This window comes from Rhizobium esperanzae (assembly GCF_014197615.1).
In the GTDB taxonomy this organism is placed as follows: domain Bacteria; phylum Pseudomonadota; class Alphaproteobacteria; order Rhizobiales; family Rhizobiaceae; genus Rhizobium; species Rhizobium esperanzae_A.
This window is the reverse complement of record NZ_JACIFY010000017.1, coordinates 1-115,343: the sequence shown is the minus strand read 5'-3', so window position 1 is coordinate 115,343 and position 115,343 is coordinate 1. Positions and strand designations below refer to the sequence as shown.

The 115,343-nt window shown below is 61.7% G+C and carries 101 protein-coding genes and 1 pseudogene; 54 read left to right on the top strand and 48 right to left on the bottom strand.

What is annotated here, in order from left to right; genetic code table 11:
- Positions 1-57: 57 nt before the first annotated feature.
- A complete protein-coding gene (locus GGD57_RS21695; protein WP_210303990.1) occupies positions 58-714 on the top strand; it encodes a DUF3313 domain-containing protein in 657 nt (218 codons plus the stop codon).
- A gap of 28 nt (positions 715-742) precedes the next feature.
- Here the strand turns inward: GGD57_RS21695 and GGD57_RS21690 are convergent, their stop codons facing one another.
- The 7 genes from GGD57_RS21690 to GGD57_RS21660 all read right to left on the bottom strand — a co-directional run bounded on the left by GGD57_RS21690 (position 743) and on the right by GGD57_RS21660 (position 7,778).
- The gene (locus GGD57_RS21690) at positions 743-916 is read right to left on the bottom strand and encodes a DUF1328 domain-containing protein (RefSeq protein WP_003582429.1); all 174 of its coding nucleotides are present in this window, start codon (positions 914-916) and stop codon (positions 743-745) included.
- A gap of 268 nt (positions 917-1,184) precedes the next feature.
- A complete protein-coding gene (locus GGD57_RS21685) occupies positions 1,185-2,612 on the bottom strand; it encodes a gamma-aminobutyraldehyde dehydrogenase (RefSeq protein ID WP_184472326.1) in 1,428 nt (475 codons plus the stop codon).
- A gap of 14 nt (positions 2,613-2,626) precedes the next feature.
- Positions 2,627-3,439: an ABC transporter permease gene (locus tag GGD57_RS21680; RefSeq protein ID WP_184472325.1), complete on the bottom strand. Its 813-nt coding sequence runs from the start codon at positions 3,437-3,439 to the stop codon at positions 2,627-2,629.
- On the bottom strand, positions 3,429-4,391 hold the full coding sequence (locus GGD57_RS21675; protein WP_184472324.1) for an ABC transporter permease: 963 nt from the start codon (positions 4,389-4,391) through the stop codon (positions 3,429-3,431). The genes GGD57_RS21680 and GGD57_RS21675 overlap by 11 nt, the downstream gene beginning before the upstream one ends.
- Complete coding sequence (locus GGD57_RS21670; protein WP_184472323.1) at positions 4,388-5,374, bottom strand: ABC transporter ATP-binding protein; 987 nt, start codon at positions 5,372-5,374, stop codon at positions 4,388-4,390. Before GGD57_RS21670 ends, GGD57_RS21675 begins: the two co-directional genes overlap by 4 nt.
- Before the next feature lie 214 nt (positions 5,375-5,588).
- The gene (locus GGD57_RS21665) at positions 5,589-6,749 is read right to left on the bottom strand and encodes an ABC transporter substrate-binding protein (protein ID WP_184472379.1); all 1,161 of its coding nucleotides are present in this window, start codon (positions 6,747-6,749) and stop codon (positions 5,589-5,591) included.
- Between the two features lie 120 nt (positions 6,750-6,869).
- Positions 6,870-7,778: a LysR family transcriptional regulator gene (locus GGD57_RS21660; RefSeq protein WP_085738439.1), complete on the bottom strand. Its 909-nt coding sequence runs from the start codon at positions 7,776-7,778 to the stop codon at positions 6,870-6,872.
- 179 nt (positions 7,779-7,957) lie between these two features.
- Here GGD57_RS21660 and GGD57_RS21655 point away from each other — a divergent pair, with 179 nt between their 5' ends.
- Positions 7,958-8,719, top strand: a complete 762-nt coding sequence (locus tag GGD57_RS21655) for a hypothetical protein (RefSeq protein ID WP_184472322.1) — start codon at positions 7,958-7,960, stop codon at positions 8,717-8,719.
- 66 nt (positions 8,720-8,785) lie between these two features.
- Here the strand turns inward: GGD57_RS21655 and lysS are convergent, their stop codons facing one another.
- The 5 genes from lysS to GGD57_RS21630 all read right to left on the bottom strand — a co-directional run bounded on the left by lysS (position 8,786) and on the right by GGD57_RS21630 (position 14,607).
- Positions 8,786-10,282 carry a lysine--tRNA ligase gene (gene lysS, locus GGD57_RS21650; protein WP_184472321.1) on the bottom strand — a complete coding sequence of 499 codons (1,497 nt, stop codon included), beginning with the start codon at positions 10,280-10,282 and terminating at the stop codon, positions 8,786-8,788.
- Positions 10,283-10,304: 22 nt separating this feature from the next.
- A complete protein-coding gene (gltX, locus tag GGD57_RS21645; RefSeq protein WP_184472320.1) occupies positions 10,305-11,771 on the bottom strand; it encodes a glutamate--tRNA ligase in 1,467 nt (488 codons plus the stop codon).
- A gap of 241 nt (positions 11,772-12,012) precedes the next feature.
- Positions 12,013-12,762, bottom strand: a complete 750-nt coding sequence (locus GGD57_RS21640; RefSeq protein WP_184472319.1) for a TerC family protein — start codon at positions 12,760-12,762, stop codon at positions 12,013-12,015.
- 219 nt (positions 12,763-12,981) lie between these two features.
- Positions 12,982-13,821 carry an AraC family transcriptional regulator gene (locus GGD57_RS21635; protein ID WP_184472318.1) on the bottom strand — a complete coding sequence of 280 codons (840 nt, stop codon included), beginning with the start codon at positions 13,819-13,821 and terminating at the stop codon, positions 12,982-12,984.
- 105 nt (positions 13,822-13,926) lie between these two features.
- Entirely contained in the window at positions 13,927-14,607 is a 681-nt protein-coding gene (locus tag GGD57_RS21630) for a TetR/AcrR family transcriptional regulator (RefSeq protein ID WP_184472317.1), read from the bottom strand.
- Positions 14,608-14,757: 150 nt separating this feature from the next.
- Between GGD57_RS21630 and GGD57_RS21625 the strand changes: the two genes are divergently transcribed.
- From GGD57_RS21625 to xylA, 5 genes are all read left to right on the top strand, one after another.
- The gene (locus GGD57_RS21625; protein ID WP_184472316.1) at positions 14,758-15,966 is read left to right on the top strand and encodes an HlyD family secretion protein; all 1,209 of its coding nucleotides are present in this window, start codon (positions 14,758-14,760) and stop codon (positions 15,964-15,966) included.
- A 27-nt stretch (positions 15,967-15,993) separates the two neighbouring features.
- Complete coding sequence (locus tag GGD57_RS21620) at positions 15,994-17,592, top strand: DHA2 family efflux MFS transporter permease subunit (RefSeq protein ID WP_184472315.1); 1,599 nt, start codon at positions 15,994-15,996, stop codon at positions 17,590-17,592.
- Between the two features lie 206 nt (positions 17,593-17,798).
- Positions 17,799-18,824: a LacI family DNA-binding transcriptional regulator gene (locus tag GGD57_RS21615; RefSeq protein ID WP_184472378.1), complete on the top strand. Its 1,026-nt coding sequence runs from the start codon at positions 17,799-17,801 to the stop codon at positions 18,822-18,824.
- A gap of 18 nt (positions 18,825-18,842) precedes the next feature.
- A complete protein-coding gene (xylB, locus tag GGD57_RS21610) occupies positions 18,843-20,297 on the top strand; it encodes a xylulokinase (RefSeq protein WP_184472314.1) in 1,455 nt (484 codons plus the stop codon).
- Between the two features lie 137 nt (positions 20,298-20,434).
- The gene (gene xylA / locus GGD57_RS21605; RefSeq protein WP_184472313.1) at positions 20,435-21,745 is read left to right on the top strand and encodes a xylose isomerase; all 1,311 of its coding nucleotides are present in this window, start codon (positions 20,435-20,437) and stop codon (positions 21,743-21,745) included.
- Positions 21,746-21,808: 63 nt separating this feature from the next.
- Here the strand turns inward: xylA and GGD57_RS21600 are convergent, their stop codons facing one another.
- Positions 21,809-22,840 (bottom strand): substrate-binding domain-containing protein, encoded by a 1,032-nt coding sequence (locus GGD57_RS21600; RefSeq protein WP_184472312.1) that lies wholly within the window; start codon positions 22,838-22,840, stop codon positions 21,809-21,811.
- A 259-nt stretch (positions 22,841-23,099) separates the two neighbouring features.
- On the opposite strand from GGD57_RS21600, the gene GGD57_RS21595 reads away from it, so the two are divergent.
- The 5 genes from GGD57_RS21595 to GGD57_RS21575 all read left to right on the top strand — a co-directional run bounded on the left by GGD57_RS21595 (position 23,100) and on the right by GGD57_RS21575 (position 29,429).
- The gene (locus GGD57_RS21595) at positions 23,100-24,626 is read left to right on the top strand and encodes a sugar ABC transporter ATP-binding protein (RefSeq protein WP_184472377.1); all 1,527 of its coding nucleotides are present in this window, start codon (positions 23,100-23,102) and stop codon (positions 24,624-24,626) included.
- A gap of 78 nt (positions 24,627-24,704) precedes the next feature.
- Positions 24,705-25,709: an ABC transporter permease gene (locus GGD57_RS21590; RefSeq protein WP_184472311.1), complete on the top strand. Its 1,005-nt coding sequence runs from the start codon at positions 24,705-24,707 to the stop codon at positions 25,707-25,709.
- A 98-nt stretch (positions 25,710-25,807) separates the two neighbouring features.
- Entirely contained in the window at positions 25,808-26,755 is a 948-nt protein-coding gene (locus tag GGD57_RS21585) for a substrate-binding domain-containing protein (protein WP_184472310.1), read from the top strand.
- Between the two features lie 248 nt (positions 26,756-27,003).
- Positions 27,004-28,056 carry a sugar phosphate isomerase/epimerase family protein gene (locus tag GGD57_RS21580; protein ID WP_184472309.1) on the top strand — a complete coding sequence of 351 codons (1,053 nt, stop codon included), beginning with the start codon at positions 27,004-27,006 and terminating at the stop codon, positions 28,054-28,056.
- A gap of 185 nt (positions 28,057-28,241) precedes the next feature.
- Positions 28,242-29,429: a Gfo/Idh/MocA family protein gene (locus GGD57_RS21575; RefSeq protein ID WP_184472308.1), complete on the top strand. Its 1,188-nt coding sequence runs from the start codon at positions 28,242-28,244 to the stop codon at positions 29,427-29,429.
- 73 nt (positions 29,430-29,502) lie between these two features.
- Here GGD57_RS21575 and GGD57_RS21570 read toward each other — a convergent pair whose 3' ends face one another.
- The gene (locus tag GGD57_RS21570; RefSeq protein WP_184472307.1) at positions 29,503-29,904 is read right to left on the bottom strand and encodes a DoxX family protein; all 402 of its coding nucleotides are present in this window, start codon (positions 29,902-29,904) and stop codon (positions 29,503-29,505) included.
- 263 nt (positions 29,905-30,167) lie between these two features.
- Between GGD57_RS21570 and GGD57_RS21565 the strand changes: the two genes are divergently transcribed.
- Positions 30,168-31,541: a GH1 family beta-glucosidase gene (locus GGD57_RS21565; RefSeq protein ID WP_184472306.1), complete on the top strand. Its 1,374-nt coding sequence runs from the start codon at positions 30,168-30,170 to the stop codon at positions 31,539-31,541.
- A gap of 93 nt (positions 31,542-31,634) precedes the next feature.
- Complete coding sequence (locus GGD57_RS21560) at positions 31,635-33,842, top strand: putative bifunctional diguanylate cyclase/phosphodiesterase (RefSeq protein ID WP_184472305.1); 2,208 nt, start codon at positions 31,635-31,637, stop codon at positions 33,840-33,842.
- Positions 33,843-33,889: 47 nt separating this feature from the next.
- On the opposite strand, the gene GGD57_RS21555 is transcribed toward GGD57_RS21560, so the two are convergent.
- From GGD57_RS21555 to GGD57_RS21540, 4 genes are all read right to left on the bottom strand, one after another.
- Complete coding sequence (locus tag GGD57_RS21555) at positions 33,890-34,819, bottom strand: rhodanese-related sulfurtransferase (RefSeq protein ID WP_184472304.1); 930 nt, start codon at positions 34,817-34,819, stop codon at positions 33,890-33,892.
- A gap of 55 nt (positions 34,820-34,874) precedes the next feature.
- Positions 34,875-35,363 (bottom strand): VOC family protein, encoded by a 489-nt coding sequence (locus GGD57_RS21550; RefSeq protein ID WP_184472303.1) that lies wholly within the window; start codon positions 35,361-35,363, stop codon positions 34,875-34,877.
- A 149-nt stretch (positions 35,364-35,512) separates the two neighbouring features.
- The gene (locus GGD57_RS21545) at positions 35,513-36,421 is read right to left on the bottom strand and encodes a CHAD domain-containing protein (RefSeq protein ID WP_184472302.1); all 909 of its coding nucleotides are present in this window, start codon (positions 36,419-36,421) and stop codon (positions 35,513-35,515) included.
- Positions 36,399-36,887: a CYTH domain-containing protein gene (locus GGD57_RS21540; RefSeq protein ID WP_184472301.1), complete on the bottom strand. Its 489-nt coding sequence runs from the start codon at positions 36,885-36,887 to the stop codon at positions 36,399-36,401. The genes GGD57_RS21545 and GGD57_RS21540 overlap by 23 nt, the downstream gene beginning before the upstream one ends.
- Positions 36,888-37,041: 154 nt before the next feature.
- Here GGD57_RS21540 and GGD57_RS21535 point away from each other — a divergent pair, with 154 nt between their 5' ends.
- From GGD57_RS21535 to GGD57_RS21520, 4 genes are all read left to right on the top strand, one after another.
- Entirely contained in the window at positions 37,042-37,680 is a 639-nt protein-coding gene (locus tag GGD57_RS21535) for a 2-dehydro-3-deoxy-phosphogluconate aldolase (RefSeq protein WP_010069625.1), read from the top strand.
- A 110-nt stretch (positions 37,681-37,790) separates the two neighbouring features.
- A complete protein-coding gene (locus GGD57_RS21530) occupies positions 37,791-38,510 on the top strand; it encodes a tellurite resistance TerB family protein (protein WP_184472300.1) in 720 nt (239 codons plus the stop codon).
- Positions 38,511-38,573: 63 nt separating this feature from the next.
- Complete coding sequence (locus GGD57_RS21525; protein WP_184472299.1) at positions 38,574-39,269, top strand: GNAT family N-acetyltransferase; 696 nt, start codon at positions 38,574-38,576, stop codon at positions 39,267-39,269.
- Positions 39,266-39,472 (top strand): hypothetical protein, encoded by a 207-nt coding sequence (locus tag GGD57_RS21520; RefSeq protein WP_184472298.1) that lies wholly within the window; start codon positions 39,266-39,268, stop codon positions 39,470-39,472. The genes GGD57_RS21525 and GGD57_RS21520 overlap by 4 nt, the downstream gene beginning before the upstream one ends.
- 1 nt (position 39,473) lies before the next feature.
- Here GGD57_RS21520 and GGD57_RS21515 read toward each other — a convergent pair whose 3' ends face one another.
- The 3 genes from GGD57_RS21515 to GGD57_RS21505 form a co-directional block, all read right to left on the bottom strand.
- Entirely contained in the window at positions 39,474-40,550 is a 1,077-nt protein-coding gene (locus tag GGD57_RS21515) for a nickel/cobalt transporter (protein WP_184472297.1), read from the bottom strand.
- Positions 40,544-41,185, bottom strand: coding sequence for a DUF1007 family protein (locus GGD57_RS21510; protein ID WP_184472296.1), 642 nt, complete (start codon positions 41,183-41,185; stop codon positions 40,544-40,546). Before GGD57_RS21510 ends, GGD57_RS21515 begins: the two co-directional genes overlap by 7 nt.
- Positions 41,186-41,304: 119 nt before the next feature.
- Positions 41,305-42,198, bottom strand: coding sequence for a LysR family transcriptional regulator (locus GGD57_RS21505; protein ID WP_184472295.1), 894 nt, complete (start codon positions 42,196-42,198; stop codon positions 41,305-41,307).
- 530 nt (positions 42,199-42,728) lie between these two features.
- Here GGD57_RS21505 and odc2 point away from each other — a divergent pair.
- Positions 42,729-43,862 (top strand): ornithine/lysine decarboxylase, encoded by a 1,134-nt coding sequence (gene odc2 / locus GGD57_RS21500; RefSeq protein ID WP_184472294.1) that lies wholly within the window; start codon positions 42,729-42,731, stop codon positions 43,860-43,862.
- Between the two features lie 94 nt (positions 43,863-43,956).
- A complete protein-coding gene (locus GGD57_RS21495; RefSeq protein WP_184472293.1) occupies positions 43,957-44,547 on the top strand; it encodes a GNAT family N-acetyltransferase in 591 nt (196 codons plus the stop codon).
- A 512-nt stretch (positions 44,548-45,059) separates the two neighbouring features.
- On the opposite strand, the gene GGD57_RS21490 is transcribed toward GGD57_RS21495, so the two are convergent.
- Positions 45,060-47,102, bottom strand: a complete 2,043-nt coding sequence (locus GGD57_RS21490) for an FAD-dependent oxidoreductase (RefSeq protein ID WP_184472292.1) — start codon at positions 47,100-47,102, stop codon at positions 45,060-45,062.
- Between the two features lie 133 nt (positions 47,103-47,235).
- Positions 47,236-48,231, bottom strand: coding sequence for a glycine betaine ABC transporter substrate-binding protein (locus GGD57_RS21485; protein WP_184472376.1), 996 nt, complete (start codon positions 48,229-48,231; stop codon positions 47,236-47,238).
- A 234-nt stretch (positions 48,232-48,465) separates the two neighbouring features.
- Here GGD57_RS21485 and GGD57_RS21480 point away from each other — a divergent pair, with 234 nt between their 5' ends.
- The 3 genes from GGD57_RS21480 to GGD57_RS21470 all read left to right on the top strand — a co-directional run bounded on the left by GGD57_RS21480 (position 48,466) and on the right by GGD57_RS21470 (position 50,673).
- A complete protein-coding gene (locus tag GGD57_RS21480) occupies positions 48,466-49,245 on the top strand; it encodes a GlxA family transcriptional regulator (protein WP_246713711.1) in 780 nt (259 codons plus the stop codon).
- A gap of 3 nt (positions 49,246-49,248) precedes the next feature.
- Positions 49,249-49,422, top strand: a complete 174-nt coding sequence (locus GGD57_RS21475; protein ID WP_184472290.1) for a hypothetical protein — start codon at positions 49,249-49,251, stop codon at positions 49,420-49,422.
- 93 nt (positions 49,423-49,515) lie between these two features.
- Positions 49,516-50,673, top strand: coding sequence for a GGDEF domain-containing protein (locus GGD57_RS21470; RefSeq protein ID WP_184472289.1), 1,158 nt, complete (start codon positions 49,516-49,518; stop codon positions 50,671-50,673).
- Between the two features lie 153 nt (positions 50,674-50,826).
- Here GGD57_RS21470 and GGD57_RS21465 read toward each other — a convergent pair whose 3' ends face one another.
- Positions 50,827-51,294, bottom strand: a complete 468-nt coding sequence (locus tag GGD57_RS21465; protein WP_184472288.1) for an Lrp/AsnC family transcriptional regulator — start codon at positions 51,292-51,294, stop codon at positions 50,827-50,829.
- A gap of 238 nt (positions 51,295-51,532) precedes the next feature.
- On the opposite strand from GGD57_RS21465, the gene GGD57_RS21460 reads away from it, so the two are divergent.
- The 10 genes from GGD57_RS21460 to GGD57_RS21415 all read left to right on the top strand — a co-directional run bounded on the left by GGD57_RS21460 (position 51,533) and on the right by GGD57_RS21415 (position 61,358).
- Positions 51,533-52,597 carry a homoserine dehydrogenase gene (locus tag GGD57_RS21460; protein ID WP_184472287.1) on the top strand — a complete coding sequence of 355 codons (1,065 nt, stop codon included), beginning with the start codon at positions 51,533-51,535 and terminating at the stop codon, positions 52,595-52,597.
- On the top strand, positions 52,594-54,003 hold the full coding sequence (locus GGD57_RS21455; RefSeq protein WP_184472286.1) for an aldehyde dehydrogenase family protein: 1,410 nt from the start codon (positions 52,594-52,596) through the stop codon (positions 54,001-54,003). The genes GGD57_RS21460 and GGD57_RS21455 overlap by 4 nt, the downstream gene beginning before the upstream one ends.
- A gap of 134 nt (positions 54,004-54,137) precedes the next feature.
- The gene (locus GGD57_RS21450) at positions 54,138-54,917 is read left to right on the top strand and encodes an ABC transporter ATP-binding protein (protein ID WP_184472285.1); all 780 of its coding nucleotides are present in this window, start codon (positions 54,138-54,140) and stop codon (positions 54,915-54,917) included.
- A 32-nt stretch (positions 54,918-54,949) separates the two neighbouring features.
- Positions 54,950-55,726 (top strand): transporter substrate-binding domain-containing protein, encoded by a 777-nt coding sequence (locus GGD57_RS21445; protein ID WP_184472284.1) that lies wholly within the window; start codon positions 54,950-54,952, stop codon positions 55,724-55,726.
- Between the two features lie 107 nt (positions 55,727-55,833).
- The gene (locus tag GGD57_RS21440) at positions 55,834-56,556 is read left to right on the top strand and encodes an ABC transporter permease (RefSeq protein ID WP_184472283.1); all 723 of its coding nucleotides are present in this window, start codon (positions 55,834-55,836) and stop codon (positions 56,554-56,556) included.
- 11 nt (positions 56,557-56,567) lie between these two features.
- A complete protein-coding gene (locus GGD57_RS21435) occupies positions 56,568-57,257 on the top strand; it encodes an ABC transporter permease (RefSeq protein WP_184472282.1) in 690 nt (229 codons plus the stop codon).
- A gap of 154 nt (positions 57,258-57,411) precedes the next feature.
- A complete protein-coding gene (locus GGD57_RS21430; RefSeq protein ID WP_184472281.1) occupies positions 57,412-58,683 on the top strand; it encodes a trans-sulfuration enzyme family protein in 1,272 nt (423 codons plus the stop codon).
- A gap of 21 nt (positions 58,684-58,704) precedes the next feature.
- Positions 58,705-60,108, top strand: coding sequence for an aspartate ammonia-lyase (locus GGD57_RS21425; protein WP_184472280.1), 1,404 nt, complete (start codon positions 58,705-58,707; stop codon positions 60,106-60,108).
- Positions 60,109-60,123: 15 nt separating this feature from the next.
- Entirely contained in the window at positions 60,124-60,918 is a 795-nt protein-coding gene (locus tag GGD57_RS21420; protein ID WP_184472279.1) for a phosphotransferase, read from the top strand.
- Positions 60,915-61,358: an Lrp/AsnC family transcriptional regulator gene (locus tag GGD57_RS21415; protein ID WP_184472278.1), complete on the top strand. Its 444-nt coding sequence runs from the start codon at positions 60,915-60,917 to the stop codon at positions 61,356-61,358. Before GGD57_RS21420 ends, GGD57_RS21415 begins: the two co-directional genes overlap by 4 nt.
- A gap of 3 nt (positions 61,359-61,361) precedes the next feature.
- Here GGD57_RS21415 and cysE read toward each other — a convergent pair whose 3' ends face one another.
- The 5 genes from cysE to GGD57_RS21390 all read right to left on the bottom strand — a co-directional run bounded on the left by cysE (position 61,362) and on the right by GGD57_RS21390 (position 65,838).
- Positions 61,362-62,180 (bottom strand): serine O-acetyltransferase, encoded by an 819-nt coding sequence (gene cysE / locus GGD57_RS21410; protein WP_184472277.1) that lies wholly within the window; start codon positions 62,178-62,180, stop codon positions 61,362-61,364.
- Between the two features lie 112 nt (positions 62,181-62,292).
- The gene (locus tag GGD57_RS21405; RefSeq protein WP_184472276.1) at positions 62,293-62,787 is read right to left on the bottom strand and encodes a GNAT family N-acetyltransferase; all 495 of its coding nucleotides are present in this window, start codon (positions 62,785-62,787) and stop codon (positions 62,293-62,295) included.
- Positions 62,788-62,802: 15 nt separating this feature from the next.
- Positions 62,803-63,792 carry a WD40 repeat domain-containing protein gene (locus GGD57_RS21400; protein WP_184472275.1) on the bottom strand — a complete coding sequence of 330 codons (990 nt, stop codon included), beginning with the start codon at positions 63,790-63,792 and terminating at the stop codon, positions 62,803-62,805.
- The gene (locus GGD57_RS21395) at positions 63,792-64,907 is read right to left on the bottom strand and encodes a CobW family GTP-binding protein (protein ID WP_184472274.1); all 1,116 of its coding nucleotides are present in this window, start codon (positions 64,905-64,907) and stop codon (positions 63,792-63,794) included. Before GGD57_RS21395 ends, GGD57_RS21400 begins: the two co-directional genes overlap by 1 nt.
- 142 nt (positions 64,908-65,049) lie before the next feature.
- Positions 65,050-65,838, bottom strand: coding sequence for a creatininase family protein (locus tag GGD57_RS21390; RefSeq protein WP_184472273.1), 789 nt, complete (start codon positions 65,836-65,838; stop codon positions 65,050-65,052).
- A gap of 85 nt (positions 65,839-65,923) precedes the next feature.
- Here GGD57_RS21390 and GGD57_RS21385 point away from each other — a divergent pair, with 85 nt between their 5' ends.
- The 7 genes from GGD57_RS21385 to GGD57_RS21355 all read left to right on the top strand — a co-directional run bounded on the left by GGD57_RS21385 (position 65,924) and on the right by GGD57_RS21355 (position 72,525).
- On the top strand, positions 65,924-66,436 hold the full coding sequence (locus tag GGD57_RS21385; protein ID WP_085739052.1) for a MarR family winged helix-turn-helix transcriptional regulator: 513 nt from the start codon (positions 65,924-65,926) through the stop codon (positions 66,434-66,436).
- 119 nt (positions 66,437-66,555) lie between these two features.
- Positions 66,556-67,578 (top strand): LacI family DNA-binding transcriptional regulator, encoded by a 1,023-nt coding sequence (locus tag GGD57_RS21380; protein ID WP_085738403.1) that lies wholly within the window; start codon positions 66,556-66,558, stop codon positions 67,576-67,578.
- 31 nt (positions 67,579-67,609) lie between these two features.
- A complete protein-coding gene (locus GGD57_RS21375) occupies positions 67,610-68,566 on the top strand; it encodes a 2-hydroxyacid dehydrogenase (protein ID WP_184472272.1) in 957 nt (318 codons plus the stop codon).
- A gap of 220 nt (positions 68,567-68,786) precedes the next feature.
- Positions 68,787-69,962 (top strand): Toxic anion resistance protein (TelA), encoded by a 1,176-nt coding sequence (locus tag GGD57_RS21370; RefSeq protein WP_184472271.1) that lies wholly within the window; start codon positions 68,787-68,789, stop codon positions 69,960-69,962.
- A 22-nt stretch (positions 69,963-69,984) separates the two neighbouring features.
- On the top strand, positions 69,985-70,692 hold the full coding sequence (locus GGD57_RS21365; protein ID WP_184472270.1) for a TerD family protein: 708 nt from the start codon (positions 69,985-69,987) through the stop codon (positions 70,690-70,692).
- 16 nt (positions 70,693-70,708) lie between these two features.
- Positions 70,709-71,746, top strand: coding sequence for a hypothetical protein (locus GGD57_RS21360; protein ID WP_184472269.1), 1,038 nt, complete (start codon positions 70,709-70,711; stop codon positions 71,744-71,746).
- On the top strand, positions 71,746-72,525 hold the full coding sequence (locus GGD57_RS21355; protein WP_184472268.1) for a VWA domain-containing protein: 780 nt from the start codon (positions 71,746-71,748) through the stop codon (positions 72,523-72,525). The genes GGD57_RS21360 and GGD57_RS21355 overlap by 1 nt, the downstream gene beginning before the upstream one ends.
- A gap of 52 nt (positions 72,526-72,577) precedes the next feature.
- Here the strand turns inward: GGD57_RS21355 and GGD57_RS21350 are convergent, their stop codons facing one another.
- On the bottom strand, positions 72,578-73,357 hold the full coding sequence (locus GGD57_RS21350; protein WP_184472267.1) for a gamma-glutamyl-gamma-aminobutyrate hydrolase family protein: 780 nt from the start codon (positions 73,355-73,357) through the stop codon (positions 72,578-72,580).
- A 292-nt stretch (positions 73,358-73,649) separates the two neighbouring features.
- Between GGD57_RS21350 and GGD57_RS21345 the strand changes: the two genes are divergently transcribed.
- The gene (locus GGD57_RS21345; protein ID WP_184472266.1) at positions 73,650-74,756 is read left to right on the top strand and encodes a TRAP transporter substrate-binding protein; all 1,107 of its coding nucleotides are present in this window, start codon (positions 73,650-73,652) and stop codon (positions 74,754-74,756) included.
- 73 nt (positions 74,757-74,829) lie between these two features.
- Here GGD57_RS21345 and GGD57_RS21340 read toward each other — a convergent pair whose 3' ends face one another.
- The gene (locus GGD57_RS21340) at positions 74,830-76,320 is read right to left on the bottom strand and encodes a TRAP transporter large permease (protein WP_184472265.1); all 1,491 of its coding nucleotides are present in this window, start codon (positions 76,318-76,320) and stop codon (positions 74,830-74,832) included.
- A gap of 20 nt (positions 76,321-76,340) precedes the next feature.
- Complete coding sequence (locus tag GGD57_RS21335) at positions 76,341-76,880, bottom strand: TRAP transporter small permease subunit (protein ID WP_184472264.1); 540 nt, start codon at positions 76,878-76,880, stop codon at positions 76,341-76,343.
- Positions 76,881-77,210: 330 nt separating this feature from the next.
- On the opposite strand from GGD57_RS21335, the gene GGD57_RS21330 reads away from it, so the two are divergent.
- The 6 genes from GGD57_RS21330 to GGD57_RS21305 all read left to right on the top strand — a co-directional run bounded on the left by GGD57_RS21330 (position 77,211) and on the right by GGD57_RS21305 (position 84,377).
- The gene (locus GGD57_RS21330) at positions 77,211-79,514 is read left to right on the top strand and encodes a putative bifunctional diguanylate cyclase/phosphodiesterase (RefSeq protein WP_184472263.1); all 2,304 of its coding nucleotides are present in this window, start codon (positions 77,211-77,213) and stop codon (positions 79,512-79,514) included.
- A 145-nt stretch (positions 79,515-79,659) separates the two neighbouring features.
- The gene (locus GGD57_RS21325) at positions 79,660-80,412 is read left to right on the top strand and encodes an N-acyl amino acid synthase FeeM domain-containing protein (RefSeq protein WP_184472262.1); all 753 of its coding nucleotides are present in this window, start codon (positions 79,660-79,662) and stop codon (positions 80,410-80,412) included.
- Positions 80,413-80,999: 587 nt separating this feature from the next.
- Positions 81,000-81,224 carry an aa3-type cytochrome c oxidase subunit IV gene (locus tag GGD57_RS21320; RefSeq protein WP_010069318.1) on the top strand — a complete coding sequence of 75 codons (225 nt, stop codon included), beginning with the start codon at positions 81,000-81,002 and terminating at the stop codon, positions 81,222-81,224.
- A gap of 204 nt (positions 81,225-81,428) precedes the next feature.
- Positions 81,429-82,577 (top strand): Re/Si-specific NAD(P)(+) transhydrogenase subunit alpha, encoded by a 1,149-nt coding sequence (locus tag GGD57_RS21315; RefSeq protein WP_184472261.1) that lies wholly within the window; start codon positions 81,429-81,431, stop codon positions 82,575-82,577.
- The gene (locus tag GGD57_RS21310; protein WP_184472260.1) at positions 82,577-82,975 is read left to right on the top strand and encodes a proton-translocating transhydrogenase family protein; all 399 of its coding nucleotides are present in this window, start codon (positions 82,577-82,579) and stop codon (positions 82,973-82,975) included. Before GGD57_RS21315 ends, GGD57_RS21310 begins: the two co-directional genes overlap by 1 nt.
- Before the next feature lie 7 nt (positions 82,976-82,982).
- A complete protein-coding gene (locus tag GGD57_RS21305) occupies positions 82,983-84,377 on the top strand; it encodes an NAD(P)(+) transhydrogenase (Re/Si-specific) subunit beta (protein ID WP_184472259.1) in 1,395 nt (464 codons plus the stop codon).
- Positions 84,378-84,440: 63 nt separating this feature from the next.
- Here GGD57_RS21305 and GGD57_RS21300 read toward each other — a convergent pair whose 3' ends face one another.
- From GGD57_RS21300 to GGD57_RS21280, 5 genes are all read right to left on the bottom strand, one after another.
- Positions 84,441-84,923, bottom strand: a complete 483-nt coding sequence (locus GGD57_RS21300) for a DUF992 domain-containing protein (protein WP_184472258.1) — start codon at positions 84,921-84,923, stop codon at positions 84,441-84,443.
- A gap of 59 nt (positions 84,924-84,982) precedes the next feature.
- A complete protein-coding gene (locus GGD57_RS21295) occupies positions 84,983-86,635 on the bottom strand; it encodes a sensor histidine kinase (RefSeq protein WP_184472257.1) in 1,653 nt (550 codons plus the stop codon).
- Positions 86,636-86,864: 229 nt separating this feature from the next.
- Positions 86,865-87,734 carry a tetratricopeptide repeat protein gene (locus GGD57_RS21290; RefSeq protein WP_184472256.1) on the bottom strand — a complete coding sequence of 290 codons (870 nt, stop codon included), beginning with the start codon at positions 87,732-87,734 and terminating at the stop codon, positions 86,865-86,867.
- A 133-nt stretch (positions 87,735-87,867) separates the two neighbouring features.
- Entirely contained in the window at positions 87,868-88,083 is a 216-nt protein-coding gene (gene rpsU, locus GGD57_RS21285; RefSeq protein WP_003542939.1) for a 30S ribosomal protein S21, read from the bottom strand.
- 175 nt (positions 88,084-88,258) lie between these two features.
- On the bottom strand, positions 88,259-89,788 hold the full coding sequence (locus GGD57_RS21280) for an adenylate/guanylate cyclase domain-containing protein (protein WP_246713714.1): 1,530 nt from the start codon (positions 89,786-89,788) through the stop codon (positions 88,259-88,261).
- 316 nt (positions 89,789-90,104) lie between these two features.
- Here GGD57_RS21280 and GGD57_RS21275 point away from each other — a divergent pair, with 316 nt between their 5' ends.
- Entirely contained in the window at positions 90,105-92,276 is a 2,172-nt protein-coding gene (locus tag GGD57_RS21275) for a CHASE2 domain-containing protein (RefSeq protein ID WP_184472254.1), read from the top strand.
- Between the two features lie 6 nt (positions 92,277-92,282).
- On the opposite strand, the gene GGD57_RS21270 is transcribed toward GGD57_RS21275, so the two are convergent.
- Positions 92,283-93,299, bottom strand: coding sequence for a FecR family protein (locus tag GGD57_RS21270; RefSeq protein ID WP_184472253.1), 1,017 nt, complete (start codon positions 93,297-93,299; stop codon positions 92,283-92,285).
- 228 nt (positions 93,300-93,527) lie between these two features.
- Between GGD57_RS21270 and GGD57_RS21265 the strand changes: the two genes are divergently transcribed.
- From GGD57_RS21265 to GGD57_RS21245, 5 genes are all read left to right on the top strand, one after another.
- Positions 93,528-94,781 (top strand): sarcosine oxidase subunit beta family protein, encoded by a 1,254-nt coding sequence (locus GGD57_RS21265; protein ID WP_085738386.1) that lies wholly within the window; start codon positions 93,528-93,530, stop codon positions 94,779-94,781.
- Between the two features lie 106 nt (positions 94,782-94,887).
- Positions 94,888-95,229, top strand: a complete 342-nt coding sequence (locus GGD57_RS21260) for a sarcosine oxidase subunit delta (RefSeq protein ID WP_085738385.1) — start codon at positions 94,888-94,890, stop codon at positions 95,227-95,229.
- Positions 95,226-98,219 carry a sarcosine oxidase subunit alpha gene (locus GGD57_RS21255; RefSeq protein ID WP_184472252.1) on the top strand — a complete coding sequence of 998 codons (2,994 nt, stop codon included), beginning with the start codon at positions 95,226-95,228 and terminating at the stop codon, positions 98,217-98,219. The genes GGD57_RS21260 and GGD57_RS21255 overlap by 4 nt, the downstream gene beginning before the upstream one ends.
- Positions 98,212-98,760 carry a sarcosine oxidase subunit gamma gene (locus GGD57_RS21250; RefSeq protein ID WP_184472251.1) on the top strand — a complete coding sequence of 183 codons (549 nt, stop codon included), beginning with the start codon at positions 98,212-98,214 and terminating at the stop codon, positions 98,758-98,760. The genes GGD57_RS21255 and GGD57_RS21250 overlap by 8 nt, the downstream gene beginning before the upstream one ends.
- A 34-nt stretch (positions 98,761-98,794) precedes the next feature.
- Positions 98,795-99,193, top strand: coding sequence for a VOC family protein (locus GGD57_RS21245; protein WP_184472250.1), 399 nt, complete (start codon positions 98,795-98,797; stop codon positions 99,191-99,193).
- 18 nt (positions 99,194-99,211) lie between these two features.
- On the opposite strand, the gene GGD57_RS21240 is transcribed toward GGD57_RS21245, so the two are convergent.
- From GGD57_RS21240 to GGD57_RS21195, 10 genes are all read right to left on the bottom strand, one after another.
- Positions 99,212-99,700: a MaoC family dehydratase gene (locus tag GGD57_RS21240; RefSeq protein ID WP_184472249.1), complete on the bottom strand. Its 489-nt coding sequence runs from the start codon at positions 99,698-99,700 to the stop codon at positions 99,212-99,214.
- Positions 99,701-99,789: 89 nt separating this feature from the next.
- A complete protein-coding gene (gene glgX, locus GGD57_RS21235; protein ID WP_184472248.1) occupies positions 99,790-101,769 on the bottom strand; it encodes a glycogen debranching protein GlgX in 1,980 nt (659 codons plus the stop codon).
- 12 nt (positions 101,770-101,781) lie between these two features.
- The gene (locus GGD57_RS21230; protein WP_184472247.1) at positions 101,782-103,413 is read right to left on the bottom strand and encodes an alpha-D-glucose phosphate-specific phosphoglucomutase; all 1,632 of its coding nucleotides are present in this window, start codon (positions 103,411-103,413) and stop codon (positions 101,782-101,784) included.
- A gap of 6 nt (positions 103,414-103,419) precedes the next feature.
- Complete coding sequence (gene glgA, locus GGD57_RS21225) at positions 103,420-104,862, bottom strand: glycogen synthase GlgA (protein WP_184472246.1); 1,443 nt, start codon at positions 104,860-104,862, stop codon at positions 103,420-103,422.
- A 3-nt stretch (positions 104,863-104,865) separates the two neighbouring features.
- Entirely contained in the window at positions 104,866-106,128 is a 1,263-nt protein-coding gene (glgC, locus tag GGD57_RS21220; protein WP_085738378.1) for a glucose-1-phosphate adenylyltransferase, read from the bottom strand.
- 19 nt (positions 106,129-106,147) lie between these two features.
- The gene (gene glgB, locus GGD57_RS21215; RefSeq protein WP_184472245.1) at positions 106,148-108,355 is read right to left on the bottom strand and encodes a 1,4-alpha-glucan branching protein GlgB; all 2,208 of its coding nucleotides are present in this window, start codon (positions 108,353-108,355) and stop codon (positions 106,148-106,150) included.
- The gene (locus GGD57_RS21210) at positions 108,352-110,814 is read right to left on the bottom strand and encodes a glycogen/starch/alpha-glucan phosphorylase (RefSeq protein WP_184472244.1); all 2,463 of its coding nucleotides are present in this window, start codon (positions 110,812-110,814) and stop codon (positions 108,352-108,354) included. The genes glgB and GGD57_RS21210 overlap by 4 nt, the downstream gene beginning before the upstream one ends.
- 656 nt (positions 110,815-111,470) lie before the next feature.
- Complete coding sequence (locus tag GGD57_RS21205) at positions 111,471-112,724, bottom strand: arsenic transporter (protein WP_184472243.1); 1,254 nt, start codon at positions 112,722-112,724, stop codon at positions 111,471-111,473.
- Position 112,725: 1 nt separating this feature from the next.
- Positions 112,726-114,027: an MFS transporter gene (locus GGD57_RS21200; RefSeq protein ID WP_184472242.1), complete on the bottom strand. Its 1,302-nt coding sequence runs from the start codon at positions 114,025-114,027 to the stop codon at positions 112,726-112,728.
- Positions 114,028-114,115: 88 nt separating this feature from the next.
- Positions 114,116-114,634: a hypothetical protein gene (locus GGD57_RS21195; protein ID WP_246713710.1), complete on the bottom strand. Its 519-nt coding sequence runs from the start codon at positions 114,632-114,634 to the stop codon at positions 114,116-114,118.
- A gap of 135 nt (positions 114,635-114,769) precedes the next feature.
- Here GGD57_RS21195 and GGD57_RS21190 point away from each other — a divergent pair.
- Positions 114,770-115,252: pseudogene (locus tag GGD57_RS21190) on the top strand (response regulator); the annotation flags it as partial.
- Positions 115,253-115,343 lie beyond the last annotated feature (91 nt).

Genomic DNA, 115,343 nt, shown 5'->3' with positions numbered 1-115,343 from the left:
AAACCGGTCCCAGCAGATCCCATGCCGTTCGGCATTACCAAAGCTGGAGCCCAATCCTTGATCAAGAATTTGAACGTCGGTGCAGCGCTTCTCGCCTGCTTGAGTGTTGCCGCCTGCACGACCCCTGACCCCACGGCTTATGCCGGACTTGCTTCGGCATCGCAGCTTCAGCCGAATACGGCTGATAAAACCGGCCGTGTGCCCTATCGCTATCAGACGAATGTCGACTGGAGCCGATACTCCAGGATCATCGTCGATCCCGTTACCGTTTATAACGGCCCCGACAGTCAGTTCGGCAAACTCCCCGAAAAGGACAAGGTCCTGCTGGCCAACTACATGCAGGACCAGTTCACGGAAAAATTGAAGACGCGCTTTGCCATCGTCGGCACGGCGGCTCCGGCCACCCTCAGATTGCATCTGACGCTGACCGGCGCAAAGGCGACGACGGCGGTCCTCGGGACGGCCACACGCGTCGATGTCGCAGGCGGATTGTACAACACCGTCCAGGCCGTACGCGGCCGCGAAGGCTCGATGACCGGTTCGGTAAATTATGCCGTGGAGATCTACGATGCCGCGAGCAACCGTCTCCTGTCGTCATACGTCGCCAAGCAATATCCCAATGCGATGAATATCGGCGCAAGCTTCACGGCGATGGGCGCCTCCATGGTGGGCGTCCGCAAAGGCGCCGACGCCCTGCTGGCCGAGTTGAAATAGGCGAAGATCAAAGAGCCTGCGTTTCCGCTCACAAGATCGCCTGCCCGGCCAACAATGCAAGGACGAGGAAGATCAGGAAGATCACCAGCGCGATGCCGAAGAGAACGCGGGCGATGGTCGCGGTGGCCGCGGAGACCCCGGAAAAACCGAAGAAGCCGGCGATGATCGAAATGACGAAAAATATCAGAGCCCATTTCAGCATGGCAACATCCTTTGCGTTTGCTGGAATACGCGGCAGCCGGGAAATTGTTCCAGATGGCTTGCGATGGAGATTGCGTTGCCGGTGCCGCCAAAGCGAACATCAACTTGCCAATCTTCGGCTTGATCCCCTCGGTACTGGTGTGGTGCGTCGAATTTTGTCGCCTGGCCGCTTCTCGCCTCAAGCGGGTCGGTGCATGATTCCGGAGTGGTGGCGGGCAAATGCCGGCCGCCACACAGCCTGAGCCTTCCAGATGAGGGCTGTTCGCCGCTCAACCGTGATTGATCATCACGTGGCGCACGGCGGTGTAATCCTCCAGCGCGTAGGCCGACATGTCCTTGCCGTAGCCCGACTGTTTGAGGCCGCCATGCGGCATCTCGTTGGCCAGCATGAAATGCGTGTTGATCCAGGTGCAGCCATATTGCAGCTGGGCGGCGGTCTTCATGCCGCGGCCGATATCCTTGGTCCAGACCGAGGAGGCCAGGCCGTAATCGCTGTCGTTTGCCCAGGCAATGGCGTCATCGGTATCGGAAAAGCGAGTGACCGAGACGACCGGGCCGAAGACCTCGCGGCGGACGATCTCGTCGTCCTGCAGCGCGCCTGCTATGACGGTCGGCGTGAAGAAGAAGCCCTTGTCGCCGGAGACCTTGCCGCCGGTGGTGATCTCCATGTGCTTGTGTTCGGAAGCGCGGGCGACGAAGCTTTCGACGCGGTCGCGCTGGCGTCTGGAGATCAGCGGGCCGATCTCGTTTGCGGTGTCGTCGGCCTGGTTGAAGCGGATGCTTGCGACGGCTGAAGAGAGATCGGCGACGAAATTGTCGTAGACCTTGGCATCGGCATAGATGCGGCAGGCGGCGGTGCAGTCCTGGCCGGCATTGTAATAGCCGAAGGTGCGGATGCCTGACACGACGGCGTCGATATCGGCATCGTCGAAGACGATGACCGGGGCCTTGCCGCCGAGTTCCAGATGGGTGCGTTTGACCGTCTTGGCAGCGGCCTGCAGCACCTTTTTGCCGGTCGCAACATCGCCTGTGATCGAGACCATACCGATCTTGGCATGATTGATCAGCGCGTTGCCGACGCTTTCGCCGCGGCCGAGGATGACGTTGACGACCCCTTCGGGAAGGATGTCGGAGAGCAGTTTCGCCATTTTCAGCGCTGTCAGCGGCGTCTGCTCGGAAGGCTTGAAGACGACGGTATTGCCGCCGGCGATCGCCGGCGCCAACTTCCAGGCCATCATCATCAGCGGATAATTCCACGGCGCGATCGAGCCGACAATGCCGATCGGATCGCGGCGGATCATTGAGGTGTGGCCGGGCAGATATTCGCCGGCGGCCGGTGCGTGCAGGTTGCGCACGGCGCCCGCGAAGAAGCGATAACAATCGACGATCGCCGGGATTTCGTCGTTCAGCACCGCATTGATCGGCTTGCCGCAGTTCAGCGCTTCCAGCGCGGCGAAACCGGCGGCATCCTTTTCGATCGCGTCGGCGATCTTCAGCAGATAGCCGGAACGTTCGCCCGGCGTCGTCTGCGACCAGCTCTTGAAGGCTTTTTCGGCGGCATCGACGGCGGCGTCGACCTGAGAAAGCGAGGCCTCTGGAAGGTCGATCACCGTCGCGCCGGTCTTCGGGTTCAGGATATGCTCTTCCGTCTCCGTGCCTTTTTCGAAACGAGACCCGATCAGCATCTGGATATCCATGAATGTTCTCCCTGTTATTTGCCGGCGCCGGCGATCTGGTCGCCGTCGCGGGTGAGGTAATAGGCTGCCAGGATCGGCAGGAAGGTGACGAGCACGACGACCATGGCGACCACATTGGTGACCGGGCGCTGGCGCGGGCGGATGAGTTCTTCGAGCATCCAGATCGGCAAGGTCGATTGCTGGCCGCCGGTGAAGGTGGTGACGATGACCTCGTCGAAGGACAGCGCGAAGGCGAGCATGCCGCCGGCGAGAAGGGCGGTGCCGATATTCGGCAGGATGATATGACGGAAGGTCTGGAAGCCGTCGGCGCCGAGGTCCATCGAGGCCTCGATCAGCGAGCCGGAGGTGCGGCGGAAGCGGGCGACCGCATTGTTGTAGACGACGACCACGCAGAAGGTGGCGTGGCCGAGAACGATGGTCCAGACCGAAAAGGGGATGTCGAAGAGACTGAAGGCCGAGCGTAGCGCAATGCCGGTGATGATGCCGGGAAGCGCGATCGGCAGGATGACCAGCAATGAAATCGCTTCGCGGCCGAAGAATTTCGTCTGGCTGACGGCGGCCGCGCAGAGCGTGCCGAGGATAAGCGCGATCGCGGTGGCGATGACGGCGACCTGCACGGAGAGGCCGAGTGCCGACCAGACATCCGGCCGGTTCCAGGCAATGGCGAACCATTGCAGCGTCAGGCCGGGCGGCGGCCATTGATAGCTCTTTTCCTCGGTGGTGAAGGCATAGACGAAGATCAGCAGGATCGGCAGGTGCAGGAAGAGCAGGCCGCCGCCCGCGGCGATCTTCAGCGGCAGCGGCGATGTCTTGAGGTCAGAGCGCATCGAAGGCCCCCAGTCTTTTGGCTAGCGACAGATAGAGCGCCATGATGACGATCGGCACGACCGAGAATGCGGCGGCAAGCGGCACGTTGCCGGCCGTTCCCTGCTGGGCATAGACGGCCTGGCCGATGAACAGCCTGGACGAGCCGATGATCTGCGGGATGATGTAATCGCCCAAGGTCAGCGAGAAGGTGAAGATCGAGCCGGCGACGATGCCGGGAAGCGCCAAGGGCAGCAGCACGGTGCGGAAGGTCTGGCGCGGCGTCGCGCCGAGATCGGCCGAAGCCTCGATCAGGTTGCCGGGCACGCGCTCGAGGGCCGCCTGCGTCGGCAGGATCATATAGGGAAGCCAGACATAGACGAAAACGATGAAGGTGCCGAGGTAGCTCACCGACAGCGAATTGCCGCCGACGACAGGCAGGTTCAGGATGCCGTCGAGCAACCAGGAGAGATGGAGTTTCTCGAAGATCCAGGTCAGGATCCCCTCCTTGGCGAGGATCAGCTTCCAGGCGTAGATCTTCACGAGATAACTTGACCAGAGCGGCAGCATGACGCCGAGATAGAAGAGTACCTTCCATTTGCCTTGGGCATAACGGGCCGCATAATAGGCGATCGGGAAGGCGATCAGCGCCGAAGCGACAGTGACCAGCGCCGCCATGACGACGGTGCGGATGATGATGTCGAAATTCGTCGGGCTCAAAAGCTGGGCGTAGGTCGACAGCGTAAATTCGTAATTCACCAGCCCGGAAAAATCGTCGATCGAGAAGAAGCTCTGTAGAAGTAGGGCGATCAGCGAGCCGATATAGATGATTCCGAGCCAGAGCAGCGGCGGCGTCAGCATCAGGAGGAGCAGGAGTTTCGGGTGGCGCCAGAAGGCATCCGACATCCGGCCGAATAACCCGCTACGCCCCGGAAGGATCGATGTCTTGCCGTCTGCCATGGTAAGCGTCGTCATGCCGCATCGTCCATGTAGTGGATATCGGCCGGCTGCCAGGCAAGCCGGATGCCGGCGCCGACATCAGGCACAGGTGCGCCCGCCGGCAGCGTGACATGCAGCCGGCTGCCCCTGAGATCGACGCTGAGGCGGGTGGCCGCGCCGAGGAAGCTTGCATTTTCGACCGTCGCCTCGATACCGTCGCTGGCCAGCCGGATCGCTTCGGGGCGCAGGCTTGCCCAGCGTTTGTCGCCGCCGAGCGTGGCCATCAGATCGGGAGCGATGACGTTGGAGGAGCCGACGAAGTCGGCGACGAAACGGGTCTTCGGGCGGCGGTAGATATCCTGCGGCGTGCCTTGCTGGACGATGTTGCCATTGTTGAAGACGGCGACGCGATCGGCCATGGACAGCGCCTCGCCCTGGTCGTGCGTCACGAAGACGAAGGTGATGCCGAGCGCGCGCTGCAGGCTCTTCAATTCTTCCTGCATCTGCTCGCGCAGCTTCAGGTCGAGCGCGCCGAGCGGCTCATCGAGCAGCAGCACCTTCGGCTTGTTGACGAGGGCGCGGGCAAGCGCCACGCGCTGGCGCTGGCCGCCCGACAGTTGGCCGGGGCGGCGGGCGCCGTAACCCGGCAGCTTGACGAGTTCGAGGGCGTCGCCCGCAGCCTTCATCCGTTCCGCCTTGCCGACGCCCTTGACCATCAGCCCGTAGGCGACATTGTCGAGGATGTTGAGATGCGGGAAGAGCGCGTAGTCCTGGAACACGGTGTTGACGTTGCGACGATAGGGCGGAACGCCGTCGGCCGTCTCGCCGAAGATCTGGATATGGCCTGATGTCGGCTGCTCGAAGCCGGCGATCAATCGCAGGCACGTCGTCTTGCCGGAACCGGACGGACCGAGCATCGCAAAGAATTCGCCCGGCGCGATTTCGAGATCGACGCCGTCGACGGCGCGAACCTGGCCGAAATGGCGTGATACCTGCTGGAAACGGACGGCTGACGTCATGGGGGGCTCCGGGTCTTGCATGTTTAGAGAGGGCTTGGTCCTGGCCAATAAAGACCCCGCCCCAAACCCCTCCCCACAAGGGGGAGGGGCTTAACCTGCCGTACCCTTTCGCAAATACCTTGGTGTTTCGGCAGGCTTCGGCGGTGCCACTCTTAGCCCCTCCCCTTGTGGGGAGGGGTTGGGGAGGGGATTTTACGCATAGGAGCGGATCGGCTCACCTTCCGCCGATCACGCCGATATAATCCGACACCCAGCGGTGATAGGGCACGCATTCGCTTTGCGTGGCGCATTTGGCGACCGGGGTCTTCCAGAACTTGATCTTGTCGAAGTGATCGAAGCCGTTGGTGGCGCAGCCTGTTTCGCCCATCAGTTCGTTGCCCTTGCAGGCGGCAGGAACGGAGGGCACGGCGCCGAACCAGGCGGCTGCGTCGCCCTGGACTTTGGCCTTCAGCGAATGTTCCATCCACATATAGGCGCAGTTCGGATGTTCGCTGTCGGCATGCAGCATGGTGGTGTCGGCCCAGCCGGTGACGCCTTCATCCGGGAAGGTGGAGGCGATCTTCTGCTTGTCGGCCTGCAGCAGGTTGACCTGGAAGGGCCAGGAGCCGGAGGCGACGACGCCTTCGTTCTTGAAGTCGTCGATCTGGATCATCGCGTCGTGCCAGTAGCGCGAGACCAGCTTGCGCTGGCCGCGCAGCAGGTCGAGGGCGGCCTTGTACTGATCCTCGTTCAGTTCGTAGGGGTCCTTGATGCCGAGATCCGGCTTGTGGGCCATCAGATACATGGCCGCGTCGGCGATATAGATCGCGCCGTCATAGGCCTGGACGCGGCCCTTGTTCGACTTGCCGTCAGGCAGGGTCTGCTCCTCGAAGACGACGTTCCAGCTTGTCGGCGCCTTGTCCTTGAAGGCGTCGGTATTGTACATCAGCACATTCGGCCCCCAGAGGTAGGGCACGCCGTAATGCACGCCGCCGACCGTATACCACGGGCCGTTCTGCAGGCGCTCGTCGACGGTCTTGAAGCTCGGGATCAGATCGGTGTTGATCGGCTGGACGCGCTTGCCGGCGATGAGGCGGAGCGATGCGTCGCCCGATGCTGTGACGAGATCGAAGCCGCCCTCGTTCATTAGCGACACCATTTCATCCGAGGTGGCGGCGGTCTTGACGGAAACCTTGCAGCCGGTCTCCTTTTCGAAATCGGTGACCCAGTCGTAGTTCTTGTCGGTTTCGCCGCGTTCGATATAGCCCGCCCAGGCAACGATGCTGACGGCGCCTTCGCCTTTGCCCAATGTCTTCAACGGTTCGGCGGCGATCACCTGCGTCGCGAAGCTCAGGCAGGCGAGCGCTGCCGTGCAGGATTTCAAGCGATTGATCATCATCCGTCTCCCGGTCTGGTGCCACTTTCCGTGGCGGTTTGTTCCCGCTCAACAAGGTGACGCGAAAATGCCGCTTTCGCAAATTCATTTATCAGAAGGGCGATATCGGAAATTCCGATATCAGCGGATGCGGCCGGACCGCAGACTTTCGGCGATGCCGACAAAATCGCGGGCCGCCTGCGGCAGGCTGGAGCCCTTGCGCCAGACCATGCCGACCTGGACGACCGGCAGCGATCCGGAGACGTCGCGGCTCTCGATGCGGTCGCCTTCGAGCGACCAGGGGCGATAGACGAGATCGGGCAGCAGCGCCACGCCGGCGCCGGTTGCCACCAGGCTGCGCACCGCTTCCACCGAGCGGGTGCGGAAGGCAACATGCGGGCGGGCGCCGAGTGCGGAGAGCAGCTTGCCGGTATTCTCCTCGATTTCGTCGACCGTCAGCATGATCAGCGGTTCACGGGCGATATCGGCGACCGAGATGATGTCGGCCGATACCAGCGGATGGCCCATCGGCAGCCAAAGCCGGTAGGGCGAGGTTTCGAGGATTTCGGCCTGCAGAGCCATGCGGTCGCGCAGGTTCGATATCACCATGACGGCGACATCGAGTTCGCCGCCGACCAGGAGATGTTCGAGATAACCGCCATTGTCCTCGATGGCGCTGACTTCGATGCCCGGACAGGCGCGGCGATATCGCGCCAGGAGATCGGAGAGTACGTAGCCGGCGACGAGCGAGGTGACGCCGATGTTCAGGGTGCCTGAAAGGGCGCTCTGCTGGCCGGAGAAGCTGGTGCGCGCGTCGGAGACGGAGGCGAGGATCTTCGTCGCGTGACGCAGGAACTGGTGGCCGTTATGAGTGATCGTCAGGCCGCGCGGATGGCGCTCGAACAGCGCGACGCCGAGGTCGGTTTCGAGCTCTTTCAGCGCCTCCGTCACCGAGGATTGCGAGATCGAGAGGTTCTGTGCGGCGCGCGTCACCGACCCTTGTTCGGCGACAGCGACGAAGTACTGGATCTGGCGAAGCGTGAAGGCCATCCGCGTTTAGAGCATGCCGGAACAGGCCCTGGCAAGCGGCTGAAAAAAGCGGACCTTTTTTGGTGTTTTCTCAAAAGGGCGCAGGCATCGCACGCTTACTTAAACATTCGGAAACGTGATTTCCTTAACGTTCTCAGCACTTGTCCTGCGTTGGAGTTTCAGATGGCGGAGCAGTTGGCGTGAAGGCCTTACTGCGTATGTTCCGGCCTTCCCGGAAATTGGCAATGATCATCGGTGGAGTCGCTCTTCTGGCGGGCGTTTCCGGCGGTGCGGCCGTCTTTGTCGGCAAGGACAGACTGATGAGCGCTGCCGGTGGCGGCTACGGGCTCGAATGCAGCGACGTCAACCTGGTGACGATCCGGAAGCAGGATCACGTCTGGGTGCGCAAATACATCAAAACCGAACCGACCGACGGGATGACACGCGTCAAGACTGCGCTTCGTGTCGCCCAGGCCGTTTATGCCGCGCAGAAGCCGGATCTGGTGCAGGTGGTGGTGCTCGACGAGAACGGCCCGACCCTGCGCTCCGACATTCGCGGCCGGGCGATCGGCGCCGACGTCGTCTATATCCCGCATCCCGACAAGGCCGTTCCTGGCCTCGACGACAAGACCTATACGGCGCGCTACTATGACGGCAAGGCCAGCGAGAACGGGCTGTTCTTCGGCGAGCGGATAGAGTTGCCTCTCGATGAGATCGCCATGATCAGCAACGCCTTCAAGGATCCTGAGGATTGCGTCGACCCGGTCGCTGTGGGTTCGACGAAGAACGGCGAAAAGGGCAAGGAAACGAAGGCCGCCGGCGCACATGGCGCAGCGCCGGCGGCCGAAGGCGAGGCCGCGCCTGCTAAAGAAGCTGCGCCAGCCAAAGAAGGCGCGGGTGCCGATGTGGTGGCGGAGGCTCCGGCCGAAGAGCCGCCGGCGGAAGGCGGCAAAACCCACTGAAGCACCGGCATGAAAAAAGCGGAGCGCCGGCCGGCACTCCGCTTCGTTTTTCTCATGTTTCTTCCGTCAGTCGGCCTTGTTGCGGCGGGCCGGGAAGAGAATGACGTCGCGGATCGACGGCGCATTGGTCAGAAGCATGATCAGGCGATCGACCCCGATGCCGAGGCCGCCCGCCGGCGGCATGCCCTGGTCGATCGCATCGAGGAATTCCTCGTCCAGCTGCTTTTCCTTTTCGCCGCGGGCATGCGCCTGTTCGAGCTGCTCGACCATGCGGCGGCGCTGCTCTTCCGGATCGTTGAGCTCGGAGAAGGCGTTGCCGAGTTCCCAGGCGTTGCAATAGGTCTCGAAGCGCTCGACCAGGCGCGGCTCGCCCGGCACTTCCTTGGCGAAGGGGGAAATATCCTTCGGGAAATGCGTGACGTGCGACGGCTGGATCAGGGTGGATTCGACCTTTTCCTCGAAGATGAAGGCAAGACACTCGCCCCAGGTCCAATCTTTCTCGACCGCGAAGCCGGCAGCCTTGGCGGCGGCGCGGGCCTCCTCATCGGTCTTGATCGCGAGGAAATCGATGCCGGTCGCCTCCTTGACGGCGGCGGGCATCGGCACGCGCTTGAACGGTCCCTTGAAGGACAACTGCTTGTCGCCGAAATCGAATTCCGTCGTGCCGTGAATGGACAGCGCCAGGCCCTCGAACAGCCGCTCGACGAGGTCCATCATGTCCTCGTAATCGGCATAGGCCCAGTAACATTCCATCATGGTGAATTCGGGATTGTGCCGGGTGGAGACGCCTTCGTTGCGGAAGTTCCGGTTGATCTCGAAGACCTTGTCGGTCAGGCCCGAGACCAGCGTGCGCTTCAGGAACAGTTCCGGCGCGATGCGCAGATACATGTCGAGCTTCAGCGTGTTGTGATGCGTCTTGAACGGCTCGGCGGTGGCGCCGCCATAGATCGATTGCAGCATCGGCGTTTCGACTTCCATGAAGCCGTCATTCTCCATGAAGCGGCGGATGCCGGAGACGATCTTCGAGCGCTGCTGGAAACGAAGCTTCGAATCCTCGTTGGTCATGATGTCGAGATGGCGCTTGCGATAGCGCAGCTCGATGTCGGAGAGGCCGTGCCACTTCTCAGGCATCGGCAGCAGCGACTTGGTCAGCATTTCGATCTTCTGGGCGTTGATCGTCAGTTCGCCGCGCTTGGTGCGGCGCACGATGCCGGTGACGCCGATAATATCGCCGATATCGATCATCGGCAGCAGGCCGCGGGCCTCTTCCGGCGTCGTGTCCTTGTGGCTGAAGATCTGGATCTTGCCGGAAGCGTCGCGGATGTCCATGAACATGCCGGAGTTGCGCGAGGAATAGACGCGGCCGGCGACGGTGACGACATCCTGCGTCTCGACGTCGGGTTCCAGAGATTCATACTTGGCGCCAAGCTCGGCATTGGTCAGCGTCCGGTGGAAATGCGCCGGATAGACCTCGCCGATCTGTTCGCGCAGCAGCTTCAGCTTCTGGGCGCGCACCTCGGTCGCGTCGGAGGAGAGGGTGTTTTCGGTCTTGTTGTCAGCCACTGTCGAAATCCTCTGACTATTCTTACTTCGAGCCGACGAGGGCGGCGACCGCCTGGGCGGCGAGTTTCAGGCGCTGGCGTACGACGGAGCGTCCGAGGATCGCCATGGAATCGAAGAGCGGCAGGGACCGTGACGAGCCGGAGACGGCGACGAAGAGCGGCGAGACCACGACCTTCAGCTTCTTGCCCATGCGATCGGAGATCGCGCGCAGTTCCGCTTCGATCGTCTCGACATTCCATTCCAGGATCTTTTCGAGATCCGGCTGGACGGTGTTGAGGATCTCGAGGATCTCTTCCGGCGGCGACTTGATCTTGGCGAAGTCGGAAGGCTGCAGGCCGAGATCGGATTTCAGCAGGAAGCCTGCGAGATCGGGCAGCTCGCCGAGCTTGGAAATGCGCGTCTGCGACAGGCGAAGGCCAGCCTTCAGGCGGTCGTTTTCCATCGCCCAGGTCAGCACGCGCGCCTGGAATTCCTCTTCGGAGAGCTTCTCGCGGATCCAGCGGCCGTTCAGCCAGTCGAGTTTCTGGATGTCGAAGATCGCGCCGGCCTTGGAAAGGTTCTCCGGGTCGAACTTCTCGGAGAGCTCATCCATCGTCAACAGCTCTTCACCTTCGGCGATCTGCATGAAGAACAGGCCGAGGAAGTTCATCAGCGCTTCGGGGATATAGCCGAGCGCGGAGTAATAGGAGATCGAGGTCGGGTTCTTGCGCTTCGACAGCTTCGACTTGTCGGCATTGCGCATCAGCGACAGATGCATGAAGACCGGCTGGTCCCAGCCGAAATAGCGATAGAGCAGGATGTGCTTCGGCACCGAAGCCAGCCATTCCTCGCCGCGCGCCACATGGGTGATCTTCATCAGATGGTCGTCGATGACGTTGGCCATGTGATAGGTCGGCATGCCGTCGGCCTTGATCAGCACCTGCATGTCGACGGAATCCCACGGGATGGAAACATCGCCGTAGACGCCGTCGGTGAAGTCGCAGGAGCCTTCGGCCGGGATCTTCATGCGGACGACCGAGGCTTCGCCGGCGGCCGTGCGCGAGGTGACTTCCTCGGCCGTGACGCTCAGGCAGAGACCATCATATTTCGGCGGCTTGCCGGCAGCGCGCTGCGCCTCGCGCATCTGCTCGAGGCGCTGGGGCGTGCAGAAACAGCGGAAGGCATGGCCCTTGTCCAGCAATTCCTGAGCGTAGGGCTGGTACATCGGCTTGCGGTCGGACTGGCGATAGGGGCCGTAGGGGCCGCCGATATCGGGGCCTTCCTTCCATTCCAGCCCGCACCATTTCAGCGCGTCCAGCACCTTCGTCTCGAACTCCGGGGTCGAGCGCGTCGCATCGGTATCTTCGATGCGCAGGATGAACTCGCCGCCGTGCTTCTTGGCGAAGAGGTAGTTGAAGAGAGCGATGTAAGCGGTGCCGACATGCGGCTCGCCGGTCGGCGAGGGAGCGATGCGGACGCGGACGCCGGTAGCTGTCCCGGAAACTGTCATTGTATGTGCCCGTCAATGAATGCCGGACGGTATTCGCGGGAAAGCGACGTTCGGCCGGAAGGATGCAGATATCTTCACCGGCAAACCGGCCGAAAAAGGGCATTCGCCCGCACACTCCGCCGATCGTCCGTTCGGCTGGCCTTAGGCCATATTCAACAGGGCGCGTCAAGAAAAACCGCGTCCGCAACGGCTTGCCGGCGCCGGGAGGGCGCGCCGGTTGCAGCGCGCCCTCCCATCAGCCTCAATGCGCGCCTTCGCGTTTCCGCTTGCGGGCGTTGCGCGCGAACATGTTCAGCACCTCGACCAGCGCCGAGAAGGCCATGGCGGCGTAGACGTAGCCCTTCGGCACGTGGAAGCCCATGCCTTCGGCGATCAGCGTCGTGCCGATCATCAGCAGGAAGGCGAGCGCCAGCATGACGATCGTCGGGTTCCTCTCGATGAAGTTGGCGAGCGGGTTGGCGGCGACCAGCATGACGGTGACGGCGGCGATGACGGCAATCACCATGATCGGCAGATGCGGCGTCATGCCGACGGCGGTGATGATGCTATCGACCGAGAAGACGAGGTCGAGCAGCAGGATCTGGCCGATCGCCGATGCGAAACCCGTCGTAACGGATTTCGCGATGAAATCCTCCTGATGGTCGATGGGATCGACGGTGTGGTGAATTTCCTTGGTGGCTTTCCAGACGAGGAACAGACCGCCGGCAATCAGGATCAGATCCTTCCAGGAGAAGCCGTGGCCGAAGGCGGTAAACAGCGGTTCGGTCAGCTGCACGATCCAGGCGACGGTGCCGAGCAGCGCCAGGCGCATGACGAGGGCGAGACCGATGCCGATCTTGCGGGCCTTTTCCCGATGCTCGGGCGGCAGTTTGTTGGTGAGAATGGAAATGAAGATCAGGTTGTCGATCCCGAGAACGACTTCCATCACCACCAGCGTGATGAGCGCCACCCAGGCGGCCGGATCCTGAATGAGCGTCATGATGTCCTGCATCAGCGTATATCCCTCTTGCGTCACATGATTGGATGACGCGCGCAATGTAATGTCGGCGGCTCGCCACGCAAGCGCCGCAAGGGGGTATACGAAATCGATGTGACTTTTATTCCCTAGAACAGGATGATTTAAGACCGGGTCGGTCTTAAATTTGAATGCTGTTCTAAATTGAAGAGTTAGAGCATGATGTCGTCCGAAAACCGCTCACACTTTTCGGCATCATGCTCTGATAGGCAGCCAGATTTCAGTGACGCCCATGCCGGTATGGGGATCGAAGCGCTCATCGTAGCGTTCGAACATGTCAGGCGTTTCGCCATGCTCCAGGCCGGAGGTCGGCCACCATGTGCCGAAAATCCGGTTCATCGTCGCCGAAATGCCGGAGACATGGCCGCGATGGGTGAAGACGACGTAGCGCTGGCCCGGAAGCTTGAGCGTCGCAAAATCCGCCGGCAGATCGCCGGGATCGGAGATTTCGGCCGCGGCCATATAACGGAATTTCTCCGCCTCGCCGTCGATATGCGTGCAGATGCCGTAGGCGACGTTGCCTTTCTGGCCTGATATATGGCCGAAATGGGCGTTGAACTTCTGCCAGAGGGAGGGGATAGCGGCATTGCCGCCATAGGAATAGATCTCCTGCAGGCCGGCAAAGAGCATCGGCTGAAGGGTTTCGAAGCGGGGCGGTTCGAGGTCGTTGAGGTGGGCGGGGTCCATTCTGATCGGCTCCAGCAAGACAAGGTTACGGGCGTGCCCCTGTTTGCGCACCGCATCCGGCGTCATGCCGAACTGGTCGCGGAAGGCACGGGTGAAAGCCTCGTGCGAGCCGTAGCCCGCGCAAAGCGCAACCTCGAGAATGGTGGATGAATCGCCGACAAGCGCGGGCACGGCGCGGCTGAGGCGCCGCCCCCTTATATATCCACTGATCGAGTGGCCGGTGACGAGCCCGAAGACGCGCGACAGATGGTAGCGCGACAATCCGGCTGCTTCCGATATCTCTTCCAGCGATAGATCGCTTTCGAAATGGCTCTCGATGAACCAGATCGCCCGTGCGATGGCGCTCATTCTCACTCCCCAAGTTGCGGCTTCTTTCTTAGAGAAAAGCCGGCAGCCGGGTTTGATCGTCGTTGCGGAGTTTTGGCCGACGGGGAACGGCAGTCAAGAAAGCGGTCAGACGGTCTCGTGCCGGCGCACGCTGTAGGCGGCCATGAAGACCCGGATCGCGCCGCGGATGACGCGCTCGATTTCGTCGCGATGCGGCGGCTCTTCCATGGTTCCGAACAGGCGCAGCTTGAAGAAGCTGCCGCTGGCGAGATCGAGGAACTGGCCGGCGGCCAGATCGATATCGTCGATCTCAAGCGTGCCTTCGGCAACGTGCCGTTCCAGGAAGTCGCGCATGATGGTGCGCAGGTTTTCCGGGCCTTTGAAGAAGCGCTGACAGAGCACCGGCATTCGCTCGCGAACGCCGAGAACAGTGCGCATGGCATTGATGACCTTCTCATCGGTCATATGGGTGACGAAGCTTATCCCGAATTCGTAGAGGCCGGCTTCCGGATCGTCATGTTCGGCAAGCGCGGTGCGCACGGCAGCCACGAAGGCGGCGCGCTCGGCCTCGATCATCGCCGAAAACAGTTCTTCCTTGTTGGTGAAGTAGACGTAGAGCGTTCCCTTGGAGACCCCGGCCTCGCGCGTCACGTCGTTCATGCTGGCGGCGTCGAAACCCATCTTCATGAAGACGCGCTTGGCGCCGGCAAGAATCTGCTGGCGTTTGGCCGGATCTTCGCCCGCGGCAAATCGGCCTCCGCCAACGGGGGGGCTGAAGACGGCGGCATGGTCGGGTTTCAGCGTCATGTCTCCTTAACCGTATTCACGGTTTCGCATTTTCGTTAAAGAAATCGAACCGATTGGTTCTATACATCTTGATATGACGATAAAACAGGTTTATGTCAACTGAACCGAACCGTTCAGTTCGATGAATTACTCCAAGATCGGTAAGTGGCCATGTCGAGCAACCAGAAAAGCAACGTCGCACGGATCGTCAGCGAAAATGCCGAAGCCGAAGAGGCAAAGGCCGAGATCGTTGCAGAAGCTCCGACGGCGGAAGCCCTGGAAAAACCGTCTGCCCCGGCACAGTCGGCGCCGGCTTCGGTTGCCGCACCCGCGGCTGCGAAGAAGCGCCGCAGCCCGGTGCTGCCGATCGTCGTGCTTGCTCTTCTCGCCGGCGGCGGCTGGTATGGCTACGAATGGTGGACGAACGGCCGCTTCATGGTGTCGACCGATGACGCCTATATCGAGGGCGATATTGCAACGATTTCGCCGAAGGTCACGGGCTACGTCGCGAAGGTGAATGTGGTCGCCAACCAGGAAGTCAAAGCGGGTGACGTGCTTGCCACGCTTGATAACGGCGACTATCAGAACGCCCTCGACCTGGCCCAGGCCCAGATCGCCACCGAACAGCTTTCGCTGCAGCGTATCGACGCGCAGATCGAAGGCGCCAATGCCAGCCTCGTGCAGGCGAAGGCGCAGAAGGTGGCACTCGAAGCGGCCGTTCGCGGCGCCGAGATCACTCAGAAGCGCCAGAGCGAGCTTCAGGCGAAGTCGGTCGGCACGGCTGCCGACCTCGACAACGCCAATATCGCCCTTGACCAGGCGAAGGCCAATCTTGCCGGCGGCGACGCCAACATCGCGGTTGCGCAGGCCAACGTCACCATTCTTCAATCTCAGCGCAGGGAAGCCGAAGGCTCGGTCCGTTCGCTTGAGATCTCGCGCGACAAAGCTGCCCGCGACCTCTCCTTCACCGTGCTGAAGGCGCCTTATGACGGCATTGTCGGCAACCGCTCGGTCCAGGAAGGCGATCTGGTCTCGCCCGGTCAGCGCCTGATGGCGCTGGTTCCGGTGCGCCAGCTCTATATCGACGCCAACTTCAAGGAAACGCAGATACAGCATCTGGTTCCCGGCTCGAAGGTCAACGTCCATGTCGACGCCTATAGCGACCATCCTGTCGTCGGCACCGTCGAATCGATCTCGCCGGCTTCCGGCTCGGTCTTCTCGCTGCTGCCGCCGGAAAATGCGACGGGTAATTTCACCAAGGTGATCCAGCGCGTGCCGGTGCGCATCGCGCTGCCGCAGGATGCGCTCGACAGCGGCCGTCTGCGCGCCGGCCTCAGCGTCGTCGTCGACGTCGATACCCGTACGGCGCCGAACAAGTAAGCCTTTCAACAAGGCGGAGGTGGTCCGATGGCCGGAAGCGCGACAGCAACAGCGGGAACAATTCCGGCAGCGCCTGCGCACGCCGACGATCGCATGGATCCGAAGAAGCTCATTGCCTTCTTCGCGATGGTGCTCGGCATGTTCATGTCGATCCTCGACATTCAGATCGTTTCAGCCTCGCTTGCCGAAATCCAGGCCGGCCTTTCGGCCGGCAGCGACGAAGTCGGCTGGGTGCAGACGGCCTATCTGATCGCAGAGGTGATCATGATCCCGCTGTCGGGCACGCTGGCGCGCATCATCTCGACGCGTTATCTCTTCGCGATCTCGGCCGCCGGCTTCACCATGGCGAGCGCCCTTGCGGCGACGGCGACGAATATCGACCAGATGATCGTCTACCGCGCCATCCAGGGCTTCATCGGCGGCGGCATGATCCCGTCGGTCTTCGCGGCCGCCTTCACCATCTTCCCACCGTCGAAGCGCAGCATCGTCTCGCCGATCATCGGCCTGATCGCGACGCTGGCGCCGACCATCGGCCCGACCGTCGGCGGCTATCTCAGCCATGCCTTTTCCTGGCACTGGCTGTTCCTCGTCAATATCGTTCCCGGCATCATCGTCACGCTGGTGACCTGGAACTTCATCGATTTCGACAAGCCGGAATTGTCGCTCTTCAAGAAGTTCGACTGGTGGGGGCTGATCTCGATGGGCATCTTCCTCGGCGCGATGGAATATGTGCTCGAAGAGGGCAATTCGAACGACTGGTTCAACGACAGTTCCATCGCCATTGCGGCCGTCGCTTCCGGCGCTGCGGCCATCGTGTTCTTCTACCGCGCCTTCACGGTGGATTTTCCCGTTGTCGATCTCAAGGCCTTTTCGAACCGGAATTTTTCCTTCGGCTCGATCTTCTCCTTCGTCATGGGGATCGGCCTCTATGGCCTCACCTATATCTATCCGGTCTATCTCGGCCGTATCCGCGGCTATGATTCGCTGATGATCGGCCAGACGATGTTCGTCTCCGGGCTGGCGATGTTCTTCACTGCGCCGATCGCCGGCCGGCTGTCGACCAAGATGGACCTGCGCCTGATGATGGTGATCGGCTTCACCAGCTTCGCTGCCGGCACATACATCATGATCCACCTGACGGCGGATTGGGATTTCTACGAGCTGTTCATCCCGCAGATCCTGCGCGGCTTCGGGCTGATGATGTGCATGGTGCCGATCAACAACATCGCGCTCGGCACGATGCCGCCCTCGCGCATTCGCGGTGCGTCCGGCCTGTTCAACCTGACCCGAAACCTCGGCGGCGCCGTCGGCCTGGCCGTCATCAACACCGTGCTCACCAACCGGCAGGACGTGCATTACGAGCGGCTGCGGGAAAATATGGACTGGGGCAACCCGGCGGCGGTGGACCAGATGAACAACATGGCCGCCAATTTCAGCACCTACGGCATGGACGGCACCTCGGTCGCGGTCAAGCAGATGGTCGGCCTTGCCACCAAGCAGGCGGTCATCCTCTCCTTCAGCGATATCTTCCTGATCCTGACTGCGCTTTTTGTCGCGATGATCTTCGGTGTCGCCATGATCAAGAAACCCGCGCCGCAAGGCGGGGGAGGCGGTGGCGGCCACTGACCTCCGGCCTGCCGCCCCTTGAAAGGCCCTCTCCGGAGGGCCTTTTTGTTGCGGTTTTCCAGCTTCCGTGCCATCAGACAGATGATCGCCGGCCGATCACCCGAATCGGGCGATCGATGCCGGAAAATCGACAAGGAAACCGGCCTGTTCGATTTTTTGATTTACGTACATCAAATTTGGCGCTAAGGGTCTCGTCAGGAGGAATGATGAGACCAACAGTTCACGATATCGCCGCTGCCGCCGGTGTCAGTCTCGCGACTGTCGACCGGGTTCTCAACCAGCGTCCCGGTGTGCGTCACGTCACGCGGGAGAAGGTCGAGAACGCGATCCGTCAGCTTGGTTATATCAGAGATGTCGCCGCCGCCAATCTCGCCAAGGGACGCACCTATCCTCTGGTCTTCATCCTGCCGGCCAGCGACAATTCCTTCATGCACGGACTCAATGCCGAGATCCGGCAGGCGATCCTCCGTTCGTCGGCCGAGCGCACCGATATCCGTACCATCGAAGTATCCGCCTTCGACCCTCCGGCGCTCGTCTCGGTGCTTGAAGGGCTTTCCCAGGAGAAACGTTGCGGCATAGCGATGGTCGCGACCGATGCGCCTGAGGTGCGCGATGTCGTCGACAGGCTGGTGCGGGCGGGATTTCCGATCGTCACCCTGGTTTCCGATCTGACGGGGTCGCTGCGCCATCACTATGCCGGCATCGACAACATTGCGGCCGGTCGTACGGCCGCCCGGCTGCTCGGCCGGTTTCTCGGCGCCCGAAAAGGTGAAATCGCCGTTCTTGCCGGCTCCATGCTGGTGCGCGACCATCGCGAGCGGCTGGAGGGTTTCACCTCCGTCATGGCCGAGGAATTTCCCGATCTGACGATCCTGCCGGTTCTCGAAGGTCGCGACGACCCCGAGGTCGCCCATAGGCTCGTCACTGATGCGCTTTCCCACAATGCCGGCATCGTCGGTGTCTACAGTCTCGGCGCCGGCAATCGCGGCCTGATCCGGGCATTGAAAGAGAAGTCCGTCGACCGGACGCTGACCGTGGTCGCCCACGAACTGACTGTCCATACGCGTGCGGCGCTCCTCGACGGCACGATCGATGCGATCCTCAACCAGGATGCCGGTCATGAGGTGCGCAGCGCCATCCGCGTGCTGAAAGCCAAGGCGGACGGGCTTGCCGTCATCGAAGCGCAGGAGCGCATCCGCCTCGACATATTCCTGAAAGACAATCTGCCGTAACGGCAAAGGAGCATACCCATGTATCTCGGTCTCGATCTCGGAACCTCCGGCGTCAAGGCGATGCTGATCGACGGCGATCAGACGATCGTCGGCTCGGCCAACGGTTCGCTCGACGTTTCGCGTCCGCATTCCGGTTGGTCGGAGCAGGAGCCGGCCCACTGGGTGCGTGCCGCCGAGGAGGCCGTTGCAGGCCTCAAGGCAAAACATCCGAAAGAGCTTGCCGCAGTCAAGGGCATCGGCCTTTCCGGCCAGATGCACGGCGCAACGCTGATCGATGCCAGCGACAAGGTGCTGCGTCCCTGCATCCTCTGGAACGACACGCGCAGCCATGTCGAGGCGGCCGCCCTCGATGCCGATCCGCGTTTCCGTGCCCTTACCGGCAACATCGTCTTCCCCGGCTTCACGGCGCCGAAACTCGCCTGGGTCAAGAAGCATGAGCCAGATATCTTCGCCAAGATCGCCAAGGTGCTGCTGCCGAAGGACTATCTGCGTCTCTGGCTGACCGGCGAATATATCTCCGAAATGTCGGATTCGGCCGGGACCTCGTGGCTCGATACCGGCAAACGCGCCTGGTCGTCCGAACTGCTTGCCGCCACCGATCTTTCCGAGGAGCAGATGCCGGCGCTTGTCGAAGGCACGGAGCAGGCCGGTAAGCTGCGGCCCGAACTGGCGGCGCAATGGGGCATATCCGGCAATGTCGTCGTTGCCGGCGGCGCCGGCGACAATGCGGCGTCGGCCTGCGGCATGGGTACGGTCAGCGACGGTGCCGCCTTCGTCTCGCTCGGCACGTCAGGTGTTCTCTTTGCCGCCAACGGCTCCTATCTGCCGAAGCCGGAAAGCGCCGTGCACGCCTTCTGTCACGCATTGCCGAATACCTGGCACCAGATGGGCGTCATCCTGTCGGCCACCGATGCGCTCAACTGGCATTCCGGCGTGACCGGCAAGTCGGCTGCCGATCTCACCGGCGAACTCGGCGAGACGCTGAAGACGCCTACAGGCGTCACCTTCCTGCCCTATCTCTCCGGTGAGCGCACGCCGCACAACGATGCGGTCATCCGCGGCGCCTTTATCGGCCTCGAACATGAAAGCAGCCGTGCCGTGCTCACCCAGGCGGTGCTCGAAGGCGTGGCCTTTGCCATCCGCGACAATCTCGAAGCGCTGCGCTCGGCCGGCACCGGCATCTCCCGCGTCACGGCGATCGGCGGCGGTTCGCGCTCGCATTACTGGCTGGCGTCGATTGCCACTGCGCTCGGCGTTCCGGTCGATCTGCCTGCCGATGGCGATTTCGGCGCGGCCTTCGGTGCGGCCCGTCTCGGCCTGATCGCGGCAACGGGTGCGGATCCGATCGCTGTCTGCACGCCGCCGGTGACATCAGGCACGATCGAGCCGGTATCGGCGCAGAGCGGCGCTTACGAGGATGCCTACAAGCGCTACCGCGCACTTTATCCGGCGATCAAGTCGCTGGCGCATTGAGACCTGGAGCTGGCGGCCCCCCTCATCCGCCTGCCGGCACCTTCCCCCGCTGGGGAGAAGGTGGCCCGAAGGGTCGGATGAGGGGGCTGGATGGCGCGGACGATAAGACTGAATTGCGAACCCAAGGAGACCCCAACATGAGCACCGGATTTTTCGGCGATATTCAGAAGATCAAATATGAAGGCCCCGACAGCACCAATCCGCTGGCCTTCCGCTATTACCAGCCGGACGAGATCGTTCTCGGCAAGCGTATGGAAGACCATCTGCGCTTTGCGGTGGCCTATTGGCACACCTTCACCTGGCCGGGCGGCGACCCCTTCGGCGGCCAGACCTTCCTGCGTCCCTGGTTCGAAGACACGATGAAGGCTGCCAAGCTGAAGGCCGACGTCGCTTTCGAATTCTTCTCGCTGCTGGGTGCGCCCTATTACTGCTTCCATGACGCCGACGTACGTCCGGAAGGCAAGAATTTTGCCGAGAACACCAGGAACCTGAACGAGATCGTCGATTATTTCGCCGAAAAGCAGGCCGCTACCGGCACCAAGCTGCTCTGGGGCACGGCGAACCTGTTTTCGCACCGCCGCTATATGTCGGGTGCAGCCACCAATCCGGATCCGGATGTCTTTGCTTTCGCTGCTGCGACGGTCAAGACCTGCATCGACGCCACGCAGAAGCTCGGTGGCGAGAACTACGTGCTTTGGGGCGGCCGCGAAGGCTATGAAACCCTGCTCAACACCGATATCGGCCGCGAGCTCGACCAGCTCGGGCGCTTCCTCAACCTCGTCGTCGAATACAAGCACAAGATCGGCTACAAGGGGACCATCCTGATCGAGCCGAAGCCGCAGGAGCCGACCAAGCATCAGTATGATTACGACGTTGCGACCGTTTACGGTTTCCTCAAGAAGCACGGTCTCGAAAACGAGGTGAAGGTCAATATCGAGCAGGGCCATGCGATCCTTGCCGGCCATTCCTTCGAGCACGAGCTGGCGCTTGCCAATGCGCTCGGCATCTTCGGCTCTATCGACATGAACCGCAACGACTACCAGTCCGGTTGGGATACGGACCAGTTCCCGAACAATGTTCCGGAAATGGCGCTCGCCTATTACCACGTTCTGGCGGGCGGCGGCTTCAAGACCGGCGGCACCAACTTCGACGCCAAGCTGCGCCGCCAGTCGCTCGATCCGGCGGATCTGCTGATCGGCCATATCGGCGGCATGGATTGCTGCGCCCGCGGGCTGAAGGCCGCTGCCAGGATGATCGAGGACAAGGCTCTGTCGCAGCCGCTCGCCGATCGTTACGCCGGCTGGGAATCGGCCGAGGCCCAGAAGCTCTTCCGCGGCGAATACTCGCTGGATGAGATCACCAGCTGGGTCGAGACCAAAGACGTCAATCCGCAGCCGAGATCCGGCAAGCAGGAACTGCTCGAAAACGTCGTCAACCGTTACGTCTGATAAGGCGCGCCGGCGGCCAATGGTCGCCGGCGCCATTTTTGTAGCCGGCTATTCCATTTCCGTTCAGCGCTTCAACCAACTGCGCGACGGCGCGGAGACGGAATTTCGAACGACCAGATCCGGCCGCAGCAGGATTTCCGTCTCGGACGGGCGGCCGTCGGACAGGAGTTCCAGCAAGAGCGCCATCGCCTGCTTGCCGATCGCCGTTCGCGGCTGGCGGATCGTCGTCAGCGCCGGCGATATGAAGACGGCCTGCGGCACGTCGTCGAAACCCGTCACCGAGAAATCGCGCGGAATGTCGTAGCCGCGCGCGCCCAGCCCGATCATGACGCCGATCGCCGTCTGGTCGTTTACGCACATGAAGGCCGTGGGAAGCGTATCGCGCATGAAAAGCTGTTCGACCGCATGCCGGCCGCTTTCAATCGTGCCGTCGCCTTCGAGCACGATCCGCAAATCGGGCGGAATGCCGGCCGCATCGAGCCCGGCATCATATCCCATGCGGCGCCGGATAAAGGCAAGCCGGGTGCGTGAATCGCCGATGAAGGCGATCTTGCGATGTCCTTCGGCCAGCAGCAGGTCCACCGCCTTTCGCGCCCCCTCGGTATCGTCGACGCCGACATAGGGAATGCCGCCGTTGAAAACGGGCTCGAAAACGCCGACGCTCGGCGGCAGCCGCGCGGTCATGGTCTGATGGCCGAAGGGCAGGATGCCGGTGAAGAGGATCAATCCGGCAGCCTGGTTGGAGTTGAAGAATTTCAGATATTCCAGCCCGCGCTGGGCATCGTTCTGCGTGTGGCCGATCAGGACGCCGTAGCCGTGGGCGCGCGCCTCATTCTCCAGGCCGACAAGGATGTTGGAGAAATTCGGGTCGCCGATATCGGGCGCCACCACAAGGATCATGTTGGAGCGGCCGAGCCTCAGGCTGCGGGCCATGGCATTGGTCGTATAACCGGTGACGGCGATCGCCTGGTTGACCTTGAGCCGCGTCGAGTTGGCGACCTTCTCGGGCGTGTGGATCGCCCGCGAAACCGTCGCGATGGAGACCTCGGCGATCCGGGCGACGTCTTCGATGGTTGCGGGCGTGGAATTCGACACTGGGCTCTGCCTTAAGGCTGTCTTCGCCGCGACACTACACAGACTTGCCGAGAGGTCAAAGGCAAGCTTCAACTCATCTGTGTTAATCCACGATGTAAACCTTTACATGCATGATGTAAAGGTTTACATAAGGCTCGAAGCGGACGGGAGCCGCATATGCACGCCGCTTGAAGACCTAAGGCGGTTTTCAGAAGGAAAATGTGCGCTAGTTCAGGTGATGGAGGTTGCCGGTGGCGCGGCGCTCCAGGGGGAGGGCATGATGACCATGGAGATCGCCGACACCGCACCTGTGGTGCTGTCCGCCAGGCGCATATGCAAATCCTTCAGCGGCGTGCAGGTGCTTTTCAGTGTCAATTTCGATCTCCGTGCCGGCGAAATCCACGCCCTCATGGGTGAGAACGGCGCCGGCAAGTCCACGCTCGTCAAGGTATTATCAGGCTTCGAACAGCCGACATCCGGCGAGATTGTGCTCGATGGCAAGCCTGTCGTGCTGCCGCCCAATGGCGCCGCCGAAGCGCTCGGCATTGTCATCATCCATCAGGAATTCAATCTTGCCGACCATCTGACGGTGACGGAGAGCCTGTTTCTCGGGCGCGAAGTCACGCGTTTCGGCGTGCTCGACCGTAAATATATGCGCTCGGAGACGCGCAAGGTTCTCGATGTGCTCGGTTCGCATGTCGATGAGAATGCGCTGATCAGCACGCTTTCCATCGCCGACAAGCAGATGGTCGAAATCGCCAAGGCGATCAGCCGTGATGCGCGGGTCGTGTTCATGGATGAGCCGACCGCAGTGCTGTCGCGGGAAGAGACCAATATGCTCTTCAAGCAGGTCCGCAAGCTTCGCGACCAGGGCACGAGCTTCGTCTTCGTCTCCCATAAACTCGACGAGGTCATGGAATTGACCGATCGGGTGACGGTTTTGCGCGACGGCCAGTGGATCAAGACGTCGCCGACCTCCATTCTGGATGGGGAATCGATCGCGCAGCTGATGGTCGGCCGCGAACTTTCCAGCCTCTATCCCGCCAAGGTCGAACCTGACGTGGATGAGGAGGTCGTTCTCCGCGTTGCCTCGGTGTCGACGGGCTATGTGAAGGATGCGAGCTTCGAGGTGCGCAAGGGCGAGATCATCGGCTTCTCCGGCATGATCGGTTCCGGCCGTACCGAGCTGATGGAAGCGATCGCCGGCTTGCGAAGCCGTCTTCACGGCGAGGTGGTGATCAAGGGCGAAACGGTTCCTTCAGGCGACGTGCATGCCGCCAATCGCAGCGGTCTCGCCTACATGACCAAGGACCGCAAGTCGAAGGGGCTGCTGCTGCGCTCCGGCATGGTGGCCAATCTGACGCTGCAATCCCTCGAAAGGCACGGCCGCCACGGCTATCTCAGCCCAGCCAGCGAGGCGGCTGCACTGGCGAAGGCCAAACGCCGTTTCGACATCAGGGTTCGCGACGGCAATATCATTGCCGGCCGCATGTCCGGCGGAAACCAGCAGAAGCTGCTGCTGGCCAAGGTCATGGAGACCGAGCCCGACATCATCATCATCGACGAACCGACGCGCGGCATCGATGTCGGCACCAAGCAGCAGATCTATCATTTCATCTCGGCGCTCGCCCGGGACGGCCGGTCGATCATCGTCGTCTCGTCGGAGATGCCTGAAGTCATCGGCCTCTGCACCCGAGTGGTGGTGATGCGCGAAGGACATATCGTCGGCGTGCTCGAAGGAGACGAGATTTCCGAGCAGGAAATCATGCGTTACGCCGCCGGGCTCAAGAAAAAGGCGGCTGCCTGAGGGTTGAAGCAGGGCTTCGCCGATCAGGACGACAGACAAGATGCCCAGAAAATATGCGACGGGAGGTTGGTTTTGGATATGAGTGTCAACGAGGAGACCAGGGAAATCCGGCGCCGATCCTGGCGGGATGTCGATCTGCGTGCGGTCGCGCCTTTCGTCGCCCTGGCGCTGCTTCTGATCGTCGGAGCTCTGGTCAATCCCAATTTCATCGGCATCACCAACCTTGCCAACGTTGCCACCCGCAGCGCCTTCATAGCCATCATCGCGGTCGGCGCGACCTTCGTGATATCGGCAGGTGACCTCGACCTGTCGGTGGGCTCGATGGTGGCTTTCGTTGCCAGCCTGATGATCCTGTTGATGAATTCGGGCGCCATCGAAAACCCGGCTTTGATGCTGACGGTCGCGGTCGTCTTCACGATCGTTGCCGGTGCACTTTGCGGTCTGGCGAACGGCCTGATCACCACGGTGGGCAAGATCGAACCCTTCATCGCCACGCTTGGCACGATGGGCATCTACCGCGGCCTGACGACATGGCTGTCGCAGGGCGGCGCGATCACCCTGCGCTCCGCCGATATCCAGACGCTCTATCGCCCCGCCTATTTCGGCAATATCGCCGGCGTGCCGGTGCCGATCGTGGTGATCCTGGCGGTGACGGCGGTGGCGGCCTTCATCCTTTATCGCACCCGCTATGGGCGCCACGTCGTTGCTGTCGGATCGAACAGCGATGTCGCCCGCTATTCGGGCATCGCGGTCAACCGCGTGCGGACGATCGCCTTCGTCATCCAGGGGTTCTGCGTCGCCATTGCCGTGCTGCTCTATGTTCCGCGTCTCGGCTCGACCTCGGCAACCACAGGCATCCTGTGGGAGCTGCAGGCGATCACCGCCGTCGTCGTCGGCGGGACGGCGCTGAAGGGCGGCGCCGGCAGGGTCTGGGGCACGATCTGCGGCGCCTTCATCCTCGAGCTCGTCGGCAACATCATGCTGCTTTCGAACTTCATCAGCGAATATCTGATCGGGGCCATTCAGGGGGCGATCATCATCATCGCCATGTTCGTCCAGCGCTCGCTGGTGCGCAAATCATGATCTGACCGGCTTCATTCGACCAGTTTACAATTCGGCCGGGTTTACAGGGCGTCCGGTCCCGATGGAACAAGTCCCTGAAATCAGTGGGAGGAAATAGCATGCGGAAATTGATGTTGGGTCTCGCGGTTGCGGCGGTGACGTTCGCCGGCGCCGCTCACGCGCAGGACAAGAAATTCACCATCGGCGTCTCCATCCCGGCCGCCGACCACGGCTGGACCTCGGGCGTCGTCTTCCATGCCGAACGCGTCGCCAAGCTGCTGATGGCCGAACATCCCGGTCTCAGCGTCATCGTCAAGACCTCGCCGGATGCCGCCAGCCAGGCAAACGCCGTGCAGGATCTCGATACGCAGGGCATCGACGCCCTCGTCATCCTGCCGTCGGATCCCGATCCGCTCGTCAACGCCATCAAGGAAGTCAAGGGCAAGGGCAAGTTCGTCGCTCTCGTCGACCGCGCGCCGAGCAACAACGACAATTCCGTGCGCGACCTTTACGTCGCAGGCAACAATCCGGCTCTCGGCGAAGTCGCCGGCAAGTACATTGCCGAAAAGACTCCGGACGCCGAAGTCGTCATTATCCGTGGTCTGCCGATCCCGATCGACCAGCAGCGCCAGGACGGTTTCGACAAGGGCATCGCCGGATCGAAGGTCAAGGTTCTCGACCGCCAGTACGGCAACTGGAATCGTGACGATGCCTTCAAGGTGATGCAGGACTACCTGACGAAGTACCAGAAGATCGACGTCGTCTGGTGCCAGGACGACGACATGGCCGTCGGCGTTCTGCAGGCGATCGAGCAGGCCAAGCGCACCGACATCAAATATGTCGTCGCCGGCGCCGGCTCCAAGGACATGGTCAAGAAGGTCATGGATGGCGACAAGCTGATCCCGGTCGACGTTCTCTACCCGCCGGCAATGGTCGGCACGGCAATGGAACTGACTGCGGCAGCACTTTACGATCAGGTTCCGGTCCACGGCAATTACATCCTCGATGCGACGCTCGTCACCAAGGACAATGCCAAGGACTTCTACTTCCCGGATTCTCCGTTCTGATCCATCGACTGCAGGGCGCGCCCATTCGAAAGGATGGGCGCGTTTTTATGCTTGCCTTCGGCGCGCAGCCGAAAATGCTGCACGTACCTCTTGCCCGCCAAAGCCCATCATGATTAGCTCGCAGGACTGTCTCATCCGGCCTCGTGCCAATCCGCGAAGCAAAGGCGGGAAGGTGCCTTGCGCCTGCCAAATTGCGTGCTACAACACTTCAGAAACGTTTACGGTCGATATTCAGGGAGGAATCTGACATGAAGACGATCAAGGGCCCCGGCCTTTTTCTTGGCCAGTTCGCGGGCGATACCGCGCCTTTCAATTCCTGGGACGCAATCACCAAATGGGCGGCCGACATCGGCTATAAGGGGGTCCAGGTGCCGAGCTGGGCAAGCCAGCTGATCGACCTGAAGAAGGCTGCCACATCCAAGGATTATTGCGACGAATTCGCCGGCAAGGCCCGCGAAAACGGCATCGAGATTACCGAACTTTCCACCCACCTGCAGGGCCAGCTCGTCGCCGTTCATCCGGCCTACGACGAAGCCTTCGATGGCTTCGCGGCCCCCGAGGTGCGCGGCAATCCGAAAGCGCGCCAGGAATGGGCGGTCGAGCAGGTCAAGCTGGCGCTGACGGCATCGAAAAACCTCGGCCTCAAGGCGCATGCGACCTTTTCCGGCGCGCTTGCCTGGCCCTTTGTCTATCCCTGGCCGCAGCGTCCTGCCGGTCTGGTCGAGACCGCCTTCGACGAACTTGCCCGTCGCTGGACCCCGATCCTCAACCATGCGGATGAGAACGGCATCGACGTCTGCTACGAAATCCATCCGGGTGAAGACCTGCATGACGGCATCACCTTCGAGATGTTCCTGGAGCGGGTGAAGAATCACCCCCGCGCCAACATGCTCTACGATCCCTCGCATTATGTCCTGCAGTGCCTCGATTATCTCGACAATATCGACATCTACAAGGACCGCATCAAGATGTTCCACGTCAAGGATGCGGAGTTCAATCCGAGCGGGCGCCAGGGCGTCTACGGTGGCTATCAGGGTTGGGTGGAACGCGCCGGCCGCTTCCGCTCGCTCGGCGACGGCCAGGTCGATTTCGGCGCAGTCTTCTCGAAGATGACCGCCAATAATTTCGACGGCTGGGCCGTGGTCGAATGGGAATGCGCGCTGAAGCATCCGGAGGACGGCGCCCGCGAAGGGGCCGAATTCGTGGCTGCGCATATCATCCGCGTCACCGAAAAGGCCTTCGACGATTTTGCCGGGAGCGGCACCGATCAGGCGGCCAATCGGCGGATGCTCGGGCTTTAAGTTTCATTTTCCCTTCTCCCCAGCGGGGAGAAGATGCCCGTTAGGGCAGATGAGGGGGATGAGGAGCGATAGCGACGAATGCCTTGAGCGACAAGCGAAAGGCAACTGCCGCGAAGCCCCCTCATCCGACCCTTCGGGCCACCTTCTCCCGAGGGGAGAAGGGAAGAAAATTTCAGGAGGAATCTATGGCAATCGAAGCATCATCCGAACAGACCCGCGAGCCGCGCATCCGGCTCGGCATGGTGGGCGGCGGCGCGGGCGCGTTCATCGGTGCGGTGCACCGCATTGCAGCGCGCATCGACGATCAGTACGATCTCATCGCCGGCGCGCTGTCGTCGACGCCTGAGAAGGCTGTCCAGTCCGGCCGCGACCTCGGCCTCGATCCGTCGCGGACCTATTCCAGCTACCGGGAGATGGCGATCCGCGAGGCGAAGCTGAAGAACGGCATCGAGGCGGTGGCGATCGTCACCCCGAACCATGTGCACTACGATGCGGCCAAGGAATTTCTGAAGCGCGGCATTCACGTCATCTGCGACAAACCGCTGACATCGAACCTTGCGGACGCGAAGAAGCTGAAGAAAATTGCCGACGAGAGCGGCGCGCTCTTCGTGCTGACGCATAATTACACCGGTTATCCGATGGTGCGTCAGGCGCGTGAGATGATCGCGAACGGCGAACTCGGCGATATAAGAGTGGTCCAGGCCGAATATCCGCAGGACTGGCTGACGGAAGCAGTCGAGCAGACCGGCCAGAAGCAGGCCGCCTGGCGCACCGATCCGGCGCAGTCCGGCGTCGGCGGGTCCACAGGCGATATCGGCACGCATGCCTATAATCTTGCTTCCTTCATCACCGGGCTGGAGCTCGATAGCCTGGCTGCCGATCTCGACAGCTTCGTTCCCGGCCGCCGGCTGGATGACAATGCCCATGTCATGCTGCGTTTCAAGGCGAAGGGCTCGGAGAAGCCGGCTAAGGGCATGCTCTGGTGCAGCCAGGTGGCGCCCGGCCATGAAAACGGCCTGATGGTTCGCGTCTACGGAACCAAAGGCGGGCTGGAATGGACCCAGAAGGACCCGAACTACCTCTGGTATACGCCGTTCGGCGAGCCGAAGCGGCTGATCACCCGGGGCGGCGCCGGCTCAGGCGCGGCTGCCGGCCGCGTTTCGCGCGTGCCGTCGGGGCATCCGGAAGGGTATCTCGAGGCCTTTGCGACGATCTATACGGAAGCCGCGCATGCGATCAACGCCCGCAGGAAGGGTAAGGCCGTCGACAAGGCTGTGGTCTATCCCACAGTCGATGACGGCGTGAAGGGCGTGGCCTTCGTCGAGGCCTGCGTAGCCTCCTCGAAGAAAAACGGCGCATGGGTCAAGGTCTGAGTTTACCGATTCGCGTCGCCCAATGAAAACGCCGAGGCGGACCCGGGTCGCCTCGGCGTTTTGCGTATGGTGATCAGGCAGCAGCGCGGCCTCGCTTCAGCAGGTTATCGAGGCTGAGCGGGCCGGCGCCTGCCGCCACCAGATAAAGAAACACGAAGCAGAACAGGATCGCGGCAACGCCGCCGTTCTGCGCGGGATAAAAGCTCTTTCCCGCATGGCCGATGAAATAGGCGAAAGCCATCAGGCCCGAGAGCACGAAGGCTGCGATGCGGGTCTGGAATCCCACCAGCACGAGGAAGCCGAGGATGAGTTCGATCAGTCCGGCGATCCAGGAGAGCGATCCCATCGGCGGTACGCTTGCCGCTGCCGGAAGGTGCAGGATCTTCTGCGTTCCATAACTGAAAAGCACGAGCGACGAGACGATGCGCAGCAGGCTCAGTAGATGCGGCTGCAGCAGATGGATCGAAGACAGCATGGGATTCCTTTCATGTTTGCGATGCCTTCGCTGTGTAGTGATCACGGGCTCGGCAGCAAGTCACGACTGCTGACATTCGCGTTATGAGAGCGGTGGGGTGGAAAGCGTGGCAACCGCCGGCAATGAATGGATGCCTTCCCGGCTGCTTTGCCGTTCTTACTGCAACGTTGCAGTTTTTCTTCCCGAGGACCTGTACTTTGCCTACCGGCTTGGCTAAATCCCGGCCAACGGTCAGTCCACATGCTGAGAGACGGGGATTACAGATGATCGATGCGAAGACGCTTGCAGGCCGCTTTCCCGGTGATTTCACCTTCGGCGTTGCCACCGCCGCCTTCCAGATCGAGGGCGCCGGCAAGGCCGATGGCCGCAAGCCGTCCATCTGGGATGCTTTCTGCAATATGCCCGGCCGTGTCTATAATCGCGACAACGGCGACGTTGCCTGCGACCACTATAATCGCCTGGAGCAGGACCTCGATCTCATCAAGGAGATGGGGGTCGAAGCCTATCGTTTCTCGATTGCCTGGCCGCGCATTATCCCCGACGGCACGGGTCCGGTGAACGAGGCGGGCCTCGATTTCTACGACCGGCTGGTCGACGGCTGCAAGGCGCGTGGGATCAAGACCTTCGCCACGCTCTACCACTGGGATCTGCCCTTGCTGCTTGCCGGCGACGGCGGCTGGACGGCGCGTTCGACCGCCTATGCCTATCAGCGCTACGCCAAGACGGTGATGAGCCGCCTCGGCGACCGTCTCGATGCCGTCGCGACCTTCAACGAGCCCTGGTGCATCGTCTGGCTCAGCCACCTCTACGGCATTCATGCTCCCGGCGAGCGCAACATGCAGGCTGCCCTTCACGCCATGCATTACATGAATCTCGCCCACGGCCTCGGCGTCGAGGCGATCCGCTCGGAAGCCCCGGATGTACCGGTCGGGCTCGTGCTCAACGCCGCCGCGGTCATCCCCGGCTCCGACAGCCCGGCCGATCTTGCTGCCGGCGAACGCGCGCATCAGTTCCACAACGGCGCCTTCTTCGATCCCGTCTTCAAGGGCGAATATCCGAAGGAATTCGTCGAGGCGCTCGGCGACCGCATGCCTGTTATCGAGGATGGCGACCTGAAGCTGATCAGCCAGAAGCTCGACTGGTGGGGTCTGAATTATTACACGCCCGAGCGTGTCACCGACGATGCCGATCGCAAGGGCGATTTCCCCTGGACTGTGAAAGCGCCGCCGGCAAGCGACGTCAAGACCGATATCGGCTGGGAAATCTATGCGCCGGCGTTGAAGCTTCTGGTCGAGGATCTTTATCGCCGCTACGATCTGCCGGAATGCTACATCACCGAGAACGGCGCCTGCGACAACACCGGCGTCGCCAACGGCGAGGTCGACGATACGATGCGTCTCGATTATCTCGGCGACCATCTCGATGTCGTGGCCGGCCTCATCAAAGACGGTCATCCCATGCGTGGCTATTTCGCCTGGAGCCTGATGGACAATTTCGAATGGGCAGAAGGCTATCGCATGCGCTTCGGCCTCGTCCATGTCGATTATGAAACGCAGGTCCGTACGGTGAAGAAAAGCGGCAGGTGGTATCGCGAACTCGCAGCACAATTCCCGAAAGGCAATCATAAGGCGGGTTGATCGTTACCCCACGTGCGGGCCCAAAGATCTGCAGCGTTTGCTTAAACGTTTTTGAACCCTTGACTGGCAATGTCGGACGGTCAGGGAGCCGTGATGCAGACAGTCGGGAAGTCGCAGAGCAAGGGATTGGGAGTAGGCCGTCACCTTACCGTTACGGGCGTGCTTTTCTCCTTTGCCGTCATCGTCGCGGTTGCGACCATCATGGTGCTGACGGCGCTCGAGCGCGTGGCCGAAAATGCCAATCTTCTCGATGACGAACGTTCGCGTGAAACGACGATCGGGGCGTTGAAGACTTTCGAGGATCAACTGGGCGCGACACTCGACGATTACGCTGCCTGGGACGACGCCGCCGTCAACGTCTACGCGCCCGACGGCATGGCCTGGACGGTGAGCAATTACGGCGAGATGTCGGTCAACAGCGCGCTCTTCGACATGGCGATCGTCATCGATGACGAGAAGAAGCCGATCATGGCCTATCGCGACGGCAAGCCGATGGAGGAGCCGCTTGCGGATTTCTTCGCGCCGTCGCTCTGGACCCTGTTCGAGACGGTCAAGGCGGCCGGCCCGACAGGTACGCCACAGGCAGTTGGTTTCGTCACGACCAAGCGGGGAATAGCCGCTGTCGGCGTGGCGCTGGTGCGGAAAAAATCCGGGGCGCTTGACGCGCCCGCCGGCAAGCACCGTTATCTGGTTTTCGCCCGCCATCTCGACAACGACAGGGTGACAGCACTTGGTCAGACCTATGTCATCGGCGGGCTGAGGCTGGCGCCGGCGAACTTCGAGGCAGACTATTTCGTGCCGATCGCCGATCCGGCGGGGGCGACGCTCAGGAAGCTCGTCTGGACCTCGCGTTCGCCGGGTGATGTCGGCTATGCACAGGTGCGGCCGATGGTCATCCAGGCACTCGGCCTCGTCGGGCTGTTCTTCGTGGTTCTGCTGGTCATCGGCTGGTTTGCCGGCCGCAGGCTGAAAACCGAGGAAAACAACGCCCGCGAAGAGGCGCTCCGCGACCGGCTGAGCGGCCTTTCCAATCGCGACGGTCTCGGGCTTGCCGTCGATCGTTTCGTCGTCGAGGCGCGCCAGGCCAAGCGCAACGTGCTGCTCCTCTATCTCGATCTCGATGGCTTCAAGGAGGTCAATGACAGTTATGGCCATGGTACCGGCGACCAGTTGATCCGCGCCGTTGCGGCCGGGCTCGACGTGCTCATTCCGCAAGGCGCGGTGCTTGCCCGCATCGGCGGCGATGAATTTGCGATCGCCTTTCTCTCCGACAGCGAGAATGCCGCCGCCCTGCAGCTTGCCGAGCAGATCCTCGATTTTCTCGTCGATCCGCTGGAGATCGGTCGCCGTGTTGTTGTCGTCGGGGCCAGCATCGGCATCGCCATGTCGCCGTCCGGCACGATCGAGCGTGAAGAACTGGTGCGTCGCTCCGACCTTGCCATGTACAAGGCGAAGGAAGCCGGTCGGGCGCGCATGATGCTTTACGATCCGTCGATGGATGCGGACCGGGAGCAGCGCAATGCGCTGGAGCTCGATCTCAGGATCGCCATCGAAAGCGGCGACCTGACGCTCGCCTACCAGCCGCTGATCGATGCGGTGACGCATGCGCCGACCGGTGTCGAGGCACTGGTGCGCTGGAACCGTCCGGGTCACGGCCCTGTTTCACCCGAGATATTCATCCCGATCGCCGAGACCAGCGGCCTCATCGAATCGCTCGGGCTGTTCGTGCTGCGCAAGGCCTGCGAGACGGCCAAACAATGGCCGGAGCTCAACGTTTCGGTCAATGTCTCGCCCGGCCAGTTCCGCAATCCCGCCTTTGCCGACTATGTGCGCTATGTGCTGAAGCAGACGGATATCGAGGCTGGGCGCATCACGCTCGAGATCACCGAAGGCTACATGATCCAGAATCCGCAGCGCACGCGCCAGTCGATCGAACGGCTGAAGGCGCTGGGGGTCAAGGTGGCGCTCGACGATTTCGGCTCCGGCTTCTCCTCGATCGGCTATCTCAGGCAGTTCGGCTTCGACCGCATCAAGATCGACCGCTCGCTGGTGATGGGTGTCAATGAGGACAAGCGCCAGCGCGAGATGCTGCAGGCGACGGTGGCGCTCGCCCGCTCGCTTGATATTCCGGTGACGGCCGAAGGCATCGAGACCGAGGAGCAGGCAATAGCCATGCGCCTCTTCGGCTGCGATTGCCTGCAGGGTTATTTGTTCGGAAAGCCCGTCACAGCAGATCTCATCACCACGATGCTGAACGAGCGACGTGCGGCGGAGCCGGCGCGCCGCATCAGCGCTGCCTGACCGCGGCGTGATCCTCAGACAGCAAGGCTGATCCGCGAAATCCCGGCTCAGCTGCCGATATGCCGCTGGCCGCGCTTTTTCGCGAGAGCGATCTGGTGTTGCCGCTGACGGTAACGCAGCCGGTCTTCCTCCGTGCGCTTGGGGTAGCAGTGGCTGCAGGAAACGCCTTCTTCATAGAGCGGCGAGGTGACTTCCTCTGATGTGATCGGGCTGCGGCAGGCATGGCACAGCTTGTGTTCGCCTTCCTTCAGACCGTGCTCGACCGATACCCGCTCGTCGAAGACGAAGCAGGCGCCGTCCCAGAGGCTTTCCTCCTGCGGCACGTCCTCCAGGTATTTCAGGATGCCGCCCTTCAGATGATAAACCTCGTCGAAACCCTCAGCCTTCATGAAGGCGGTGGCCTTCTCGCAACGTATGCCGCCGGTGCAGTACATGGCGATCTTCGGCTTGTTGTGCAGGCCGGTATTCTGGCGCACCCAATCGGGAAATTCGCGGAACGTCTTCGTCTTCGGGTCGAGTGCGCCGCGGAAGGTGCCGATCGCCGTCTCGTAATCGTTGCGGGTGTCGATGACGATCGTATCGGGATCGGAAATCAGCGTGTTCCAGTCCTTGGCCGCCACATAGGTGCCGACCACCTTGTTGGGGTCGATATCCTCGACACCCATCGTGACGATTTCCTTTTTCAGCTTCACCTTCATGCGCAGGAAGGGCATTTTCGAGGCGCGGCTTTCCTTATGCTCCAGGCTGGAAAATTCCGGCTGGGCGCGCAGGAAGGAGAGCACGGCGCCAATGCCGGCATCGGGTCCGGCGATCGTGCCGTTGATGCCCTCATGGGCCAGAAGCAGCGTTCCCTTGACGCCGTTCTCCTCGCAAAGCGTCTGCAGCGGGCTCTGCAGGCTGGCAAAGCGCGGCACGGAAACGAAATGGTAGAGTGCGGCCACGAGGAACGGGCTGGTGTGTGTCAGGCTGTCGGTCATGGGGCGGAAATACAGAAAATCGGCGGATCGCGCAATGTCCTCGCCGGCGTGGCCTTCAGGTGGCCGACGATCCGCGCGCCTGCCATTCGGAAAACGCCCGCACGCCGAAGCTCCGGTCGGGGATATCGTCGAGAATGCTGATGAACTCGATCGAATGCCCATCCGGGTCCTTGAAATAAATCGACAGCGCCGGCACCCAGCCGAGAACCACCGGCTCCGCCGCCGGCTCACCGGTAAAGCCGAGAGGTTCCACGCCCTTTGCTCTGAGAATGGCTGGTGCCTGCAACAGACTATCGGCGGTCATCCGGAAGGCGATGTGCAGCCGCATCTTCAGCGGCCCGGTTCCGGTTTCCCAAAGGCCGAGCATGCCGGTCTTCCTGTCGTCCACCCAGAGGAAAGCGACCTTGCGCTCCTCGAATGAAGCCGCCGGTTCAAGCCCGACGACATCGCGATAAAAATCCGTGGAGGTCTTGAGATCGGCAACGGTCAGATGCGTCTCGTAAAGCCCGAGCAGCTTTGGCATGGCGGCATTTTCGACGGTCATTTTTTCCTCGCAGGTCGGGTCTCTTTTGTTTGACCGCCGGAGGGTAGGACCTCAACATTACTTGAGGTCAATGGGGTTTTTATGAAATTTCACTGGCGCCGGCGCAATGGCAAAGCCGACAGCGCACCAGCGGCCCGATTTTACTTCCCTCAACGTCCGGCGGTCAGCCAGAGAAGCTCGATGCGCTCGGCTTCCTCGTCGGGATCATCGGTGAAGACGGTTTCGGCTTTGACAAGTGCTTGCCGCCGGTCTTCCTGCTGGCGGAAGATGATGGCGTCGAGCAGGTGGGCGAGATCGTCATTGCGGGTGAAAAGTTGCGGCTCCGCCTCGACCAGTTCGGAGAGCACGGCAAGATCGTGGATGTGGCCGAGATCCTCGACGAGTTCCTTGGCCGCATCGCTCTTGGCCTTCATTGCGCCCGGCCAGGCATCGCGCAAAAGATCATGGTAGAGCCGATAGTCGTAGGCGCGCTTGCGCAGATCGTGAAAATCGCCGGCGGATGCCTCCCCCCGGCAAGCCGCAAGCGCTGCCTTTGCCTTCCGCGCCGTGCGGCGCCAGCTCTTGCCCAGCATGCGGGCACTCTTACGGTGGCCGCCGTCAAAGGAAACCGTGTCCAGGGCGGCGATTGCTTGCTGCAGAACGCCGGAGGTTGCCGTCAACCGCTGTTCCAGGTCGCTTTCGGCGTCCGCCATCCAGTCACGGCGTCCTTCGAGGATGGTGACGATGCGCCCGAGCGCCTCGCTCTCCTCCGGCCCACGGGCGGACTGCTGCAGATATTGCGCGGTGCCGATGAGGGCGGCGGCATCGCGGATCGCCGACAGCGACTGGGCGGCATCGCGCAGTCTGGCGTTTTCGCGGCTCTGGAAATCCGGTACCTCGCGCGCCACGAGGCGGTAGAGCGACCGCAATCGTTTCAGGTTTTTGCGGAAGGAATGGATCGCCTCATGCGCACCATCCGGCCGCTCCTCAAGAACCTTGATGGCGTGGTTCAACTGTCCGCCGGCGGCGTCGCGGAACTCTTTGGTGAAGCCGGCATCAGGCCGAATGCGATAGGCCATGCCTGTCGTGCCCGTATTCTGTGGCGAGGGCCTGGTTGGAATAGCGGGCATCGCCGGTCACTTCGCGGCCGAGCCAGGCGGGCAGGGGCGGGTTGTCCGTTTCCGCCGTCATCTCCACCTCGGCAATCACCAGTCCGCGATGTTCGCCGGCAAAGACGTCGACCTCCCAGACGAAACCCTCATGCGGAACGCGGTAGCGCGTCTTCTCGATGACGATGCCGATCGCGTTCTGCAACAGCTCTTTGGCATCGGCGATCGGGATGTCATATTCGAATTCATCGCGGGTGATCGCGCTGCGGCCGATCTTGATCGTCAGCCTCGCTTTCCTGTCGTCGAGGATGCGCACGCGGGCGGAACGATCGTCCATCGAGGCGATGTAACCCTGCCGCAAGACAGACTTCGTCTCGACGGCGGAGCGCCATCCATCGCTGCGTACAAGAAACTTCCGCTCGATCTCTTTCGCCATATCGGTGAACCTTTTGTGACGATCCTGTCACGGTAGCCCAATTGCCACGCATTGCCTACCCATCTTGTCATGCAACCCGGTTTTATCTCGACAAGGTCCCGCCGGGGCGCTATTCGGGATGCGAATTCAATCGTTTCAAGGAAGTCGTGAGACCATGGGCGAGAAAACAGAGAAGCTCCTTTCCATCCTGAAACTCCAGCCTGTCGTTCCGGTCTTGATCGTCGATGATGCGAAGTCGGCTGTATCGCTGGCGCGCGCGCTCGTTGCGGGCGGCCTGAAGGCGATCGAGATCACCATGCGCACGCCGGCGGCACTCGATGCCGTGCGTGCGGTGGCCGCTGAGGTCGAGGGCGCTGAAGTCGGCGCCGGCACGATCCTGAACGCCGCCCATTGGGAAGCCGCCGTCGAGGCCGGCTCGAAGTTTATCGTCAGCCCGGGCACGACACAGGAACTGCTCGATGCCGCCGCCGACTCCGACGTGCCGCTGCTTCCCGGCGCTGCGACCGCCAGCGAAGTCATGGCGTTGCGCGAAGAAGGCTATCAGGTGCTGAAATTCTTCCCGGCCGAACAGGCCGGCGGCGCGGCCTTGCTGAAGGCGCTCTCTTCGCCGCTCGCCGGTACGCTGTTTTGCCCGACCGGCGGCATTTCGCTGAAGAACGCCAATGATTATCTCTCGCTGCCGAACGTCATCTGCGTCGGCGGCTCCTGGGTGGCGCCAAAGGAACTGGTCGCAGCCGGCGACTGGGCGGGCATTACCAGGCTTGCGGCAGAGGCTGCCGCGCTGAAGGCCTGAGTTCGTATTTCTTAAGGTAGGGGACTCGCCTCCCGGCGAGCCCCCTATTTGTATTTCACCTGTCGCAAACCTATGTACTTCTCCAGCTTCAAACAGGGAGATGACGAGGAATGTTCGACGCAAAGAAGCTTCTCGACCAGTTCTTGGGTTCGCAGGTGCCGGGTCTCGGCGGGTCGGTCCGCGACAGGGCAGGCGAAGCCGTTCAGACGGCGAAAAACAACCCGCTGGCGACCGGCGCGATTGCCGCCGTGCTTCTCGGCACCAAAACAGGCCGGGATATTGCCGGCAATGCACTGGCGATCGGCGGTCTTGCCGCCATTGCCGGCCTCGGCTACCAGGCCTACAAGAATTACCAGGCGGGGCAGGCGCCTGCAGCGCCTTCGGATGCGCCCTCGGCCAACAATCCGGTCCTTCTGCCGCCGCCTGCCGAATCCGGTTTCGGGCCGGCGTCGCCGGCCGGCAGCAATGAATTCGTGCTGGTGCTGATCCGCGCAATGATCGCCGCCGCCAAGGCCGATGGCCATATCGACGATGCCGAACGCGTCCTCATCATGGACAAGATCAAGGCGGCCGATGTCAGCGGCGAGGCTGCGGCCTTCATCGAGCGCGAGCTCGCTTCGCCGACCGACATCGACGCCCTCGTCGCTGCCGCCACGACCGAAGAACAGCGCGTCGAGCTCTACACTGCCTCGCGGCTGACCATCGAGCCGGATTCGCGCGCCGAGCGCGGTTATCTCGATCTGCTGGCGGGCAGGCTCGGCCTTGCCGACCAGCTGGTCGACCATATCGAGGCGACGGTATCCTCGGCCAAGGTTACCTTGTCACAGTGACGTCCAGGCCGGTTGCCTTTGTCGGGCGGCTGGCCTATCCACTCCTGGACAAGGGGAGTGAACATGCGCGATCTTGCAAATTTCAAAGGCTGCCCGGCGCCGAAGCCGGTCACGCTGAAGGGCCGTTTCGTCACCGTCGAACCCTATCGGCGCGGCGAGCATCTCGAGGCGCTGTGGAACGGGCTTGGCGGCATGGGCATCAACCCGCTGCTTCTCTATTTCGCGCAGGACGATTTTTCCGGGATCGAGGATTTCGCCAACTGGCTGGAAACCGTTCACACCAAGTCCGGCTGGCTCACCCATCTCTTCCGCGACAATGCTACCGGCAAGATTGTCGGCATGGCGAATTATATGCGTGCCGACCCGGCAAACGGCGTGGTCGAGATCGGCGGGGTGGCGCACGGGCCCGAGATGAAGCGTTCGCCGCTTTCCACCGAGGCACATTACCTGATGGCCAAGCACGTTTTCGAGGATCTCGGCTACCGCCGTTACGAATGGAAATGCGACAATAAGAACGAGGCGAGCAAGACGACGGCCACCCGTTATGGCTTCAGCTTCGAAGGCGTTTTCCGCCAGCACATGATTTCCAAGCACCGCAACCGCGATACCGCCTGGTTCTCGATGATCGATGCCGAATGGCCGCTGATCAACGAGGCCTTCGAAGCCTGGCTTTTGCCTGAGAATTTCGACGCCGCCGGCAACCAGATCCGCCGCCTGCAGGATATCCGCGCCGATCTCGAAAAGGAAAGGCTCGTATGAGCCCCGAAAGCCGCTCGCAGGCCACTGCCGCCGCCATCATCCTGCTCGGCGCCGGCCTCGTCCTTTATTTTCTGCCGACCATCGTTCTGTGGATCGGCAATTTCTCGCCGACGCTGGCGATCGTCGTCGGCGTCTGCCTGATCATGGCATTTTTCGCAGTTTTCTGGCTGCGGGCGCGCTACCAGCGCAGCAAAGGAAAATAAGCTATCCCTGCAGCGAGGCCCCGAGCAGCAGGGCGCCCATCAGGATGACGAGCAAAGCGCCGAGGATTTCGATGGTGTTGCCGATCCAGACCGAGGCGGTCGAGCCGCGCCCGGAAAGGCGGACGGCGGCACTCTTGGCGGTGACGGCAAGGGTGGCCAGCAGCGAAACGGTAATCGCCGTACCGAGCGACATGGCGGCGACCGAAAGCACGCCGCCGAGATAGAGCCCGTTTAGCAGTGAGAAGGTCATAACCAGCAAAGCGCCGGAGCAGGGGCGAAGGCCGACGGCAACGATCGCCGACCAGGCCTCGCGGGCGCTGAACTTGTCGCCGGCGAGCAGGGCGGGATCCGGCACATGGGCATTGCCGCAGGTTTCGCAGGCCATGCCGGGAACGAAGGTATGGCCGGCTTCGACGGCCTGTGCCTTGCCGTTGAAAACATAGGTCTGGCGTTCGGCGGCATTATCCTTCCAGTCGAGCATCATGCTGACCGGACCGGCAGATGTGGCCATCAGCCGGCGGCGCGGCATGCTGCCCACCATCGAGCGCAGTTTGCGAAACAGCAGCCAGCCGCCGAAGAGGATGACCATGACGAAGCTTGCGATCTCCATTGCATGGGTCGCCGCCGTCAGCGTGATGCCGGTGCCGCGCAGCACCAGCCAGGCGCCGCCGACCAGCGCCACCGCCACCACGCCCTGGACGAAGGCCGAAATGAAGGAAATCACCACGCCGCGCTTCAGTTCGATCTCGTTGGCGATCATATAGGAGGAGATGACCGCCTTGCCGTGGCCGGGGCCTGCGGCATGGAAGACGCCGTAGGCGAAGGAGAGGCCGATCAGCGATGCCAGCTGCCATGGGTCCTGGCGCATCGCCTTCAACGCGCCCGTCAGCGCCCGGTAGAATGCCTGCTGCTCATAATTCACATAGAGCAAGAGCGGTGCGAGCGGCCCGCCGGTCGGCTGGAAGCTCGGCTCCGCCGTGCCGATACCGAGCGGCGATTGCGCATGGGCAAGGCTTGCCGCCGCCAGGAGCGCAAGGACCGCAGCGGAAAAGCTAAGGGGCAGGCGTTTTGTCAGCATGTTACCTCCAGCCGGGTGGCGAAGAGTTTAGACATGTTGGTGCCGGTGGGATCATTGAAGAAGGCGTCCGTCAGCGACTGCTTGTTCTGCGAGATCACTTCGTCCGCATCCGGCCGCACCACTTGGTGTTTGCAGGCCTTGAAGCCGTCGCCGACCGTCGCCAACTCGTTGTCTGTCGGGAAATCGATCGAAGTATAGAGCGACGGGTCGTAGACGCCGAAGGTGAGCCGGCCTTTCAGCGGCATCTTCTCTGCCGGTTTGACCGCGAAGAACATCAGCAGCTGGCCGTCCTTGTAGTCGACATGGATGATGTCGGGCTTCTGGACGGTGACGTTCTTCCCGTTGATCGTCAGGTTCATGTAGTAATCGTATTCGGCAAGCGACTGCTTCACGGTTTTTCCGACTTCCGCGAGCTCGTTCGGTTCCAGCTTGAGGTCGGTGTTCTTGTCGAAATCCATGACGACCGAGGAGGAGAAGACCTCGTCGAAGCGCCAGACGTTGCGCAATTCCTCGACGTTGCCGTCCTTGTCGGCCACGACCTCGAGACGCGCCTCCACGAAGATGTGCGGATGGGCAAAGGCGGCGGCCGGCGCCAGCGAAAGGAGCGCGGCCATCAGTATCGTCGAATATCTCATTTATTCCGCTGCCCTATTCGGTGACCACGACTTCTTGCCAGAAATTGGGACGGAATTGGGACCGGGTTTAGTGGTGACAGGCGTGGGACGGGATGTCGCATCTCGGCGCAAGGCTATGATCAGGGATGTTTTTTGAACCAGTTGTGCAGGTAGTCGACGAAGATCCTTACCTTGGCCGGCAGATAGCGCCGGTGCGGATAGACGGCATAAATGCCGCGGTCGGTCGGCAGGTAATCATTGAACAGTGTCACCAGCTCGCCGCTCTCGATCGGCTTGCGGGCGATGAAATCCGGGATGAGGGCGATGCCGATGCCGGCGAGCGCTGCGCGCAATGTCGCATGCGGACTATTCACCTCCATCGGTCCGCTGACGGCGACAGCGAATGAGGTGTTGTCGGGATTGTGAAAGCGGATGCTCGCCTGGGTGCGCGCATTGGTATCGACGACGAAGGGGACATTGGAAATGTCGCTGGGGTGCTCAAGATCGGGATGGCGTTCGAGAAATTCCGGAGTGGCGCAGAGATGGACGCGGAAATCCGAGATCTTGCGGGCGATCATGCCGGAATCCTCGAGCTTGGTGACGCGGATCGCCACGTCGAAGCCTTCCTCGATCAGATCGACGAAGCGGTCGTCGGCGGCGATTTCCAGGGAAAGATCCGGGTTCTCCCGGGCGAAATCGATCAGCGACTGGCCGACATCCGCATCGACGAAGGTGCGGGGCACGGAAATACGCAGCCGTCCCTTCAACTGTGCATTGTTCTCGCGCACGAGATCGGCAAGGTTGTCGATTTCCTTGAGAATATCGGAGGCGCTGCGGTAATAGGTATGGCCGGCCTCGGTCATCGAGAACTGCCGGGTGGTGCGGTTGAGCAGTAGGGCGCCGAGCTCATCCTCCAGCTCGCGCACATATTTGGAGAGCAACGCTTTCGAGCGGCCGGTGCGCCGCGCCGCGGCGGAAAAGCCCTCGGCCTCGACAACATCGATGAAGGCGCGTATGCGTGTCAAAGTGTCCATGACTTTTCCCGAAGCTGTTTGTGAATGTTGAACAAATCGGCCTGTTTTGTTCAATTATTTTTTTAACCCCAAGATCAAAAAAACGCTTGATTATGAAGGCGAATATTCTTATTTCCCACTCAGCCCAAAGTCGCACGTGCCCATGGGTGTCCGCCGAACCCTCGAATTGGTGAGGAAATCGGTAAGGTACCTGGAATTAACCCCTCCAGTCGCTATTCCGGCCAACCGGAAAATGCGAGGACGCCTGAAGCAACGACGGTGCGGGCCTTTTTGTTCTCTCCCTGCTTTCCATCAGCGGGGGTTACTGAAGAGGCACACCATCATTGCCGGAAGTGCGGTTGGGATTCTCCCTCCAATCCATGGCAGACAAAGCCGAACTTACACCGCGTCCGCGGCGTTGGTTCACTATCCGCGCATCGAGCGCTTGCTATGGTTCCGGGGTCTCCACCGGCTGGTTCCAAGGCGAGTTCTCGTATGCCCTTTGTCCTCCGGTTCATGCCGGAGCTCTGGAACTGGAAGAGGGAACTGATATGACCACCCAGCGCATCCGCGATTTTCTCGCAACCCGACGTCCCGACGGTCCCTGCCTCGTGGTTGACCTCGACGTCGTCAGAGACAATTTCCATGCCTTCCGTCACGCCATGCCGGACAGCGCCATCTACTACGCCGTCAAGGCCAACCCGGCTCCGGAAGTGCTGAAGCTGCTCGCAGGCCTCGGCTCCAATTTCGATTGCGCATCCGTTGCCGAAATCGAAATGGCGCTTGAAGCCGGTGCGACCGCCGCCCGCATCTCCTTCGGCAACACGATCAAGAAGGAGCGCGACGTCGCCCGCGCGCATGCGCTCGGCGTCAGCCTCTTTGCGGTCGACAGCCACGAGGAAGTCGAGAAGATCTCGCGCGCCGCTCCCGGCGCCCGTGTCTTCTGCCGGGTGCTGACCGATGGCGAAGGCGCCGAATGGCCGCTGTCGCGCAAGTTCGGCTGCGTCCCGCAGATGGCCGTCGACGTTCTCGTCTACGCTCACCAGCTCGGCCTGCAGTCCTACGGCGTATCGTTCCACGTCGGTTCGCAGATGACCAAGGTCGATGCCTGGGATTCGGCGCTCGCCGATGCCAAGCGCGTGTTCGTATCGCTTGCCAAGCAGGGCATCCATCTGCAGATGGTCAACATGGGCGGCGGCTTCCCGACCAAGTACCTGCGCGACGTTCCGTCGGCAGAAGCTTACGGAAAGTCGATCTACCAGGCGCTGCGCACGCATTTCGGCAACCAGATCCCGCAGACGATCATCGAGCCGGGCCGCGGCATGGTCGGCAATGCCGGCGTCATCAAGGCCGAGGTCGTGCTGATCTCGAAGAAGTCGGACAATGACGATGCGCGCTGGGTCTTCCTCGACATCGGCAAGTTCGGTGGTCTCGCCGAAACCATGGACGAGGCCATCCGTTACCCGATCCGCACCGAGCGTGACGGCGACGAGATGGAACCTTGCGTGATCGCCGGCCCGACCTGCGACTCGGCTGACGTGCTCTATGAAAAGAACCTCTATCCGCTGCCGCTGTCTCTGACGATCGGCGACGAGGTTCTGATCGAAGGCACTGGTGCCTATACGACGACCTATTCGGCGGTCGCCTTCAACGGCTTCGAGCCGCTGAAGGCCTACGTCATCTAAGGTCTTGTTTCTGCTAGCCCCGTAACCGCCGGGGCGGCAATTTCACAATTTCCTTCATCGCCGCTGATAACGGTATTGGGTACGGGAGGCCAAGATGGCCGCTGTTCTTGATTCTGTCCGCGCATTCTTTGCGCCCACCACCTTCACCATCGACGCCGAAAATCCTTCGGATGTCGTTGCCCGCGAAAACCTGCTCGACCGCGTCATGGGTTCGGGCCGCCGCAAGAAGTCGTCGGAGAAGATCCGCCGCAACCGTGTTCCGGCCGAGGGCCTTGCGCTGGTCGCACGCGATCGCGACGGCCATCTCATCGGCTCGGTGCGGCTCTGGAACATCGAGGCCGGCGTCAACGACGAAGGCACGCCGATCAATGCGTTGCTGCTCGGGCCGCTCGCCGTTGCGCCGCATTGCGGTGGCAAGGGCGTCGGTTCGGCGCTGATGCGCGCGGCGATCCTCGAAGCGAAGAAGCGCGGGCACGGCGCCGTCCTGCTGGTCGGCGATGCCGCCTATTACGAGCGTTTCGGCTTTTTTGCCGAGAAGGCTCGCCATCTCGTCATGCCAGGCCCGTTCGAACGCTCGCGCTTTCTTGCGCTCGAACTCACGGAAGGCTGGCTTGACGGCGCGGCCGGCATGATCGTGCCTTCGGGACGCATGCTGGCCAGCGCACCGGTTCGCCGTGCCGCCTGAAGCCAAGGTGTGTCGCCCGGAAGCGCGCAGCGGTTCCGCGACAACGACATCCACGAACCAAAGAGCTGAAGCGCCTCGCACGAATCAGACCTGATGCGGCGCGCTTCAGCCGGCTGCTGAAATGGTTTTGCGTTGCCGTGCATCCAGCCGTAGGTTTGATTTAACTGGAATATCCGCGTCGCAGCCCTTGTCGGCCTGCGGCACCGCGCGCTTTCGCCGCGCCTTCAAATTTCCTCCCCATCTCTGCCAGTTTGAATCTTTCGCGTGGACATTGCGTCCACGTCCGCTCGATCCGCACTGGCGAAAAGTCTACGATGATCGGGATTTTGCCTTGCCGACGTCGATATCGCAACGCGTGACAATTCCGGGTTTTGACGGGAGCGTCGCGGAGACCCCAGCCGATCGATTGCCCGGTTCGCGAGCTCGCGTATCGCCGCTCTAAAGTTGCAGCGGTTGGATCGGGATCAGGACTCCAGTGTTCACGCAAGCCAGCCTAGGTTGGCTAGTGATCTTCACGGGCTATGCCACCCTAACTTTCGCTGCGTCGGCGCTTCGTGCGCCTTTTGCGCCCTGATCGCCATTCCCGCACGCCGCCCCTCATAGAACGCGTAGGGAGCCTGCCTTGGCGCCACACCGTCACCGATTTCGACAAACGGGATGCCGAGTTCGGCCAGTTCCAAAGCGAGCCAGTTCGCTGCAACGTTGGTCGTGGAGAAGACAAGGGTATCCGCCTCGATCGTCTCGCGTTTTCCCGTCAAATGGGAGATGAGGATGGCGGCGTTTCCTTGCCAGCTCTCTATGCTGGTCTCGGTTCGGAATTGAACGCCGAGCATGCTGAGCGTCCGGCGCAGGGGAACGTCGGCGGAGGTGCGCTGCAGTTCCTTTCCGACGAGCGCGTCGGGTGTCACGAGTACGACCTCGTGCCCTTGCTCGGCGAGCTTCCAAGCCGTGCCGCAACCCTTCCATCCGCCGGTTTCGTCTGCCACGACGACACGTTTGCCGAGCCTCGCCTGACGGGCCATGACGCTTTCGGCGGAGAAAATGTTGCCTCGCTCGATCCCGTCGAGCGAAGGACGATTGGGCATGGCCTTCTGAAAGCCGGTTTCCCGCGGCAGCGATCCGGTCGCCAGGATCACCACGTCGGCGCTGATGTCAGCGACGTCGCTCCCCTCGATATCGCTGTTGAAGCGAACCTCGACGCCGAGTTTTTCGAAGCGAATTTCGTACCAGCGAATGAGGTCCAGTATCTGCGCCCGCCGCGGCTGCTCGCCTGCAAGGCGGAAAGCGCCCCCCAGCCGATCCGATGCTTCCGCAAGCACAACCCGATGACCCCTTTCGGCGGCGACACGCGCTGCTTCCAATCCGGCCGGTCCGCCGCCGACGACCAATACGAACTGAGGGTTATCGACAGGTTCGAACTGATCGCCTCCCCATTCCGCCTCGCGCCCGACCGACGGGTTGATCAGGCAGCTGATCCAATAGTCGCGGGAGCGACGGCCCCAGCACATCTGGTTGCAGGACAGACAGCCCCTGATGTCTTCGGGCGTGCCCAAGCGCGCCTTGTTGGCAAGGTGCGGGTCGGCGATCTGGCCGCGGACGATGGAAATCAGATCCGCTGCCCCCTCGCCGAGCGTGATCTCGGCGTTTTCGGGTGTTCGAATATGGCTTTCCGCCGTGACCAGGGCATGGCTCACGACCTGCTTCAGGCGCGCCGACAGCTCGACACCCAATCTCTCCGGATAAAGAAAGGTCGGCATGAGGCTGCCATAGTCGAAGTAGCCGCCAGAGCCACAGGTCACGTAATCGATCAGCCGCTCTTCGTCCAAGCCGGCAACGATCTCGGTCAATTGGTCGCGATTCAAGGCCGTCGGACAGCCCGGCTCGTCGCTGACGGTCAGCCCGACGATGAAGCCCGGACCACAGGCGTGTCGGATACGGCTGAGGATTTCCCGCGAGAACCGTGTTCTGTTTTCGATACTGCCACCCCAACGATCTTCGCGGTGGTTATAGAATGGCGTCCAGAACTGGTCGAGAAGACCTCCGTAAGCGGCCCAAACCTCGACGCCGTCAAAACCAGCCGCCTGACAACGCAGCGCTGCCTTGACGAAGGCGTCGATGGTTTCCTCGATTTCGCCCTCGGTCATTGCGTGCGAGCCGTCGCTGTCGTGGTAGCTCGGTCCTCCCGAAGGCGACCAATGCGGGTGAAAGGAAAGGTCGGAGTCGCCATGGCTTCCGACATGATAGAGTTGCTGGACGATGACCGCCCCATGCTGCTTCACGCTATCGGTTAACGTCCGGAACGCCGGGATGACGGAGTCGTCCGAGGTCCGGAAGTTGCCGCGCGTCAGCACGGTGGCCGGGTGGACAGGCATCGGCTCGACAACGATCATCGCCGCCCCCCCGATCGCCCGCTCGACGTAATAGGCAATCGTCTGATCGCTCGGCAGTCCGTTCACGGACATGTTTGCCGTGTGAGCGCCGAATACGATCCTGTTGCGCAGCGTATGGCCCGCAAGGGTGATTTCGGAGAAGGTCTTCGGAAAGGAGATTGTCATCTTGAATCCTGTGTCGGTTCCACGGCTTGCGGGTACGAATGTGCGGCCCAACCGAACCGCGCGCGCTTTGGCTCTTTGTTGTATGCTTGTCGCCCGGAACCGCTGCACGCTTCCAGGCGACCTGCATGAGAACTCAGAGAGCGGCCGTGATTTTCTCCGCCACGTCGGCGCTGAGCCACGACTTCCAGATTTCTGGATGCTCCTTGAAAAAGTGCACCGCGCCGTCTTCGCCGCCCGCTTGCGTGTCGGTCATCCACGACATGACCGAACTCACGGTCTGATTGTCCCATGACCTCTTGCGAAGGTAGTCGACAACGCCGGCATTTCCGCTTTCCGCCAGTTTCTGTGAAACGAGGGTCACGACATGGTCTTTCGGCCACTCGTTCTTTTTGGGATCGAGACAGTCGGAAGCGGTATTGCAGCGCTTCCATTCCGTGGCATCGTGCGGGACACCGGCTTGCAAGCGGACCATGGAATATTTTCCGAGAAGGGCGGTCGGTGACCAGTAATAGCCCATCCAGCCCTCCTTGTGCTCGTAAGCCCGCGCCATGGCGCCGTCTAGACCGGCCTGGGTTCCGGGATCGACGAGCTCGAAGCCCTTGGCTTCGCCGCCATAGGCTTTGAAAAGCTGAGCGCTGACGACCGAGCCGCCCGATCCTGTCGGCCCATTGAACACAGCTCCCTTCGATGTGTTCTCAGGCGCCGGGAAAAGCTCCGGATGGGCGAACGCATCATCGACCGTCTTGATCTCGGGATGAGCGTCGACGATGAATTTCGGTATATACCAGCCTTGAATGCCGCCGTCGGATAAAGCTGGTCCGATATTTACAATTCTGTGTTCATCGACGCCGCGCTTGACGATTTCCGGGACAAGATCGACCCAGGCCTCGCCGGCGATGTCGGGCTGCCCCTTTTCCACCATCGAGGTGATTGTCGGTACCGTGTCGCCGGGCACGAACTCCACCTGACAGCCGAAGCCATGCTCGAGGATGAACTTATCGACATGGGCGAGAAGTTCGCCGCTTTGCCAGTTCATGTTGGCGACGCTGACGGTGCCGCAAGCGGCGCTGGCGTTGGATGCGATGCCAGCGATCAGCGCGACCGTCGAGACTGCGAGAAGATTCTTCATCATGTTCCCCTTTTTGCTTTTCATGGGCCTGCCTGGTGGACGGGAGCACCGGTTTTCGAGCCTCTGCGCCCCATCCTTCCACGCAAATCGATGGTATTTGTCTTGGTCGTCGCAGTATTGTACGTTTAGGACAATTTCCATGGCCCGGAGGACCTTCGTTTGCAGCGCGACTACTCCCAACTGGGGCCAAGCAAACCGCCGCCCGACATAACCGCTCCACTGCGGGTAGGGATCTTGGCGACGCCGAACTTCACGCTGATGCCGCTTGCCTGCTTCACCGACTTTCTTCGGCTCGCTGGTGGGATCCCGCCGGAACTCTACGATTTCATAGCGGCGGCCGTTCGCAAAGGTGTGCCGGTCGCCGGCAACTGTTCAGGAAGTTTCGTGCTGGCCGAGGCGGGCCTGCTTGCGGGAAAGAGATGCGCAGTCCATTTCACGCTGGCGGGGCTGTTGCGCCAGACTTTCCCGGATATCACGCCGGTCACCGACCGGCCGGTCGTGGTTGACGGAAATGTCATAACCTGTCCGGGCGGTTTGGCGTCGATAAAGCTCGCAATGTATCTGGTGTCTAATGCGTGCGGGGAGTCCCGGGCGCATAAGGCGTTTCACTACCTTCTCGGTGATCATGGTTTCGACAGACAAGACGCGATCGAAGAGTCCGATCTCGGCATGAAATGCGGGGACCGCCGTGTGGCGAATGCGATAGGACTGATGCGGCAGAAAATGTACGAGCTGTGTTCTCTCGCCGACATCGCCGCCAGCGTCGGCACATCGGAACGAGAGCTTTCCCGGCTTTTCCAGAGGCATCTGCAGGTCGCTCCCGGCGAATATTGGCGGCAGATTCGCCTGAAGGCCGCGAAGTGGATGGTGCTTAACAGCGATCGGTCTATCGCCCAGATCGCCTATGAATGCGGCTTCACGGATTGCGCCCATCTGGTGAACTGGTTCAGGCGCACCTATCACGTTACGCCTGCAAAACTCCGCAGGTCGCATCGCGAACTGGGAGTGCGCTGATGCATGCACGAAGACATCCGTTTCGCCGATAACAAGGGCATCGACCCGGATGACGACGCCTGTCGATCCAAGGGAATAGGTACGTTGTCGAATGCCGTGGCGGCGGAACCAGCGTCCGTCGGCGGGGAGGCCAGTTCGATGAAGCTGGGCATCATCGGCATGGTGCGGGCCGCTTGAAAAATCCTGTGATCGTGAAACTTTTAACAAAGCCTCCAATCAAACTGCAAAATGCTTGCTGTAGGTTCCCAGCCAGAACCTCGGGAAAGCGTCATGCTGCTGGATCTCAGGACAATCTATTTCATTGTTGCCGTGAGTTGTTTCGTGCTGGGCGTGCTCCAGCTTGCAGCCTATGCGACCGGCCGCTTCGAAAGGTGGCCGCTATGGTGGGGCGTGAGCAATCTGCTTGTCGGCGTCGGGTCGTTCCTCGTCGCGCTGCGCAATCTCGTTCCCTACTCCGTCTCGATCGATGGCGGCAATGTGTTGACCATTGCGGGTTACATGCTGATGTTCTTTGCCGTGCGCGTCTTTTCGGGACGGGCGCTCGACCAGCGCATTTTCTGGCTTGCCATCTTTCTCGTCAGCGTGCCAGTCGTGCTTATCGTCAGCAACCCCGCGGCAGTATCGGCCCGGCTCCTCTACGTCTCCGTCATCTGCTGCCTGTCCGATCTTGCGGTCGCACGGGAAGCAGTCAGCATTGTCCGGCGCGAGAAGCTGTATTCGGCAGCCCTGCTTGTCGGTCTCTATGTCTGCACCGCCATGATCTTTGCGGTTCGCAGCATTCTTGCGGCGACCGGCGAGATTGGCGGGCCGGATCCTTTCGGCGGCAGTGTGGTCCATAGCTGGATGGCGGTATCGGCGGTTGCCTTCATCATGCTCCGCAGCATGGCCATGGTGCTGATGGCCGCCGAGCGCAGCCGAAATCAGCTGACCGAACTCGCTCATCACGATCCGCTGACCGGCGCGCTCAACCGAGGCGGCCTTGCCGAGCATCTGCCTGCTCTTGGCTCCCAGCCGATATCGCTGCTGATCATCGATATCGACCATTTCAAGCAGCTGAACGACCGGCACGGCCACGCCGCCGGCGACGATATGCTGCGGCTTTTCGCCAGTGTTGCGAGAGGTACCATGCGCTCCGGCGATCTGCTCGCCCGTCAAGGCGGAGACGAGTTTCTGGCGGTGCTGAAAAATATCTCTCGCGACGATGCAGTGCTGATTGCCGAGCGCATCCGCCTCACCTTTGCCGCCGCCGTCACGCAGCGGCCGGATCTGGCTGTCTTTCCGACGCTCAGCATCGGCGTTGCCGCGCGCGAGGAAAACGACGGGGATTTTGAACGGCTGATGCAGAAGGCGGATGAGGCGCTCTATCGTTCGAAGCGCGAAGGCCGCGACCGGGTCGAAGCCTTCGGCGAAAACCAGCAGGCTGCCTAGAGACGGGGTGAGCTCCCCATCTCGGAACGATCATGCGGCGCAATTGACCGCTTGACGGACGGAAGCGTCCGCCTCCGGTTCGAGTCCTTTCAACCGCCCAGATGCAGCTATCTGATGCAGTAAGAAAACAGCCAGGCAAGAGGGTTTCTCAGTTCACTCCGAAATTGGCATGAACATGCCGAGTTTGATGTCTTTCAGAACGACATTGGTATGAATGCGTTTGATCTGCGGATTTTCCAACATCAGGTTGGCGGTGATCTCGTCATACTGCTCTACGTCACGCGCTGTGATGATCGCGACCAGGTCGACCGAGCCGGTAACGTAATAGACTTGCTGGATATGCTCCTGCTTGGCCAGCCAGAGCCGGAACTTGGAGAGGGCGTCGTAGTTCTCGCGTTCGATCTCCATGCCTGCGATGAAGGTCATGGGGTTGCCGGCCGCCTTGCGGTCGACGAGCGCAATCTCGGCTGTGATGATGCCGCAATCGCGCATTCGCTTCAGACGCCGCTGGACGGCCGAAGCCGAGAGACCGACGAGGTCGCCGATGGCCTCCGCTTTCATCTGGCAGTCAACCTGGACGAGGCCGAGAATACTACGGTCGAAGTGGTCAATTGGTTCCATTATCCGATTCCTGCCCGTCACTTCTGTGTCCAATATGCAGAATATGCACAGTCTGCGCGGTATGGCCGCAGAATCTAGGTGATCTGCGCCTAGCTGCCTCCCAATCCCATGGTTTTGCGGGGATTCTGCGCATTTGTCGCGAACGCGTAGCAGAACGTCCAATCCTTTGGCCATTTCGCAAGCTTCCGACTGACTCTTTGCGCCCTCATGTTGTTCTTATCGCTCATGAGGAACCGACATGGTACAATACAATATCGCGCTTATCGGATTCGGCGGAGTCAACCGCGCCCTTGCCCAGCTCGTTGCCGAGCGGAACGAGCAATGGCAGGCGGAGGTTGGCTTTCGGCTCAATATCGTCGCCGTCACCGACCTCAATCTCGGCTCCGTCGTTTCGGCGAATGGTATCGATGCGCGCATGCTCGTCGAGACGAAGTTCGAAAGGGGCGGTTTTGCCAGGCTGTCCGGCGGATCGGCAGAGGCGGACAATGAGAAGGTCATCAGGCATGCGCCCGCCGATATCGTTGCAGAAGCCACGTTTACCAATCCCCACAATGGCGAACCAGCCGTTTCCCATTGTCGTTGGGCGCTGGAAAGCGGCAAGCATGTCGTGACCACGAACAAAGGCCCGGTTGCCCTTGCTGCGGGCGAGCTGAAAATGCTTGCGCGCCGCCATTCTGTCGCCTTCGAATACGAAGGAGCGGTGATGAGCGGGACACCGGTCATCCGCATGGCGAAGACCACACTTGCCGGCGCGGGTCTCACTGGCTTCGAGGGCATCCTCAACGGCACTTCGAATTTCGTTCTGGGTCGTATGGAGACGGGGCTCGGCTTTTCCGAAGCCGTGAGCGAGGCACAGGCGCTGGGCTATGCCGAGGCTGATCCGACTGCGGATGTCGAAGGTCACGATGTGCGGCTCAAGGTGGTCATCCTGGCGAAAGAACTGCTGGGCGGCACGCTCAAGCCGACCGATGTGTCCTGCAAGGGAATCTCGTCGCTTACCGTGTCCGATATCGAGGCCGCTGCCGAGAGCGGCTGCCGCTGGAAACTGATCGGCTCGGCCGTCCGCAATGCGAACGGCCAAATCGAAGCCTCCGTGGCGCCTCGCCGCCTCACCCTCGACCATCCGCTTGCGGGAGTAAGCGGCGTCATCAATGCTATTTCCTTCACGACCGACATGCTCGGCGCCGTGACGGTCACCGGCCCGGGTGCCGGGCGGGTCGAGACGGCCTATGCGCTTCTCTCTGACATCGTCGCCATCCACCGTGCCGCTCCGGCCCGCACGACGAAGGAAGCCGCAGAATGACCGCAGCAAAGCCCCTGATCGTTCAGCATGTAGAAGAGATCGACGTGCTCAACCCCTATGACGGTTCGCTGGCCGGACGCGTTGCGGTGAGCAATCCCAACGATGTCGATGCGCTTCTTATCCGCGCCAGACAGGGAGCTTTGCGATCGCGCGCGCTGCCCCGCCACCACAGAGCGGCCATTCTGGAAAACACTGCAAGGCTCGTCGATGAACGAAGCGAGGACTTTGCCCGCACCATCGTCCGCGAGGCGGGCAAGACGATCGTGCAGGCACGCAAGGAGACGTTGCGCTGCGTCAACACGCTGAAGCTCTCCGCGGAGGAGGCCAGGCGCAATGCCGGGGAGATTGTTCCGTTCGACGCCTATGCTGGCTCGGAGGCGCGCCAGGGTTGGTTTACGCGCGAACCGCTTGGTATCATTGCCGCGATCACCCCTTACAATGATCCGCTGAACCTCGTCGCGCACAAGCTTGGCCCCGCTATTGCCGGTGGCAATGCGGTCCTGCTGAAGCCTTCCGAGCTTGCACCGTCTTCGGCCCTCAAGCTGGTCGAGACGTTAATCGAGGCAGGTCTGCCGGAAGCGATCGTCACCGTTGCAATCGGTGGTGCGGAGCTTGGGCGTGCGATCGTTTCGGCCAGAGACGTCCGGATGGTGTCGTTCACCGGCGGGTTTGCGGCCGGGGAGGCGATTTCCCGATCCGCCGGCCTGAAGAAGCTTGCCATGGATCTCGGCGGCAACGCCCCGGTCATCGTGATGGCAGACTGCGATATCGGCAAGGCGGTGGAGGCCTGTGTCTCCGGCGCCTACTGGGCGGCCGGCCAGAACTGCATTGGCACACAGCGCATCCTCGTCCAGGCCGCCTGTTATGAGCGCTTTCGTGATGCTTTCGTGGCTAGGACCGGCAGGCTTATCGCCGGCGATCCGCGCTTCGAGGAGACGGATGTGGGGCCGATGATCTCGCAGGCTGCGGCGGAGCGGGCGGAAGCCGCGGTCGATGAGGCGATCGGTGCCGGTGCGCGGCTTCTCTGCGGACACCGGCGCAAACGCGCAATCTACAGTCCGACGGTGCTCGAGAGGGTTCCGCATGACGGCCGGCTCTGGCGGGAGGAAGTCTTTGCGCCGGTAGTCATGCTCGAACGCTTCGAGACACTGGCCGATGCGATCCGCCTGGCGAACGAACCCGACTACAGCCTGCATGCCGGAATTTTCACCAACAATCTCGCCGACGCGTTGGCGGCGGCAGCCGGCATCGAGGCTGGAGGGATCATGATCAACGACTCCTCCGACTATCGCTTCGACGCTATGCCCTTCGGGGGCTTCAAGCACGGCAGCATGGGGCGTGAGGGCGTGCGTTTTGCCTACGAGGATATGACGCAGCCGAAAGTGATCTGCATCAATCGCGCCTGACATGCAGAGAATCCGCAAAATGCCTCCACTTGTGCAGGCGAAAATTTCAAATGCGGCAAACTGCGCGGCCGAGCCGCGCAGCTGGGCGATAAGCTCAAGGAAAACAAGCCGCCAGGACGTGGGGAACGAGGTGAATGACGAGCGATATTTCCTGCGCGCTGCGCGTGGATGACGTGCATAAGAGCTATGGTGCCCATGAAGTGCTGAAGGGAATTTCCCTGACGGCGAGAAAGGGGGACGTGATCTCGCTGATCGGCTCCTCCGGCTCCGGAAAGAGCACGTTCCTGCGCTGCATCAATTTTCTGGAGATCCCCGACCGCGGCCGCTTCTTCATCAATGGCGAGGAAGTGCTCATGAAAGCCGAGCGGGACGGGCGTGCCCATCCCGCCAACTGGCGACAGGTGGAGCGCATTCGTACCGGCCTGGGCATGGTCTTCCAGAGCTTCAATCTCTGGGCCCACATGACCGTGCTGGAGAATGTCATCGAGGCGCCTGTTCACGTCCTCGGCATAAGCCGCAAGGAGGCGATCGAGAAGGCGGAGGCCCTGCTGCAAAAAGTTGGCCTCTACGAAAAGCGCGACGTCTATCCGGCCTTCCTGTCGGGCGGCCAGCAGCAGCGTGCCTCCATCGCCCGCGCCTTGTGCGTCGATCCTTCAGTGATGCTGTTCGACGAGCCGACATCGGCGCTCGATCCGGAGCTTGTCGGGGAAGTGCTCAAGGTCATCCGCGATCTGGCCGAAGAGGGCCGCACGATGCTGCTCGTCACGCATGAGATGAAATTTGCCCGGGATGTTTCCAGCCACGTGATGTTCCTCCACCGGGGCCGGGTGGAGGAGGAGGGCAGGCCAGAGCAGATTTTCGGCAATCCGTCCAGCGACCGTTGCCGCGAGTTTACCGGCGCGTCGCGTCACTGACGCCGCGCACTTCAAAATAGAAAAGAAGGGGAATGAATATGAAAACCGCGATCTACCTTGCTGCCGGAGCTGCGCTCCTTGTTTCCGCCACAGCTGCAGGCGCCGAGGTGCGCTTCGGCGTGATGAATGAAGCCTACCCACCATTCTTTGCCAAGGATGCGAGCGGAAAATGGGTCGGTTGGGAAATCGAACTGATGGATGCCGTCTGCGCCGAGATGAAGGAGAAATGCTCCGTCGTCGACATGTCCTGGGACGGGCTCATTCCCGGACTTGAGTCCAAGAAGTTCGATGTCATCTGGTCCTCGATGTCGATCACCGACGAGCGCAAGAAGATGATCGCCTTCACCGACAAATACTACAACACGCCGAGCAAGCTGATCGGCGCTCAGGGCGGCGTGGCCGGAACCACGGTCGAAGATGTCTCCGGCAAGACCATCGGCATCCAGGTTTCCACGATCCAGTCCGACTACTACAAGAAATACTATGCGAGCGCTGCATCCGAAAAGACCTATGCCACGCTCGACGAGGCGTTCCAGGATCTCGCTGTCGGCCGTATCGATTATGTTTTCGGCGATTCCATTCCCCTGATGACGTTCATCCATTCCGATTTCGGCAAAACCTGCTGTGCGGATATGGGTAACGTCAAGGATGATCCGGCGATTCTTGGGCAGGGTATCGGCGGCGGCCTGCGCAAGGAGGATACCGAACTCCTGGCCAGGCTGAACGCTGCCATCGCCACCGTCAAGGCCAGCGGAAAATATGCCGAAATCTCCAAGAAATACTTCGATTTCGACCCATACGGCGAGTGATTCCAATGGGCGGGGTGCCGTTCGCGGCCTCCCGCCTCGTTCAATACCCACAAGAGAACAATGCCCGAGCCGGAGCGGTTTCGACAGATCGCCCAGGAGCAGTCTCCATGCCGACAAATCCATCCATTCTGGAATTGCTTTCCCCCTATCCGCCAGGATGGGGCGGGGCGCTGCTTTCGGGCGCGGTATCGACCGTGCTGATTTCGCTTGGGGCCTATCTTCTCGGCATCGTGATCGGGCTGGCAGGTGCGGCGGGAAAGCTCAGGGGCGGTCGTGCCGTCCTTGTCCTTCTGGACTTCTATACGACGGCCATGCGCGCCGTGCCGGAGCTGATTCTGATCATCGGCCTCTATTACGCGGGCACCGACGGAATCAACAGGCTGCTTTCGACGCTGGGTTTTCCGCCGGTCGAGATCAACGGATTCCTTGCCGCCGTCGCGGTGCTTGGAATCGTGCAGGGCGCCTATATGACGGAAGTGCTGCGTGGCGCGATCCTTGCCATTCCCGTCGGCCAGATCGAGGCTGCGAGCGCCTTCGGCATGCGGCCCTGGCTGCGGTTTCGACGCATCGTGCTGCCGGCCCTGATGCCGAATGCACTGCCGGGCATGGCCAATCTCTGGATGTCGGTGACAAAGGACAGTGCACTGATTGCAGTCGTCGGCTACCAGGAGCTGGCGCTTGCCACGCGGCTCGCTGCTGGCAACACCAAGCACTATTTCCTGTTCTTTCTCGCCGCCGCCGTCATCTACCTGATGATCACCCTGTTTTCCAACGTCGTGTTCGGCAGTCTCGAGGCCTACTTCCGGCGCGGACAGCCGAGAACAGCCTGAGGAGGCAAGCGATGGATTTTTCGTGGATTTCCAACTACTGGCCACTGATCATCGCTGGCGCGATACAGACCCTGTTGTTGCTGGTCATTTCGGTGGTCTTCGGCTTCATCCTGGCAATCGGCCTTGCGCTTGCGCAACTGAATGGCCCCAGGTGGTTGCAAAGCTGCGCAAAGGCTTATTGCACCTGTCTGCGCGGCACGCCGCTGCTGATCCAGCTCTGGCTGCTCTACTACGGCGTCGGATCGTTGCTGCCGATGATACCTGGTCTGCGCACCAGCTTTCTCTGGCCCATTGTGCGCGAGGGTTTTTTCTTTGCAGCGGTCAGCTTCACGCTCAATTACGCGGCTTATGAGGCCGAGGTATTGCGCGGCGCGCTGCTCGCTGTGCCGAAGGGCGAACTCGAGGCCGGACGCGCCTTCGGCATGACCCGCTGGACGCTTCTGCGCCGCATCTGGCTGCCGCGAGCGATCCGCATCGCGTTGCCGACGATCGGCGGTGAAGTGGTGTTGCAGCTGAAAGCGACGCCGCTCGCCTTCACTGTCACGGTGATGGATCTCTATGCGGTCGCCTACAAGGTCAGGCAGGATACGCTGCTCGTCTACGAGCCTTTGATCGTCGTCACCGTTTTCTATGTCTGTCTCACCCTCGTCATCACGCGCGCATTCCGCCTCGTCGAAATGCAGGTGCCTATAAGGCGCTAAGGCCGAAAGGCACTTTCTCTCAGCGATGCCGGCGCTCAATTGCTGCGCATATCGCCTCTCCGGTGCGGCGCTTCGGCGGCAGGTTGCCCGCTTGTGCGGCTCAAACCGGGGCAAACCCGCTAGAATACCCATCGATAAACTCCAGGAGTACCCTATGTCCGCAGCTAACCTCTCGCACCTTCCGGTCAGCGACCCCGACCTGGGCAGGAGAGCACCCGCGGCCGGCCCGAGTCTCAGCCGCGACACCCTTGCGCTGAGCGGCGGGCTCCTCATCGACCCGGCAACGAAGGCTATTGCGCCGAACATCTCCATGTCCGTGAACAATGTATTGATCCCAGGCGAGGGGGCCTTTTCGGCCGATGGCGTGGATGACCTGACCGCGCTTCCCTTCCTCTACGCACGCTGGACCAATCCGACAGTACGCCAACTCGAGCAGCGGCTCGCCGCGCTCGAGGGCGCCGACGATGCGGTTGCAACGTCGACCGGCGTGGCGGCGATTGGCGCCACCTTTTTCACTTTCCTTAAGAACGGCGATCATCTGATCATCAGCGACGTCTGCTATGCCGGCGCCAACGAACTCGCGCGGCGTATATTGCCGGACTACGGCATCGAGGTGACGCCGGTGAACATGTCCAGACCGCAGGAGGTGGCGGCCGCCTTCAGGCCCAACACCAAGCTCGTCCACTGCGAAAGTCCGTGCAATCCGATTTTGCGCCTGACGGATCTGGCCGCCATTGCCAAGCTTGCACGACAGCACGGTGCGTTGATGTCGGTCGATTCGACCCTGGCCACGCCTGTCGCCACGCAACCGCTCTCGCTTGGCGCGGACCTCGCCATCCATTCGCTGACCAAGTTCATCAATGGCCACGGCGATGCGCTGGGCGGTGTTGTCTGCGGGCGCAAGGATCTGGTCGAGAAAATCCGCTCGCGCGCCGGCGTCTATCTCGGCGCGTCGATGCCGGCCATGAACGCCTGGCTTATCCTGCGCGGCATCGATACGCTCTTTCCCCGCCTGCGGACGATCTCCGACACGGCGATGCAGGTGGCGACCTTCCTGCAGCAGCATCCCACCGTTACGGCAGTGACCTATCCCGGCCTCGCCTCTCACCCCCAGCACGACCTGGCGAAGCGACAGATGGAGGTATTCGGCGGCATCGTGGCCTTCCAGGTGAAGGAACCCGGCAGGATGGCCCGGCAACTTGCCGATCGTCTCAGGGTTGCGCACTACGCCTTTTCGCTTGGCCACCAGCGTTCGATCGTCGTGCTGCTCGATACCGAGGAGATGATGCGCACGACCTACCAACTCGCCGGCGATCAGCTTGAAGACTATCGCCGTTTTGCTGGCGACGGCGTGTTCCGGCTTTCCGTAGGATTGGAGGCGCCGGGCGATCTGATCGGCGATCTCGACCAGGCGCTCTCGGACTGAACGGCGGGCGAGGAGGAGGCCATGGCAGGAATGCGCGTCGAGACGGATCTTCTGGGACAGCGAGAATTGCCGGCGGAGGCTCTGATCGGCATTCATACGCTTCGGGCGACGGAGAATTTCGATGTCTCGGGCATCAGGCTCCAGGATTTTCCGGGGTTTATCGAATCACTGGCAATGGTGAAGAAAGCCGCGGTTGCGACCAATCTGGAGCTTGGGCTGATCGACCGTGAGATTGCACAGGCGATCGACCGGGCCTGCGACAGGCTGATCGCCGGCGAGATCCTCGCGCCGCATTTTCCCGTCGACATGATGCAGGGCGGCGCGGGCACTTCGACCAACATGAATGTCAACGAAGTGATTGCCAATCTGGCGCTCGATGAGCTCGGTCGGCCGGCTGGCAGTTACGACGCGATCAATCCCAACGATCATGTGAACCTCTCGCAGTCGACCAACGACGTCTATCCGACAGCAATTCGGCTGACCGTCTTGCGAGAGAGCGAAACGTTGCTTGCCGCGTTGCGTGCGCTGGTCGCGGCCTTGCGGCGCAAGAGCGATGCCTTCGCTGACATAGTCAAAGTCGGCAGAACGCAGCTTCAGGACGCCGTTTCGATGACCCTCGGCGAGGAGTTCGGAGCCTTCGCCGAAACGCTGGAGGAGGATGTCTCGCAATTCCTCGGTGCTGCCGAACTGATGCGCGAGGTCAATCTGGGCGGTACGGCTATCGGCACCGGAATAAATGCGCCGGCCGGCTTTTCGTCGGCCGCCTGTGCGCACCTGTCCGGCATTTCGGGCATCGCGGTCCGTCCGGCGCGCAACCTTGTGGAGGCAACATCGGATACGGGCGCCTTCGTCTCGGTCTCGGGCGTGCTCAAGCGCATGTCCGTAAAACTCTCCAAGATCTGCAACGACCTTCGCCTCCTGTCGAGCGGCCCGCGTGCCGGCTTCGGCGAGATCCGTCTTCCGGCCATGCAGGCCGGCTCGTCCATCATGCCGGGTAAGGTCAATCCGGTGATCCCGGAGATGATGAACCAGATCGGCTTTCAGGTAATCGGCAACGATCTGACGGTCACGCTTGCCGCAAGCGCAGGCCAGCTCCAGTTGAATGCGATGGAGCCGGTGATCGTACTCAACGTGCTGCAATCGATGCGGTTGCTGGCAAGGGGCATGGATGCGTTCCGCCGCCGATGTATCGATGGGATCGAGGCCGATGCGGAGCGGTGCAAGGCGCTTCATGACGGCTCTCTCGTTCTTGCTACCGCGCTCAACCCTTTCGTCGGTTACGCCAGGGCGGCGACGCTCGCGCGCAATGCCCTCGCAGAGGGAATCGGCTTGCGCGAGGCGGTGGAGCGCGATGGCGTTCTCAGCCGGGAGAGGATCGAGGCGATCTTCGGCGCGAACGCCGATGGGGGATTGGCGGCACAGTGATGACGGGACGGGGCGATGGCAGTATTCACAGATCTTTCTGAGACTGAGTGTGAGCGGATCGCGACCGCCTACCGCCTTGGTCGGTTGACCTCAGTGATCGGCATTGCCGATGGCGACGCCGAAACCACTTTTCTTTTCCGTGCTGACCGCGGCGAGTTCATCGTTACGGTGTTCGAAGGTGCCGCTGATCCCTTCGATCTAGAACGTGCCTTCCGCACGATGGAAACACTCGCCACCGCCGGCGTTCCCTGTCCGGCGACCTTTCGTACCGATAGCGGCGCTGCGACGATTACGGTATCGGGCAAACTCGTGGCCGTCGTCGGCTTTGTGCCCGGCTCCCGGCCAGGTGAGGTCACGTCCAGAAAATGCCGGGCGCTCGGAAACTGCACGGCACGCATTCACCGGACACTGGCGGCTTCGGCAGTCGGCGACAGGGGCGGTCTGCCGAAGGGGGCGGTGCATGGTGCGCTCAATCGCGACAATATCTTCTTTCTCGGAGAGGAGGTCAGTGGCGTGATCAATTTTCGCCTGCGTCATGATGACTTCCTGATTGCGGAGCTTGGTCAGCTTCTTCTGCACTGGACCGCAAGGGCGGACGGAACGCTCGATGGTGAGCTCGCGGGCGCATTGCTCGCTGGATATGAAGAAGTTCGCGCTCTCGGCGAGAACGAACGGCGGGCACTGCCGGCATTCGTCATGGCAGCGGCTGCTACCTCGTCTGCGCGGGATGACAGGATTGCCGATCTCGAAGCTTCGGCACATCGGGCGTTCACCTCGGCTGTGGCTTTCGCCAGGGAGATACACCGATGAAGCGCATTCTCGACCGGTCTGACGAGCGCATTCTCGCCGAGCTGACCCGCAATGCCCGCATTCCGCATGCGGAACTGGCCGAGAAAATCAGCCTGTCGCGCAACGCCGTGCGCCAGCGCATAGAGCGGCTGGAACGCGATGGCCTGATCCAGGGCTATACGATCATCGTGGGCGAGGGAAAGCCACGCGCCTCGGCCATTGCCGCGATGATGTTCGTCTATCGCCACGACCGCATGCGGGGCGGCGACGTCATCCAGGCGCTCAAGCGCGTGCCGGAAGTCGTCTCCTGCGACATCATGAGCGGGGAATTCGATCTCGTCGTCCGGGTGGAGGCGAGCGCAGCGGACCGCATCCGCGAAATATGGCAGGAAGTGTCGGTGCTGCCCGGAGTGCGCGACACGCTGACGGCATTTGCGCTGTCTTCAATGGTCAAACGCTGACTGCTAGATATTCTGATCCATCGTCTCTGCCGGGATTTCGTCGGTGCGGTGGACGCGCACGAGCGTTGCCGGCACACCGGCGACCGTGCAGTGCTCGGGAACCGGCTTCAGCACGACGCTGCCGGCGGCGATTTTGCTGAAGGCGCCGATTTCGATATTGCCGAGGATCTTGGCGCCAGCGCCGATCATCACGCCATGGCGGATCTTCGGGTGGCGGTCGCCGGTTTCCTTGCCGGTGCCGCCGAGCGTGACGTTCTGCAAGATCGAGACTTCATCCTCGATGACAGCGGTTTCGCCGATGACGATGCCCGAGCCGTGGTCGAGCATGATGGAAGCGCCGATCCGGGCGGCGGGGTGGATATCCGGGCCGAAGACCAGCGAGGCGAGATTGGCGAGCCAACTGGCGATCTCCGGACGGCCGGCGTTCCAGAGCGCATGGGCGATGCGGTGCGTCTGCAGCGCATGAAAGCCCTTGAGGTTCAGAAGCGCGTGCAGAAATGTCGTGCAGGCCGGATCGCGCTCGCGCACGGCGGCGAGATCGGCTTCGACTTTGCGCATGATATCGTCATCGAGCGTGGAGAGAATGAGATCGAACAGATTGCCCGTTTCGACCTGGGTCACGGAAAGCCGCGCGGCCAGAACACGGGCGATGATCTCTTTATTGCCGGTGGCGTCCGTTACCTCTGCGGCAAGCAGCCGCTGCAATATCGGCTCGCGCACGGCAAGTTCGGCCGCTTCGGCGCGGATCGCCACCCAGACGGATGTGTCGCTCAAAGGCGGCGGCTGCTGCTCGGCCAAACCGAGGCCGGTCGATTTCGGCATTGACGTTTCCTCTGTCAGTCGCGGCCCAGGCAGTCGCTGCGCGAATTTTCATGTTTCGCCCGGCCAAGGCATTTGGCAAGCCCGATATTCCAGGGTCTTGCGGCCTGATCGTCTAGCCAGGCGGTTGCAGGCCAAGCGTCGGTTCCGGAAGACGGCGCCAATGATAGAGCACGTCAGGCTCTTTTTCCTCGTTGTCGGCGCCGCCGGTTTCTTCCTCGGCGGTAAAGCCATGCCGCTCGTAGAAAGCACGTGCGCCGACATTGCGCTGGAATGTCCAGAGCCTGATCTCGTCCATCTCCTCCATCGCGCAGCCGAGAAGCAGGGAGCCGATGCCCATGCCTTGAAGGTCGGGGAGAACGTAAAGCTGCTCTATCCAGTCGTCGCCATAGGCGATGACGCCGACAAGCTGGTTGTCCATGGCGGCACCAAGAATGGTGCAGTTGGGCAGCAGATGCATGCCCCAATATTGCTCTTCTTCCTTAGGCGTATGCAGATCCGGCAGCCAGGGCAGCCGCTGACGGAGCGCAACGCGCCTGATTCTGGCCGCCGCCTGCATATGGGCGGCGCCAAGCGTCACGATCTCAGCTTCCGTCGGAGCGTCGTCCATTGCCGACAAAACAGCTCAAGCCGAAATATCGATGACGCCGCAATCGCCGGCTTCCGAAGCGAAGGCGAGCAGCTTGCCGTCCTTGCTCCAGCTCATCGCCGTGACGGCGCCCTTGCCAGGGCGGCGCAGCAGCGCCTCCTTGCTGTCGGCGATGCGCACGGCCAGAATCATGCCGTCGATGAAGCCGATGGCGAGGATGTCCTCGAGCGGATGGAATTTCACCGCCGTCGCCATGATATTGGCGCGGGTGCCGAGTTCCAGCGGCGCCTTGCCCATCGGCCCGTCCTTGCCCTGGAACGGCCAGACGATGGCCGCCGGCGCGCCCGAAGAGGCGAGCCACTTGCCCTTGACCGACCAGGAGAGCGATTTCACCTTGGCGGGATAGCCGGTCATGCGCATATGACGGGCTTCGGCGCCGGGCTTGCTGTCGAGTTTCCAGCCGTGCAGCGCATTTTCCTGCATCGAGGTGACGAGGAAATTGCCATCGGGCGAGAAGGTGACGCCGGTATGGGCACCCTTCCATTCGAGATCGACCGGCTTGGCGCTCATGCCGACCCAGTGCAGCGACACGCCGTTATAACGGGCGGCGGCGATGCGCAGGCCTTTCGGCGCAAAAGCAAGGCCTTCGACGGTGCGCTCCTCGGGGAATTCCTTGGTGGTGCCGTCGGCAAGGCGCACGAGCGAACTCTTGCCGTAGGAATAGGCGATAGCGCCCTGTGGGCCGGCCGCGACCTGCGATATCCATTTGCGCGGCGCGGTGGCGATCTCGCTGACGCTGCCGTCGGCCGCGATGCGCAGCACCTTGCCGTCCTCGCCGCCCGAGATCAGGCTCTCGCTGTAGGGATCGCGGATGGCGGTGAGCATGCCCTGATGGGCTTCGCAAACCCTCTCGCCGCCATCCAGCCGATGAAACGTGCCGTTTGCGCTTGCGAAGAAGGGGACATCACCTAAAAATTCGACGGCCAGAACGTGGCCGTCGAGATCAAGCGGTGCAACTGTCGGCATCAGGCGGCAGCCTCACAGGCCTTGAAGGAGGCTTCGAGCTTCTCGCGGTCGAGATCGCGGCCGATGAAGACGAGACGGCTTTCGTGCTTTTCGCCTTCCTTCCACGGCCGCTGGTGATCACCCTCGATGATCATGTGCACGCCCTGAACGACGTAACGCTCGGGATCGTCCTTGAAGGCGATGATGCCCTTGAGACGCAGAATATTCGGCCCCTGTGTCTGGGTGACCTTCTGGATCCAGGGGAAGAAGCGCTCCGGGTTCATCTGACCGCCGCGCAGCGACACCGACTGCACCGTGACATCGTGGATCGCCGACATCGCACCTTGTTGATGGGCACCATGGTGATGATGGTCGTGCCCGTGGTGATCATGGTGATGATCGTGATCATGATGGTGATCATGATGGTGATGGTCGTGATCGCAGTCCGGGCCGCAGACGTGATCGTCATGGCCGTGCTCGAGGAAATGCGGATCGTTTTCCAGTGCGCGCTCAAGGTTGAAGGCGCCCTGATCGAGCACGCGGGCGAGGTCGACGCCGGAGCGGCTGGTCTTGTAGACGCGCGCAGCCGGATTGATGGCGCGGACGATGTCGTCGATGACATCGAGTTCTTCCGGGGTGACGAGGTCGCTCTTGTTGATGACGACGACGTCGGCGAAGGCGATCTGGTCCTCGGCCTCGCGGCTGTCCTTCAGGCGCAGCGGCAGGTGCTTGGCGTCGACGAGCGCGATGACGGCGTCGAGCTCGGTCTTGGCGCGCACGTCGTCGTCCATGAAGAAGGTCTGGGCGACCGGCACCGGATCGGCAAGGCCGGTGGTTTCGACGATGATGCCGTCGAAGCGGCCGGGACGGCGCATCAGGCCTTCGACGACGCGGATCAGGTCGCCGCGCACCGTGCAACAGACGCAGCCATTGTTCATTTCATAGATTTCTTCGTCCGACTCGACGATCAGGTCGTTGTCGATGCCGATTTCGCCGAACTCATTGACGATGACCGCATATTTCTTGCCGTGATTTTCGGAAAGGATGCGGTTGAGCAAGGTCGTCTTACCGGCGCCGAGATAACCGGTGAGCACGGTGACGGGAATGGGCTTCTGGGGGGAGATCGAGTCGGTCATGAGAACCTCTAGGATTAGGCGTGCAGCCGAGGCTTCAGTCGGCTGCTTGAACGGTTGGTCTCATATAATGGCATGGGCGCGGCAGTTCAAAGGGTTTTATAATGTTATAAGATCACGTCGCTGCCCGATGTGGATCTCATCGTTAGCGCAGCTGCGTGACGTCGAATGCATCGACATCCTCCAGCAATTCGACCAGCCCCTTCACCGCATGCGCAATCAGCGCCTCACCCTTTTCAGCCGTCGCAGCCGCGGCGTTGCCCGCCACGCCTTGCGGATTGAGATCGGCCATCTTCCAGCCGAAGGCGTGCGGCCCGTAGGCACGCAGGTGCTTGAAGCGGGTGGTGAATTCCGTTTGCCGCGACGGGAAATCCGCCGCCTTGGCCATATCGACTTTATCCGGATGAAGCGCCAGCATGACCGAGGTCTCGATATCGCCGCCGTGAATGCCGATCGCCTTTTCCTCCGGTGGGATCACGCCATCGGGCAGGCCGAAGCGGGTCCAGCTCGTTGCCACCGCCAGCATGGCAAAGCGGATCCGCGCTTCGGTCGCGACGATCGTCATCAGGGGCGAATTGCCGCCATGGGCATTCAGCATCACCAATTTACGAACATCCTGCCTGGCCAGCCGCTCGGCGATGCCGAGCCAGCAGTTGACCGCCTCGTCGAAGGTAAGCGTCTTCGTTCCTTCAACATCCATATGCTCTATGGAATAGCCGACGGATTCGGCGGGCAGGAAGGTGACCGGCAGGTCGGCGGGCAAGGCCGTCTTCAATCGTCCGGCGATGCCTTCGACAATCAGGGTGTCGGTTTCGAAGGGCAGGTGAGGGCCGTGCTGTTCATGGGCGCCGAGCGGCAGCACAGCGATCGGGCGGTGTCCGCCGGAAGCGGAGGCCGGGTTGCTGTCTTCGAAGCGGGGCGAAGGCGTCATCATCCGGTCGTTGCCTCTTGTTTATGACGAGATCCTGGGCAATGTCATATCGCAGCGGCGCCAGGGCTTAAAGATCAAAGGGATGGCAATGGGAAAGAAGCACAAGGACGGCAAAAAGAACAAGTCCAAGAAGAAGGACCAGACCGAGTATACGCTCGTCGACCTCTCTCCGGCGCTGACCCAGGCGGCTCGTTCCATGCGTACGGTGCTTTCGCGCAACCTGCTCGAAAGCGGCCTCTATGCCGGCCAGGACGGCGTCATTCTCTCGCTCGCCGAAAGCGACGGCATGACGGCTGGCGGCCTTGCCCAGAAGCTCGGCGTCAAGGCGCCGACGATGACGCGCACGATCGGCCGCATGGAGGCGCAGGGCTTCCTCGAACGCAAGCCCGATGCCGAGGATGCGCGCCTCACCAAGGTCTATCTCACCGAACTCGGCCGTGGCAGCGTGCAGGCGATCGAAATGGCGGCCTCGGCCTGCGACCGGCTGGCGACGCTGGAATTCTCCGACAAGGAAATCCGCAATCTCGTCCGCCTGCTGAAGGCGATCGACGGCAATCTGCAGGCCGAGGCCCTGCATATCGAGGAACCGGATGAAGACTGAAATTTCCCTGAAAGACGAATTGCCTCCGCCGGTTAAATCTTTTAATTAAACATTTTAAGGGACCGCGCCGGTTTGCCGGTGCGGTCTTGCTGTCTTGCGTGCTGCCTGGAGGAGGACACGTGGTCCAGAAGATCAAGCTTTCGACGATCGCCGAAACGCTCGGCATTTCAACGGCGACCGTATCGCTTGCCTTACGCGACAGCCCGCTCGTCGCCGGCAATACAAGGGAAAAGATCAAGGAACAGGCGCGCGCCCTCGGCTATATCTACAATCGCCGCGCCGCCAGCCTTCGCACCTCGCGCTCCGGCATTATCGGTGTCGTGGTGCACGACATCATGAACCCCTTCTACGGCGAGATCCTGAAGGCGATCGAAAGCGAACTCGACCGCAGCCGCCACACCTTCATCCTTTCCAATCACTACGACAATGTCGAGAAACAGCGAACCTTCATCGAGACGCTGCTGCAGCTCGGCGGCGACGGCGTCATTATGTCACCGGCGATCGGCACACCGCCGGAGGACGTGCAACTGGCGGAAGAGAACGGCATGCCGGCGATCCTCGTCGCCCGCTCGATGGAAGGGCAGGACCTGCCGACCTATCGCGGCGACGACAGCTACGGCATCTCGCTTGCCACCAACCACCTGATCGGCCTCGGCCACCGCTCGATCGCGATGATCGGCGGTACCGACCAGACCTCGACCGGCCGCGATCGCTACCAGGGGTATGTCAACGCGTTGCGCAAGGCCGGCATCGAGGTCGATCCGAACCTGCGCATTCCCGGCCCGCGCTCGAAACAGGGCGGCTTCGAGGCCGCCGTGCATTTCCTGTCGCTGCCGCAGAAGCCGACGGCCGCCGTCTGCTGGAACGATCTCGTGGCGATCGGGCTGATGAACGGCATTTCGCGCGCCGGCCTGATGCCGGGACGCGACATTTCCGTCACCGGTTATGACGATCTCGAAGAGGCATCGATCGCCACGCCGGCACTGACAACCGTCTGGAACGGCCAGGCCGAGGTCGGGCGCCTTGCCGCCCGGGCGCTGCTCGATCGCCTTGCCGGCAGCCACGAGCCCGACGGCATGCATCTGATCAAGCCCGAAATGCGCATTCGCCAGTCCACCAGCCCCCATCGGCCCCGCGCCTAACCCAGGCCGCCGCGCCCCAAGAGGAAAAGCCATGTCCCGCATCGCCATTCTCGTTCCCGGGAAGATACACGAGCGTGTTCTCGAAAGGCTAAAGGATCGCTTCGAGATCGTCGCCGTCCCGCGCGCGGAGAGGCTTGTGCTTGACGCCGAGACCGCCGGCCGCATCCGCGGCGTCGCCGTCTCCGGCGCTTTCCCGGGCGCCTGGATGGATCAGTTGCCTGACGTCGAGGTGATTGCCAGCTTCGGCGTCGGTTATGACGGTATGGATGTGAAGCGTGCCGCCGAAAAGGGCATCGTCGTCACCAATACGCCCGACGTGCTGAACGACGAGGTCGCCGATACGGCGATCGGCCTGCTCCTGAACACGATCCGCGAATTGCCGCGCGCCGAAGCCTGGCTGCGTGACGACAATTGGAAGCCCGGTACGGCCTATCCGTTGTCCCGTTTCTCACTCAAGGGTCGTCATGTCGGGCTCTACGGCCTTGGCCGTATCGGGCTTGAGATCGCCAAGCGGCTGGAGCCGTTCAAGGTGAAGATCAGCTACCACACGCGGTCGCGCTATGCCGATGCGCCCTATGATTATTACCCGACGCTGAAGGGGCTGGCGGAAGCGGTGGATACGCTGATCGCCATCGTTCCGAAGACGCCGCAGACGCATAAGACGATCGATGCCGATATTCTGGCCGCCATCGGCCCGGACGGCATTCTCATCAATGTCGGCCGCGGCTGGACGGTGGACGAGGAGGCGCTCGGCGCCGCGCTTGCCTCCGGTGCACTCGGGGCAGCCGGCCTCGACGTCTTCTATGACGAGCCGAGCGTGCCGGCCGGCCTGCTGGAACCGGCCAATGCGGTGCTCCTGCCGCACGTCGCCTCCGCGTCGGTGCCGACCCGCAACGCCATGGCCGATCTCGTTGCCGACAATCTCATTGCCTGGTTCGAAAAGGGGACAGCGCTGACGCCGGTGCCGGAGACACCGCAAAAGGGCTAGGCGCCGCATAGACGTTGATTTTTGCGAGATGCGCCAGGTCCCCGGCGTCTGTTTCGGCGCTGTCAATCGATTGTTGTTCCTGGACGATATGTTGCCCAGCGCGATGCCTTCGGTTACATTCTCGCCGATTTTGCAACCAAGATTCTCAACCTTTCCGTGCGCTTTGGAATCGCGCCGGCAGGCAGCAGAATAAAGGGCCGAACAAAGGGGGATTGACGGCATGTCGGAGCCAAATGCGTCGGACACGAAGACCCTCGAAACGAGCCCGGGTCTGATGCCCGCGCTTTCCACCGGCGGCCTGCCGGCCGTCGTGACGGTCGTTCTTCCGCCTGCGAAAGCCGGCGAGATCGTCGATCTCGCAGAACGGTACAGGCTGGCAACGGTCGAGCCGCATAATTTGATCACTTTCGGACAGGAAGCCATCGGCAGTTTCGGCGCCAAGCTCGATGCAATCCTTTCTCAGATCACCAATGCGCAGTCGCCGGTGCTGTTCGAATTGTTCCGGACGATCCGGGACGGCATCAATGACGCCGATCTCAAAGGGCTCGAAGCAAGCATCCGCGAGAAGCTGAAGGGTAATTTCCTCGAACGCCTGTTGATGGCCGTCGGCCTCGGCGATCCCGCCAAGCGTCTCAAGACGGTGACCGACGAGGTTCGCGGCATGCTGCAGAGCAAGGCCAAATCGCTCGGCGATCTCGTCAGGCCGATGGAGGCTGAGATCGCGGAGGAGAGCGGCAAGCTCATCCTCGAGGTGTCGCGCATGAGCACGCTGGCGGAGGGATACCGCGATACGATCGTATCTCTCGGTGTTTTCGTCGAAGCCGGAAGACGCATCCTTGCCGATGCCGGCCGCGAGCTCGACCGGTTGACGCAAGAGGCTGCCTCCGGCGATCCGCTCAAGGTCCAGGAAGCCCGTGACTTCTCGCAGAAGCTCGACATCTTCCAGAACCGGGTTCTCGTTCTCGAAACCGCCTACGCCAAGGCGCCGGCCGATCTCGACTCGATCGGCATTGCCCGGGGTGCAGCGCTTGCGACCCTTGCCGATACGGTCACTTCGGCCAATGCGGAATTCAACGACATCAAATCGATCCTGATCCGGCTGCACGCGCTCTTCCAGATGCAGTCGATCCAGCAGATGAACGCCATGCGGCGTGAACTGCGCGCGTCGCTGCAGCAATATGGGTCTCAGGTGTTGGAGGATGTTTCGGTCAGCTCGGTCAAGGCAGCCGGCGAGACCCGCCTTGCCGATGCCGATCTGGTGCTCGGCACTGCGCAGCGGCTGCGCGATATCGCCGACAAGGTGGTCGCCGAAGGCGAGCGAAACAAGGAACGTTATGCCGCTGCCCGCGCCAAGCTCGAACAAGCCCGACAAATCGTGACCGATCGCCCAATCTGAGACTTCAGGAGAAAGACAGCGCATGGCAACCTTCAAGCTCAACAAGGGGCAATCATTCCAGATCCAGAAGGAGATCCAGCTCGTCCATTCGGGACTTGTCTGGGATCCGCCCGAAGGCTCGGGACCGGCCTTCGATCTCGACGTGCATTGTTTTGCGCTGGTTCATCCCGGTGGCGATGCGAACCGCGCGCGGCTCTACAATGAAGGCTCGCATGCGCTCTGCTATGCTTTCGTGCGCAGCTCCGGCAATCCGGAAGGGTCCCTCACCAAGAATGCCGACGGTTCCTTCCAGACCGACGACGGTTCGATGTGGCACGAGCGCGACGACCGGACCGGGCGCGGCGGCCTGGTGAAAAGGCCGGAAGCCGACGAGGACGACGATGACGACGATCATGGCGGCGGCCACCATGACGAGGGTTTTCGCGAGGAGTTCAAGATCGTGCTGGCGAAGCTGCCGGACGAGGTTTCCGAGCTTGCCGTCTGGGCGACGATCCATGATGCCGAGCGCAAGAGACAGGACTTCGGCAAGGTCAAGAACGCCTATATCGAGGTTTGCGACGCGATGGACGACGAGCTTTGCCGCTATCAGCTCACCGCCGAATTTGCCGGCAAGACGACGATCCAGGTGGCTTCCTTCCTGAAGCAGCCGGATGGATCCTGGCGGTTCCATGCGGTCGGTGCAGGCTCGAATGCCGGGCTTGGCGACGTCATCCAAGCCTATTTCGGCTGAACCGGAGCCTCGTTCGATGAACGGCAAGGCAGATGGACCGCCTGAGAAGGAGCCAGGCCGGTTGCCCAAGGTGCTTTTTCCCGAGGGCGCCTCGCCTGACGCTGCCGAGCCTTCCCGGCAGTTCACCCAGCCGAAAGTCCTGTTTGGTTCGCCGCGCCCGCCGACGCCCAAGGGCGACAAGCCGCGGGTTCTCGGCGCCGGGGAAATTCGCCAGCGTATTCCCTGCAGCGTGGAGACGCTGCTGAAGATCGATGCCGCCGCTGTCGCATCGGTCGCGGCGGCGGCGCTGCGCATCGTCGACGGCACCAATCTCGACGATCACTATTTCGACGATGTCGTGCGTTTCGGCGCCCGCCTGCAGACAGAGCATGGCAGGCTTGCCGAAAGCGAACTCGCGCTTGCCGACAATGAAGCGCTGGCAAGGGGCAGGCGTCTTGGCGCCGAGCTGCTCCGGCGTCTCGGCGATCTCGATCCGGACCGTGTATTTGCCGTTCGCGGCGGCGTCTTGAAGGCAATCAAGGCGCTGGCGGCGCCGCGCGATCCCGACAGCCTGTTCTTGCAGCTTTATCCCGGCGTGCAGACGCTGGCGCAAGAACTCGACGTGCTTGCGCCGGAAATCGCCGCCGTCGCAAAGAGGCTTCGCGCCGTCGGCAAGGCCTATGCGGCGCTCGATCGCGATCTCGCCGCGCATATCCTGGCGGCGCGTTTCCTCGTGGATTATGCCGGCCGAGTTCAGCTTTCCGATCGCGAGCGGCAGGCGCATTACGCCTCGCAGGCCAAAGCGATCGAGACGAGAATTGCCAGCCTTTCCGCCACGAAGGCAACGATCGCGATGAGCATGCACACCGTTGTCGCGCTCGCACGGCACGTCGATGCACTCGGGCGTGTTGGGGAGGGCTTGTTGCACGAGGAACTGCCTGCCTGGCATGCGGCCTATTCCGCTGCACTGACGGCGGCCCGAAGCCCGCAATCAGCGGCGCAGGCCGGCACCGGATCGCTGCTTCGCGACATCCATGCGCGCATTCTTGGAAAACTCAGACCGGAGGGACGATAATGACGACATTCAAGCTGCACAAACCCGAGGAAGAAGTTCGCCGTGTCGGCTTCGTCCTTCAGAAACAAGGGATTCATGAGCGTATTCCGGCGCAGGTCGGCCTCAACATCGACGTCTCGGGCTCGATGAGCGAGCTTTTCCAGTCCGGGGCGGTCCAGGCGGCGCTCGAGCGGATTCTTCCCGTCGCTCTTTATTTCGATGATGACGGGCGGATCGATACCTGGGTGTTTTCCAACCAGGAGAAGATGGCTTCGATCGCGCCGGCCACAGCGAAAAATTACGAAGGTTACGTCGAGCGTGAGATCATCGGCAACAATGCGCTGAAAACCGTGCTCTGGGGCGGCACCGATTACGGCCCGGTCATCCGCTCGAACCTGATGACATACGGTTTGATGGAAGAGGAGGCGGCCGGCGGCCTGCTCGGCATGATCTTCGGCTTGAGCCGCGACACATTCGGCGAGGAGACGCGTTCGGGGATTCCGGCGATCAACTATTTCCTCACGGATGGCGAAAATGGCGACCGGGACGCGGCCTGGGAACTGCTGCAAAAGGCCGAGCGTGCCGAATCGCAGATCTACTACGTCATGGTCGGCATTGGTGACGAACGCTTCGATTTCCTGCGCAGCGCGGCGAAGCAATTTCCGAATGTCGGCTTCGTCAGCGTCAAGGATCTCGGGAAATTCGTCGGCAGCGACGATGCCTATGAAAAGCTGCTGCCGGCTGAGCTTTGCACCTGGCTCAAGCATGAGCATGACGACGAGGATGACGATCACCATTGATCGTTTGCAACTCTACGCTCGGCGAGCCTGATGGCCCGCCGGCGTCGCGTCGTCAGGCGATCGCCTGCGCCGGGATGACCGGCAGCTTGCCGGCGGCATGGCTGCGGACGGCGTCGCCGAAAGCGGCAAACAACTTGTTCGAAGGCTTGTCGGTTTCGGCCCAGTATTCCGGATGCCATTGCACGCCGACGGCAAAGGCCTTGGCGTCGATGACGGAGACGGCTTCCACCGTGCTGTCCTCGGCGATCGCTTCTACCTGCAAGCGGGGCGCGGTGCGGGCGATCGCCTGGCGATGGAGGGAGTTCACGCGGACCTCGCCCGGGCCGAGAATGCCTGCGATGCAGGATCCCTCCTTGATGTGGACGCTTTGGCGAATGGCGTACATCCCGTCGCGGTCGACGCCTTCCGGCCGGCGATGGTCCCAGATGCCGGGCTGCTCCTGGATCTCGCTTGCGAGCGAACCGCCGAGCGCGACATTCAGCTCCTGGATGCCGCGGCAGATGGCAAGCAGCGGAATGGCGCGGTCGATGGCGCGGCGGATGAGCGGCAGGCTGGTGGCGTCGCGGGCGGGGTCGAAGGGACCGTCCTTGTCATCGGCCTCGGCGCCGTAGAGGGAGGGATGCACATTGCTGGCCGAGCCGGAAACCAGGAGGCCGTCGACGCGGTCGAGGATCGCGTCGGTGTCGTAGCCTGCCTCGAAGGCCGGGACGATGAAGGCCATGACGCCGGCTGCATTCAAGGCGGCACTCACATATTGATGCTGCACGGCATGCCAGGTCGCGCCGTCGAAGCTGCGGATATCGGCAGGAATGGCAACGATCGGTTTCGTCATGTTTGCACCGGTTAAATCTTCCTGCTGTCGTTTTGGCGCCAGAACTGCCGCCAAGTCAACGCTTGGCTGTGTCCGATGGCCAAATTGCGGCATAGACGGCACGGCAGCGGCCCTAATTTGCCGCTAAGCTGCTGATTTTGATAGATACGCTGATATTGTCTTATTGTCGTCTTGATGCCAAAGGCTAATAGACTAAAGCTTGAATCGCGGCCTTCGCCATGCTTAGCTCTGCCCTCGCTGCGGGTAGGGGTGAAGATCGGCCGCGCAGTGCCATCTATATGGGAGGTTTTTGATGGATCGTCGTTCGTTTTTCAAGAAGGCGGGGACCGCCAGCGCCGGTGCGGTCGCCGCATCTGCATTGGCAGCGCCTGCGATCGCGCAAGAGAATCCGAAGATCGCATGGCGCATGACGTCGTCGTTTCCGAAGAGCCTGGACACGATCTATGGCGGCGCCGAGGATATCGCCAAGCATGTCGCCGCCGCAACCGACGGCAATTTCACGATCCAGCCTTTCGCGGCCGGTGAAATCGTGCCCGGCCTGCAGGCCGTCGATGCGGTCGCCGCCGGCACGGTCGAGGCAGCGCACACCACCTCCTATTATTTCGTCGGCAAGGATCCGACCTACGCCATCGGCACGGCCATTCCGTTTGGCCTCAACAGCCGCCTGACCAATGCCTGGTTCTACGAAGGCAACGGCAATACTTTGATGAACGAGTTTTATGCCACGCAAGGCATGTACGCGCTGCCTGCCGGCAATACCGGCGCGCAGATGGGCGGCTGGTTCCGCAAGGAAATCAATACGCTGGACGATCTCAAGGGCGTGAAGATGCGCATTGCCGGCCTGGCAGGCCGCGTCATGGAGAAGGTCGGGGTCATCCCGCAGCAGATCGCCGGCGGCGACATTTATCCGGCGCTGGAAAAGGGCACCATTGATGCGGCGGAATTCGTCGGCCCCTATGACGACCTGAAGCTCGGCTTCCACAAGGTGGCGAAGTATTATTATTATCCGGGCTGGTGGGAAGGTGGCCCGACGGTGCATGCATTCTTCAATCTCGAAAAATGGAGCGGCCTGCCGAAGCATTATCAGGCGGCGCTGAGCGATGCCTGCGCCTACGCTAACACCAACATGCTGGCGAAGTACGACACGAAGAACCCGACCGCGCTGAAGCAGCTCGTTGCGGAAGGGGCGACGTTGCGGCCGTTCAGCCAGGAGATCATGGAAGCATGCTTCCAGGCGGCGACCGGCATCTACGCCGAAATCTCCGGCACCAACCAGTATTTCAAGAAGATCTATGACGACCAGACCGCCTTCAAGCGGGACGCCTATCTCTGGATGCAGCTTTCGGAATACACCTTCGACACGTTCATGATGATCCAGCAGCGGGCCGGGAAGCTTTAGGCTTTCGCCGACGCTTGATTTCAACGAATGACAAAACCCCCGGATCTTCGGTCCGGGGGTTTTGTTTTCGACGCTATTTGGCGGGCGCCGGCGGTGCCCCCGGCAGGCCGAGCGGCGGCAGGGTGAGGCCGGGGATCTGCGGCGAGCCGTTGCCGCCGCCGCCTATGGGCGGCAGGCCGAGCGGGCTGCCGAAGCCCGGGACTTCGATCTTGATCGAATTCGGATCGACCTTCGGGCCATGGTCCAGCCAATAGGTTACCGATTGCGGCCAGAAGATCACGATCGCCACCAGGATCAGCTGCATGCCGACCCAGGGAAGCGCGCCCATATAGATATCCGAGGTTTTGACCTCCTTGCCGGCGATCGAACGCAGGTAGAAGAGCGCGAAGCCGAAGGGCGGGTGCATGAAGCTCGTCTGCATGTTGACGCAGATCAAGACGCCGAACCAGATCAGGTCGATGCCGAGACTGGAGGCGACGGGGGCGAGCATCGGGATGACGATGAAGGCGATCTCGAAGAAATCGAGGAAGAAGGCGAGCACGAAGATGAAGATGTTGACAAAGATCAGAAAACCGACCGGGCCGCCGGGAATGCCCGACAGCATGTGCTCGATCCAGCGCGAGCCGTCCATGCCCTGGAAGACCAGGCTGAAACAGGTGGAGCCGATCAGGATCATCACCACCATCGATGTGATGTGGGTGGTCGATGTCATCGCTTCGCGAATCAGCGGCCAGGTGAGGCGGCGATTGAGGGCGGCGAGCGCCATGGCGCCGACGACGCCGAGCGCGCCTGCTTCGGTCGGCGTCGCAAGGCCCATGAAGATGGTGCCGAGCACGAGGAAGATCAGTACGATCGAAGGCACCATGCCCATCAGCACTTTTGCAAGCAGCGCCCAGTCGAAGTCGCCGCGCACCTCCTTCGGCAGCGGCGGCATCAATTTCGGCCGAATGATCGACATCACCAGGATGAAGAGCACGAAGATCGTCACCTGCAGGATCGAGGGGCCGATGGCGCCGAGATACATGTCGCCGACCGAGCGGCCGAGCTGGTCGGCGAGAACGACCAGCACGAGCGAGGGCGGGATCACCTGGGTGATCGTGCCCGAGGCGGCGATGACGCCGGTGGCAAGGCGCGGACTGTAGCCGTAACGCAGCATGATCGGCAGCGAGATCACCCCCATGGTGATGACAGAGGCGGCCACCGTGCCGGTGATCGCGCCGAGGACCGCGCCGACGAGGATGACGGCATAAGCGAGGCCACCGGGTATGCTGCCGAAGAGTTTGCCGGTGCCTTCGAGCAGATCCTCGGCAAGGCCGCAGCGTTCCAATATCGCTCCCATGAAGGTGAAGAAGGGAATGGCGAGCAGGAGGTCGTTGGAGACGATGCCGAAAAAGCGCAGCGGCAGCGCTTGCAGAAAAGCTTCGCTGAAATGGCCGGTGATGATGCCGATGATGCCGAAGAACATGCCGACGGCGGCGAGCGAAAAAGCGACCGGAAAGCCGTAGAGCATGAAAATGACCATGCCCAGGAACATGGCCGGCGGAATGATGCCGAAATCAAACAAAACCGTTCCTCCCGGGCGCGCTACTGCAGCGGCTTTTCGTATTTGGTGTCGATGCTGATTTGGCCGGTGAGGGCGGCGATCCGCTTGATCAGTTCCGAGACACCCTGAAGGGAAAGCAGCGCGAAACCGGCAACAAGGATCAGCTTGACGGGCCAGCGGATCAGTCCGCCGGCATTGCCCGATATTTCACCCTGCTGGTAGGAGAGGGTGAAGAACGGCCAGCACAGCCAGGTGAGGAAGATGCAGACGGGGATGAGGAAGACGAGGAGGCCGACGATGTCGATCCAGATCTTCGCCTTGTCGGAAACCGAACCATAGATCAGATCGACGCGGACATGCTCGTTGTTGCGAAGCGCATGCGAGGCGCCGAGCATGACGACGAAGGCGAAGAGGTACCACTGGATCTCCAGCCAGCCATTCGAACTGTAGTTCATGGCATAGCGAACAATGGCGTTTCCGGCGCTGATCAGGCAGCAGAACAGCACCATATATTCGGCAATTTTGCCCATGAACTGGCTGATCGCGTCGATCAGCCGACTGGCGGCCAGGAACACCGACATTCGCCTCCCCCTTTGTTCTTGTCCTGCCGGTTTTCCGGCAGTTTTCCCTCTTGCACTCGATGTAGACCACGGCCTTTGAAATTGGAAGGATAAATGCCTGGCATAGGCGCATAGTCTTAAGCGAGCAGGCCGGTCCGGATGAGCGTCGAATGTTTCAGCAACCCAGGCGTGGATAAAATATTTCCATAATCTCGCCGACAGGCTGCATTGACGCGTGTAGGCTGTGCAGTTCATCCTATGGTTTTAGAAAATTTGACCAAATGTTTGATTCCATTGAAATCAATTTTTAAAGGGTTGGGCTTAGAATCCCCGCGCACAGGGAAAGTGTGGATGAAGCCAGATAACCCGAACAGGGTCCCTTTAGATGTGTATCTGTCGTTTGTGAGTTCCCTCTCCGGGAACCGCATGACGCTTCTTGTCGGCGTCATTGTGCATGTTGCGACGTGCCTGGCGGTGGCTGCCAAGACGCAGTACTCCATCTACATCCTGCTCTCGGCCGCCTTCCTTCTGGTCTTCGGCGCTCGCATGGCCATCTTCCGGCAGTTCGATCGTGTCGACAAGCAGAGCCTGTCGCGCGCCGGGATCGAGCGTTGGGAGTGGATTCTCGTTGCCAGCGGAGCCTGCACCACCGCGCTGCTCGGCATCGCCAGCGGCTATGCCATCTTCGTCGTGCATGATTCCTTTGCGGAGCTTGCCTGCATTTCCGTCACCATGGCGACCATGGTTTCCGTCGTCGGCCGCAACTACGGCTCGCGCTTCGCAGTCGATCTCCAGACGTTCTTCTGCTGCCTGCCGATGATCGTCGGCAGCCTGCTGGCAATGGATTTTTATCGTGGTCTGCTGTCGATCTTCCTCATTCCCTTCTGGCTGACGACCCGGGCCATGGCGAATGGCGTACGCGAGTTTCTCTACGAGAATGTCATCGCACGCCGGGAAATCACCATCATCGCCGACCGCTTCGACACGGCGCTCAACAACATGCCGCATGGCCTCGTCATGGTCGACGCCGAAAACCGCATCCAGGTCGTCAACCGCAAGGCCTGCGAACTTCTGAAGATCGGTGCGCCGGAGCGGCTGAAGGAGCGCGACCTCGGCGCCGTGCTGCGCTATGGCGCGCGCTACAGCTTCATGGATGCCTCGCAGCCGGAACTCATCCTGCGCCAGCTGACCCAAGTCGCCGAAGGCAACCTGTCGCGCACGCTCGTTCATTTTCCCGAGGGCCTGTCGCTCGAATTCTCCGCCAGCCGAAGGGCCGATGGCGGCGCCGTGCTGATCTTCGAAGATGTGTCGAGCCGGGTGAAGGCGGAACAGAAGATCATGCACATGGTCCGCTTCGATGCGCTGACCGGCCTGCCGAACAGAGAATATTTTGGGCAGTTGGTGCAGGAGTATCTCACCAAGCATCAGCGCAAGTCCGGACCGCTCGGCTTCATGGTTCTCGATATCGACGAATTCAAACATGTCAACGACATGCGCGGTCACGTCATCGGCGATCATCTGCTCTGCGCCATCGCCGCGCGCGTCAAGCAGGCCTGCGGCAATGCCATTCTCGGGCGGCTGATGGGCGACCAGTTCATCCTGTTCTTCCCGCATGCGAAGGAGCCGGCCTCGCTCGATATCGAGATCCGCCGCGTACACGCTGCGATCCAGGGGCACTTTGAGGTCGATCAGCTGACCTTCCTCGTTTCGCTCAGCGCCGGTTACGCGATCCTCGAAAGTACCGCCTTCGCGATGGACGAATGGAGCGTCAAGGCGGATCTTGCCCTGTTCGAAAGCAAGTCGCGCTTCAAGGGCGGCATATCCGGCTTTGAGCGGGAGATGGATGGACGTTATATCGAACAGCAGAAGCTGAAGGCGGATCTGCGCGATGCGGTTTCGGCGCAGGCGCTGCATCTCGTCTTCCAACCGATGTTCCGGGCCGACGGCTCGCGGATCGAATGCGCCGAGGCCTTAGCGCGCTGGGTGCATCCGGAGAAGGGCTCGATCCCGCCCGACGTCTTCATCCGGCTCGCCGAGGATATGGGCATCATCTCAGACATCACCCGCTTCGTGCTGTTCAAGGCCTGCAGCGAATGCATGAACTGGCCTGACCATATCGCCGTCTCGGTCAATCTCTCGGCGCGCGATCTCAGGGATGCCGACATTCTCCAGGTGGTCGCCGACGCGCTTGCCCATTCCGGCCTCGATGCAGCGCGGCTGCACCTCGAAGTCACGGAAAGCTGCCTGATCGACGAGCCGGCGGCGGTGCGCGCCATACTCGCTGAGCTCAGGGCCCGCGGCATCACCATCGCCATCGACGATTTCGGCACCGGCTTCTCCAGCCTCAGCTATCTCGACACGCTGCCGCTCGATATCGTCAAGATCGACCGCTCCTTCGTGCGCAACATCGTCGAGGATACCCGCCGCCTCAAGCTGTTGCGCGGCACGGTCCACCTCGCCCGCGAACTGGGATTGAAGATCGTCATCGAGGGCGTCGAGACCGAAGAGCAGCTTGCACTGCTCAACAAGCACCGAAGCACCGATCTTGTGCAAGGCTATGTTTTCTCGCAGCCGGTGCCTTCCAAGAACATCCCGCTGTTACAGCAGGGTATCGGCCGCCGCGTCGTGCAACGCCGTCGCAACAAGGTCGCCTGAGCGCCCTGCGACGGGCCGTTTTTTGCGCTGAACATACCGGGCCGCGTTAACCTTAATGATTTAAAAACAACGGAAATTACCCGATTTCCTTGCGTAAATGTCGCTGGCATATGATTAATGATCCGTTAACGAGCGGATCGAGAGAATGTCAGAGACACTTTTCACGCGGAATGATTTCAGCAGGAAAATCCTGGAAATTTTGGACCATGTCGAATATCGCCGCGTTGAAAGCAGCGAAGACATGGAGGAAGTGGAACGCCTGCGCTACAAGGCGTACAAGGCCCACGGCGCGCTGTCGCTTGCCCCGGAAGGCCTGCTGGACGATGTCGATTTCGACAGTCATGCCTATATCTTCGGTCTGTACTATTATGGTGAACTGGTCAGTACGATCCGAATTCACAATGTGACGCCGGAGCATCGTGTCAGCCGATCCGGAGAGGCCTTTCCCGAGGCGATGGATGAGCTTTTGGACGCCGGGCTGACCTTGATCGATCCGGCGCGTTTCGCAGCCGATCCGGAACTCACCGCCAACATGCCATGGGTTCCCTATCTGACCCTGAGACCTGCCATCGTTGCGGCAGCCTATTTCCGGGCGGACCGCGTTATTCAGTCCGTCCGGCCTCCGCATGCCGCCTTCTACAAGCGGGTCTTTTATGCCGATACCATCGTGCCCGGCCGACTGGCGGAGAGTTACGGGGTTGACGTGACGCTGATGTCGACGAATGTGATCGAGGTCGGGCGAAAGCTGCTGACGCGCTATCCCTTCTTCATCTCCAGCGCCAGCGAGCAACGCATGATGTTTTCGCGCAATCCCAACGACACATTGCCGCCGCTTACCATCATTCCAACGGCGCGCTTCGTGCCGCAGGGCCAACTCGGCACCGACCTGCCGCTCTGATTTCTTCTTCTCCCCCCGGGGGGAATCCATGGGAGAACGATGAGAGGCGACGACAAGATCCGCAGTCGGTGCCCCTCATGTTTTTTCGCTCGGAAATAGGTGGTTTTGAGGCCTAGAGCCTTTCCGGGTTAGATTGAAGCATTCTGCCGGAGCAGATTTTCGTCAGGGCAAAGACGATTGGCGACGGGCATACCCCAAGGTACGTCCGAGCCGATCGCCTTTGCCCTGGCTAGAGATGCCCGGCCCACCGGCCGCACCGCTTCGCCGTGGCGAAGCGATAAGCGCGTCCGGCAACTTTTGAGTCCAGCAGATTTGCCAAGCAAATCTGCGGGAGGGTTGGCTGAAACGGGCCGGCTGATCGACCGGCCGGCTTGGCCGTAGATCTGGGCTACGACGCGCGCCGGCCGGTCGACCATCCGACTCCGTTTGAGCCAACAGAATGCTGCAATCTAACCCGGAAAGGCTCTAGCTGCGGCATTCTCATGCATTGCGCTTTCGCCTGTCATTGTGTAATTCCTGCAGGCAGGGATGTCCCTCGCCAGGCGAGGGAATCAGGCAGCGCAGAGGCATTCAGGGAGACGATATTTATGGCCGAACATCATACCGGACCGGTCGAGACCGGCGCGCCGATGGATTACAAGGAACATGAAAAGACCTACGACATGTTCATCGCCGGTGCGAAATACGGCTCGATGCTTCTCATTGTCCTCCTGCTTGCGATGACGGCCGGTTTCTTCGGCGGCGCCGGCCTTCTCGGCGGCATCTTCGTCTTCATCATTCTTCTGGCCATCGGCACCTTCCTGTTCCGTTGATCGCGACTAGCGCGTGACCCGAAAATCGGAATCGATTTTCGGAAAGCGCGATGCGTCGATTCAAGCAGTCAGAGCGTCCTTTGTGCGTCCGAAAGGATGTACGGCGCTCTGAGGGGAGGGAGCTTCTCCGAAGCTTTGTGATTTAGGTGCTTGGCCTGCGCGGGGGAGCCTGCGGCGGTCTGGCTGACCCGGAGGAGGGGGCAGTTGGGCAATATTGTTTTCGTGGCAAGGGAAATCACGGATGGGGAGACGCGTGTCGCGGCCTCCGCTGAGACCGTGAAGAAAATGAAGAGTTTCGGCTTCGACGTCGTCGTCGAAGCCGGCGCCGGTGCGGCTTCGCGCATTCCGGACGCGGAGTTCGAGGCTGCGGGCGCCAGGATCGGCAGTTTCGCCGATGCCGCAGCCGCCGACGTGGTGCTGAAGGTGCGCCGCCCGAGCCCATCGGAGATATCGGGTTACAAGAGCGGCGCTGTCGTCATCGCCATCATGGATCCCTACGGCAATGACGAAGCGATCGCAGCGCTCGCCAGTGCCGGGCTTTCGGCTTTCGCCATGGAACTGATGCCGCGCATCACCCGTGCCCAGTCGATGGACGTGCTGTCGTCCCAGGCCAATCTCGCCGGTTACCAGGCCGTCATCGAGGCGGCGGCGGTCTATGACCGTGCCATGCCGATGATGATGACGGCAGCCGGCACCGTTCCGGCCGCCAAGGTCTTCGTGATGGGGGCGGGTGTCGCCGGTCTGCAGGCGATTGCGACGGCGCGCCGCCTCGGTGCTGCGGTTTCGGCCACCGACGTGCGCCCGGCCGCCAAGGAGCAAGTCGCCTCGCTCGGCGCCAAGTTCATCGCCGTCGAGGACGAGGAGTTCAAGGCGGCGGAAACGGCCGGCGGTTACGCCAAGGAGATGTCGGCCGATTATCAGGCAAAACAAGCAGCCCTTGTCGCCGAACATATCGCCAAGCAGGACATCGTCATCACCACGGCGCTGATCCCTGGCCGGCCGGCGCCGCGGCTCGTGTCGCGCACCATGCTTTCCTCGATGAAGCCGGGTGCGGTCGCCGTCGACCTTGCGGTCGAGCGCGGCGGCAATATCGAAGGCGTCGTTGCCGGTGAGATCGCCGATGTCGAGGGTGTCAGGGTGATCGGTTTTGCCAACATGCCGGGCCGCGTTGCGGCCAGTGCCTCGGCGCTCTACGCCAAGAACCTCGTTACCTTCCTCGAGACCATGGTCAACAAGGAAACGAAGACGGTCGTCGTCAATCTCGACGACGAGCTCGTCAAGGCGACGATGCTGACCTATGCCGGCGACGTGGTTCATCCCGCCTTCGGCGGCGCGAAGAAGGGAGACATGTGATGGCCGGTGAAGCAATGGACAAAGCGCTGCAGCAGCTGAACGACGCGGTGACGGCCGTCGCCACCGCAGCTGCCCACGCACCCGAAGCGGCAAGTGCTGCCACCGGCGGGGCGATCGATCCCTTCGTCTTCCAGCTGGCGATCTTCGTCCTGTCGATCTTCGTCGGCTATTACGTCGTCTGGTCGGTGACGCCGGCGCTGCATACGCCGCTGATGGCGGTCACCAATGCGATTTCCTCCGTCATCGTCGTCGGCGCGCTTCTGGCGGTCGGCATCTCCACGAGCGGGCTTGCGACCGGCTTCGGCTTCGTCGCCCTCGTGCTGGTCTCGGTGAACATCTTCGGCGGCTTCCTGGTCACGCAGCGCATGCTGGCGATGTACCGCAAGAAGGACAGGTGAGGGATCGATGACCAATATTGCAGCCTTCCTTTACCTCGTCTCCGGCGTTCTCTTCATCCTGGCGCTGCGCGGCCTCTCCCATCCGGCCACCAGCCGCAAGGGCAATCTCTACGGCATGGTCGGTATGGGGATCGCCATCCTGACGACGCTGGTGCTGGCGACGCCGAATTTCGGCGGCTTCGTGCTGATCGTCCTCGGCCTTGCCATTGGTGGCAGCGTCGGCGCCTATGTCGCCCGCACGATCCCGATGACCTCGATGCCGCAGCTCGTCGCCGGCTTCCATTCGCTGGTCGGCCTTGCCGCGGTGCTGGTGGCGGCCTCGGCACTCTATACGCCCGCCTCCTTCGGTATCGGTGAAATCGGCCAGATCCACACCGAAGCGCGCATCGAAATGGCGCTCGGCGTGGCGATCGGGGCGCTGACCTTCACCGGCTCGATCATCGCCTTCCTCAAGCTCGACGGTCGCATGTCCGGCAAGCCGATCCTGCTGCCCTACCGGCACCTCATCAATGCCAGCCTGCTGGTGCTGATCGTGCTCTTCATTATCGGGCTTGCCGTCACCGAAAGCCATTTCGACTTCTGGGCTGTCGTGGCGCTGTCGCTGGCGCTCGGCGTTCTGCTGATCGTGCCGATCGGCGGCGCCGACATGCCGGTCGTCGTCTCGATGCTGAATTCCTATTCCGGCTGGGCTGCGGCCGGCATCGGCTTCACCCTCGGCAATCTGGCGCTGATCATCACCGGGGCGCTGGTCGGCTCCTCCGGCGCGATCCTGTCCTACATCATGTGCAAGGGCATGAACCGTTCCTTCGTCTCCGTCATCCTCGGCGGTTTCGGTGGCGAGACGGCATCCGGCGGGCCCGATACCTCAGACAAGACGGTCAAGCTCGGCTCGGCCGAGGATGCGGCCTATCTGATGGCCAATGCCTCCAAGGTGATCATCGTGCCGGGATACGGCATGGCGGTCGCCCAGGCCCAGCATGCGCTGCGCGAACTTGCCGACAATCTCAAGAAGAACGGCGTCGAAGTGAAATATGCGATTCACCCGGTCGCAGGCCGCATGCCCGGCCATATGAACGTGCTGCTTGCCGAGGCCAATGTCCCCTATGACGAGGTCTTCGAACTCGAGGACATCAATTCGGAGTTCGCCCAGGCCGACGTCGCCTATGTCATCGGCGCCAATGATGTCACCAATCCGGCAGCGCGCGACGACAAGACCTCGCCGATCTACGGCATGCCGATTCTCGATGTCGACCGGGCAAAGACCTGCCTGTTCGTCAAGCGCTCGCTCGGCTCGGGTTATGCCGGCATCGACAATACGCTGTTCTACAAGGACGGCACGATGATGCTGCTGGGCGACGCCAAGAAGATGACCGAGGATATCAACAAGGCGATTGCGCATTGATCGAGGCAGATGCAGCCGCCCTTCGGGCGGCTGTTTGATTTGAGGCCGGGGCGGCGGCTGTCCTCAAGTTTCGGCCGGCACCAGCGTCATCTTCTCGACGCCGATCGCCAGATTCAGCCCTTCCTGGGCCTGGACATTCAATGGCTGCAGCATGAAGGCCTTGTTGGTGCCGCCGGCGATCACCTTGGCGCCGGCGCCCGCACCGACGCTCGCATCGGCACCGATCCCGTAATATTCGCCGGCGAGGGCGAATTGCGGGACATCCGTGCCGGTCTTGGCCAGCACCTGCCAGATCATCACGCTTTTGCCGGTCTGGCCGATGTCGATGCCGAATTTCTCGATCTTGCCGGCATAGACCGCCTTGGCGCCGCCGGATGCCGGCGTATAGGTGCAGATAAGGTTCTTCTGCGAAGTGACGATCAGGCCCTGGCCGCCATCCGATCCGCAGACCAGGCGGCCAAGCGTCACATAGCTTTCCGCGCCTGCCGGGGCTGCCCAGGCAGCGGCCGTCAGTGCCGCGGCTGCGATGATGATTTGCTTGAACATAGCCTTTCTCCTTTGAGACGACCTGTCCCAAACGGGTTGAGATGACGATTGTTCCTGGGTTATTCCCGTTCCAGCATGGTGCGCTGCGCCGTCAGCACCCAGCGCAGGCCTTCGGGCAGGAAGTCGACCTGCACCGTACCGCGGAAAGCCGAGGCGGCATGAGCCTTGATGACGGTCGAGCCGAAGCCCGAGCGCGACGGCTCAACGACCGGCGGGCCGCCGCGCTCTTCCCAGGTGAAGCGGAGCAAGGCCTCAGGCCTGTCTTCCTCCCTCACGTCGCGCCATTCGAAGCGGACACGGCCCTGCGGTACGGAGAGCGCCCCATATTTCACCGAATTGGTGGCGAGCTCGTGCAGGGCGAGGCCGAGATTCTGCACCGCATCCGGCTTCAGCACGAAATCGTCGCCTGTGATGTCGATCTGTTCGCGCGATTGGGGAAAGGCCTGCAGATGAATGTCCACCACCCGCCGCAGCGATACGCCTCCCCATTGCTCGCTGGTCAGAAGCTCGATCGAACGTACCAGGCCGTCGAGGCGATCGGCGACGGCGGCCTGGAAAGTCTCGACGCTGTCGGCCTGCTTGGCGAGCTGGCGCATCATGGCCTGGGCAAGCGTCAGAAGATTCTTGGTGCGGTGGACGAGCTCATGCATGACGAAACGCAGCCGGTCCTCGGTCTGGCTGCGGTCGAAGGAGGCGTTCGACAGGGCGATCGCCACCTGGTTCGCTTCAATGACGCTGGTCTCGACCGGCGAGACGATATGGCCTTCGCCCATGCGATTCGCCATCTCGGCGATATCGCGAATGGTGGTGCGCACCTGCCGTGCGACGGCATAGGCGGCCAGCACGGCGACGAGCACAAGTGCCACGCCGCCGATGATGAGGAAACGCCAGGTGCTGAGGATCGATGCCTGGGCGATCGGTCCCCAGATCACGGTTTTCCACGACCAGCCCGGGATCCGGGCATAGCCGAGCAGCATGTGGGGCAGGATCGTCTCGTCCTGGAAGACGCCGCGGGACGCCGTGAACGCCGGCAGGATGCGCGGATCGAAGGCCGTGCCGGGCTCGAGATTGGCCGGGCCGCTGGCGGCAACGACGTGGCCGCTCTGATCGATGACGGCGGCCGACCAGCCGGGGGCAAGGCCCTCTGTCGTCACGAGCTTGGCCAGATCCTTGGCGTCCTGGGTGATGATGAGGGCTGCGACGGGATCGCCCGCCCGCGGCAGGGTGACGTTATAGACCCAGTTGCCACTGGTGCGGCCGCGAAAGACGTCCGATGCCTCGATGCGACCGGAGGCCATGACTGCTTCAAGGGCGGGCATGTTCGCCGTCTTGCCAAGCGGTGTGCCGAAGGCTCGGCGCGTGTTCAGCAACTGCTGGCCTATGCGGTCGACGGCGATGACGAACAGCGTATTGTCTCTGAGAGCTGTTTCCGTGCGCTCATGGAAGGCGGCGAGATTGCCGTTTTCAAGCTCCGGTGAGCTCGACAGCAGCCGCAGCGTCGTTGCCATATCCTGAAGCTGGCGGTCGATGATGCGTGAAAGAGCGAGCGCATCCTGGGCCGTCTCGCGCCGCAGAGTCGAACGCTGGTTGTCCTCCAGCTGCAGCAGAAGCAGTGTCACAAAGGCGAAGATCGGCAGGGCGATCGCCACCGCCATGGCGACGAGATAGGTGCCGATCGAGGCCTTGGGAAAGAACAGAGCGACAATCTTCATCTGTTGCGCCACGTTCCATGCGATGGCGGCCGGCAACGGTTTTCGCGAGCGGTCAGGAAAGCAAAGATCCGCATCTCTCGCAAGCCGCCCTCAACGTGGTTCGAACGCCCGATAGCAGGCTATCGAAGCAGCGCCATGTTAGGGGGAGCGGGAGCAGGTTGCAACCTGCTATGTCATCGAAGACGACGAGCTGCGCGGCGGCCGATATTTCGGCCGCCCGACCAAGTGCTTAGCCGGCTGAGGCGCCGTCGACGCGGGCAAGGCCGTCGCGAGCCGGCTGGTATTTGGGATCGAGGCCGACCGCGTGGCGATAGGACCGAGCGGCCTTCGCCTTGTCGCCGCGGCGTTCGTAGACGAGCGCCTGATTGGCCCAGGATTCGGCGATGTTGCCGTTGAGCTCGATCGCATGGTTGAAATCGGCAAACGCATTGTCGTCGTCATTCAGCGCGATATAGGAGATGCCGCGACCGTTATAGGGCTCGGCGGAATTCGGCGCGAGCGAGATGGCTTTCGAGAAATCGTCGATCGCCTTGTCCTGCTGATTGCGCTTCTGATAGATCAGGCCACGATTGTGATAGGCGCGGCCATCGGTGGTGCCGAGCTGGATCGCCTTGTCGAAGTCGTTGAAGGCCTGATCGTCCTGGCCGGCCATGCGATAGACATTGCCGCGGCCGATATAAGCGACGTCATAGCTCGGATTGATCTGCAGGGCGGCATTGTAGTCGCCGATTGCCTGGGCCTGCTGGCCCATGTTGCGGTAGACGAGGGCGCGGTTGGCATAAGCCTGGAAGAAGCGCGGATTGATCTGCAGCGCCGTGTTGAAATCGTTCAGCGCCTTGCGGAATTCGCCGGCGCGGCCATAGGCGGAACCGCGGACATTGTAGCCCTCGGGGTCCCTGGGGTTGGCATTGATAACAGCCGTCAGCGACGCGATATTCTCTTCCGAGCCCTGCGCCTTGTCGATCCGGATAACGGCATCGGTGGTGGGGGTCGACTCACAGCCTGCAAGGCCGAACATTGCCGCTAGCGCCAAAGCGGGCAGGAATGCGGTTTTCTGCAAGCGCCAAGGGCGGGACGGATTGAAGGTGATGACTGCCATTCGGGCTCGCTTTCCCCATGCGGCACATCCGGTATGCGGACATGCGATTTCAGCGGCAAACTAAAAAGGCGGCGGCGAACCTATCGCCCCCGCCACAATGCATCTGAAAACGTCAAAAAAACGACAGCAACGCTTAGCGTGCTGCGACCAGACCTTCGCGCTGGGCGCGCTTGCGGGCCAGCTTGCGAACGCGGCGAACAGCTTCAGCCTTTTCGCGAGCACGCTTCTGCGACGGCTTCTCGTAATAGTCGCGCATCTTCATTTCGCGGAAAATGCCTTCGCGCTGCATCTTCTTCTTGAGAGCGCGGAGAGCCTGATCGACATTGTTATCGCGGACAAGTACCTGCACGAGAATCACGTTCCTTCGGTTGGTTGATGCCTGCGGCGGCGCGGCGCCAGGGGCAAAAATATAACGTTCGCGCGGCCGCAGCCTTGCGATTGGTGATGCCAGATAGCAGATCGGGTATGGGAAGTCCAGACGGATATGGGAAGCGCGCGGAAAAAGTCACGCTTGCCCTATCCGGTCACGATCCGGCGACCTCGGGCGCGGCTTCGTCCAGCGCGGCGATCGCCTGCTTGAGGGCGCTCCTGACCCGGAGGCGATCGGCAGGCTCCAGCCGGCTCATGTCCAGATGCAGGTCGAGACCCGCGAGGTGCTCGCTGAGGACGCGGCTCTTGTGATCCGCACCGAGCGTCAGCCCATCCACCGCATAGGGCACGATCTCGCGCTGTATGCCCTTCATCGTGATCGGCGGCAGGGAATGGGCATCGACGATTTCATTCACCAGCGCGTAGGTTTCGTAGCTGATGACGATTTCACCGCCCTGGGCGATCGATTGCAGCCGGGCTGCGAGGTTGGCCTCGGCTCCGATGATCGTATAGTCCATGCGGTCACTGCTGCCGAAATTGCCGACGTTGCAGTAGCCGCTGTTGATGCCCATGCGGACGACGAACGGCTCTTCGGTGCCGTTTCTGCGCCATCTGTCCTTGAGTTCGCCGAGACGGCGCTGCATGTCGACCGCCATGCGCAGGCAGGCTTTCGCGTCCTCCTCCGGACCCCTGGTTTCCGGGTCGCCGAAAAAGACCAGCATCGCGTCGCCGATGAACTTGTCCACCGTGCCGCCATGGTCCAGAGCGATGTTCGACATCTCCGTCAGATATTCGTTGAGCATCTCCGTCAGGGCTTCCGGCTGCAGGCGCTCGGTCGTCGCGGTGAAATCCTTGATGTCGGAGAAGAAGATCGTCAGGCGCTTGCGCTCGGTATGGACGACGACGTCCTTCTGCCCGGAGAAGATGCTTTTGTAAATCTGCGGCGAAAGATAACGCGAAATCTTCAGGGAAACGCTGGCGAGGAATTCGTTCGCGGTTTCCAGCTCGTGGTTGGCGCTGTGGATGGCGCGCGCCTGCTGGCGCTGGAGCAGAATGAAGCTGATGCCGATAACGGCGACGAACAGAAAATAGCAGAGCAGGTATTTGAAGGCGAAGACGTTGCCGGCATAGGGCTGCCGGATGATGACCTCCTGAATGCCGCGCACATCGCCCACCTTCCAATCGGTCTTCGGGCTTTCGGGATGGCTGTTGTGGCAGGCAACGCAGGCTTGGCCCATGACCACGGGGGTGATGAAGCGCAAAGTATCGGTCAATCCGACACGGGTGAGGTCGGTCGGCGTCTGCTGCGGATCGGCGCGCAAGGCGGCAAGCGCTTTCGTCTCGAATGGGTCGAGGTCGTGGGATGCGCGGCTCTTGAACGGCAGGTCGGAGACGAAACGGTAGGTGATATTGGCCTGCTGCTCCTTGATGACGTCGCCGAGCTCCAGGGAAAGTGTTGCCGGCAGCGGGATGGCGCCCGGTATATTGTTGTAGTTGTGAGAGACGACTGTGCCTTCGGTCGCGCCGCTGGCATGGGCTGCCAGAACGCGGCCCACGACATTGGCGGAATAATAGGAGCGGATGCTTGAGATCAGCGAGCTCATGTCGCGGGCCTGATGCTGCAGGGTGTTGCCCGAGAGATCGCTGATATCGAGCCAGACGGCAAGCGGCAGCCCCGCGAGCATTGCCAGCACCACGACAATCAGCCAGTAGCCGCTCCGACGCGCGGCGGTTTCGGAAATCACGAGCGACCCTCATTCTTCTCTGGAAAGGCATTCGATTTTCGATCGCTACAAGAACATTTCGCCGCCTGCCCTGCAAGATCGAAGCCTTGCCATCCGGCCAGAACGGGAGGCGTGGCTGCACCGAAACCGCTGCCGGGGGCGCCTGGCGGAAGGCGGAACGGGAGAAGCCGAAAAGAGAGGCCTGGACTGATGGGCGAATGGTGTTTGGCGCGAAAGCGGCGTAGCCTGTCTGCCGGCAGGGGACACCGGTGAGATCATGACGCGCGTGCAGCAAATCGGTGTCGTTATCGGCCTGGCGATCGTGGCTCTGCTCACGATCCTGCGGGCAGGCGATCCCGGGCTTTTCAAGCTGATCCGCGGCGTGACATTCGATGAATATCAGCGGCTGCTTCCCCGCACCTTCGAGCCCATGCCCGTCTACGTGATCGACATCGACGAAGCCTCGTTGCGCGAATTCGGCCAATGGCCCTGGCCGCGGGACCGGCTGGCTCTCCTGGTGGACCGGCTTTCGCAAATGGGCGCCTCGGCCATAGCCTTCGACATTCTTTTCTCCGAGCCGGACCGGTTGTCGCCGCGCAACGTCGTGCGCGAAGTCGCCGGCGTCGATCCTTCGCTCGCCGAGAAACTGCCCGACAATGACGAGACATTCGCCCGCTCGATTGCCGAAAAGCCTGTCGTGCTCGGCTTTGGCCTTTCCAACGAGGGCAATTACCGTCCACCCGTGAAAGCGAGCTTCGCCATCAAGGACGAAAGCCCCGTCTCGGCTCCGCCCTATCTCGGCGCCTCGACGCCGCTCAGGCCGCAATTGGAGGCCAATGCGGCGGGCCTTGGCCATATCAGCCTCAATCCTGGCAGTTCCTCATCGGTGGTGCGCACCGTCCCCTTGTTCCTGACGGATGGCGAGCAGCTCTATCCGAACCTCGCGATCGAGGCGCTGCGCGTCGCGCAGGGAGCGTCGACCTACGTGGTCTCCGGAGCACGCGGTCGCGCCGGCATCATGACATCGGTGAAGATCGGGGAGTACGTCGTGCCGTTGACGGCGGCCGGCGAACTCTGGCTCTATGTTACCCCCGACCGGGCCGAGCGGTATATATCCGCCCAGCAGGTGCTTGCCGCCGACGGCCCCTCTCCTGAGGTCGCGGCCGCCATCGAGGGCAGCATCGTCTTCATCGGCACATCGGCATCCGGCCTGCAGGACATTCGCGTCACGGCGCTCGGCGAGAACGTTCCCGGCGTTTCGCTGCATGCGCAGACCGTGGAGCAGATCCTCTCCGGTCGTTTCCTGTCGCGGCCCGACTGGGCGGATGGGATGGAGATCATGATGATCGCCATCTTCGGATGTCTGCTCGTCGTGGTGACGACCTTCGTCAGCCCGGCCGTCGCGCTGGTCTGCGGGCTGCTGATCACGGCAATGGCGCTGGTGGCGTCCTGGCTGTCGTTTCTCTACGCCGGGCTTCTTCTCGATCCGCTGGCGCCGATCATCAGCGGATCGATCATCCATTTCGCCGCGACCTCGTTCAAAATCCTGGTGATCGACCGAGAACGGCGGGAGGTGCGGCGAGCCTTCGGCCATTATCTCTCGCCGTCGCTGCTCCATCGCATCGAGCATACCCGCGATGCATTGCGCCTCGGCGGCGACGACCGTGAACTGACGGTGATGTTCGTCGATGTCCGAAGCTTCACCGAGATCAGCGAGCGGCTGGCGCCGACGGATGTCGTTGCGTTCCTCAACACGCTGCTCGATGCGCTGAGCCGCCATGTGGTGGCCAATGAAGGCACGCTCGACAAGTTCATCGGCGATTCGATCATGGCGTTCTGGAATGCGCCGGTCGACGTGGCCGATCATGAAACCAAGGCGGTACGCGCCGCGCTGGCCATGCGCGAGACGCTCGTCGAACTGAACGCAGGCGACGCTTTCGGCTTCGGACCCGGGCAAAAGGTCGGGATCGGCATCGGTATCCATACAGGTCTTGCCTGCGTCGGCAATATGGGTGCCAAGACGCGCTTCAACTATTCGGCGGTCGGCGATGCCGTCAACGTCGCGGCGCGGCTGGAATCATGCTGCAAGGAGGTCGGCTTCGATATTCTGATATCCGACAGCACGGCAAGGTCGCTGCAGGGAATGGCGCTGATCGAGGCTGGCGCCATCCCGCTCAAGGGCAAGAGCAGCCGAACACAGATCCTCGCCGTCGTCGGCGACGAACGCGTTGCAGCATCCGCTGAATTTTCAGCCCTTGTCGTCGTCCATCAGCAGTTGATGCAGGCCCTGCTTACGCATTCGAAGAACACCCGCAAGCTGATCGGCACGGCAAAGCTCAGGGCGGCGGGGGTCATCGACGGCCTGGCGGAATTTTACCAACGCATATCCGGCCGGACCGATCATTTCCGCGACGTGCCCGAAAGGGTCGAAAAGAGCGCCGCAGACTGACGGGTTTCAACGACCGCGATTGAAATTCCGGCCTCTGTCGTGGGTGCGATCATTGTCACGATCATGATCGCGATCGCGATGTCCATGATGGTCGCGGTCGTGGTCACGTTGATCCTCGCCGTGATTCCCCGGCTTGCCGTCATCGTCATGCCGGCCATGGCCCTCGTGCTTGTCAGGCCTATCCGGTTTGTCATGATGCGGCCTGTCATTGTGTGGCCTGTCATAATGCGGCTTGTCGGGCTTGTTCGGTCGCTCCTTTTGCGGCTCGACCTGTCTCTGTGGCGGATCCTGTCTTTGCGGGGCAGGTGCTAATGCCGGCGGAGGCCGCTGTCTGTCTTTTCTCTCCGGCGCGGCTGACGCCATATTACAGCCGCCGAGCATGCCGATGCCGCCTGCAAGTCGTTGGTTGCCGGAGAGGAAGGGGAGGGCGCGGGGATTTCCGAGCGTATCGAGAACGCTGGGATCGACCGGGCGTGCTGCCGACATATTGCCGTTCGGCTTGGCCACCACGCAATCGCAGCGCTGCTGCAACTGACGGCAACCGCCCGGACCGCAAAAGCGGGCCGCGCCGTTCAACAGGACAACGGCGGTCGTGCCATCCGGGCCGACATAGAAATCGAAAGCGGTGCCGCGCACGCCGATCGTGCCGGCGGGCGTCAGGATCTGGTAGGCCGAGGAGTTGGAATTGCCGCTCACCCAGCGGAAAGTTCCCTTCGCCGCTCTGATGGTGAGTTTCTTGACCGACTGTGAATCATCGAAGACATATTTGTCGATGACGACCGAGGAGCCCCAGCCGACCGCGAGTTTGGTGCCGTCGCGGAACAGGAACTGGCCGAGCCCGGATTGCGATGTCCGGATGCGCTCGTCGCGGTGCACGCTGGTGTTGACTTCGATTGGGCCGTCTTGTCCGCTCACTTCTGTCTTGATAACGACAGCCTGGCCGACCGGCTCGGCGGCGGACGCCGGCCCGGCGATGCAAAACGCAATGGCGAGCGCCTGCAGTAATGAACGCCGACCCCACATGATACACGAACCCCGGCAATGCCGCGAGAATTAACATTTTAGTAACTGCTTGTCTGCTCGCCCTCTTGGATTAAGGCCTGCCGGCGGAAAGGCCGTTTTTTCGGCGTCATGTCGCTTAGTGTCAAAAGCAAAGCGCTCGGCTGTCGCAAAAGAGCCGTTGTGCCGCAATTGGATTTGCGATTTGTATGGGCACGGAGAACAGCCCTTTCCCGAAGGAGAAGAAGGCGGATGCGGAAATATTCGGTTTTTGCCGTGGCGAGGGAGGCCCTTCGGGGCCATAGGGGCTGGGAGAAGCAGTGGACTTCGCCGGAACCGCGCGCCGAATATGATGTGGTCATCATCGGTGGCGGCGGCCACGGGCTGGGTGCTGCCTATTATCTCGCCAAGGAGCATGGCATCACCAATGTGGCGGTGATCGAGAAAGGCTGGCTGGGCGGCGGCAATACCGGCCGCAACACCACCATCATTCGTTCGAATTATCTCTACGAAGAGAGCATGCACATCTACGAGCATTCGATGAAGCTCTGGGAGGGGCTTTCTCAGGAGCTCAACTACAATGTGATGTATTCGCCGCGCGGCGTGATGATGCTCTCGCACAACATCCACGACCAGCAGTCCTTCAAGCGGCACATCCACGCCAACCGGCTCTACGGCATCGACAATGAATGGCTGACGCCGGAGCAGGCGAAGGCCTATTGCCCGCCGCTCGACATCTCGGCCAGCGCCCGCTACCCGATCAACGGTGCAGCATTGCAGCGCCGCGGCGGCACGGCGCGCCATGACGCGGTTGCCTGGGGTTATGCGCGTGCAGCCTCGGACCGTGGCGTCCACATCATCCAGAATTGCGAAGTGACCGGCATCCGCCGCGGTCCGGATGGACGGGTAACCGGGGTCGAGACCTCGCGTGGTTTCATCGGCGCCAAAAAGGTCGCCGTGTCGGCGGCGGGCCATACGACGACCATCATGAAGATGGCCGACGTGCGCGTGCCGCTGCAATCGAGCCCGCTGCAGGCGCTGGTCTCCGAGCCGCTGAAGCCGATCTTTCCATGCGTCGTCATGTCGAACACGGTGCATGCCTATATCTCCCAGTCCGACAAGGGAGAGCTCGTCATCGGCGCCGGCACCGACCAGTATAATTCCTACTCCCAGACCGGCGGGCTGCAGATCATCACGCACACGCTCGACGCCATCTGCGAACTCTTCCCGATGTTCCGGCGCGTCAAGATGATGCGGCAATGGGGCGGCATCGTCGACAATACGCCGGACCGTTCGGCGATCCAGTCGAAGACGCCGGTTCCCGGGCTCTACGTCAATTGCGGCTGGGGCACCGGCGGCTTCAAGGCAACGCCGGGTTCGGCCAATCTCTTCGCGCATCTGATTGCCCGCGACGAGCCGCACAAGTTCAATGCCGGGCTGACGCTGGAGCGTTTCCGCAGCGGCCGGCTGATCGACGAGGCCGCGGCGGCGGCGGTGGCGCATTGATGATGAACGCTGTCCGGACGCTCGCTCCTTTCGTCGCTCACCCCCTCATCCGCCTTGCAGGCACCTTCTCTCCGCTGGGAAGAAGGAGAGGAGAAGGAAATTCCACATGCTGCTGATCCATTGCCCCTATTGTCAGGAAGAGCGCTCCGAGCTCGAATTCCGCGGTGCCGGTGACGCGCATATCGTGCGGCCCGCCGATATCGCCTCGGTTTCGGACGAGGAATTCGAAGAGTATTTCTTTCTGCGCGACAATCCGAAGGGTCTGATCTTCGAGCGCTGGCGGCATATTCACGGCTGCGGGCGCTTCTTCAACGCGGCGCGCGATACGGTGAGCGACAAGTTCATCATGACCTACAAGGCGGGTGAGCCGAAGCCGCGGATCGGTGCGGAAGCCGAGCAGCACGGGCCTGTCGAGACATATGAAGCCGTGGAAGGAGAGGCGCAATGAGCGGCGTGAACCGTATCGTCGGCAAGGGGCGCCTGACACCGGCCAGGACCGCGCGCTTCAGCTTCGACGGCCAGACCTATACGGCGCTTGAAGGCGACACCGTCGCTTCGGCGCTGATCGCCAACGGTGTGCACCTTGTCGGTCGTTCGTTCAAATATCACCGGGCCCGCGGCATTCTGTCGGCAGGCGCCGAGGAACCGAACGCACTGATCGACGTCGCCCGCGACAAGGCGCGCAAGCAGCCGAACGTGCGCGCTACTGTGCAGGAAGTCTTCGACGGCATGATCGTCAGCTCGCAGAATCGCTGGCCGTCGCTGGCCTACGATATCGGCGCGGTCAACAATCTGATGTCGCCGTTCTTCGCTGCCGGCTTCTACTACAAGACCTTCATGTGGCCGCGCGCCGCCTGGAAAACCATCTACGAACCGCTCATCCGTCGTGCCGCCGGTCTCGGTGTCGCGCCGACTGAGGAGGATCCGGATCATTATGCCAGCCGCTACGCTCATTGCGACGTGCTGGTGGTCGGCGCCGGCGTTGCCGGGCTTTCAGCGGCACTGGCCGCAGCCCAGACCGGCGCGAAGGTGATCCTCTGCGACGAGCAGGCGGAAGCCGGCGGTGCCCTGCGCTACGATGCCGGCGTCACGATCGACGGCCAGAACGGTTATGCCTGGGCGCAGAAGACCGTGGCGCAGCTGAAGGCGATGGACAATGTCGAGGTGCTCACCCGCACCACCGCCTTCGGTTACTACAACCACAATTTCATCGGTCTCGCCGAGCGCGTCACCGATCATATCGCCAAACCGTCGAGCGATCTGCCGCGCGAGCGGCTGTGGCAGGTCCGGGCCAAGCGGGTGATCCTCGCCAACGGCGCGATCGAGCGGCATATGGTATTTCCGAACAACGACCGGCCCGGCATCATGCTGGCTTCGGCGGGACGGATGTATCTCAATCATTACGGCGTTGCCGTGGGGAGCAATGTCGGCGTCTACACGGCGCATGACTCCGCCTATGAGGCGGCGTTCGATCTGAAACGGGCAGGTGTTTCGATCGCTGCCATCGTCGATACCAGGCAGGCGCCGGGAGCAGCGGTGCTGGAAGAGGCACGCGCGCTCGGCATCGATGTTCTCACAGGGCAATCCGTCGTCAACACGGCGGGGCGGCTGCGCATCTCGTCGATGACGGTGGCGCGTAACGGCGGCGGTTCGCCGCGCAAGATTGCGGTCGACGCGCTGCTGGTTTCGGCCGGCTGGACGCCGTCCGTGCATCTGTTCTCGCAGTCGCGCGGCAAGGTGGCCTTCGATGCCGAAAGCCAGCGTTTCCTGCCCGGCAACTATGCGCAGGACTGCCTTTCGGTCGGCGCCTGCAACGGCACCGACGACCTGCAGCGGACGATCGAGGAATCGCTTGCCGCCGGCGAGCTGATGGCACAGGCCACCGGCAAGAGCGGCGGCGAGAAGATCGCGATTTCGGCCGAGCAGGCCTATGAGTGGACGGGCGGCATGATCGGCGCTGCCGAAGGTGCAGGCCCGAAGACCAACGCCAAGGCCTTCATCGATTTCCAGCACGACGTCTGTGCCAAGGATATCCGTCTCGCTGTGCGCGAGGGTATGCATTCGATCGAGCATATCAAGCGCTTCACGACCAACGGCATGGCCTCGGACCAGGGCAAGCTCTCCAATATGCACGGCCTGGCGATTGCCGCCGAAATGCTCGGCAAGGAAATCCCGCAGGTCGGTCTGACCACCTTCCGGGCGCCCTATACGCCCGTTACCTACGGCACGCTGATCGGCCACTCGCGCGGCGAGCTGTTCGATCCGACGCGCAAGACGCCGCTGCACGCCTGGGAAGAAGCGCACGGCGCGGTCTTCGAAGACGTCGGCAACTGGAAGCGCGCCTGGTTCTATCCGCGCGCGGGCGAGAACATGCATCAGGCGGTTGCCCGCGAATGCCGGACGGCACGCGAGTCGGCAGGCATCTTCGACGCCTCGACGCTCGGCAAGATCGAGGTGGTGGGGCCGGATGCGGCTGAATTCCTCAACCTGATCTATACCAATGCCTGGGACACGCTGAAGCCCGGCAAGGCTCGCTACGGCATCATGACCCGCGAGGACGGCTTCGTTTACGACGACGGCGTCGTCGGGCGACTGGCGGACGATCGTTTCCATGTGACGACCACGACCGGCGGTGCGCCGCGCGTGCTGCATCATATGGAAGATTATCTGCAGACCGAATTCCCGCACATGAAGGTGTGGCTGACCTCCGTTACCGAACAGTGGGCAGTGATCGCGGTGCAAGGGCCGAAGGCGCGCGCGATCGTCGAGCCTCTCGTCGAGGGGCTCGACCTTTCGAACGAGGCCTTCCCGCATATGAGCGTTGCCGAGTGCACGGTCTGCGGCGTGCCGGCGCGGCTCTTCCGCGTCTCCTTCACCGGCGAAATCGGCTTCGAAATCAACGTGCCGGCCGATTACGGCCAGTCGGTGCTTGAAGCGATCTGGGCCAATGCCGAGCCGCTAGGCGCCTGCGTTTACGGCACGGAGACGATGCACGTTCTTCGCGCCGAGAAAGGTTACATCATCGTCGGACAGGATACCGATGGGACCGTGACCCCCGATGACGCCGGACTTTCCTGGGCGGTCTCGAAGAAGAAGAAGGATTTCGTCGGCATCCGCGGGCTGAAGCGGCCTGATCTCGTCAAGGACGGGCGCAAGCAGCTTGTCGGCCTCGCCACCAAGGATCCGAAACAGGTGCTCGAAGAAGGCGCGCAGGTCGTTGCGAACCCGAACGAGCCGAAGCCGATGACCATGCTCGGCCACGTCACATCGGCCTATTGGTCGGAAAACTGCGGCAGGTCGATCGCCTTCGCCCTGGTCGCCGGCGGCCGGGCGCGGATGGGCGAGACGCTTTATGTGCCGATGCCGGACCGGACGATCGCCGTCGAAGTGACGGATCTGGTATTCTTTGACAAGGAAGGGGGCCGCATCCATGGCTGACGTCGCAATTCGCAAGCCGGTGCTTGCCGGCCGTCTCGGCGGCTCCGCAACGGTACGCCTGACGATCGCACCGGTCGCAAGCAGGGTAGCGCTGCGCGCGCCGGCGGAATCGCTGGCAGCGCTGTCCGCCGCTCTCGGTCTGTCCGTGCCGACCGCCCCGAAGACATCCAGCCGGGCCGGTGCGCGATCGGTGCTCTGGATCGGACCGGACGAATGGCTTGTCATCGACGAGGCCGGCGCGGATCTGATGGCCGTTCTTTCCGGTGTCGGCGCCGTGCACTCGGCGACCGACGTTTCCCACCGCAATGTCGCCATCATCGTCTCGGGACCGGGCGCGGAGACGACGATTTCCGCCGGCTGCCCGCAGGATCTGTCGCTTTCTTCCTTCCCGGTCGGGGCTGCATCGCGCACGATCTTCGGCAAGGCGGAAATCGTGCTTCTCCGCACGGATGAAGAGACGTTCCGGGTGGAGTGCTGGCGGTCGTTTTCGGATTTCGTCTTCGGGCTGCTGAACGAGGCGGCTGACGACGCCGGGCATTGAGGCTTGAGGGATAGCTAACCCGGAAAGGCTCGAAATGCTGCACCATGCTTCCCTCGGCGTTTCCGATATCGAGCGGTCGGCGGCATTTTACGATGCCGCTCTTGGTGCCCTCGGTTATGTCAGGGTCTGGGAGGACATCAGGCCGGGGCAGACGGGACAGGCAGTCGGCTACGGCCTTGCCGGCGGCGGGGACAAGCTGGCGATCAAACATCGGCCGGACGGCCAGCGGCCGGCCGGCCCGGGTTTCCATCTGGCTTTTGCCGCGCCGAACCGCCAGGCGGTCGATCGATTTCACGCGGCGGCAATCGCCCATGGCGGCGATGACAACGGTGGTCCGGGCTTACGCCCCCACTATGGCGAACATTATTATGCGGCGTTCGTGATGGATCCGGACGGGCACGCACTCGAGGCCGTCTGCAAATCGGCTATCTGAACCCAAGCACCGTTCTGCTCAAACGTCCTCGGGACGATCCTTCGGGTCGAACTGGATAATGGTGATCCATTTTGCCGTCAGCGCCGGCTTCTTCTCGTTTTCGATCTCGATCGTCACGTCATAGGTGGTCATCAGCATGCCACCGCCGCGGAAGCGGGCATCGGAGAGCAGGAAACGGCCGCGCACCCGGGCGCCGCTCTTCACCGGCGTCATGAAGCGGACACGATCGAAGCCGTAATTGATGCCCATGGTCTGCTCGCGCACTCTCGGCAGGCAGTTGTAGTTCATCGCCGACAGCAGAGACAGCGTCAGGAAGCCATGGGCGATGGTGCCGCCGAAGGGGCTCTCGACCGCGGCGCGCTCGGGATCGACATGAATGAACTGATGGTCGTCGGTCGCCGCTGCGAAAGCGTCGATCATCGTCTGGTCGACGGTGATCCAGTCCGAAAGGCCTGTTTCCATGCCGATCAGTCCCCGCACGTCGGAGAGTGAAATTTCCGTGACCATGAATTCCTCGTGAAATAGGCCGCCGGCCAAAGCCTTATCGTGCATTTATGACGATTGCGACAAGGATTTGCGTGAGGAAGGGGAGGCGGTCATTTTTCCGCAAAAAAGGCGACGGAGCGTGGCTCGACGGTTACGCAGGCGCCGGCTTTTTTCGTCCCCTCCGGCGTCAGTTGGCGCCAGCTCGGCTCGCCCTCGCAAGGCAGCGTGAAGAGTTGGCGGCTTTCCGAGCGATTGAAGAGCACGGCAAGCCGGGTTTGCCTGCCGCGCAGCGAGCGGTCACCCGTCGCAAGCAGCATGCCGAGGGTGGAAAACGCCGGCGTCTCCCATTCGGCAACGGTCATCGGTTCACCCGAAAGCGAGATCCATTCGACATCGCCGTTGCCGGACAGGAAACCCGTTTCGGAAAAGACCGTGAAGCGACGGCGCAGTCCTGCGACGAAGGCGGTATGGGCGACGAGATCCTCGTCCAATGCCTTCCAATCCAGCCAGGTGATTTCGTTGTCCTGGCAATAGGCGTTGTTGTTGCCGCGCTGGCTGCGGCCGCCCTCGTCGCCTGCCGTCAGCATGATGCTGCCGCGGGTGGCAAAGAGCGTCGATATCAGCGCCATCACATCGTCCCGGCGGCGCTTGCGGATCGAGGGATAGACTGTTTCCCCCTCGACGCCGTTGTTCCAGGAATGGTTTTCGTTGTGGCCGTCACGATTGTGCTCGCCATTGGCGTCATTGTGCTTGCCGGCGTAGGAGACGAGATCGGTCAGCGTGAAGCCGTCATGGGCGGCAAGGAAATTGACGCTGCGCGTCTCGCTGCCCCCGCTGCGGGAGAAGATGTCGGAGGAGCCGGCAAGTGCCGTTGCGAGCGAACCGGTCTTCCAGTCGTCGCCGCGCCAGTAGCAACGGAGATCGTCGCGAACCCGGTCGTTCCATTCCAGGAAGGGGCTGGGGAAATTGCCGAGTTGATAACCGCCCGGGCCGATATCCCAAGGTTCGGCGATCATGATCCGGTCGGCAAGCACATCGTCGGAAAGGATCGCGGCAAGCGTCCCGCCGTCCAGCTCGAAGCCCGTCGCGGTGCGGCCGAGCACCGCGGCGAGATCGAAGCGAAAACCGTCGACGCCGGCGTTCAGCACGAAATGGCGCAGGCTGTCGATGACGAGACGTCGGACCTGAGGATGATCGCAGGCGAGCGTATTGCCGGTGCCGGTGTCGTTGACCAGTTCGCCCGGCCCATTCTGGGCGTGGCGGTAATAATGCAGGTTGTCGAGGCCGCGCAGCGACAGCGTCGTCCCGTAACGGTCGCTCTCGCCGGTATGGTTGAAGACGAGGTCGAGGATGACGGCGATGCCTTCGGCATGGAGGGCTGCGACCGTCTCGCGCAATTCCCTTATGCCGCCCGGAACGATCCGCGGATCGAGCGCCATGAAGGCGACGGGATTGTAGCCCCAGCCGTTGGTGAGGCCGAGCGGTGGCAGATGGCGTTCGTCGATCCAGGCGGTGATCGGCATCAGTTCGACGGCATCGACACCAATCCGCTTCAGATGCGCGATGACGGAGGGATGGGCAAGAGCTGCGACCGTGCCGCGCTCAGCCTCCGGCACATCGGGATGGAGAATGGTGAAGGGTCGCACCGCCACTTCATAAATGAAGCCGCCCGGCTTGAAGAGCGGCTTGCCGATTGCGGCTGGGCTATCGGTGGTGACGATCGCCTTCGGCGTCAGATCCTGGCTGTCCTCGCCATAGATGCCGAGGCGGGGATCGTAGCGGAACGGCCGGTCGATCTCCTTGGCGTAAGGGTCGATCAGTAGTTTGGAGGGATCGAACCAGAGGCCGTTGTCAGGCGCGTAGATCCCGTCGGCGCGATAGCCGTAGCGAGCCCCCTGTTTCAGTCCGTCGACGAAGAGACGATGGGTGTGATCGCCATCGCGCGCCATCGGCAGGCGCGCGAATTCCCTGTCGCCGTCATCATCGAAGAGGCAGAGTTCGATCTGTGCGGCATCATGCGACCACACCGCAAATTCGACGCCGGTCTCGAAGACGATCGCGCCGCCTTGCGCCGAACTCTTTCCCCGCATAGTCCCCCCGGATCAGGTGATCACGGTTGGCGTATCGCGTCCCGTGCGTTCCCGAATGCTGGCAATGCTTTCGGCGGCCGCGATCAGATCGGCGAGCGCTTCCTGCGTTTCGATGTTGTGGCGAGTCGAGTCCGGCTCGTAGCGTTCGATATAGACGCGCAAGGTTGCGCCAGACGTGCCGGTACCGGACAGGCGGAAGACGACGCGGGAGCCGCCTTCGAAGAGGATGCGGATGCCCTGATGCTCGCTCACCGATTTGTCGATCGGATCGTGATAAGCGAAGTCGTCGGCCTTTTCGACCTTCAGGCTGCCGAAGCTCTTGCCGGGCAGGCTGGAAAGCTGGCTGCGAAGATTGTCCACCAGGCCGTTCGCCGCATCGGTATCGAGGCCTTCGTAATCGTGGCGCGAATAATAGTTGCGGCCATAGGTCTGCCAGTGCTGGGTGACGATATCGACGACGCTCTCGCCGCGCACGGCAAGAATGTTCAGCCACAGCAGTACCGCCCAGAGACCATCCTTTTCGCGGACGTGGCTGGAGCCGGTGCCGGAGCTTTCTTCGCCGCAGATCGTCGCCATGCCGGCGTCGAGCAGGTTGCCGAAGAACTTCCAGCCGGTCGGCGTCTCGTACATGCCGATGCCGCGCTTTTCCGCAACGCGGTCGGCAGCCCCCGATGTCGGCATCGAACGGGCGATACCGGCCAGGCCGCCGGAATAGCCGGGCGCGAGATTGGCGTTGGCGGCGAGAATCGCAAGGCTGTCGGAGGGGGTGACGAAGATGTCGCGGCCGATAATCAGGTTGCGGTCGCCGTCGCCGTCGGAAGCGGCGCCGAAATCGGGTGCGTCGTCACTCATCATCTCATCGAAGAGTTCCTTGCAGTGAACCGGGTTCGGATCGGGATGATGGCCGCCGAAGTCCGGCAGCGGCATGAAGTTGCGAACCGAGCCCAAGGGAGCGCCGAGACGATTTTCGAAGATTTCCTTGGCATAGGGACCGGTGACGGCGCTCATCCCGTCGAAAGCGATGCGGAAGCCGAGGCTGATCAGATTGCGGATGGCGCCGAAATCGAACAGTTCCTCCATCAGGGCGGCATAGTCCTCGACCGGGTCGATGACCGAGAGGATCATGCCGCCGGGAAGCTCGTCCTTGCCGATGCGGTCGAGATTGACGTCGGCGAAATCGGCGATCTTGTAGCTGTCGATCGTCTTCGAGCGCGCATAGATCGCGTCGGTGATCTTCTCCGGGGCCGGGCCGCCATTGTTGATGTTGTATTTGATGCCGAAATCTTCGGTGGGGCCGCCGGGATTGTGGCTGGCCGACAGGATGATGCCGCCGAAGGCCTTGTATTTGCGGATGATGTGCGAGGCGGCCGGCGTCGACAGGATACCGCCCTTGCCGACCATGACCTTGCCGAAGCCGTTGGCGGCGGCCATCTTGATTGCCTTCTGGATAACCTCGCGATTGTAGTAGCGTCCGTCGCCGCCGATGACGAGGCACTTGCCCTGATAACCTTCCAGCGAATCGAAGATCGACTGGATGAAATTCTCCGCATAATTCGGCTGCTGGAAGACCGGAACCTTCTTGCGCAGTCCCGACGTGCCGGGTTTCTGGTCCAGATAGGGCGTGGTGGGTACGGACTTGTTCATTTTAGTTCACATGCCTTTCGAGACGAGGCTTGAATAGAGGGCAGCGTAGCGTTCGGCGCTCTTCTCCCAGGAGACATCCGATTTCATGCCTTGCTTTTGCAATTGGGTCCAGAGTTTTCGGTCCGCGTAAAAATGCATCGCACGGCGGATGGCCTGTAGCATGCCGGTTTCCGTCACGGGTGAGAATTGTATGCCGGTTGCCACTTTCGCCGCAAGTGCGGCATGATTGGCGTCGATCACTGTATCATTCAGCCCGCCGGTGCGGGCGACGATCGGCACGCAGCCGTAACGCAGGCCGTAAAGCTGGGTCAGGCCACAGGGTTCGAAGCGCGAGGGGATGATGATCGCGTCGCAGCCGGCCTGCATCAGATGCGACATCGGCTCGTTATAGCCGATCGAGACGCCGATGCGGCCGGGATGGCGGCTGGCGGAGGCAAGCAGGGCGCCTTCGAGTGCGGCTTCGCCGGAACCGAGCACGACGAGCTTGCCGCCCATGGCGACGATTTCGTCGGCGACGTTGGCGACGATATCCATGCCCTTCTGCCAGGTGAGGCGGCTGATGACGCAGAAGATCGGGGCGTCGTCATTGTCGAGACGGAAGAATTCGGAAATCGAGCGCCGGTTCTCCTCACGGTTCTTCAGCGTCGTCGGGCCATAATGGGTGTGGACGACAGGATCGGTCGCCGGATTCCAGATATCGGTGTCGATGCCGTTGACGATGCCGTGAAGATCATCGATGCGGCTGGCGATGACACCGTCGAGCCCCATGCCGAATTCCGGCGTCAGGATCTCGTCGGCATAGGTGGGGCTCACTGTGGTGATTGCGTGGGCGGTCTTCAGGCCGCCCTTGAGGAAGCCGACAGTGCCGTAATATTCGATGCTTTCGGTGGCGAAGGCATGAGCGGGCAGCCGCAGGCCGGGAAAGATCTCGGAGCCGAACTGGCCCTGGAAGGCGATGTTGTGGATGGTCAGCACGCTCGGCAGTTCCGGCGTCGGATAATAACGCATATAGACTGAGGTCAGCGCTGCCTGCCAGTCGTGGGTGTGGACGAGATCCGGCCGCCAGCCGGGCAGCAGCCCGGCGGCAATCTCGGAGGCAGCGAGCGACAGGGCGGCGAAACGCCGCCAGTTGTCAGGATAGTCCTTGCCGAGCGGATCGAGATAGGGGCCGCCCGGCCTGTCGTAATAGGCCGGCGCATCGAGGACGAGCAGATCGAGGCCCTCGTGCTCAACCTCCAGCACGGTCGCCTTCTCACCGAGCAGGTCGGGGAATTCGAGCCTGACGATGGGGTCGCGAATGACCTTCATGACGGCGGGATAGCCGGGCAGCAGGGTCTTGGTCTCGACCCCGAAGGCTTTCAGGGCAATCGGCAGGGCGCCTGACACATCGGCCAGGCCCCCTGTCTTGATCAAAGGGAAGACTTCGGACGAAACCGAAAGAACTTTCATAAGTCAGATATCCAGCTTGTCGATCATCGGTTGAGTGATCAGGCAGATGCCGCTTTCCGTCCGCCGGAAGCGTTTGGCGTCGAGTTCGGCATCCTCGCCGACAACAAGACCTTCCGGAATGACGACGCCATGGTCGATCACCACATTCTTGAGCTGCGCCCGCCGCCCGATCTTCACGTTCGGCAGGATGACCGCGCCTTCCAATTTGGAGAAGGAGTTGGCCCTGACACCGGTAAAGAGCAGGCTGTTGTTGAGGCTGGCGCCTGAGATGATGCAGTCGCCCGACACGACGGAGGAGGTGGCCGAGCCGCGGCGATCCTCGTCGTCATGGACGAATTTCGCCGGCGGGGTGATCTCCGCATAGGTCCAGATCGGCCATGACTTGTCGTAGATGTCGAGCTCCGGAACGATCGCCGTCAGGTCGATATTGGCCTGCCAATAGGCGTCGATCGTGCCGACGTCGCGCCAGTAGGGCTCGTGCTCGAAATCGGAGCGGACGCAGGATTTGGCGAAGCGGTGGGCGACCGCCTTACCGTGCTGGACGATATAGGGGATGATGTCCTTGCCGAAGTCGCGGCTCGAGCTCGGGTCGGCGGCGTCGCGGCGCAGCGCGTCGAGCAGGAATTTGGTGTGGAATACGTAGATGCCCATCGAGGCAAGGGCAAAATCCGGCTTGTCGGGAATAGGCGGCGGATCGGCCGGCTTCTCGACGAAGGCGATGATCTCGTCCTTGTCGTTGACATGCATGACGCCGAAGCCGGTCGCCTCCATGCGCGGCACTTCCAGGCAGCCGATGGTGACGTCGGCGCCGGAATCGACGTGCTGCTGCAGCATCCATTCATAATCCATCTTGTAGACGTGGTCGCCGGCGAGAATGACCATGTATTCGACACCGTAATCCTCGATGATGTCGATGTTCTGATAGACGGCGTCGGCGGTGCCTTCATACCATTGCGTCTCGGAGACACGCTGGCTGGCCGGCAGGATGTCGAAGCTCTCGTTGCGCTCGGGGCGGAAGAAGTTCCAGCCGCGCTGCATATGGCGGATCAGCGAATGCGCCTTGTATTGCGTGGCAACGCCGATGCGGCGAATGCCGGAGTTCAGGGCGTTCGACAGGGCGAAATCGATGATGCGGGCCTTGCCGCCGAAATAGACGGCGGGCTTTGCACGCCGGTCGGTGAGTTCCTTGAGACGGCTCCCCCTGCCGCCCGCCAGAACATATGCCATTGCATCGCGGGCAAGTGGCTGAACGCGCTTTTCTACCATTTTCTCCTCCCACCAGTCATTAATTTTCAGGTTCAAGCATGATTGTCGCCAAGGGCGGCAGGGTAATCGAGCAGGTGATGTTGCCGCCGGCATCGACGGCCTGCACGCGCCCGCCATTGCCCTTGCCGCTGCCGCCGTAGATATCGGCATCGGTGTTCAGTATTTCCCGCCAGCGGCCTGCAATGGGCAGGCGGATCATGTAATTTTCGCGGTAGACGGGGGTGAAATTGGTGATGACGGCGATCGGCTTCTGGCCCGGCGCCTTGCGCAGCCAGGCAAAGACGGAGTTCTGGTGGTCGTCGGCGACGAGCCATTCGAAACCTTCGCCCTCACAGTCACGCTCATGCAGCGCCGGCTTGCTGCGATAGGTGAAATTGAGATCGCGCACCAGACGGCGCATGCCCTCGTGCATGCGGTATTGAAGCAGGTTCCAGTCGAGCGACTTTGCCTCGCTCCACTCGCTCCACTGGGCGAATTCCTGGCCCATGAACAGCAGCTTCTTGCCGGGATAACCCCACATATAGGCGTAGTAGGCGCGCAGATTGGCGAATTTCTGCCAGTCATCGCCCGGCATCTTGGCGATCAGCGAGCCTTTGCCATGGACAACCTCGTCATGCGAGAGCGGCAGCACGAAATTTTCCGAATAGGCGTAGAGCAGGCCGAAGGTGAGCTCGTTGTGATGGTGGCCGCGATATATGGGATCGCGGCTCATGTAGCTCAGCGTATCGTGCATGAAGCCCATGTTCCACTTGAAGCCGAAGCCGAGGCCGCCTTCATGCACGGGCTGCGAGACCTTCGGCCAGGACGTCGATTCCTCGGCGATGGTCATGACGTTGGAATGCTGGCCGTAGATGCGGATATTGAGATCCTGCAGAAAGCGGACCGCTTCGAGGTTCTCGTTGCCGCCATATTCGTTCGGGATCCATTCGCCGTGCTTGCGGGAATAATCGAGATAGAGCATCGAGGCGACGGCATCGACGCGCAGGCCGTCGAGATGGAATTTCTCGGCCCAGTAGAGTGCGTTGTTGACGAGATAGGAAACGACCTCGGTGCGGCCGAAATTGTAGATCGCCGTGCTCCAGTCCGGGTGGAAGCCTTTGCGCGGGTCTTCGTGCTCATAGAGGGCTGTGCCGTCGAACCAGCCGAGACCATGCTCGTCGGTCGGGAAATGCGCCGGCACCCAATCGAGGATGACGCCGATGCCGACTTTGTGGCAGCCGTTGACGAAACGGGCAAAACCTTCCGGCTCGCCGAAGCGGGCGGTCGGCGCGTAAAGGCCGGTCGTCTGGTAACCCCAGGAAGGGTCGTAGGGATGCTCGGTGATCGGCAGGAATTCGATATGGGTGAAACCCATATCGGCGCAATAGGGGATGAGGCTGGAGGCAAGCTCGTCCCAGGAAAGCATCGTGCCGTCCTGCCGGCGCTGCCATGAGGCGGCATGCACCTCGTAGATCGAGATCGGCTGCCGGCGCTTGTCGGCCTCGCGCCAGTGCTTCAGATGGGCTTCGTCTTCCCATTCCTGCTCCAGCTCGGCGGCGGTGATGGAGGCGGTTTTCGGCCGAAGTTCGCTGCGGCGGGCGAAGGGATCGGCCTTCAGCGGCAGCAGTACGCCGTCCTGGCCGCGGATCTCGAACTTGTAGGCAACGCCGATCGGGACATCGGGAGCAAAGATTTCCCAGATGCCGCTATCGGCGCGGAAGCGCATGACGTGGCGGCGGCCGTCCCAATTGTTGAAATCGCCGACGACCGAGACGCGTTGCGCATTCGGGGCCCAGACGGCGAAATGGATGCCCTGGGCGCCATCGTGCTTGATGAGGTGGGCGCCCATCTTGTCGAACAGGCGCAGATGCGAGCCCTGCCGGGCAAAATAGTCGTCCATCGGCCCGAGCACCGGACCGAAGCTATAGGGATCGGTGACGGCCCATTCGGCATCGCCGCGCCGGGCGCGGTAACGCACCGGCTGGAGCTTGGTGAGCGAAACCGGGCCGGCGAAGAAGCCATCGGTGTGACGTTGCTTCAGTTCGCCGATGACGCCGCCGTCGAGCGTCATGGCGGTCACTTCGTCTGCGCCCGGGATGAAACACCGGGCGACGAAGGCGTCGCCTGCCTGGTGCACACCCAGCACGGCAAAGGGATTGGAATGCGATCCGGCAAGGATCGCCGCGATTTCATCTGCCGAAATTTCCCAGGAAAGCTTTACTTCAGGGACGTTTTTCGGCGTTTTCATCCGGCTCTCCAGATTTCGTCTGCATATTGCCTGATCGTACGGTCGGACGAGAACCAGCCCATCCGCGCCGTGTTGTTGATCGTCTTGGTGTACCAGGCGGACTGGTTGGTCCAGATCTGGTCGACTTCGCGCTGAGCCTGGGCATAGGCGTCGAAATCGGCAGCGACCATGAACCAGTCGTGGGAGTAGATGCCGTCGATCAGTGCCGTGTAACGGTTGCGGTCATCGGGGGAGAAGACGCCGGAACCGATGGCCGAAAGCGCCTGGGCGAGTTCGCGCGATCCCTCGATGATGGCGCGGGGATTGTGGCCGTCGCTGCGGACCTTCGCGACCTCGTCGGCCCTGAGGCCGAAGATGACGATATTGTCCTCGCCGACATTGTCGCGCATCTCGACATTGGCGCCGTCGAGCGTGCCGATCGTCAACGCGCCGTTCAGGCCGAACTTCATGTTGCCGGTGCCGGATGCTTCCATGCCGGCGGTCGAGATCTGCTCGGAGAGGTCGGCGGCCGGAACCATGACTTCGGCGAGCGAAACATTGTAGTTCGGCACGAAGACGACCTTCAGCAGGCCGCGCACCGACGGGTCGTTGTTGATCGTGCGGGCGACGTCGTTGATCAGCTTGATGATCAGCTTGGCGTTGTAGTAGCTCGGTGCCGCCTTGCCGGCGAAGAGTTTCACGCGCGGCACCCAGTCGAGCTCCGGATGCGAACGGATCTGGTCATAGAGCGCGACGGCTTCGATGATGTTCAGAAGCTGGCGCTTGTATTCGTGGATGCGCTTGATCTGAATGTCGAACATTGCCGACGGGTCGAGCTTCACGCCCATGCGGCTGGCGACGAGATTGGAAAGCGCCACCTTGTTGGCGCGCTTCACCGCCGCAAACTTCTGCTGAAAGGTCGGGTCGGAGGCGAATTTGTCGAGCGGCGTCAGCTTCTCGGCATCGTCAAGGAATTCGTCGCCGATTGCTTCGCGGATCAGGCCGGTGAGGCCGGGATTGCACTGCTGCAGCCAGCGGCGCGGCGTGATGCCGTTGGTCTTGTTGTTGATGCGGTCGGGATAGAGCTTGTGCAGGTCGGCAAAGACCGTGACCTTCATCAGTTCGGTGTGCAGCGCCGAGACGCCGTTGATCGAGTGCGAACCGATGAAGGCGAGGTTGCCCATGCGTACGCGGCGGTCGCCGCTTTCCTCGATCAGCGAGATCGAGCGGATTTCGCTGTCGGAGAAGTTTTTGCCCTTGCGGGCTTCGAGCAGGATCTTGGCGTTGATCGCGTAGACGATCTGCATGTGGCGCGGCAGCAGCCGCTCGAACAGCGGAACCGGCCAGCTTTCCAGCGCTTCGGGCAGAAGCGTATGGTTGGTGTAGGAGAAGGTGCGGCGGGTGATATCCCAGGCCTGATCGAAATCCAGGCCGTGCACGTCGCAGAGCAGGCGCACGAGTTCGGCGACCGAGACGGCGGGATGGGTGTCGTTCAGCTGGATTGCCACCTTATCAGGCAGCGAAGTGAAATCGTCATATTGCTGCAGATGGCGGCGCAGGATGTCCTGCAGCGAGGCCGACGAGAAGAAGAATTCCTGGCGCAGACGCAGTTCCTGACCGGCAGGGGTGGCATCGGCAGGATAGAGAACCCGGGTCAGGCTTTCGGCCTTGTTGCTTTCGCGCAGCGCACCGATATGGTCGCCGGCATTGAAAGCATCGAGCAGGATCGGATCGATCGGCTGCGCAGACCAGAGGCGCAGCGTGTTGACGCGCTTGCCGCGCCAGCCGACGGCCGGCGTGTCGAAGGCGGCGGCGATGACGCGTTCGGCCGGCTTCCAGACGTAGCGCGGCTGATCGTCGTGGGTGGTGATGAATTCGACGGCGCCGCCGAAGCCGATTTCATACGAGCTTTCGCGGCGTTCGAACTCCCAGGGATTGCCGTGGGCGAGCCAGTTCTCGGGCAGTTCCACCTGCCAGCCGTCGGCCATCTGCTGGCGGAAGAGGCCGTGGACGTAGCGGATGCCGTAGCCATAGGCGGGAACGTCGACCGTCGCCATGCTTTCCATGAAACAGGCGGCCAGCCGGCCGAGACCGCCGTTGCCGAGCGCGGCGTCCGGCTCCAGGCCGGCGATGACGTTGACGTCGACGCCGAGCGAGGCAAGCGCATCGCGCACCTCTTCCATCAGGCCGAGGTTGGAGACGGCATCGCGCATCAGGCGGCCGATCAGGAATTCGAGGGAAAGATAATAGACGCGCTTGGCGCCGGTTGCATAAACCTCGCGGGTGGAGGCCATCCACCGATCGATGATGCGGTCGCGGACCACCAGGATCGTCGCCGTCAGCCAGTCATGCGGCTTTGCCACCTTGGCATCCTTGCCGATGCGGTAGGTCAGACGTTCGATGATTTCTTCGGCGAGAATTTCCGGCTTTGAGCTGCGCGGGGCGGGGGAGGGAATAACTGGCTTGGAAACGGTATTCATGGTCAGATCTCGCCAATTTTAATTTGGTTTCAGGCTATTAAGCCTGATCTAATCGATTTGTCGCTTGTCTCAGCCACAGTTTATGCATCGTTAGGAAGCACTTGCAACAAGGGATTTGGACAAACGAAAAATTTGCGAAACCTTCATATTCCGTGGGTTCGAGGGGATTGATTTCAATCGCTTTTCCCGATCAGGTGGGTGGGATAGTGACAACGAAAAGCCGCGCCGTTTTGTTCCGGCGCGGGTGAGTTCCTTCCCGGGATGACCATACCACGTCATTCAATGGCTTCCACGGGTAGCTCGCTGCTCTTTTACAAAAGCGAGCATCTTCCTGGGAGAGACGGCTTGATCGGAACCGCGCTCTTTGGCGCCGTAGCATATAGCCACGGCATTGTAGATGGCGGCTCTCCGATCGAGATGATACTTTCTACTCAGTTCTATAGCCACTATTGCCTTAAATATCCGGGATATTCGCAGGCGGCTAGGCAATCCAAACCGACATCGAATTCATCAGCAAGGCTTTCAACCGCGTTGAGGGATCCACGTCCGCAGAATTCGCATTTTCCTCAACATGCTTCCCGTACAGCCAAACCGTGCGGTCGCTATTGATACGCGGCGAATCGTGGAAATTTACTATAGGCGCTAGGAGACACCGATTACAAAGCGAGCGCTGCCAAGGACGCGGCAAGCGCCGGCACCATCACCACCAACCCGATCTTCATAAACGCCCAGGCTCCGATCTCCACACCTTCACGGCGAAGCGCATTCAGCCAGAGTATCGTGGCGAGCGAGCCTGTCACCGAGAGATTGGGGCCAAGATCGACGCCGATCAGTACTGCGCCGGCGACCTTGTCGGGAATATGCGCCAACTGAACCGCACTACCGGCGAACAGTCCAGCTGGAAGGTTGTTGACGAGATTGGAGGCCAGCGCGACCATAAAGCCGGAGCCAACAGCGGTCCAGGTCGGAGCCAGCGACGCATAGTTTGAAAGTTGTTGCGCGAGAACGTCGACTAGTCCCGTCCCGTTCAAGGCCTCCACGACGACAAACAATCCGGCGACGAGCGGCAACACGGTCCATGATACGCCTGACAGGATCTGCAGCGGACTTTTCCTGGTAACCAACAAGACTGCCGCAGTTGCCAGACAACCGGCCAGAAACGTGGGAACCCCCAGATCGAAATGCATGGCTGATGCGCCGAGCAATAGGACGGCGGTTGCGCATAGTGCGAAACCAGTCAGCTTTGCACTGTGCGACAACATAGCGGGCGGCAAATTCAAAGCGACGCTGTCGGCCGCGATCACCGAGCGCTGGGTCCAGTGCAATGCAATGAACGTGACGATAACAGAAAGGATCGAAGGCAGGCCAAAGGTCGCAATCCAGTGCGACAGCGGCGGCATGTCCCCGCCTCCAAAAATGACCAGATTGGCGGGATTGGAGATAGGAAGCACGAAACTTGCCGCGTTGGCGATGAAGGCGCAGATGAGAAGATAGGGCATCGGATCTTTTACCTTCGCTGCCCGACAAGCCGCATAGACGGCAGGTGTCAGAACGACCGCCGTGGCATCGTTCGACAGAAACACGGTTACAACGATCCCCACCACGTAGATGAGGACAAACAGCCGCTTGGGCGATCCCTTGGCGTGTGTTACGGCAATCGAGGCCAACCAGTCGAAGAGGCCTTCCTGCCGCGCGAGTTCCGACAACAGCATCATGCCAATCAGGAAAAGGTAAACGTCGAGACCCTTTGCAACACCCGTCCATGCATCGCCGAGACCGATCATGCCGAAGACGATCAGCAGGGCCGCCCCAACGAAAGCCCATATGGCCTCCGGCCAGGCGAAAGGTCTGGTGATCACCCCGAGTGCGGTCAGCCCGGCTATGCCCCAGGTCAACATTACAGCATTCATCCTATTTCCAAGCTGGTGTTCTAAGTTTTGTGGACACATCGCAGTCAGTTATTGGCCGCGGATCTATATCGATTTTCTGCGACGGGGCAATATTGTCCCGACCGATCAGAAAGGCGGCGAAAGCCAGGGCGGCGACACCGCCGTGAACCCAATAGGCGAGCCCGTATCCGCCTATGTCGGTGAGCGTGCCAGCGACGATATTGCTGAACGATGCCCCTATCCCCTGCACGGTCATAACGGCGGCGAGACCGACATTGAACCGCCCTGTGCCGGCGAGTATCCGCTCGACCGCGACCGGGGTTGCGATGCCGATGAGACCAGCGCCGACGCCATCGAGGATTTGCATCGGGAAGATCGCGGCGAAATCGGTAAAAGAACCCGCAATCGCACCGCGGACCGGCAAGGCGAGTAATCCGATGGCGAAAATGCTCGCCAGGCCAAAGCGGCGGATAAGAGACGGTGCAGCAAGAGCGACGCCCATCATCGCCAGTTGCGAGACTCCCGTGATCAATGCCGTAGTGCGGAACGGCGTGCCTAGCTGTATGGAAAAATCTTGAGCGATGAGACGGCTTATGGGCGCATTACCGAAGTGGAAAATCATCAGCGTCACGGCAAGCAGGAAGAGACCCTTACTGCCGAGAAGGACGGAGTATCCAGATGGGCCGGGCGATCCATCGTCATGCGCCAAGCCGCGCGCCACGCCATGGTTGATCCTTTTCGGGTCGATCGCGAGCGCCGCCATAACGGCAGCGATTGCGGTCAAAACCATGAGCCCAATCACGCCGCTTAAGCCTAATGCGACGGTGGTTGCATATATGGCAGCGAGCGAGGCAACATTGCCAAGATGGTTCCAAAACTCGTTTTTCGCAACCTGATCCGAAAACCGCCTCTCACCGACAAGACCCAGCGTCAGCCCCATCAGCGCCGGACCGACAACGGCGCCAACGATCGCTGTGACCGACTGACCGCCGAAGACGGATGCATTGCCGGGACTGGCAAGCGTCCACAAGGCCGCTGCTGTAACCAGGATCACCGGTATGATGATCAGCATTCGTTTGCGATGGGATCCATCGACCCAAGCCCCGAATAGCGGCGTCGCGATCATTCCGAGCACACCACCGAGTGTGGCGATGATACCGAGCGTCATGGGTGACCAGCCATTTGTCGCCAGAAAACCGTCGAGAAACGGGCCAAGGCCATCGCGCGCATCGGCAAGGAAGAAGTTCAGAAACGCAAGCGCCACCAACGATCGGTCGGTCGGCCTGTCCGTGACGTGGCTTGCATGCTTGTCACTCTTGCTCATGTTGCTTTTAGAGGTGATAGCCGCCGGGAACGGGCAATGAACGACAAAGTTCCAGGCGGCTGATATCGGGCATCAAAAGGCCAACTCGTTACGGCCTGCCGTGACGGAGAAAGTCCTCCAGCGGACCGTGACGCGGCGGGCCGCCGGCCTGTCCTAGCACCTCGACGCTGCCGTCTTGGCGGACGATGTAGGTCGCGTGCAGGAAGCCGCGCTCGAAACGGCCTTGGACGCTGATAGCTTCATTGAGCCCCACGAGCTTGCCATCTTCGCCGGCTGGCCCGGTCTCGACCAGGGCCCGTCCACTGTCGTCCTGGACGATGAACTTATTGCCGAAGACTTCGGCTACCCTTCCCTTGACGGTGACCACGCTCCAATCCGGCATGGCCGAGATCGCGACCGGCGTCATGGGGGCGAGTTCCATGCTTGGATGGGTCAGTTTCATTGCGCCAGCGCCGGCGGCAGCTCCGAGCGCCAGGATCGCAAATACGGTAATCCCGAACGCCGCCAGACGACGTGTCCGATGCCTATGAGGTGGCTTAGGATGCGGGTGCTTGCCGACCTCGGCCTCGTGATGATTGTCGGATGCGTTTTGGTCCAAGGTTGACATGGAAATCTCCTGTTCTGGTTTGACGGGAGAGTTTTATCAGTGTGGTGCCACCACGGACCTGAACCTTGCGGTTCAGGTTGAGTTAAGCCTTACTGGCTTAGCAATCGGCGATCTCCAGACAAAAATGGACCAAACATGCGCGTGCTTCTTGTCGAAGACGATACCGACCTATCCAAGCGAATTGCCGCCAGTCTGCGGGCAGAAAGGTTTGTGGTCGATATCGCCCGGAACGGCGAAGATGCCCAGCACGCCGGCCTGACCGAGATCTACGATGTTGCGGTTCTCGATCTGGGATTGCCCAAGATCGATGGCGTATCCGTTCTTAAAGCATGGCGGGCCGCCGAGCGCACGTTTCCGGTGCTGATCCTGACGGCGCGTGACGGTTGGCCAGACAAGGTCGAAAGCTTCAAAGCGGGGGCGGACGACTTTCTCACCAAGCCCTTCAAGGTGGAGGAACTCGTGCTGAGGCTTCGCGCACTCGTCCGGCGCTCGGCCGGGCACGCCAGCTCGAAGATTACGTGTGGACCCGTAGCATTCGATGCCCAGCTCGGCACGTTCGAACTTAGCGGCTTGCCGTTGAAGCTCACGGCCCTCGAATGGCGCGTCTTATCCTGTCTAGCAGGCTGTTGAAAAAGAAGCTGGCCTGGAGGCTTTCGCCGTGATTCACTCGCTCGTCGAGTTTTGGAGTGATGCATGCGCGGCGGCGATG

Bases quoted from the DNA above. Each gene is read 5' to 3' on its own strand.
- GGD57_RS21595 (WP_184472377.1), top strand. From the start codon at position 23,100: ATGACCATGGAGATCGCCGACACCGCACCTGTGGTGCTGTCCGCCAGG.
- GGD57_RS21565 (WP_184472306.1), top strand. From the start codon at position 30,168: ATGATCGATGCGAAGACGCTTGCAGGCCGCTTTCCCGGTGATTTCACC.
- odc2 (WP_184472294.1), top strand. From the start codon at position 42,729: ATGACCACCCAGCGCATCCGCGATTTTCTCGCAACCCGACGTCCCGAC.
- GGD57_RS21545 (WP_184472302.1), bottom strand. From the start codon at position 36,421: ATGGCCTATCGCATTCGGCCTGATGCCGGCTTCACCAAAGAGTTCCGC.
- GGD57_RS21475 (WP_184472290.1), top strand. From the start codon at position 49,249: ATGCACGAAGACATCCGTTTCGCCGATAACAAGGGCATCGACCCGGAT.
- GGD57_RS21250 (WP_184472251.1), top strand. From the start codon at position 98,212: ATGGCTGACGTCGCAATTCGCAAGCCGGTGCTTGCCGGCCGTCTCGGC.
- GGD57_RS21580 (WP_184472309.1), top strand. From the start codon at position 27,004: ATGAAGACGATCAAGGGCCCCGGCCTTTTTCTTGGCCAGTTCGCGGGC.
- GGD57_RS21245 (WP_184472250.1), top strand. From the start codon at position 98,795: ATGCTGCACCATGCTTCCCTCGGCGTTTCCGATATCGAGCGGTCGGCG.
- GGD57_RS21630 (WP_184472317.1), bottom strand. From the start codon at position 14,607: ATGACGCTGAAACCCGACCATGCCGCCGTCTTCAGCCCCCCCGTTGGC.
- GGD57_RS21665 (WP_184472379.1), bottom strand. From the start codon at position 6,749: ATGATCAATCGCTTGAAATCCTGCACGGCAGCGCTCGCCTGCCTGAGC.
- GGD57_RS21470 (WP_184472289.1), top strand. From the start codon at position 49,516: ATGCTGCTGGATCTCAGGACAATCTATTTCATTGTTGCCGTGAGTTGT.
- GGD57_RS21440 (WP_184472283.1), top strand. From the start codon at position 55,834: ATGCCGACAAATCCATCCATTCTGGAATTGCTTTCCCCCTATCCGCCA.
- GGD57_RS21375 (WP_184472272.1), top strand. From the start codon at position 67,610: ATGTCCCGCATCGCCATTCTCGTTCCCGGGAAGATACACGAGCGTGTT.
- glgB (WP_184472245.1), bottom strand. From the start codon at position 108,355: ATGAAAACGCCGAAAAACGTCCCTGAAGTAAAGCTTTCCTGGGAAATT.
- GGD57_RS21680 (WP_184472325.1), bottom strand. From the start codon at position 3,439: ATGCGCTCTGACCTCAAGACATCGCCGCTGCCGCTGAAGATCGCCGCG.
- GGD57_RS21685 (WP_184472326.1), bottom strand. From the start codon at position 2,612: ATGGATATCCAGATGCTGATCGGGTCTCGTTTCGAAAAAGGCACGGAG.
- GGD57_RS21635 (WP_184472318.1), bottom strand. From the start codon at position 13,821: ATGAGCGCCATCGCACGGGCGATCTGGTTCATCGAGAGCCATTTCGAA.
- GGD57_RS21420 (WP_184472279.1), top strand. From the start codon at position 60,124: ATGGCAGTATTCACAGATCTTTCTGAGACTGAGTGTGAGCGGATCGCG.
- GGD57_RS21230 (WP_184472247.1), bottom strand. From the start codon at position 103,413: ATGAACAAGTCCGTACCCACCACGCCCTATCTGGACCAGAAACCCGGC.
- GGD57_RS21620 (WP_184472315.1), top strand. From the start codon at position 15,994: ATGGCCGGAAGCGCGACAGCAACAGCGGGAACAATTCCGGCAGCGCCT.
- GGD57_RS21350 (WP_184472267.1), bottom strand. From the start codon at position 73,357: ATGACGAAACCGATCGTTGCCATTCCTGCCGATATCCGCAGCTTCGAC.
- GGD57_RS21460 (WP_184472287.1), top strand. From the start codon at position 51,533: ATGGTACAATACAATATCGCGCTTATCGGATTCGGCGGAGTCAACCGC.
- GGD57_RS21370 (WP_184472271.1), top strand. From the start codon at position 68,787: ATGTCGGAGCCAAATGCGTCGGACACGAAGACCCTCGAAACGAGCCCG.
- GGD57_RS21385 (WP_085739052.1), top strand. From the start codon at position 65,924: ATGGGAAAGAAGCACAAGGACGGCAAAAAGAACAAGTCCAAGAAGAAG.
- GGD57_RS21455 (WP_184472286.1), top strand. From the start codon at position 52,594: ATGACCGCAGCAAAGCCCCTGATCGTTCAGCATGTAGAAGAGATCGAC.
- GGD57_RS21265 (WP_085738386.1), top strand. From the start codon at position 93,528: ATGCGGAAATATTCGGTTTTTGCCGTGGCGAGGGAGGCCCTTCGGGGC.
- glgC (WP_085738378.1), bottom strand. From the start codon at position 106,128: ATGGTAGAAAAGCGCGTTCAGCCACTTGCCCGCGATGCAATGGCATAT.
- GGD57_RS21690 (WP_003582429.1), bottom strand. From the start codon at position 916: ATGCTGAAATGGGCTCTGATATTTTTCGTCATTTCGATCATCGCCGGC.
- gltX (WP_184472320.1), bottom strand. From the start codon at position 11,771: ATGACAGTTTCCGGGACAGCTACCGGCGTCCGCGTCCGCATCGCTCCC.
- GGD57_RS21275 (WP_184472254.1), top strand. From the start codon at position 90,105: ATGACGCGCGTGCAGCAAATCGGTGTCGTTATCGGCCTGGCGATCGTG.
- xylA (WP_184472313.1), top strand. From the start codon at position 20,435: ATGAGCACCGGATTTTTCGGCGATATTCAGAAGATCAAATATGAAGGC.
- GGD57_RS21450 (WP_184472285.1), top strand. From the start codon at position 54,138: ATGACGAGCGATATTTCCTGCGCGCTGCGCGTGGATGACGTGCATAAG.
- GGD57_RS21640 (WP_184472319.1), bottom strand. From the start codon at position 12,762: ATGCAGGACATCATGACGCTCATTCAGGATCCGGCCGCCTGGGTGGCG.
- GGD57_RS21510 (WP_184472296.1), bottom strand. From the start codon at position 41,185: ATGAGATATTCGACGATACTGATGGCCGCGCTCCTTTCGCTGGCGCCG.
- GGD57_RS21555 (WP_184472304.1), bottom strand. From the start codon at position 34,819: ATGACCGACAGCCTGACACACACCAGCCCGTTCCTCGTGGCCGCACTC.
- GGD57_RS21400 (WP_184472275.1), bottom strand. From the start codon at position 63,792: ATGCCGACAGTTGCACCGCTTGATCTCGACGGCCACGTTCTGGCCGTC.
- GGD57_RS21435 (WP_184472282.1), top strand. From the start codon at position 56,568: ATGGATTTTTCGTGGATTTCCAACTACTGGCCACTGATCATCGCTGGC.
- GGD57_RS21305 (WP_184472259.1), top strand. From the start codon at position 82,983: ATGACCAATATTGCAGCCTTCCTTTACCTCGTCTCCGGCGTTCTCTTC.
- GGD57_RS21255 (WP_184472252.1), top strand. From the start codon at position 95,226: ATGAGCGGCGTGAACCGTATCGTCGGCAAGGGGCGCCTGACACCGGCC.
- GGD57_RS21615 (WP_184472378.1), top strand. From the start codon at position 17,799: ATGAGACCAACAGTTCACGATATCGCCGCTGCCGCCGGTGTCAGTCTC.
- xylB (WP_184472314.1), top strand. From the start codon at position 18,843: ATGTATCTCGGTCTCGATCTCGGAACCTCCGGCGTCAAGGCGATGCTG.
- GGD57_RS21360 (WP_184472269.1), top strand. From the start codon at position 70,709: ATGAACGGCAAGGCAGATGGACCGCCTGAGAAGGAGCCAGGCCGGTTG.
- GGD57_RS21195 (WP_246713710.1), bottom strand. From the start codon at position 114,634: ATGTCAACCTTGGACCAAAACGCATCCGACAATCATCACGAGGCCGAG.
- GGD57_RS21205 (WP_184472243.1), bottom strand. From the start codon at position 112,724: ATGAATGCTGTAATGTTGACCTGGGGCATAGCCGGGCTGACCGCACTC.
- GGD57_RS21395 (WP_184472274.1), bottom strand. From the start codon at position 64,907: ATGACCGACTCGATCTCCCCCCAGAAGCCCATTCCCGTCACCGTGCTC.
- GGD57_RS21355 (WP_184472268.1), top strand. From the start codon at position 71,746: ATGACGACATTCAAGCTGCACAAACCCGAGGAAGAAGTTCGCCGTGTC.
- GGD57_RS21530 (WP_184472300.1), top strand. From the start codon at position 37,791: ATGTTCGACGCAAAGAAGCTTCTCGACCAGTTCTTGGGTTCGCAGGTG.
- GGD57_RS21570 (WP_184472307.1), bottom strand. From the start codon at position 29,904: ATGCTGTCTTCGATCCATCTGCTGCAGCCGCATCTACTGAGCCTGCTG.
- GGD57_RS21280 (WP_246713714.1), bottom strand. From the start codon at position 89,788: ATGCTCGCGGGGCTGCCGCTTGCCGTCTGGCTCGATATCAGCGATCTC.
- GGD57_RS21525 (WP_184472299.1), top strand. From the start codon at position 38,574: ATGCGCGATCTTGCAAATTTCAAAGGCTGCCCGGCGCCGAAGCCGGTC.
- GGD57_RS21415 (WP_184472278.1), top strand. From the start codon at position 60,915: ATGAAGCGCATTCTCGACCGGTCTGACGAGCGCATTCTCGCCGAGCTG.
- GGD57_RS21330 (WP_184472263.1), top strand. From the start codon at position 77,211: ATGAAGCCAGATAACCCGAACAGGGTCCCTTTAGATGTGTATCTGTCG.
- GGD57_RS21425 (WP_184472280.1), top strand. From the start codon at position 58,705: ATGGCAGGAATGCGCGTCGAGACGGATCTTCTGGGACAGCGAGAATTG.
- GGD57_RS21405 (WP_184472276.1), bottom strand. From the start codon at position 62,787: ATGGACGACGCTCCGACGGAAGCTGAGATCGTGACGCTTGGCGCCGCC.
- GGD57_RS21515 (WP_184472297.1), bottom strand. From the start codon at position 40,550: ATGCTGACAAAACGCCTGCCCCTTAGCTTTTCCGCTGCGGTCCTTGCG.
- GGD57_RS21520 (WP_184472298.1), top strand. From the start codon at position 39,266: ATGAGCCCCGAAAGCCGCTCGCAGGCCACTGCCGCCGCCATCATCCTG.
- GGD57_RS21345 (WP_184472266.1), top strand. From the start codon at position 73,650: ATGGATCGTCGTTCGTTTTTCAAGAAGGCGGGGACCGCCAGCGCCGGT.
- glgA (WP_184472246.1), bottom strand. From the start codon at position 104,862: ATGAAAGTTCTTTCGGTTTCGTCCGAAGTCTTCCCTTTGATCAAGACA.
- GGD57_RS21365 (WP_184472270.1), top strand. From the start codon at position 69,985: ATGGCAACCTTCAAGCTCAACAAGGGGCAATCATTCCAGATCCAGAAG.
- GGD57_RS21585 (WP_184472310.1), top strand. From the start codon at position 25,808: ATGCGGAAATTGATGTTGGGTCTCGCGGTTGCGGCGGTGACGTTCGCC.
- GGD57_RS21465 (WP_184472288.1), bottom strand. From the start codon at position 51,294: ATGGAACCAATTGACCACTTCGACCGTAGTATTCTCGGCCTCGTCCAG.
- GGD57_RS21590 (WP_184472311.1), top strand. From the start codon at position 24,705: ATGAGTGTCAACGAGGAGACCAGGGAAATCCGGCGCCGATCCTGGCGG.
- GGD57_RS21320 (WP_010069318.1), top strand. From the start codon at position 81,000: ATGGCCGAACATCATACCGGACCGGTCGAGACCGGCGCGCCGATGGAT.
- GGD57_RS21430 (WP_184472281.1), top strand. From the start codon at position 57,412: ATGTCCGCAGCTAACCTCTCGCACCTTCCGGTCAGCGACCCCGACCTG.
- GGD57_RS21660 (WP_085738439.1), bottom strand. From the start codon at position 7,778: ATGGCCTTCACGCTTCGCCAGATCCAGTACTTCGTCGCTGTCGCCGAA.
- GGD57_RS21300 (WP_184472258.1), bottom strand. From the start codon at position 84,923: ATGTTCAAGCAAATCATCATCGCAGCCGCGGCACTGACGGCCGCTGCC.
- GGD57_RS21290 (WP_184472256.1), bottom strand. From the start codon at position 87,734: ATGGCAGTCATCACCTTCAATCCGTCCCGCCCTTGGCGCTTGCAGAAA.
- GGD57_RS21325 (WP_184472262.1), top strand. From the start codon at position 79,660: ATGTCAGAGACACTTTTCACGCGGAATGATTTCAGCAGGAAAATCCTG.
- GGD57_RS21390 (WP_184472273.1), bottom strand. From the start codon at position 65,838: ATGATGACGCCTTCGCCCCGCTTCGAAGACAGCAACCCGGCCTCCGCT.
- GGD57_RS21295 (WP_184472257.1), bottom strand. From the start codon at position 86,635: ATGAAGATTGTCGCTCTGTTCTTTCCCAAGGCCTCGATCGGCACCTAT.
- GGD57_RS21505 (WP_184472295.1), bottom strand. From the start codon at position 42,198: ATGGACACTTTGACACGCATACGCGCCTTCATCGATGTTGTCGAGGCC.
- GGD57_RS21270 (WP_184472253.1), bottom strand. From the start codon at position 93,299: ATGTGGGGTCGGCGTTCATTACTGCAGGCGCTCGCCATTGCGTTTTGC.
- cysE (WP_184472277.1), bottom strand. From the start codon at position 62,180: ATGCCGAAATCGACCGGCCTCGGTTTGGCCGAGCAGCAGCCGCCGCCT.
- GGD57_RS21625 (WP_184472316.1), top strand. From the start codon at position 14,758: ATGTCGAGCAACCAGAAAAGCAACGTCGCACGGATCGTCAGCGAAAAT.
- GGD57_RS21575 (WP_184472308.1), top strand. From the start codon at position 28,242: ATGGCAATCGAAGCATCATCCGAACAGACCCGCGAGCCGCGCATCCGG.
- GGD57_RS21550 (WP_184472303.1), bottom strand. From the start codon at position 35,363: ATGACCGTCGAAAATGCCGCCATGCCAAAGCTGCTCGGGCTTTACGAG.
- GGD57_RS21490 (WP_184472292.1), bottom strand. From the start codon at position 47,102: ATGACAATCTCCTTTCCGAAGACCTTCTCCGAAATCACCCTTGCGGGC.
- GGD57_RS21445 (WP_184472284.1), top strand. From the start codon at position 54,950: ATGAATATGAAAACCGCGATCTACCTTGCTGCCGGAGCTGCGCTCCTT.
- GGD57_RS21260 (WP_085738385.1), top strand. From the start codon at position 94,888: ATGCTGCTGATCCATTGCCCCTATTGTCAGGAAGAGCGCTCCGAGCTC.
- GGD57_RS21560 (WP_184472305.1), top strand. From the start codon at position 31,635: ATGCAGACAGTCGGGAAGTCGCAGAGCAAGGGATTGGGAGTAGGCCGT.
- GGD57_RS21335 (WP_184472264.1), bottom strand. From the start codon at position 76,880: ATGTCGGTGTTCCTGGCCGCCAGTCGGCTGATCGACGCGATCAGCCAG.
- GGD57_RS21200 (WP_184472242.1), bottom strand. From the start codon at position 114,027: ATGAGCAAGAGTGACAAGCATGCAAGCCACGTCACGGACAGGCCGACC.
- glgX (WP_184472248.1), bottom strand. From the start codon at position 101,769: ATGCGGGGAAAGAGTTCGGCGCAAGGCGGCGCGATCGTCTTCGAGACC.
- GGD57_RS21210 (WP_184472244.1), bottom strand. From the start codon at position 110,814: ATGAATACCGTTTCCAAGCCAGTTATTCCCTCCCCCGCCCCGCGCAGC.
- GGD57_RS21310 (WP_184472260.1), top strand. From the start codon at position 82,577: ATGGCCGGTGAAGCAATGGACAAAGCGCTGCAGCAGCTGAACGACGCG.
- GGD57_RS21670 (WP_184472323.1), bottom strand. From the start codon at position 5,374: ATGACGTCAGCCGTCCGTTTCCAGCAGGTATCACGCCATTTCGGCCAG.
- GGD57_RS21485 (WP_184472376.1), bottom strand. From the start codon at position 48,231: ATGAAGAATCTTCTCGCAGTCTCGACGGTCGCGCTGATCGCTGGCATC.
- GGD57_RS21240 (WP_184472249.1), bottom strand. From the start codon at position 99,700: ATGGTCACGGAAATTTCACTCTCCGACGTGCGGGGACTGATCGGCATG.
- GGD57_RS21540 (WP_184472301.1), bottom strand. From the start codon at position 36,887: ATGGCGAAAGAGATCGAGCGGAAGTTTCTTGTACGCAGCGATGGATGG.
- GGD57_RS21675 (WP_184472324.1), bottom strand. From the start codon at position 4,391: ATGACGACGCTTACCATGGCAGACGGCAAGACATCGATCCTTCCGGGG.
- GGD57_RS21495 (WP_184472293.1), top strand. From the start codon at position 43,957: ATGGCCGCTGTTCTTGATTCTGTCCGCGCATTCTTTGCGCCCACCACC.
- GGD57_RS21535 (WP_010069625.1), top strand. From the start codon at position 37,042: ATGGGCGAGAAAACAGAGAAGCTCCTTTCCATCCTGAAACTCCAGCCT.